Origin of the sequence: Paraliomyxa miuraensis, from assembly GCF_026337845.1 — a bacterium.
GTDB lineage: Bacteria > Myxococcota_A > Polyangia > Nannocystales > Nannocystaceae > Paraliomyxa > Paraliomyxa miuraensis.
Genome location: NZ_JAOVZF010000150.1, coordinates 187,013 through 302,355, shown reverse-complemented (window position 1 = coordinate 302,355; position 115,343 = coordinate 187,013). Strand labels below are relative to the sequence as shown.

Genomic DNA, 115,343 nt, shown 5'->3' with positions numbered 1-115,343 from the left:
GTCCATGTGGAACAGATCCGCGCAGTGATTCTGCAGGTTCACGCCCTCGCGCGCCGCATCCGTCGCGATCAAGATCCGCAGCGGATGCGCCCCGGGATCCGCGTTGAACGCCCGCTTGATCTCCTCCCGTCGCTCGTCGCCCATCCCCCCGTGGAACGTGCCCACCCGCTGCTCCGCCCGATCCGTCCCGGCGATCGCCGCCTGCAGCTGCTGCTCGAGCCACCGCTTGGTGTCGGTGTACTCGGTGAAGATCAACACCCGCCGGTCCTCCCATGCCGCCCCGGCCTTCGCCGGACGCCCGGGCTCGCCGATCCCCGCGCACACGTGCTCGCGCAACCACCCAAGCAGCGCGCGCAGCCGATGATCCACGTCGTACCGCGCCCGCTCGGCGATCTCCGTCATCTCCTCGAGCAGCCGTAGCTCCTCCGCCGACGGCGGCAGCTCCCGTGCTCCGTGCCGGGTCGCCGCCTCGACCGCCGCGTCGTCCTCGGCCTCTACCTCGTCCTCGGGCCGCTCCGCGCGCTCGTCGTCGGCGCCGGGCGGCTCGTGCAGGAGCGTGGCTTCCTCCTCCGTGAGCCCCGCGTCCGCCTCGCTGGCCTTCTCCGCCCGACGCTCCATCGCCTTGCGATGCACCCGCAGCGTCCGGGAAAACGCCTCCACCGACGACAGCAGCCGCTTCTGCAGCGACGTGATCACCAAGAGCGCCGCTTGCTTGCGCGACTTCGCAGCCGCAGCCAGCCGCTCCGTTCGCGCCTCCCGATACGCCTGCAACAGCGCCGACAGTCGCAGCTCGGGCGCGTCCTCGGGCAGCCCGTCGATCACCACCGGCACCACCCGTCGCTCGGGAAAGCCCGACTCCACCCGCCGCAGATCCGCCTTGAGCCGCCGCACCATCACCGCATCGAGCAGCTTGGGGTTGCCCCCCACCGGCAGCCCCCGGCAGAACCGCTGCGGATCGAGCATCTCCAGCAGCGCCGCAAAGCTGTTGCTGTGCCCGTTGTGCGGCGTGGCCGAGAGGAACAGCCGATGCTCGAAGCGCCGCGCCAGATCCCGCACCACATGGGTCAGCTGCGAGCCGCCCCCCTTGCCCCCGCTGGCCGGCGCCGCGTTGTGGGCCTCGTCGAGGATGAGCAGCGTCCCCGGACAGAACGTCCCCAGCCAGGCCCGCAGCGTGCTCGCGTAGTCCTCATTGCGCAGCAGCGCATGCGAGATCACGAACCGCGTGTGCGTCTTCCACGGGTTGACCCCATACCCTCGCTCGCGCCGCATCCGGGCCACCAGCTCGCGGTCGAACACCACGAACGTCAGCCCGAAGCGCTGCTCCATCTCCGCCTGCCACTGCAGCACCACCGAGGGCGGGCAGGCCACCACCACCCGCCGCACCTTCTGCCGCATCAGCATCTCGCGCAGGATGAGCCCGGCCTCGATCGTCTTGCCCAGCCCCACGTCGTCGGCGATGAACAGGTTCACCCGCGGCATCCGTAGCGCCCGCCGCAGCGGCTCGAGCTGATACGCCTTGACCTCGATCCCCGCCCGATAGGGCGCCTGGAACAGCTCGGCCTTGGTCGAGGTGACGCAGTTCCACCGCAGCGTGTGCAGGTAGGCCGAGAACAGCGTGGGATCGTCGAACCCCCGCCGCGCGATCACGTCCCACGGCGTCGCCCCCAGCACCTTGGCGTCGACCTCTCGCTCCCACAGCACCTCGAGCGGCTCTCCCTGGGCGTCGTCGGCCAGGCACGACAGCCGCACCAGGGTGTCGTGCCCGTGCCGAGGCGGAGCTACGACCTCCTCCACCAGGTATTGACGGGAGCGAACGCGAACGATCTGACCGGCTTGCAGCGCCATGCGACGAACGGAGGGTCGAGGATACGGCAATCGGGACCACGGGCGGGCAGGGAACCCGGCGTTCTGCGCCATTGCCGCTGTTGGCCCGTTCGATCCGCCCGGTCGCCGCGACTTCGATGGCGTACCCCCACCATGGGATGGGACCATGCGGCAGCCCCATGTCCGTGGTCCAAGCGACGTCCTCGGTCACCCTCAACGACATCCGCGCCCGGATCCTCCGCTTGCCTGGCGCCCTGCGCGAGGCGATCCCCCGAGGGCGGGACACCCTCGACATCCGCGTCGCCGCGATCGACTTCTACGGCGCGCTCACGATCTCCAGCGGTCATTCGTATCTCGGGGGCGTGACCGAGCTGTTTCGCCGGCTCGGGGTCCTGCGTGGCGGCGAGACCGGGCCCCAGGGCCGCACCATGCAGGTGAGCTGGAGCTACGAGCCCGAGTCGGGCATCGCCGCGCTCGAGCCTTCGATCGACGACCCGTGGCGGCCCGTGCCGGGTTCCACTCCGGCCGACGATTCCACGCCGTCACCGACGGACCCCGCCGTGCTCGTGGCCGAGGCCCTCGCGCGCTTCACCCCCGCGCGCGAGGCTGCCCGTCGCCAGGCCGTCGACCATGCCCGGACCTTCGTGCAGGCCCACCTCGGCACGTTCTCCCCGGAGGACGTCCGCAAGCTCCTCCAGTTGTTCAACGTCGATCATCGCAACGGGAGCAACAAGGCCGATCGCTTCGCCCCCGGGTTCACCGGCTCGCTCGCCAACGACATCGCGGCCGCCACCGACGCGCTCAACGGCTGGATCCCCCGGCTTTGGGAGGCCTCCGACGACGAAGCGGTCGCCCGCGTGCTCGACGAGTTCTGGGCCGCCAAGGACGTTCCCGGGGCGGGTCGGTCGCTGCCCACCATGCTGCTGCACATACGCGACCCGGAGCGGTGGTTCCCGATCATGACCGGCCTCGCCAAGGGCTACACGGTCCTCACCGGACAATCCGTACGCGGGCGCAAGGGGGTACGCTACCTCGAGTATGCCCGGGGGCTGGCCCAGCTCCGCCGTGCCTACGACGTCCCGGTGCACGCGACCGACCTCGTGTTGATGGAGGCCGCACGTGCCGAAGCGAAGGCCGGTGTCGTCCACGTCGAGACCGAGTCCGCCCCGGCCGAGCCCGTCGTCGCCGATTCCCTCGACGGGGCGGTGCCCGCCGATGATGCGCCCGACGAGGAGCACGTCTACGACCGCGACGCGCTAATGGCCGACACGTCGATGCCCGAGGCCGAGCTCGACGAGATCGAGCAGCTCCTCGCCGACAAGCCTCAGTTGGTATTCTACGGCCCGCCGGGCACCGGCAAGACCCATCTGGCCGAACGCCTCGCCCGCTATCTGACCCGCGATGGCGGCGAGTTCCGCCTCGTTCAATTCCACCCGTCCTATGGCTACGAGGACTTCGTGGAAGGCATCCGCCCCGTGGTGAGCGTCGAATCGGCCCAGGTGGGTTACCGGGTCGAGCCGGGGATCTTCCGGCAGTTGTGCGACCTGGCGCGCAAGCGGCCGAATGAGACCTTCGTGCTGGTGGTGGACGAGATCAATCGCGGCAATCTCCCGCGGATCTTCGGCGAGCTGCTCTACCTGCTCGAGCGGCGGGGACCCGACCATCGGGTGGAGCTTCCCATCTCCCGGCAGGCGTTCTCCGTGCCCACCAACCTCATCCTGATCGGCACCATGAACACCGCCGACCAATCGATCGCGTTGGTCGACGTGGCATTGCGCCGACGCTTTCACTTCGTGGAGCTGCGGCCCGATTCCCAGCTGCTGCGCGAGTGGCTCTCGCAGCACGCGCCCAAGATGGCCTATGTGGCGACGGTGCTCGACAAGCTCAACGACGCGCTTCGGCGTGAGAGGCTCGACGACAACCTGCTCGTTGGCCACACCCATTTCATGCGGCGCGGGCTCGACGAGCTGGCGCTCAAGCGGGTGTGGGATCGCAGCATCGTGCCGACCCTCGAGGAGTACTTCTACGGCAAGCGGGACAAGATCGCCCAGTTTCGCTTCGAGACCTTCGTAGAGGTCGACGCGGCTGTATCCGAGAATGAATCAGGGGAGGGCGCTGGGTGATCCAGACCCTCGCTCTGCGGGAGCACGAGGCTCGCGAGGTCGCGCTTCGCGAGCACGACGTGTCGTTCCTGCAGGAGCACTTTCGGCACGTGATCGTCGTCCGACCGACGACGAGGCCCGGGCGCTACGAGCTCAAGGCGAAGGCCATCGCCGGCACGATCGTCGGCCCGAGCCTCGAGCTGCGCATTCGCCCCAAGTGCGGGCTGCGGAACCTGTTCGGGATGCTGAGCCACGTTCACCACCTCGCCAAGCTCCGGCCCGAGCTGGTGCACCAGGCAGAGGACGAGGATCTGCGCGACCTGTTGGTGCTCATCCTCGTGCAACACCTCGAGGCGCTGGTTCGCGGCGGCCTACGGCGTGGCTACGTCGAGGACGAAGCTCGCTTGCCGGTCCTACGCGGACGGCTCGCGCTCGACCAGCAGCTGCGCACGATGCCGGGCGGGACCCTCACCATCGCCTGCCGTTACGAGGACTACACCGCCGATCTCCCGCTCAACCAGGTGATCGGCTACACGCTCTCCCAGATCGAAGGCACCGGATCGCCGCAGCTCGACCAGCGCGTGCGCAGATCGAAGGCGGCGTTCGCTCGGCTCACCCCGCGACGGTTCCGGCCGAGCGACCTCGATCAATTCACCTACGATCGTCTCAACGCACACTACGAGGTCATCCACGGGATCTGCCGGCTGATCCTGCAAGCACGCGGCGCCGAGGACGGCCCCGGGGCGCTGCCCATGGGTAGCTTCCTGGTGAACATGAACACCCTGTTCCAGGAGTTCGTGGCGATCTGGCTCGATCGGAATCTTCCCGGGCCTTGGCGGGTGCGGGCCCAGGGGTCCCATTCGTTGGATCGGCAAGGGCAGATCAAGATCCTCCCCGATCTCCTGCTCTACCACGATCGCGAGCTGCGACTGGTCGCGGACACCAAGTACAAGCTATGTCGGGGCAAGGCGAGCAGCGAGGACCTCTACCAGGCACTGGCGTACTGCCGGGCCTTGCGGGTTCGCAGCGCGGTGCTCCTCTTCCCGGACATCGATGGTCGCCACCTGCACCTCGTTGTCGCCGACGGGGCCAACGAGCTGCTCACCGATGGCGTGGACCTGGCATGGCCGTGGGCCGAGGTCGAAGCGGGGATGCAGCCGCTGATGACACGGCTGCTCGAGCTGGCCAAGGGATGACGCACGGGGAGTGGGCGCGCTCGGTGGCGGGTCATCCTGCGCCGTCTGACCCCACAGCGAAGACTCCCGCGAGCTGAATTCCACCCGGTCCGACGCTGACGCGAGGTCATGGTCGTCGGCGGGTATGCCGTCGGCGTGTACGGGCGTGGGGTGGCGGCTGGGGTCTTTGTCGCGGCGAAGGCAGGAGGTCCGAATCGTCGAATTCGCCTGGCCTCCCGACGGTTCGGGGACAGCCAGCCGAGAATAGGCCCGCGGTGCTCAACGCGCCCGCCGGGTCCTGCTAGGATGGTCGGGCGATGACCGCTCCCGCCCATCGCCGCGCCACCTACGAGGACGTCCTGCAGGCCCCTCCACACCTGGTGGCGGAGGTGATCTACGGCGTGCTCCATACACACCCGCGACCGGCGTTGCGACACGCGAACGCGTCGTCGCACCTCGGCGGGCTCCTGTTCGGCCCCTTTCGGATGGGAACGGGCGGCCCTGGTGGTTGGGTGATCTACGACGAGCCCGAGCTTCACCTCGGGAGTGAGCCGGACATCCTCGCGCCCGACCTCGCGAGCTGGCGGCGCGAGCGGTTCGCCGACGTGCCCAAGGATGCGGCGTGGACCTCGGTCCCGCCCGACTGGGTCTGCGAGGTGCTCTCCCCATCGACGGAGGCGGTGGATCGGGCGGAGAAGATGGAGATCTACCTACGCGAGCGAGTCGGGCACGTGTGGCTGGTGGATCCGGTGGTACGGATGCTCGAGGTCTACCGCCACGGGGGCAGCGTGTGGCATCGCGTGGCCGTGCATCGAGACGACGCACGCGTGCGGGTCGAGCCGTTCGATGCGGTGGAGCTGGCGCTCGGCCTGCTGTGGGAGCGGTAGGCCCGTCGCTGGGTGGCCCCGCTGTACTACGATGCGCCCGTGATGTCCGACGCTGGTCAGAGCATCCTCGACGAGGCGCTGAGGCTCCCAGAGCCCGAGCGAGCAGGGATCGCTCGAGCGCTGCTCAGGAGCCTCGAGGACGACCAAGAGGTTCTACCCGCCCTGAACGACGCAGCTCTCGGGGCCGAGCTCGACAGACGCCTTCAAGAGGTCGTCGACGGCACCGTGCAGACGATGACCGTGGAGCAGGCCCAGGCCTTCCTCGCGGGGCGCAGACGGGGCGGCGGACACGTCGAGCGAGGCCCTGAGCAACTGCTGGATCCGTTGCACCTGCACATGGCCAAGGGGGAGACCCAAGGCGCTTGGCGTCGAGAAGACTCGGACGACGACGAACGCCAGACGGAGCAAGCCGATGCTGTGGCCACCATTCAGGCGTTGGAGGGACGCTGGTGAACCTCCACAAACCGTCGTCCGCTGACCCCCATCCCTTCTCCAGTTCTTCTCCAAAAACCTACGGAAATTCCCGCGTACCCCCGCGACCCAGGATCACTCCCGCGACATGGCGCGTCGTGATTCCAGGCACTCTAGCAAGCGGTCGCGGTCCGCGAGAAGGCGTCGGGAGAGCCGCACCACGCCCATCGCCGTACCCGTACCCGGCGGCGATATGTTCGAGGCGCCGGCCACGTTGGGGTCCCGTGCCGGTCCGCGCGCTCCTCCTCCTGCCCTTGGTCGGATCGCTGCTCCACTCGAGCGGCTGTTCCCCCTCGACGACGTCCGCCGAGCTCGGAGCGCCTCCGACCGCGGCCGCCGCCTCGCTCTCCGACGAGCGACCCTCCGCGACCATCGACGGGGCCCCTTCGTCGCCCGTGGGGGTCCTCGGCACGGACCACGTCGGCCTGACCGTCACCGACCTCGAGGCCAGCCGCGCGCTCTTCGTCGACGTGCTCGGCTTCCGCGTCCGCGGCCAGGACGAGAGCTACCCCGCGTACTTCCTCACCAACGGGCACACCACCGTCACCCTGTGGCGCGCCGAGGATCCCGAGCATGCCACCCCCTTCGATCGTCGCCGCAACGTGGGCCTGCACCACCTCGCGCTGACCGTCGACGGCTTCGAGACCCTCGACGCACTCCACGAGCGGCTGTCGACCCATCCCGGGGTCGTCGTCGAGTTCGGCCCCGAGCTCGCCTACGGCGGTCCCGCCAAGCACATGATGTTCTACGAGCCCAGCGGCAACCGCATCGAGCTCGTACACCGACCGGCCTCGTGAGCATCGACCGATCGCCGCGAAGGCGCAGGGCCCCTCTGCCTGGCACCGTCATGGCACGCCGTGCACAGTCGCCGGCCAAGGGCATGCCGGTCGAGGTCGTGCCCGCCGTGGCCGAAACGCTCATCCAATCGGCCGGGGCGATCGAACGCGTGATGCGCGGGACGGGGCCGGCAGCGAGCCCGGATCTCCGCCCCCATCGTTTGCTGCGATGCGGCTATGCTCGCGGGGGTATGAAACTGGCCGAGGTGATGAAGCGGCTCGAGCAGGCCGGCAACGAGTCCACGCTCAAGACCTGGCGCCGGCACGAGGTGACCGGGCCCGCGTTCGGGGTGCGCTTTGCCGACCTCTACGCGCTGCGAAAGCAGATCAAGGTCGACCACGCGCTGGCGCGCGAGTTGTGGGCCACCGGCAACCACGACGCGCGGACCCTGGCCACGCTCATCGCCGACCCCGAGGCGATGACGGTCGAGGAGTTCGACGCGTGGCAAGCCGTGTGCGACGGCAACTACGGGCTCAACGGCATGGTGGCGGACGTCGGCGGGCGTTCACCCCTGGCGCGCGAGCTGGTCGAGCGCTGGCACGGGCACGAGGGCGAGTATCGCTCGGCCGCCGGCTGGCACGTGCTGGGCATCCTGGCCGCCGGCGGGACCGATGTGGACGACGCATACCTGCGGCCGTATCTCGCGAAGATCCGCAAGGGAATCCACGCTGCGCCCAATCGCACCCGCTATTCGATGAACAGCGTCTTGATCGCGATCGGCGGCTATCACCCCGAGCTGCGCGACGAGGCGCTGGTGATTGCGAAGGCGATCGGCAAGGTCGAGGTCGACCACGGTGACACGAGCTGCAAGACGCCGGACGCGGTTGAGTACATCGCGAAGATGATGGCGAGGCAGAGCAAGAAAGCGGCGAAGCACACCGCGGCCAACGGAACGCCGGCCAAGAAGACCGCCGCCAAGAAGACCGCCGCCAAGAAGACCGCCGCCAAGAAGACCGCCGCCAAGAAGACCGCCGCCAAGAAGACCGCCGCCAAGAAAGCCTGACGTCCGCCTGCATCGTGCACTCGGTCGAGATCGAGGTGGGCGGACGCTCGGGTCGGTCGTCGCCGAGAGCACCGGCGTCTCGCCCACGACGCGACTGCAGTGGCGCCGCCATGGTGGCGAGACCACCGCGCTCGCGATGAGGAGCTGCGACCAGCGTTCTGGCTTCCGCTCTGTTGCAGCGCCGGGTCGAGGTGCGAACGCTGCAAGGGGAAGTGATCTCATGGCGAACGATACCTGGTCGAAGGCTCCGTTGGCGCTCGTCTCGGTGATGCTGGCCGTCGCGTGCTCGAACCCCGTGCCGGAGCTCGATGCGGCGCCCGCTACGACTGCGACCGCCAGTCCGGCGCCCAGTGAGCCCGATTCGAAGGGGCCGGTGTCCGCGGGCGTTGCTCTCGTCGCATCCGCGTCCGCTGGGGCCCTCGACGTGCGACTCGATTCCACGGAGCCGCTCACGGCCAACGCGGCCGCGTTTGCGCCGGGGTGGGGAGGCTGGGAGAGCCTGGGCGGTGTGATCACCACGCTGCCCGTGGCGGTGTCGTGGGGATCCAATCGCCTCGACGTGTTCGCACGCGGCACGGACGACGCGCTGTGGCATCGCTGGTGGGACGGGAGCGCGTGGGGAGGCTGGGAGAGCCTGGGCGGTGTGATCACCACGCCGCCCGCAGCGGTGTCGTGGGGGCTCGACCGCCTCGACGTGTTCGCACGCGGTACGGACGGTGCGCTGTGGCATCGCTGGTGGGACGGGAGCGCGTGGGGAGGTTGGGAGAGCCTGGGCGGTGTGATCACCACGCCGCCCGCGGCGGTGTCGTGGGGATCCAATCGCCTCGACGTGTTTGCGCGCGGCACGGACGGTGCGCTGTGGCACCGCTGGTGGGACGGGAGCGCGTGGGGAGGTTGGGAGAGCCTGGGCGGTGTGATCACCACGCCGCCCGCGGCGGTGTCGTGGGGGTTCGACCGCCTCGACGTGTTCGCAGCCGGTACGGACGACGCGCTGTGGCACCGCTGGTGGGACGGGAGCGCGTGGGGAGGCTGGGAGAGCCTGGGCGGTGTGATCACCACGCCACCCGCGGCGGTGTCGTGGGGATTCAACCGCCTCGACGTGTTCGCCCGTGGCACGGACGACGCGCTGTGGCATCGCTGGTGGGACGGGAGCGCGTGGGGAGGCTGGGAGAGCCTGGGTGGTGTGATCACCACGCTGCCCGTGGCGGTGTCGTGGGGATCCAATCGCCTCGACGTGTTCGCACGCGGTACCGACGACGCGCTGTGGCATCGCTGGTGGGACGGGAGCGCGTGGGGAGGCTGGGAGAGCCTCGAGGGGGTGATCACCACGCCGCCCGCGGCGGTGTCGTGGGGCCCCAATCGCCTCGACGTGTTTGCGCGCGGCACGGACGGCGCGCTGTGGCACCGCTGGTACTGAGCTGGGCAGCGCCGCCGAGCCCGACCCACCGTCCTCGAGGTCGCGTTCGCGTGGCGGTGAGCGCACCGCGTCCGCGTCCATGGGCCGGTGGCTCGTCGAACGCTGCGTGTCGCTCGGCGAAATTCGAACACGTGTTCGAATTTGCCGGCGGGTTCGTGGGGCCCGAAGTGCCGAGCGCCTGAGGCTACGCGAACGAGGCCACGGCCTCGTCCACGGTGTCGTAGGTCTCGAACACCTGGATGAGGTGCGTCATCCGGAGGACGTCGACGACCTTGATGGAGATCGCGGCCAGCTTGAGCTGGCCGCCCTGGTTGGCCGCGGTGGTGTACGCGCCCACCAACTCGCCGACGCCCGAGGAATCGATGTACGTCACGCCGGCCAGGTCGATCTTCGCGAGCCGTTGCGCCCGCACACGGCCAAGGGGTGACCCCGCAGCGCTCGGCCTCGCGACCCGGGGACCGATGTGGCCACCGATTCGGCCGCATCGGTCCTGACCTCGGCGGCTCTGGCCCGCTATCCCTCGTGCATGCGTACGACTCGTTTCCTCCTTCGCTCCTGCCTCCTCCTGCTCGCGATCCCGCCGCTCTGCGCCGGCTGCCCCATGGACGGGGCCGACGACGATCACACCGGGGACGAGGCCTCGCTTCCGCCCGAGACGTTCTCGGTCCTCGGCCAGGTCACCCGCTCCGCAGCGGCGGTTCCCGTCGACGACGGCGTGGGGACGCTGTGGATCGCGGTGTTCACCGCCTGCGAGCTGGGCGCTCCGCTGGTCGCGGCCGTGCGGATCGACGACGCCGACGTCTCGCAGGCCGGTGTGCCCGTCCCGTTCGAGATCGTCGACCTGCCGCCGGGGGAACACCACGTGGCGCTGTTCCTCGACGACGACGGCAACGCCAATCCGATGGCGCCGCTGCCCGACCCCGGCGACCTCGTCTACGAGACCGGGCTGGACGACGGCGTGCTGAGCTGCATCCCGGTCGAGGTGATCGACGAGGACGTGGAGGGGCTCGCGCTCGTGCTCACCGGGGTGATGCCCGGCGCCTGATCGCGCCGCACGAGCCGGCCGTGCGCGGCCGGGCTCGTGCCCGTCCAGCGGCGAAACGCGCGGCGGAATGCCGCGGCGTCGGCATAGCCGAGCGCCTCGGCCACCGCGGCCACCGGCGTGCCCGGCACGGCGAGCCACGCCTCGGCGAGGTTGCGCCGCACCTGGTCGACCACCGCCTGGAAGCTCGTGCCCTCGTCGGCCAGGCGCCGTCGCAGGCTGCGGGGGCTCTGCCCGAGCGCGGCGGCGGCCTGGTCCTGGCCCACGCTCGCGCGCGCACCTGCGGCCAGGAGCACGCCCCGCAGCGCGTCCGTGGTGGGCGTGGGCGGGAGCGCGAGACCCCGGGTCGGACCGGGCGCGCTCCGGCTCGCGATTCGCCGCGTTCGTACGGCCTCTTCGAGGATCTCGGCGAGCGCGGGATCGCTGCCGCGCATCGGTCGCTCGAGCGCGGCCCGCTCGTACACCAGCCGTGACCGGCTCGCACCGTGGCGGACGGGCCCGCCGAAGAACCGCGCGAACGCATCGGCCGTGCGCGGTGACGGTGCCTCCGTCGTCACGTCCACGCACCGCGGCCGTGGCCCGCCCTCCACCTCGCCCGCCACGAAGCCGACCACCGAGGCGATCGAGAAGAGGGCTGCGCCCGCTGACCGGCCGGCCCCGTGGAGCGTCACCGCGACCTCCACGTGGCGGCGATCGACGGCGATCTCGTAGCCGGTGCCCTCGCTGAGCAGCTCGCCGTAGATGCTGGCGAGCCGCCGCAGCGCGTGCTCGCCCGAGGGGGCGCAGCCGAGCACATACGTGAGCAGGCCGAAGCTCGACGCCCGCATCTGCTCGCCGAGCCGCAGCGGCGCGCTCGGTCCCTGCAGCGTGACGAGCGCGTCCCAGAGCGCATCGAGCGAGGCGAGCGGGAGCCGCTCCTCGCCCGCCCGCGCGCGACCAAGGCCCAGCGCCTGCACCACCGGGTGGTGCTCGCCGAGCATCAGCGCGAGCGGGCGCGCGGCATCGACCCGTGCGTAGAGCAGCGGGGGCGAGGAGGCGGGGCTCGGGGATCGCTCGAAGGGCATGCGGGACAAGGATAGTGCCCGCCGCGGCCGAGACGATCGGCCAATCGGCCAATCGGCCGGGGCCCACGTCGAGCGGAGGTCTCAGCGCCGCAAGGGGTGGGAGAACGCTCCGTAGCCGCCTTGATCGGAGCGGGAGATCCGGCAGGTGAGCACCTCCACTCCACGCGGAAGCGTGCGTGCCAGCCCGTCCTCGAGGTCGCGTGCGCGTGGCGGTCGTACGGCTGGATGGCGTAGCAGGGAGCGCGCTGCGTCCGCGTCCATGGGCAGCGACCAGAGTGGATAGCTGAACGTCCCCGTCTTCCAGCGGCCATGGACGCCGCTGGTGTGGATCTCGGGGTGAGTCTGGGTGCCGACCGGTGCACTGCAGAGCATTCCGATTCCGCGCAAGGCGAGCCAGTCCGCGCCGGGGGTGCCGAGCTTCTGGTCGTTCGAGGGGTCCACCGCGCGCAGGGCATAGGCGCGGTCCTGGGCGGGGCTCCAGCTGAACACCTTGAGCGCGCGATCGTGGGGCCATGGTCCGGCGAGGGCGACTCGCAGGTCGTCGGCGTCCACGGGTCGCTTTGGCGACCCGGGTCTTGCCTTCTCGTCTGCTCCATCGAGCAACTCGAGCGCGACGACCAGGAAACGCTGCTGGCCCGCGGTGAAGTGCAGCGCGAAGGGCTTGGCGTTCTTGCTTCCGTCCGTGGCCACGTCGGTCAGAGTGGCCGAGGCCCAGTCGGCGGTCCGGCGATCCTCGGGGCATGCAGCGTCGATGAGGGTCTCGGCAAGGATGCGGAAGTCCTTGGGTGGAGGCTTGAGGTCGCGAACGGCATTGCCCTTGTCGTCGGGGTAGGTGAACGCGAGGAATCGGTCCCGTGCGGCCCCTGACGGCCCCCGGCCGGCGATCTCGTCGAGGTCGGCCATCAGCGCTCGCGCAAGGGCGTCGAGGCTCGACCACGGGCCGTGCAGGGTGGGGATGGGTACGCCAGCCAGATCGAAGCACAGCGTGGGCGAGGGCAGGCCCTCGCGTTGGCACTGGCTCGTAGCCGCGAGCAAGCAGCCGAGGGCTGCGAGGTAAGCCAGCGGATCCTGGGCGTCGAGCCCGGGCAGGGGCAGGGCGTGCGATTGCGTGGTCATGCACGGTCTCCTGGCTGCACGCCGGGCGTGGCGCTGGCTCGGTGATCGCCGAGACGAAGCAGGGCTTCGAGGTAGGCCAGGCCGTGCCAGCCGTAGCGATGGCACAGGCGACGGAAGCGTGACGCGCACTCGATCAGGAAGGCGTCGTCGATGGCGTCGGTGCTCACGTCGACCTGGATCCCGGCGACCTGTGCTCGTACCCGCTGCGGGCTGGGGTCGATCACGCTGGGGGCCCATGGTCGGCACCAGCCGTGGTGGCTCGCGACGAGGTGGCGCACGAGCTCGAGGTCGTGTGCACGGGCCTGGAGTCGAGGGCTGGCATCGAGGAGCGCAAGCGACAGCAATTCGTGGCGTAGGCCGGTGGGCCAGCCGCTGCGCTGCTGGGCGCGCTGGCGGGATGCGGCCGACCCGAAGCGGCGAGACTTGGCCAAGGGATCGCTACCGGCGGCTGCAATGGGATCGCCCCCACGCAGCATGGCCTGGAACCGCAGGTCGGCCTTGCCGAGATCGTGGAGGAGCGCGGCGAGGGCGAGGTCGCTCGCCAGGGGCGTGGCCAGGCCGGCGGTGCGGCCGAAGGCGCCGGCCCAGGCCTCGACGTCGCGCAGGTGTTGGTCGAGGGTGACCTCGGCGCCCGAGAACACCGAGACCGCGTCCTCGGTGGTGGGCGCCACGGCCCGCCCGCGGAGCAGCGCCGTCACTCGCCACACGCGGCCCGTGGGTGAAGGGGCGGGGTCGGGGGCGCGGCGTCGGTTGGGGTCGGCGAGGGCACGAAGCAGCGGCTGCCATGGATCGCCGTCGTCGAGCTCGCGTGCGTGCTGCGAGAGCGCATCGAGCCAGTCGAGGCAGGCCTGCTGGGCGTCGTCGAGCGCGTCCGCGTCGTCGTCTTTGGCGGGCGGGGTGGGGCAGCCGTCGCGCAGGTGCTCCGGGAGCGTGCGACGGTCGAGGCGAAGCTTGGCCACGTCGTGGGTCTGCCAGGTGGCGAGCTCGGCGACGTCGGGCACTCGCTCGGTGCTCGCGGGATCCCAGGTGCCCAGGCCGAGGCCTCCGAGGATCGCAGGGACGATGATCGTGTCGTTGGGGCGGAGGCGATTGGCGGGGGTGAGCTCGAGCCCGTCGGCGGTCCAGCGCCATGCGGTCGGGTTGCTGGAATCGGCGCTGCGCGACGCGAGCCAGCGGCGCAGCTCCTCGAGGGGGACGCTCACCGCTTCATCGGCCACGGGGGGCAGGAATTCCAGGGCTTCGCTGACGTTTCGAGGGTCGTCACCGTCCTCCACGTCGCCCCGGAACACCACGCTGACGTCGCGCTTTGGTCTGGTGTCCTTGCCGTGCAGCCATAGCGAGGGATCGGGGTCGGGATGGGGAGCCGGGCGCGTCTCGGACCACAGGTCGAGGTAGGCGGGAAACAGGACCGGAGCCTCCTTGATGGGGGGCAGCAGGTCGCGCAGGCGCTCGGGAGTGGGGGCCGGGAACGTCTCGAGGCCAAAGTCCACGCGACCCTCGGTGGCGACCTCCTGGAGGTACTCCCAGGTGTGGCGCAGCGCATCACCGTAGATCGGGTCGGCCTTGGCGTTGGCGGAGAGCTGATCGGTGCAGCCGAGGATCCAGGCGCCCACGTTGCCATGGGTGCCCAGGCGATCGAGGCGACCGAAGCGCTGGCGCAGGGCGTCGAGGCTGGCGGCCTCGGTGACGAGTGCATCGAAGTCGAGGTCGGCGCCCGCCTCGATGCAGCTGGTGGCCACGACCACGGCGGGGCGGGCGTTGGGGTCGCGAGTTCGACCGGCGGCGGCGATGCGATCGAGCACGGTCTGGGCCGCAGCCTTGTCGAACGGGCGCATGCGTCCGGTCAGCAGCAGCACTTCCAGGTCGTCGTGCGTGCGCAGCAGGGCCGCGGTGCGGCGGGCGGTGTCCACTCGGTTGACCACGATGCCCACCGCCGTTGCGCCCGCGCGCATTGCCTGCTGGGCTCGTGCGCAGGCGGCCTCGGCCACGCGAGCGCGGTTGGTGGCGCGCTCGTCCTCGCTGTCTGCCTTCTTGGTCTTGACCAGCTCGAGGGTGGCCATCCGCGACGCGCCGAGGCGTTTGGCGAGCTCGGGGTGGGCGCGGTCGGCTGCGTCGAGGCCGAAGGCTCGCCGGGGCTCGACGCTCGTGGGCCGCGGGGTTGCGCTCATGCGGACCACGCTGAGGCGGCGTCCCGTTGGCTGCTCGGCCCAGCGCTCGGAGTCATACGTGCGCTCGAGACGGTCGAGGGTCTCCTCGAAGGCGGTCGCGAGGTGGACCTCGTCGAGCAGCAGCAGGGTGTCGCGCGCGAGCACGCCGGCGTGGACCGGGCGCATGCCCTCCGAGACGCCATAGCCGCGGAACAAGAGCCGCGAGCCCACCTGGTCGACGGTGGAGGCGATGATGGCGGGTCGATCGGGAGTCCCGAGCCAGGTGTCGTCGCGGGGGATCCCACCGCGCAGGTGCACGGTCCGGACGGGCTCTGACTCCTCACCGGGGGCGGTGATGGCCAGGGCGCGCAAGCGGGCTGCGATCGCGGTGCAGACGGGGCGCGAGGGGTCGAGCAGCGCGGTCTGCAAGCGGCGGGCGAAGCCATCGACTTGGTCGACGATGATCCGGCGATCGACCACGAGCACGATGCGTCGGTGGTGGCGCGAGGGGTCGAGCGCGAGCGCGAACAGGGCCACGAGGATCGTGGAGGTCTTGCCGGTTCCGGTGGGCAGGTCGAGCAGCGAGGGCCAGCCGGACTCGAGCACCACGTCGAGCAGGCGCCGCTGCCAGGGGAACGGCGGGTGGCCGGTCACCTCGGTCATGAACGGCACGAAGTCGTCGGGGGTCGGCTCAGCCATGCCAGGCCTCCAGCTGGGGATGCGGCTCGAGGGGGCGCAACAAGCCCAGGCCACGGTAGCGGCCGGCACCCAGCAACACGGGGCCGCACACGGGCTCGGCGAAGCGAAGGTGCAGGTGGAGGCGTGGGCGCTGGTCGGTGGTGCCCTGGCGGCGAGCGAAGCGACTGGCGGGCTCCGAGCCCGTGAAGAATGGGGCGTCGTCGAGTTCGATCTCTTCGGGAGCGGGCAGGCCGATGCGTTGGCAGGCCGCGGCGATGGTGGCGTGGGCGCGGGTGATGGCCTTGTGACGGCGAGTGCTGCGGCCGTCGTGCAGCGAGCCGGGGTGGCGATCGAAGATCATCGGGGTGACGGTGGCCCACTCGGTGGAGGGGCGGGTCCACGTGCGCTCTTGAAGGTTGATCAGGCGAGGGTGGTCGATGCAGCGCTCGAGGACCCAGCGGCCGAGACGGCCCATGGTGAGGACGGCACGGGGGCCGTCGTCGCCCGGGGGCAGATCGGGCTGTGAGCGTGCATCGGCCTCCCAGCGGGCGAGCGCGGCGTAGAGGGGGTGAAGGCCGGCGAGATCGAGGCCAGCAGGGGGAACGAGGGCCAGGCCGAGCAGATCACCGGAGGCGTGGCGGTTGCCCACGTTCGCGAGGGGAACGATGGCGAGGTGGTTGGCCTGGAGCGGGCTGCCGTCGGGTGCATGACCGCTGAGCAGGGGAGCACGGGGATCCTCGGCGTGACTCATCAGGGCGCGGCGGGCTGCGTCGGCGAGGGCTTCGCTGGCCAAGAGCGGCAGGCGTGGGCCGTCGAGGCGGCGTAGCACCACGAACGCATTCGAGAAGCTCGACGACCACGTGCGCGGGGTCGGGGTGAGGCTGCGGTAGCGCGCGACCACGTAGGGCATCACGCGCTGCTCGGCGTGGGGATGGGCTGCGTGCAGGGCTTGCAAGGCATCGAGCTGGCCGGGGCTCACCCAGCGCACGAGCTCGGAGCCCTCGGGATCGGGCTGCCACGTGGGGGAGGGCGCCTGGTTGGTGATGGGATCGGTGATGGAGGCTGCGACCAGGGTGCTCGAGTGGCCGAGGCGAGCGAGGTGGCGGGTGAGCGAGCGGAGGCCGGCGAGGACCCGGGGCGGCGGCTCGGTGGGCCAGCTCAGGCACACCACGGGCACCTCGGGGGTCATCGAAGGGAACGTGCGCGGCTGCTTGGTGCGGGTGGCGGGAAGTACGTGGAGGACCTTGGCGCGAAAGTCCTTGGCGAGCTTGGTCTCGGGGGCACTGGCCTTGGCGTAGGCCTTGGCGAGCTTGGCCTCGGCGCGGGTGCGGGCCTTGGGGGTGGCATCGGGCGCGAGCACGTCCGACCACGCGCGATCGAGCGTCGCCGAGTCGCTCAGCGCCTTGTCGTTGACGGGCACGTAGCAGATCTTCAGCTCGCGTGCGGTGGCCGGGGAGAACGAGAGTGTGGGAGGCGGCTGGGTCTCGAGCCAGCGCAGGGCGGCCTCGGCATCGGCCGTGGCGCCGCCTTCGTGGTGGGCGGCGACGAGCGCCGAGAACACGCGCGCCGGGTGGGGAGGCCACTCGGGCTCGTTGCGATCGTTGAACGCCGAGGCGACGTAGCGCCCCGTGAGCAGCTCGAGACGGAGGCAGAGCATGGTGCGCTCGTGGGCTAGTCTGCGGTACCGCTGACTCGCAGGTGCTCTTGGCTGGCGCGGATCAGCTGCACGAGCTTGGGCATGGGGCGGAGCACGAGCTCGTCCTCGGCCCAGGGGATGCCGGCCGCGAGGGCGTGCTCGAGCGCGGCGGAGTAGAGGGCGCGGGCCTGGTCGACGGTGAGGGAGAAGGGCTCGACGGTGCCGTCGGCGGAGACGAGCTCGAGCGACGCAGGGGCCTCGGGAACGAGGGTGCAGCGGCTGCGGAAGTCGTAGCCCTCGCGACGCTGCAGGGCGATGGCGAGCAGGCCCAGGGCGGCGAGCAGGGTATGGGCGGCGGAGGTCTTGGCGTCGTCCCAGTCACCGAAGCGAAGGCGGCGAAGGGCGGGCAGGGAGAGCACGGCGGTGTGGAGGGCGTACTCGACGGTGACGCCGCCGGATTCCTCGTCGCGGGTGGGGGGAATGTTGGAGTGATTGGCGTCCGACGGGCGTTGCTTCGACTTGCCCGTCTCATCGATGGACCATTGGTCTGGTGCTCCTTTGGGAACCACGAGTGACACGGCCTTTGCGCTCTGGATGGGGTCGATGCGGCTGCCGACCTTGGTGCCGGGCAAGAAGCCGATGCCGACGACCTCGCTGACGAGCGTGCGCTGGAACTTGTGGCCCATGCCGCCGCGGGGGCCGGTGGAGTCCCAGGCCCCGAACACGAGCGCGGTGGGGCAGTGCTCGAGCATGGCGCGAGCGTCGGAGGGGCTGGCATCGGTGAGGCGGCGGCCGACCTCGGAGGCACGGAAGGCGGTGCCGTCGAGGGTGGAGTCGCGGAGGATCGCGTCGTAGACTCGGTGCGGGGCTTGTAGGGCGCTGATGGTGCCGAGCTCGGGGAACTCGGGCGTGAAGTCGACGGTGCACAGCGGGAGGCGGAGCTCGCCGCGGCGGCGGGCGTGCAGGAGGGCGAGCTCCATGCGGTTGGCCTGCGAGGCGACCGAGTCGAGCAGGACGGAGGGCTTGTGCTCGCCGTCGATCACGCGGTTTTCGGTGGCGTAGTTGGTGGTCTGGTTGGTGTTCTTCTTGGCGTCCTGGGCCTCGGCGTAGGTGGGCGGGAAGACCTTGTCACCCGGGCCGCCCACGGGCTGGAGGCGGGTGCGGAGGCGGAAGGCGGCACCCGAGCCGGCGAGGGCGGCCTGGAGGGTCGAGAGGGTGGGCGGGGGGAGGTCGGTGGTCATGGGCGGAGGGGCGGAGGGGGAGCGTGATCGAGCCAGGTGTGATCGTCGTGGGGAGGAGAGCCGCCGCGTTTGGCCTCGATGACGACGACCTCGTTGGGGTGGAGCTCGAGGAGGTCGAACTGGCCGCGCACGCCGAGGGCAGAGGACTCGAGGGTGACGGTGCGACGGAGGGTGTTGGGAGGGTCGGCGAGCTCGGGATCTTCGGGGGGTGGATCGTCGGTGGGGGCGGAGGAGGCGACGGTCTTGCGACGGCCGCGACGGGCGGCGCGCTCGTGCTGGGCGCGGCCGTGGACGGTGTCGGCAGAGTCGACGAAGTAACCCTGGACGTGCTCGAGATAGAAGAGGCGCTCGCAGTAGACCAGCTCGTTGCACATGCGGACCGGGAGGAGATCGGCCAGCTCGGACGGGGGCGTGTGCTGCAGGCGCTCGGGCATGGTGAGCTCCGGAGGGTGGGTGGGGAGATGGGAGGTGGCGCGCTGCGGTTGCACCGCGGCAGGCTCTTGGGAGTGGTTGCGCGACGAAGGGGAACGATCCTTCGGGACGGTCGAATTTCGGAGCGCTTGGGCACAGTGGTGCGAAGTCGGAAATCGATCACCGCGGGTGGACGAAAATTCGTACGAGGGGCGAAGAAGGTGGGCGGCCGGCTGGCACGGCTGCGGCGGTCCGTGGCAAGGGGGCCGGCCGACCGGGGTGGGTGGTTTGGCCTGTCAAGAGCTGGGCCAGACGTGATAGGGTGGGGGGCAGAAATCACGCGGGCTCTCAGCGTGGAAATCCCCGGTCTTGCGTGCAAAACGATGATTTCGCGGGCGTAGGCGGGGGTGGAATGCTGTTTGAGAATCGAAGAGGTACTGAACATGTGACATGGGCGACATGTCGGCAAAGGGCTTGCTTGATTTCCTGCCCGAGAACGCCTGGGATTCCAGGCGGTTGGAAGGCGGGACCTTCCGCCTCGATCACGAGGCGGCCCCATTGAAGCACGTCGGCGGTCGCAGCGGTGCAGCGCTGTCGACGGCCTTCCGCCTCGCTCACGAGGCGGCCCCATTGAAGCGTGAGTAGCTCCGCGGGAAACGGCATCGTGTTCGTCCCTTCCGCCTCGCTCACGAGGCGGCCCCATTGAAGCCAATGACGAGCCCACCGTGTCGAAGGAGAACGTACCGTCCTTCCGCCTCGCTCACGAGGCGGCCCCATTGAAGCCTCGCGGTTGGACGGGAGCGCGATGGCATCGAACGGCAGCCTTCCGCCTCGCTCACGAGGCGGCCCCATTGAAGCGCCCAGCTCCATGAGCTTGAGCCCGCGGTGCACTCGCCTTCCGCCTCGCTCACGAGGCGGCCCCATTGAAGCCCACGGTCGAGGAGCTGCGCCGAGGCCGGGTCACTCAGCCTTCCGCCTCGCTCACGAGGCGGCCCCATTGAAGCTCGTTCTCGTGGTCGGTCATCGCGTCGATGTGCACCACCTTCCGCCTCGATCACGAGGCGGCCCCATTGAAGCTCGTCTGGTGGATCGAGGTACGGGTACTTGTCGCGCCCTTCCGCCTCGATCACGAGGCGGCCCCATTGAAGCCTTACTTGGTTCCGAAGCGCATCTCGACGACGCGCCTTCCGCCTCGATCACGAGGCGGCCCCATTGAAGCAGCTGGTTGCCCGCCGACGACGCGTCGAACAGGCCGTCCTTCCGCCTCGATCACGAGGCGGCCCCATTGAAGCCTTCGCCTTGGCTGACTCCAACCCGCGCAGGTACCCTTCCGCCTCGATCACGAGGCGGCCCCATTGAAGCGAGGGCAAGTTCTGGGCTCGTATGCCGCTCGGCGACCTTCCGCCTCGATCACGAGGCGGCCCCATTGAAGCAAGCCTGGCGATCCGTACTTCTTCGGGTTCGATCCCCCTTCCGCCTCGATCACGAGGCGGCCCCATTGAAGCCCGTTCGATGATGACACGACGACCGCGATTCGTACCCTTCCGCCTCGATCACGAGGCGGCCCCATTGAAGCAGCCCTGCCCGCACGTGGATCATTGATCGCGCTCCCCTTCCGCCTCGATCACGAGGCGGCCCCATTGAAGCGCGGAGGGCAGGGACACTAGGGGGCGCCACTCGGCCTTCCGCCTCGATCACGAGGCGGCCCCATTGAAGCGCCGAGATCACGCGCAGCCCCGTCGGAACGGCGGCCCCCTTCCGCCTCGATCACGAGGCGGCCCCATTGAAGCATAGCCGATGCCCACCGCTTCTCTCGCAGCATTCGGGCCTTCCGCCTCGATCACGAGGCGGCCCCATTGAAGCGCCGAGATCACGCGCAGCCCCGTCGGAACGGCGGCCCCCTTCCGCCTCGATCACGAGGCGGCCCCATTGAAGCAAGACCCCTCGTTGCTTGTCGGTGAGCGGTGGCCCAGCGCCTTCCGCCTCGATCACGAGGCGGCCCCATTGAAGCTTGGCCGCGCCGGCCTCGGTCGCGATGTTGTGCGACCTTCCGCCTCGATCACGAGGCGGCCCCATTGAAGCGAACATTTCAGCGGGAGTCGCACTCCCGGACGACGGGCCCTTCCGCCTCGATCACGAGGCGGCCCCATTGAAGCGATGCCTCACCTCGACTTCGACGAGAAGGTCCAGGACCTTCCGCCTCGATCACGAGGCGGCCCCATTGAAGCGAGGTGGACGTGGAGATGGTCGACGGCGCGACGGCGACGCCTTCCGCCTCGATCACGAGGCGGCCCCATTGAAGCCTCGCGCTGGTAGCTGAAAGCGAAAGCAAATTCGCCTTCCGCCTCGATCACGAGGCGGCCCCATTGAAGCACGGTAGCACTCACGGTGTATGGAACGAAGGCTGCTCCTTCCGCCTCGATCACGAGGCGGCCCCATTGAAGCCGCGCCAACGGCTTTCCCCACACGACGCACAGCGGTCTCGCCTTCCGCCTCGATCACGAGGCGGCCCCATTGAAGCATCTCGTCTCCTGCTTGTTTGACTAGGGCCTCTCACCTTCCGCCTCGATCACGAGGCGGCCCCATTGAAGCGGAACAAAACGACGCCAAGGCCTCTGCTGTCCACCCCCTTCCGCCTCGATCACGAGGCGGCCCCATTGAAGCCTCAATCGCTTGAATTTCAGCAGTGATGGATCACCCTCCTTCCGCCTCGATCACGAGGCGGCCCCATTGAAGCTAGAATTAGGTCGACAACGTGGTCCACTTGTGTCGGGGCCTTCCGCCTCGATCACGAGGCGGCCCCATTGAAGCGTGTCCTCCTCCCGAGTACGAGGGAGGTCCGCTGGGACCTTCCGCCTCGATCACGAGGCGGCCCCATTGAAGCGTGCTTGTTGGTCACGACGACGCTTGGCTTGGCTGCCTTCCGCCTCGATCACGAGGCGGCCCCATTGAAGCACCGTCGAGGGCTCCCCGGACGGCACCGCGATCCCGCTCCCTTCCGCCTCGATCACGAGGCGGCCCCATTGAAGCGACCTCATCCGAGGCGTCCGCGCCTTGCCCTTCGGCCCTTCCGCCTCGATCACGAGGCGGCCCCATTGAAGCCAGAGCCCCCGGTGCTCAGTGCGGCCCTCGATTGGCAGCCTTCCGCCTCGATCACGAGGCGGCCCCATTGAAGCAGAGGGAGCCACCATGAACGCCGCCACCGAGACCCACCTTCCGCCTCGATCACGAGGCGGCCCCATTGAAGCGACTCGAAGAACTCGCTGGGTTGCAGCGACGGGAACTCCTTCCGCCTCGATCACGAGGCGGCCCCATTGAAGCAAGAACACGTCCCACCGAAGGCGGCCGGACTTGATGTCGCCTTCCGCCTCGATCACGAGGCGGCCCCATTGAAGCGGGTGCTCCACTGGGAGGGCGAGTACCGCAGGGGCAAGCCTTCCGCCTCGATCACGAGGCGGCCCCATTGAAGCCAGATCGCCGTGCCGCAGTGGTCGCACGACCCGCCGCACCCTTCCGCCTCGATCACGAGGCGGCCCCATTGAAGCGTGACCGTCACCCACCCACGCGCTTCAAGCTCCCGTACCTTCCGCCTCGATCACGAGGCGGCCCCATTGAAGCAGACGCGGGCGCGGTTCTTCCTCCAGGTCGAACAGCTTCCTTCCGCCTCGATCACGAGGCGGCCCCATTGAAGCACCGCGGGTGGGACGACATCAAGCGTCGCCTACTCGACCTTCCGCCTCGATCACGAGGCGGCCCCATTGAAGCAGCCAGCGGCGCCGCTGCCCGGTCGTCATCCCTCGCACCTTCCGCCTCGATCACGAGGCGGCCCCATTGAAGCTACTTGGCCATGCTCCAGGATCGCCGCGTCGTCCATCCTTCCGCCTCGATCACGAGGCGGCCCCATTGAAGCCGCTTGTGCATCCTTGGCGCGAGCGAGACGGCGAGCCTTCCGCCTCGATCACGAGGCGGCCCCATTGAAGCGACATGGAGAATCCGAAGATGGACGGGAAGTCGAAGCCTTCCGCCTCGATCACGAGGCGGCCCCATTGAAGCGTGATCCCATACGAACGAATCACTACCCTTCGGCATCTTCCTTCCGCCTCGATCACGAGGCGGCCCCATTGAAGCTACTTGGCCATGCTCCAGGATCGCCGCGTCGTCCATCCTTCCGCCTCGATCACGAGGCGGCCCCATTGAAGCGCGGTGATCGACTTACCGTCACGGCCGCATAGCCGGCCTTCCGCCTCGATCACGAGGCGGCCCCATTGAAGCGTAGGGGGGCATTTGGTCTGCGTCTGCCATGGCCTACCTTCCGCCTCGATCACGAGGCGGCCCCATTGAAGCAGCGTCGCCTTCGTGGCCGGCTCATCGAGCATCCCAACCTTCCGCCTCGATCACGAGGCGGCCCCATTGAAGCCTGGTAGAGCGTCTTGGGACTCACCCGAAGTCGCCCTTCCGCCTCGATCACGAGGCGGCCCCATTGAAGCGAGCGGCTCAAGGAGTTTGGGATCAAGGCCCGCAGCCTTCCGCCTCGATCACGAGGCGGCCCCATTGAAGCGAGACATCGAGGTACACGTTCCCCTCCTCGTCCTCTTCCTTCCGCCTCGATCACGAGGCGGCCCCATTGAAGCGAATCAACCGCAACCACCGTCACCTGGAGCTTGCTCTTCCTTCCGCCTCGATCACGAGGCGGCCCCATTGAAGCAGTCTCCCCCTTCTCGCCCTTGTCCCAGGCTCGACGGTCCTTCCGCCTCGATCACGAGGCGGCCCCATTGAAGCCAGAGCGGCTTGCGCATCGAGTTCCCCCGCTGGTCGACCTTCCGCCTCGATCACGAGGTGGCCCCATTGAAGCGGGTACCGTGGCCATCAGCCGCTCCAGACCATCCCGGCCTTCCGCCTCGATCACGAGGCGGCCCCATTGAAGCCGGCAGATCATCGCCCCATTGAAGCAGCGTGCTTCCAGCGACCCGTTCCGCTTCTGCTCTGCTCGAGGGTCTCGCGCCCGGGGCGCAACCCGTGCGTGACCGGCCGGCCACTGCTCGAGCGCTGTCGGAGCGCTGGACGTCATAGCGCCGGCCGCGGCAAGTCGCCGAACCCTGATTCAGTGGTGTCGGTTGGCGGCGTCCGTGCGCGAGCGAAGGCTGTCGGCCGTGAAGGTTCCACGAACGATCGTGATGGTCGCAGCCGTCGCCGCGGGCGCCGGGTGCAAGCTCTTGGACGATGACGAGCCGCCGCTACCGATGGGAACGGGTGGCGAGGCCGGAGGATCATGCATCGCTGACGCAATCGAAGCGATCGGGGCCGCGTGTCCTCCTCCCAGGCAGTGGTGGGTGGATCACTCCGGCGGCACGAGCAAGGCGATCGCGATCGACGATCCGTCCGCATGGGTTGGCGTGGGGCCTGGGGCGTGGGTCGTGCAGGTGAGTAGCTCGGCCGACTTCGTTGGCACGTACATCGACATCGGTGAGGAATGCACTCCGGCCTGTGGGTGGTGCATGCCAGGTGAGCACGCGTGCCATGCTGGGTACGGGGAGGGCGGGCTCGACTGCGTGGCATGCTTGCCGCTCGACACCCCCGACGTGGTCGAGTCCTGCGCGATCATCATAGAAGCCTGCTTGCAAGGCGGCGGCGAAGGACTCGACGAAACCGGGGCAGGGACGAGCGATGGGATCGCCGGCTACGACTGCTCGTGGTGGCACCCCGAGGATGGCGTGGAGCGGGACGGCGGCACGGTCACCGTCGACGCCGCGTTGATCGAGGAAGCACTGCTCTACCAAGGTGAGCCGATCGCGTCGTGCGACGGCACCCGGTTCCGGGCCAGGGAGGATGGGCACTTCGTGGTCTCGCGGCTCGGCGAGCAGGGGTTGGCCGTGGCGATGGGGCTCGAGCTGGGCGATGCCTTGCTCGCGATCGACGGCCAGACCCTGAACAGCATCGACGCGATGATGAACGCGGCGAGCAAGTCGAACGGCGCGGGGAGCTTCGTGGTCACGCTCGAGCGAGCCGGCGAGCCCATCGAGCTGTCCGTGGTCGTGGACTGAATGGAGGCTTGGTCATGAAGCGACTCATCGTGATCGTGTGGCTGGCCGGGTGCGCGGATGGAGGAATCGACGACCCGTCCCCGATGCATGAGCCCGACATGGGCGCCGACATCGACGTCGAGAAGGAGAAGGAGGAGTGCGCCATCTCCAACGTCGCGGCGATCTGCCCGCTGAGCTGGGCATGGAAGGTCGACACGGGGCCAACCATCTCGGCGAGCAACCCAGACTTCGTGGAGCTCGCGGACGTGGCCGAGCCCGTCTGCAATGGCCATGGGCTGTTTGCCGTGCCGGACGACCTCGAGGGAGCCACCGCGGGCCCCGAGGTCACGGTCGTGCACAACTCCCAGTGCAGGGCCACCTGCTTCCCGCAGTGCTCGTTCACCAGCGTCTGCTACGCGATGAACCCCGGTGGACGCGGGTGCGGGCACTCGTGCACGGCGCCGCTCGATCTGACCAGGGAGGAGTGCGAGGCATTCGTGGCCGAGTGCATCGGCGACCCAACGGCATGCGAGTGACCGGCTCGAAGGGGCGCCTAGCCACGATGTATGCGTGTCGGATGGCGGCGATCGAGCGCCGGCGAAGACTGTCTGATTCGTGCTTCAATTGGGGCGCCTCGGGCTACCGCTACGGTGGGGTGATCGGCGGCGGAGCCGAGATCCTCTGGCACTCCGAGGGCTCGACCGAGGCAATCCTGTGGCGCCCGGAATCCTCTGGCTCGACCCAGTGGCGGGCAGAGTCATCACGTGGCGTCTGGGCGGCACCAGACGGAGACCTTCGTGCTCGAGGGCGACTACAGCCCCTACGTGGGCGACTTCGACGCCGACGGCTGCCATGACATCGCGTGGTTCGACGCGGTGGAGGACGAGCTCCACGTGTGGCGCTGCCTGCCGGGCGAGCGCGATTTCGACTGCGGTGACACCGCGCAGACTCCACCGAACGCCGCACCGGTTGGCATGCACTGGGGATTTTGACCATGTCCACCTCGAGCACCCATCGCACCACTCGACGCTGCTACAACGGACATGGGCTCATGACCAGACCGGTTCTGGACTAGGTGGAGGCACGCCTAGGACCCCCTTCCGCCTCGCTCACGAGGCGCCCCCATTGAAGCGCCACCGCGGCGCGCACCCGATCCACCACGGCGATCGCTACCTTCCACCACGGCGATCGCTACCTTCCGCCTCGATCGAACTTTCATGCGCGGTTCTCCCTGCGGAATTGGTCCTGCCATCGCTCGCTCTCGCTCATGGACCGTTCGGGTCATGCTCTGAACCCCCGTGATCCAAAGAGAACGTCCGACTCATGAACGCCGAACGAACGGTCCGAACGCCGTTCTCCCCCAGTCGCTTGTACCTCATGCCTTCGTACGCGACGATGCCCGACGGCGATGGTGGGCTCACTCTTCGATGCGTCGGTGTGCCGTACGGCGATGCGTGCTGGTCGTAGTGGTGTCGTTGCGGGTGGAACCGTCGTCCTGGCAGCCTTCTTCGTCACGGCCGCATGTGGCTCGGACGACGGAATCGTGGGATCGGGGACGGGTGGCGACCAAATGCCCGACGACGAGGAACCAGGCCCGGGCGGACCGAGCTGCGTCCAGCAGGTCGGCGCCCCGCCCGGATGGTCTCCCGACGACCTCGAGGCGCGAGCTCAGCCGGCGACCATCACCCGCGTGGTGACTCTGCGTGCGGATCCCTCGATTCCCGATGAGACCGTCGCCAATGCATCTACCTCGATCTCCCTCACTGCCGAAGGCCGTCCCTCCGGTGCCACCACTCAGGGCCCCCACGTCCACGAGCGCTGGGGCGAGTCTCGCAAGCTCGAGCTCTCATACTGCATCACCGCCGTGCCTGGTGATGACGCGGAACTCCTGGAGAACTATCACACGGCCATCCGTTCGCTCGTCGACACGACCTCCGAGTGGGAGCGTGTCACGGGGGCGAACTTCGTGCACATCGTCGACGATGATACTCCCGATACCTTGCCACACCCAACTCTGCAGTTGGATGGCACGGTGATCCTCAGGCCCGATTGTGCACCGGGTACCAAGTCCTACTTCGGTGTCTTCTTCCATGACTTCGGCCAGACGCAGGCGCTTACCAATCCGGTCCCGCAGGCGTGGGCGGATCCTGCCTTGGAGCCCCTGGGCGGTGGCATCCTGACTCGCGCCGTTGCGCTCAACATTGCGCTGCTATGGGGGGTCGACGCGTCGCCCCTGAGCCTCGTGCTCCGTCACGAACTCGGTCACGTGATGGGCTTCGTCCACGAAGAAGTCAGCATGCCCGATCTCGACGACGACGATTGCCACACCGCGGATCCCCGCCTGCTGACGCCCGTCGATGCCCAGTCGATCATGACCACCCCCGACTGCAGCGCCTTCTCCGACGATGCTGCGGTCCTCACGCATCGCGATCGGCTCTCGGCGTTCTTCCTGCACCACACACCTCGATCACGGTTCGAGACGCGTGTGCCGACCATGGGCTACCGCTACGGTGGGGTGATCGGCGGCGGAGCCGAGATCCTCTGGCACTCCGAGGGCTCGACCGAGGGAATCCTGTGGCGCCCGGAAGTGGTCGGTGGAGTCCTGTCGTTCGTGGTGGAGCCATTCCCGTACTCGTCGCCCAATACCACGCCATCCGGCGGCTGGTATCCCAACGAGAGCGAAGTGGTCATCCCGCTGCGCCTTGGCGCCCCCAACAGCCTTTCGCTGTTGTTCTACGGCCCCGGCCCGGACGTGGACGACCTCGTGGCATTCAACTCGAACGGGACCGCGACCGCCGTTCCCTGGTCGCACGACGGCTTTGCGGTCCCGGTGGTCGGTCACTTCGACGGCTCCGACCTCGGGCGCGACGTGGTGTACCTCTATCGACCCGGGACCGAAACCAGCGTTGCTCTCTCGACCGACGCCGACGTGATCTCGCTCGTCACCGACGTTCCCCAGCAGACTGCATTCGCTTACCCATTGGCTGCACCCTATCGCGGCACTACGGTTCCCGATGACATCCTCTGGCTCGACCCCGTAGCGGGCAGAGTCATCACGTGGCGTCTGGGCGGCGGGTTGCTCGAGCTCGTCGAGACCGCGAGGATCGACCAGGGCGAGCTGGGCCTCGTGCCCGGCGAGCACATCCCCGCCGTAGGTGACTTCGATGGCGATGGCCGAGCCGACATCATGTGGCAAGGGGTATCGAACCAAGCCGCGGGCTTCCAGGAGATCGAGGACGTGCTGTGGCTGTCGCGGAGCACCGCCGACCAGCTCGCGTTTGCCACGGTCCCCAAGTCGGTCGGACGCAGCCATCGACCGTTCGTGGGGGACTTCGACGGCGACGGCATCGACGACGTCTTCTGGCACCGAAGCTGGGGCATGACGGCCGAGGGCGCATCGGCGTTCACCACCGGTCCGAGCTTCATCTGGTACTTCGACGCCAGCGGTGGGCACCAGACGGAGACCTTCGTGCTCGAGGGCGACTACAGCCCCTACGTGGGCGACTTCGACGCCGACGGCTGCCACGACATCGCGTGGTTCGACGCGGTGGAGGACGAACTCCACGTGTGGCGCTGCCTGCCGGGCGAGCGCGATTTCGACTGCGGTGACACCGCGCAGACTCCACCGAACGCTGCACCGGTCGGCATGCACTGGGGATTTTGACCATGCCCACCTCGAGCACCCATCGCACCACTCGACGCTGCTACAACGGACATGGGCTCATGACCAGACCGGTTCTCCCGTCGTTGTTCGCGCTGCTCGCCGTGGCCTGCGAATCCCAGGTCCCCGACGACCCCGAGCCGCCGGGCGTGCTGGAGTACGAGCACGCCTACGCCCGCCTCTACCGTCGTGACCGGCGCATCGACGCCGTGCTCGTGCGCGGAGACACCGAGAGCCGCGCGTGTGGGATCCTGACCGAGCCCGCCCACGCCGAGCTCGAGGAGACGCTCGCCGCCCTCGATCCCAGTGTCGACTATGGCTACGACCCCCAGATCGACGACTGCACCTGGGAGCCTGGTGCGTGGGTCCACGTGGAGGGCATGGTGCACAGCCCCTTCTCGTGTGACTTCCAGTGCTGCCCACGAGGATTGGGCCGTGCCGCCGTGATCTACATGCTCGTCGAGACCTACTTCTCGGACGGGCGAGTGCTCGAGATCGACGGCGAGCCCTACGTTGCCATCGATCCCGACCAGCCGTGCCCGTGACTGCTACGAGGGAGCTGGACCCATGCTCGTTCCTCGTCTTGCGTTGCTCGTCGCGTCCCTCTCGTTGGTGGCATGCGAGCCCGACCCTCCCGCCGAGCCCGACCCTCCCGGCGCGCTGGAGTACGAGCACCCTACTTTCGACTCTACCGGATCGATCGTCGCGTCGACGTCGTGCTCGTCGAAGAGCAGGGCGAGCGCCGTGAGTGCGGCACTCTGACCGACCGGGCCCACGACGAATTGCAGGCCACGCTCGAGGGCCTCGACCCTCGCGAAGATCATGCCCACGACCCCGAGGTGCCGGCATGCGATCCCGGGCCGGGGGCGTGGGTCCACATCGAAGGCTTCGACCACAGCCCCTCTGCCTGTGACTGGCGCTGCTGTGCACCCGAGCTGGCCCGCGCGGGGCTCGTCTACGCGCTCGTGGAGTACCACTTCCTCGGTGAGGTGCTGTCGTTCGACGGCGAGCCGTACGTCGCGGTCGAGCCCGACAAGCCGTGCCCGTGATGGCCAGCATCGTGTTGCCCTTCATCGGCGCGTCGGGCCACCTCCATCCCTCCCCCCCGGCCCGGCGTGCCCGCTCTTTCACTCGCACGCGGCGGGGTCGCCGATGCACTCGGCCACGAACGCCTCGCACTCAGCCTCGCTCATGTCGTCCATCGGCGCGCATGCGTGCCCGCAGGCTTGGCCGCTGGGGTTCTTCGCATAGCAGGCATTCGTGAACCCGCACTGCGGGTAGCACACGATCGCGCAGTGGGAGTTGCGAACGATCGTCACCCGGGGGCCCAAGGGTGCGTCGCCGAAGTCGTCCGGCTCGGCGAAGAGGCCCATGCCGTTGCACACTGGCTCGGCGACGTCCTCCAACTCCACGAGGTGGGGGTCATCGGGCACGGAGTCGGACCCGGTGCTGATGCTCCACGCCCACGGGCAGAGCGTCTCGATCATCTCCACGCCGCGGCTGCACTCCTCCTCGGCTTCCTCGGTCGGGCTGGGCTCGGGCTGCTCGCCATCGACGGCGCACCCGGCGAGCACGAGCACGATGGCTGCGGTCCTCACTGGATCACCGCCTTCACGTCGATGGGCTCGCCGGCTCGCTCGAGCGTGACCACGAAGCTCCCGGCGCTCAGCTTGCTCGCCGCGTTCATCGATCATCGACGAGCACGAGCTGCCCGCTGCCTCCCTCGTAGCCGAACCACCATTGGTACGGAGGCTCGCAGGCATTGAGCACCGCTATGGCGTCCGAGCACGACTCCTCACCCCCCGTTCCCATCGGCAGTGGAGGCTCGTCATCGTCCAAGAGCTTGCACCCGGCGCACGCGGCGACGGCTGCGACCATCACGATCGTTCGTGGAACCTCCACGACCGACAGCCTTCGCTCGCGCACGGACGCCGCCAACCGACACCACTGAATCAGGGTTCGGCGACTCGCCGCGGCCGGCGCTACGGCGTCCAGCGCTCCGACAGCGCTCGAGCAGTGGCCGGCCGTAGCCTTCCGCCTCGCTCACGATGCGGCCCGAAATTCGAACACGTGTTCCGAATTGCATGGGTTGCCACCCCTGGGTGGTGGGCAACAATGGGTTCCATGCAGGCGCCGGGCAGCCGCAGGAAGCCGACGCGCAGCGAGCTGGCGCTCGCGGCGTTGGTAGGGGCGCTCGGCGCGAGCGCATGCGGGGCCGATGACGAAGTCGCGCTCGGGTCCTCGGTGCTGCCACCACCCTCGCCGAGCTCGACCTCGGCGAGTGACAGCGAGGATGTGCCACCGGACGTGGGTGAGCCGCTGCCCGAGGGGTGCGGGGATGGGATCGTCGATCCGGAGCAGCTCTGCTACGCGAAGCAGCGCGTCGTGTGGGCCGACCTCGACATCGGGGTGCTGTCGGCCTCGGACATCGTGATCACCGACCTCGACCAGGATGACCGCGACGAGCTGCTCATGCTCGCCAAGCCGATCGATGACCCGTTCGCGGACATGATGTCGATCGCGTACGAGGACGGGAAGTTCGTCAAGCGCTGGCAGACCGAGCCGGGAGTCGGCGATCTCGGGTTGGCCAGCGCCGCTCGGGATCTCGATGCGGACGGGGACCCGGACCTCCTCATCCAAGGGGGTCCTGGATTCGTGGCCTTCCATGAGAACCTCGGAGGTACGCTTGCGCCGATCGTGTACCTTGGAGACACGTGGTACGGAGACGATTACTGGCTGGCCAGTGGGTTCCCCGTGCCGATCGATGGAGACGGCGACGGCGAGCTCGAGAAGCTGGTGGCGACGATGTGGATGCCCGGGGAGGTCCGCGGGGGGTGGATCTTCGAGCGGGAGGGGGATGGCTGGCAAGGGGTCGAGGGGCCGATCGAGCTGTCCGGGTGCCAGAGCTTCGGGGAGTCGCTGTTCGGCGACTTCGACGGAGACGGCGTGGACGACTTCGTGGTTCGAGAATTCGGGGACGTCTGCGATCCGTATAGCGCAGACTACGACCCGCAGTGGTGGCGCTTCTATGTGTTCCTGACGCGCCCGAGTCTGCGGACGGTCGAGTACGTGGGCTCGTTCCCGGCCGGAGGGACGCACGCCATGGGCATGTATCGGGTCGACTTCGATGAGGATGGGAACCTCGACTTGATCTTCGATGTCTATCGAGGGGTATCGTTCATCCGTGGGAACGGTGATGGAACGTTCGAGGAGCCGGTGGTGTACGAGGCACCCGAGGGGACGAACTATTCCCTCATCGACGTCGCCGACTTCGACGGAGACGGCCGGCCGGACCTGTTCGTGTGGATCGACGGCAATTACTTCGTCGCCCCACTCGAGCCGGTGCCGGATCCCGCACGACTTCGTCCCATCGATGGTTCGGATGAGTTGTACTGGTACGCCGTGGCCGATCTCAATGGGGATGGGCTGACGGACATCCTCTTCAAGGATCCCGAAAGTGAAGCCAAACCTCGAGATGGGATCGCCTTGCTCTCCGTTCCGTAGGTCGTAGACCGCCAAGTGAAGCGGGTATGCGTACGCGTCATTGGTGACGTGTGTGGGAGGCTTCGGCGTGCCCGGCGAGGAGGGTGATGAAGAGCATGCAGAGCAGCATGAGCAACGGAAGATGTCTCCTGCCCTTGCTGACGGTCACGCTCGGGTTGGTCTTCGCATGCCATGGTGGCGATCTCGACGCACCAGGCAACCACTCGACCTCCGCGGCCGACGGTGGTGGTTCTACGAGCGCCTTCGAGGATTCCGGCGCACTGGATGAGACCGCGGGGGCTGACGAGACTGGTGGGTTTCCGCAGGCCGAAGTTCCATGCCAGATGGCCGGAATGTACGGCGTCTATGACGCTCACTTCGAGGCGTCACGCTATCCGATCATCGTAGAAGAAGACTGCGGACCAGTGGGCCTGTTATGGCAGGTAGGCGTGGGTCCCAAGCTCAATGGCCTCATGGAGCCCGACGACTTCGAGATCGTCGTCCACCACCCCGCGCCGCTGGTCGGCGCCCCGCCCGACGAGTGCAACCCGCAGAACACCCACGACAACCCGCCCGACTCGTGGCCGCCGAGCGACATCGGGTTCCCCAGCGCGTTCTTCGGGCCTGGCAATGGGTTGAGATCCATCGCGCTGGGGGCGATGCCGCCGCTGTCTCCCGGTCAGCATTTCTATGACACACTCGCGGAGGATCTGGCTCGCCGGGGCATGGTGGTGTTCAGCATCCAGCCTCCCAACAATTCGAACTGGAGCTCGGAGAAGCGAGAGAAGGCCCTGGCGTGTGCGATGCACTGGGCACGGGATCCCAACGCGACCAACCCCTGGTCGGGGGACGACGATGATCCTCCACGGCTCGCGCACAGCACGTTCGTGGTCGGCCACAGCCGCAGCGGCTCGGGGGCGTACCTGCTGCCCGCGTCGTTCGACTCCTACGCGGCGTCGCTGTCGACCACCATCGGCGAGTACGAGCTGTGCAGCCATGCCGCGATCGCACAGCGGTACGGTGACGGCACCATGGCTGGCGCCGGAGACCCCACCGACGTCGGGCCCATCACGGACGTGAGCGCCCCGCCGTTCCTCGGGCTGCTCGGGTCGATCGACGACGACACGCTCGGCGATCAAGTCGCCGCCTACGACAACCGCCTCTCCGACGATGCGTTCAGCTCACCCCAGGATCCCGCGGCCGCAGCGGAGAACGACGCCGTGCTCGCCAACGTGTTCGGCGTCACCCACACCGACTGGGGTGGCGTGACCAGGACAGTCGGCTCGCACTACGGACGGGCGATCGGCGACGTCCTCGGCCCGTTCTTCGTGGGGCGATTCGCGGCATGGACGGTATTCCAGGACGCCACCGCGCGGGAGGAGATCCTCCGCTCCGCCGATCTGCCTTCCGAGGGCGGCAACCCTACGGATGGCTTCCACTGCGCGCTGACGAGCGTCGACTGGCAGGGCCCCCTCGTCGACTTCCACGACCTCGTACAGCAGCGACCTCTGACGTTCATCGACTACACGCAAGGCCATGCGCCGCCGGGCGCGGACCGGTTCATGATCGACAATCTCCACCGCCCGATCTTCGGGTGCGGCCCCAACCTGGGAGCCTCGACCCTGGGCGGAGCAGTGGCCGTGTCCGGCTCGGGGGGCAACGCCTGCACCAACTTCGGCGCGGCGCTCTACGATGACCTCTCGGACAGCAGCTACTTCTCGCACGACACCGCGGCCCTTCGCGTCGACTATGGCGGCAACCCCATGGACGAGCTGGTGGTCGAGTGGTCGCTCGAGGACGACGGCGCACCGCTTGCGGGCATTGGCGGCTTCACGCACCTGAGCCTGAGAGCGGGCCGGATCTACGAGAACCTCGACTCGGAGGAGTGCAAGACCGAGCACGCGGCGCTCTCGTTCGCGATCGATCTCGTGGATTCCAGCGGAGTGGGGCAGGCGAGCACGGTGATCACCGAGCCGATCCTCGAACCACACGACGAGCAGACGATCTACCAGGGCGACATGAACTGTCGTGCGCACCACTTCATGCAGACGATCCGCATTCCGCTGACCCGCTTCGCGCCGATCGCCATCGAGGATCTCGGTGCCATCCGGCTGCGGTTCTCGTCGGATCAGGCGCAGCACGTACTCGTCGACACGATCGAATTCACCCGGGATCCCTCGAGCATGGGCCTCGTCGCGCCCAGCTACCGGGACACGGCGTGGAACTGCCCCGCGACCGCCGGGCTCACCCCCGTCGAGAAGTCGTGCATGGTCGAGCCCCACAAAGGGAGCTGTGGGTCGACCACCATCTCCCCCGTCGTCGTGCCCACCGTTCACGGCCCTCCCGGAGACTCCTTCGCGGGCTGGGTCGTCCACGCACCGAAGGGCTGGGTGCTCGACCCGAACCACCCAACCACCAAGGAACTCGATCTCATCACGCAGGCCTGTGTCGAGGCATGCGACCTCGAGTGGTCCGACGATCGCGACGTGCATGCGAACTGTACCGCACCGGGTGCGTTCTCGACTCCGTCCCTGCGTCTCACCTCGGCGATCGGTCCGACCCAGCGAATCCCCGACTCGCGGGCCGACGGCCACGGCATCTTCCCCGGTCAAGCGCTCGCCTGCGACCTCGAGGGCGACTGCTGCGAGGTCTTCGACGAGGCAGTCTGCGCGGCAAGGGCCAAGCGCACCACCGAAGCGCGCCAGCCCCTGCACCGTGGAGAGGAGCACCTGATCGAACTCGGCGGCGACGAAGACGGGAGCCGGATCGAATTCATCACGCCCAACGCGAGCACCTCGATGAGCCTGAGCGGCGAGCTCGGCTACTCCGTTTGCCCCGACGGCGAGACCGGCACCACCTGCCCGTTCTACCTGGGCTCGCTGTTCCTCACGAGCACGAACCAGGCAACGATCGCCGACACCTGCCCGGACGGCTCCCCGCTGTTGCTGAACGTCGGAGACCTCGACGTGCAGCTGCTACAGCCCGCGATGGCAATCGCCGACGCGAATTCCTACACCAAGGCATTCCCGACGGGCGCGCTGCTGCTGCAGGCCGATCTCACCGTCGATGGCGTTCCGTACACCGTCCGTGGGGTCAACGAGGAACTCGTCACGCTCACCGCGGGCCACGCCGGCCTGTTTGCGGCCAAGCTCGACGCCAGCGTCCCGATCCCCTGCGGAGACGACGTGCTCCCGCTGACGATCCGATTCGAGCTCGCCACGCAGTCGGTGCTCGGGGAGCCGCCGATCGCCGCGATCACCACGCCCGCTGCGGTCCCATGCCCCACGATGCTCCCGCTGACCTCGAGCGTGGCGGACCCTGACGACGACTTCGACCACGTGCGCTGGTACGTCGACGACGTGCTCGTGCACCCGGATGTCTCCATCCTCGCGATGACCACCGACCACGAGCTGCGGCTGCTCGCGGTCGATGCACGAGGGGCGGCCACCACCGTCACTCGATCGGTCGCATGCCAGTGATTGGCGCGCCCACGTCTCGAGCCATCGCACGTCTTCGACGGCCGCCCTTCGGTCCCCCCGCCCCTGCGCAGCCCGATCCGCAAGCGCGAGCCCGGTCCCCCCGCCTCTGCGCAGCCTGATCCGCAAGCGCGAGCCCGGTCCGACCGCCTCTGCGCAGCCTGATCCGCAAGCACGAGGCCGGTCCGACCGCCTCTGCGCAGCCTGATCCGCAAGCACGAGGCCGGTCCGACCGCCCCTGCGCAGCCTGATCCGCAAGCGCGAGGCCGGTCCGACCGCCCCTGCGCAGCCTGATCCGCAAGCACGAGGCCGGTCCGACCGCCCCTGCGCAGCCCGATCAGAGTGCTGCGCCCTGCCACGCACGATGGAGCACCCTTGCCCACGGTTCACGGAGCACGGTCTGGAGTGCGAGCCCTGCCCACCACCGTCTCGCCAACCCATCGGTTCCAACCCATCGGTTCGATCACCGAGCGACTCCTTCGTCCGCGATCGGGACACCACGCTTTCTCGTCGTTTTCCGCTCGACCATCGAGTGTCGAGCGCTACCTTGCCAACTCCAATGCCCGCCCCCAAGTCCCCCAAGACCCGCAACCCCAAGCGTAGTGCTCGTCGTTCCACTCATGCTCCAACGCCTGCACGGATCATCGAAGCGGCCCGTGCTCGAGCATTCACCGACGAGTCCCCACAAGCTGCATTCGACCACTTTCGTCCGCTCGCCGAGGCCGTGAGCCAGGACGGCCTGCTGCCCTTGAATGCTTCGCCCCTGCTGCTGCGCAGCAACGTGCTCGCCGCGCTCGCCGTGGTCGAGCCGCACCTCGAGCAGGTGGTGGAGGCCCTGCGGGATCCGCCGCTGCGCGAGGTCTTCGAGCTGCCGGCGCTGGTGATGGCGCTCGACTTCGCCGCCGCACGGGTGCCCGTGGCCAGAGTGAGCGGCCGAGAGCTCGACACGATGCTCGGCGAGGGCGCCCCCTGGCGAGCGCTGATGCTCGACTTCCTCGAGGTCGTGTCCCACCCCCTCATCGACCTCGTGCCCCGTGAGCGCGTGGCCGCCATTCGGGCCGGCTCGGGCAAGCTCGACATGGCACGCGACTTCGTGGCGGTGGCCGGCCTGTTCGACGAGTACGCCAGCGTGCTGGCGAGCAAGCATCCCTTTCCCGGCCAGACATTCGCCCGCATCCGCGAGCTGGGCACCACGCTGGTCCAGAACATCCGCCCCGGTCGAGCCGCGCCGATCAGGGCCGACCGAGCGCCCGAGGCCATCCTCCGCGACCAGCTCGCCCACCTGGTGATCGAGCGCTACGACCAGCTCGAGGTGCTCGCCACCGTCGCCCTCGGCAAGCGCAAGGCCCACGCGCTGTTGCCCACCCTGCGCAGCGGCTCGACCACCTCGAGCACGCGCAGCGAGCCCGGGGAGGTTGCTGCCAACGAGGGCAACGAGGGCAGCGAGGGTAGTGACGTCGCTGGTCTCGATGAGGCGCTGCTGGTTCCGGCCACCGCCTGAGGTGCCGATGGCTACGGGCTCACGAGCGCGTCTCGTGAGCCCATGTCTACCTGGGCCATCCAAGGTGGGGGCTCACGAGGTCGCCTCACCGGCCCGCAGCGCATCCGGGGGAAACCCGGTCAGCAACACGCTGCCGTCGGCCGCCAGGTGCACCTCGGCCGTGGCGGTGTGGCCCAAGTCGCTTGCCGAGTAGCGCTCGGTCAGGAACCACACCTGCTGGTTGCTCGAGCCACGCCAAGGCTGCTCGGTGGTGCGCTGGGCTTGCGAGTAGCGACCCGTCACCAGCACGTCGGTCACCTCGAGTAGCTCCTGCCGGGCGTGACCGACGAGCTCCGCCCGCTCGAACCCTGTGAACACGAGCACCGACAGCCCAGCATCCTGTACGATCCGACCGAGCGACGCGAGCGCGCGCCCCTGAATGAAGGGTTCACCACCGGTGAAGGTGACGCCCTCGATGCCTTGCACGGCGAGGATCTCCTCGGCCATCGCGTTCACCTCCACCATCCGACGCGGATCGAAGCTCCACGTGTCCGGGTTCCAGCAGCCCGGACACGCGAGGGGGCATCCCTGCACCCACACCACGAAGCGCTCGCCAGGACCATTGGCCGCGCTCCTGCGGAGTGTGTTGGCAAGGTTGAGTCGCACGGGGTCGGTCCAGTCAGTACGTGCGCTTGACGAGCGCGAGCCGGATGGTCTCTCCGTCACGCGTTTCCTCGACCCGATAGAAGAGCTTGCGAGCGCGCTCGTGGATCGCCGCTCGTTGTGCTTCGACCACGCGCTGGCGCTCGGCCTCCAGCCGTCGCCGTTCCTCGGCGGCGAGCCGCTCCCGTTTGGCGTTCCAGTGCTCCTGGTAGCGGGCACCGAGCTGCGCGAGCCACCCCTGCCCATGGTGCGCTCGATCGTAGTCGCTCACGATCGCGTGATAGCCCGTCGCGGTGGCCAGGAAGCCAATGTCGTTGGACATGGATCCGACGTGTTGGCGACGAATGACGAGGTTGGCGGTCCGCTGGCGGCGGTCCCCGGCGAAACCGACGAGCTGCACCGGCGTGGCGTGGACCTCGACCTTGCTCCGATCGAATCCCAGCTCGGCCAGCGCTTCCAGCAGGCACTCCTCGTCCGTCATTGGCGTCATCAGGGTGATGTAGGCGCTCATCGCTTCCTTCCCAGGCCGTGAGTGGACCGTTGAGCCACGCGATCGTTGGGGGTGTCGGGCTTGCGCTCGACGGTTGCGACCCCGGCTCCGAGCCCTTCGAGCAGGCGGTCGAGGTCCCGCAGGCAAGCGTCCCCGGAAAATCCCTCGGCGTCGGCGGTGATCCGACCGTCGCGGTCGATCTCGATGGTGATGTGCTGTTCCTTCATGCGACCTCCGAAGCAACCAGCCGGGCGCTCAGTCGCCGTGCCGCCGGCTCGCCGAGCTCGAGGTGCTCCCATGTGTCGATGACCAGATACCGCTGGTCCTTCAGGCACATCAGGTTGCCCACCTCCGGCAGGGCCTCCTCCGGCACGGCGACCGTGGACGCGGTGGTGGCGGTGGGCACGAACCGGCCGCCGGGGCCCTTGGGCGTGGGCCCGGATCGAGTCGGTGGCGTGAACGAGAACTTCTCGTCGACCTGTCGCCGACACTCGTCCAGCGCATCGTGCAGCCCCTTGATGCGACGATCATGACGCGCGAGGTCGTCGCCGAGCTTGCGGAGGCGGGCCCTGAGATCCTTGCGGGCCTGTTTGCCCACGTCGGTCGCGTTCAGTGCTTGCTCGACGTCGGCGAGCTCTGCACCGAGCGTGCCCCGTCGGGCCTCGGCTTCGTCGAGCTCGCTGCGCTTGGACGGGAGCTCGCGACGCGCCTTTGCGACGCGAGCGGTCCACTCCGTCTCTTGTCGCGCCCGCTCGTCCTCCACGCGGGCTTCGTGCTCGGCATCGTCTTGCTCGCTACGAAGACGGCCTGCTTGGCCCTCGAGCTCCTCGAGTCGACGTAGTCGGTCGTTGGCCTCTGCAGGTCCTGCCTCCGACGGGCGTTGGGCGGCCAGGGCCTCGACCTCGCGCTGCAGTTGCTCGTGTGCGCGCCCAAAACCCGCGACCGCGCCGAGCAGACGGGATGAGATGCTCGCGAGACGCCCGCGATGGTCGTCGGCCGCGGTCAGCAGCTGCTCGAGCCCTGCCACCCGCGATGCCCAGTGCTCGTCGACTCGCCGCCATCGCTCGATCATGGGATCTTCCTTGGCCTTCGTCGGTACTCGAGGCGGGTGCACCGTCCAGCCGTAGTGAATCGTCAGCGACAGAGGGTGAGCCGCGGGCCACTGCGCCGGCACGACTGCGTCCATACCGCGGATCTCGGGGGCCGAGATGTCGGGCAGCTCGAGCACCTGCTGTGGCTCGATTGCACGGGTGGTCTCGGCCCCGTCGATCCAGAGCGTGGTGCCTTCGGCGGTGTGGTCACCCAGGCGAAGGTCGAGGCCAAAGGACCACGCCCCGGGCTCGTCGAGCCGCGCCGCGAGCTCGGCGGCCTGAGGTGGCGACAGCTCGATGCGAAGGCGATGGCGAGCACCGGGGAGCAGGACGATCCCAGAGCGACCGTCGGTCGCGACCTCGGGCAGGCCCAGCTCGTCCCATGCGACCGTCGCTCCTTCGCGGACGAGGTGGGCGAGCTGGGCATGGTGTGAGCCGCCGGGTGGGATCCACAGACGCCGAAGCCGCGTGGTCGGAGGCTCCCCTCCATTGAGGTGCACGTGTTGCTCGCGGGTGAATGCCTCGAGGATGGTGTTGGCGTCGACCAGGCGGACCGCCGCGCGTGCAGGTGGATCCGGTACATCGAAGGGGCGTGTGGCCGCAGCCCGCAGGCGTGGCGGCTTGGGCCCGGTCCACGTTTCGTCGATGGCGTCGTGCCAGAACGCGCGCAGGAAGAGCTGCCGAAGCGCCGCGGCTTGCTCGTCATCGAGTCGCAGAGCCCAAGGCGTCGGGCCACCGACGGTCGAGCCCATCCACACCCGGGCTCCATGCACGGTGAGGACCGCCGACACCGGAACCTCGGCCACCCGGCGGACGAGCACCTTGGGACAGCCCCGCAGTGCAGGCGCGGTGGGCTCCCACCACGAGGGCGCGAGCACGTACACCCGGGCGCCGGATCGACCGTAGGCCAAGAACTCGGCCATCGCGGGCGAGCTGCTCGAGCCGAGCATGACCAGCACCGGACCCTCGGGATCGGGCTCGGTCGAGCGGCGCGTCGGCTCGCCCTCGTGCGTCAGCCATCGCCCGGCGAGAGCAGGGGTGGGGGCCCGCTCCGTTCGCACCCAGGCGGTCGCGAGGCGCTGGTCGTGGCGCTCGACCACGTGTGTCTTGGCGAGGGGGACGATCGCGCTCACGGAACACCTCCGACCCGAAGCTCTCCGAGTTGCTCGGCTTCGAGGTGATGCGGGGACAGGTCGACGGGCGCGGCGAGGTTCCAGAACACCTCGGGCCGCATCGTGTGCAGGTCGCCCTCGATGAGCGTCGCGTGCGAGGGCAGGGTGGGCCCGTGACGCTCGAGCGGCGTCCCCTGGCACAGCTCGACGAACAGGGCCCGGACATCGTTCCGGCTGCGGTACCGAGGCTCGTGCGCGAGCCTACGCTGCAGTCGAGTCATGGCCCAGCGTTGGGCATCCGCCGCCGTCGCGGGGCCGACGGGCACGTCCTCCAGCACCGCATGCCCAAAGCCCCCCTTGCCGGGAACCTCGACGGCGCCGAGCGTCAACGTCAGGACGAAGCGCTCGAGGGAGTCGACGTCGAGCCTTTCGAAGGGGACGTAGAGCCGCCGTGTCGCGGGATCCCAGCGACCGAATGGCGCCAGCGGGCCCTCGCCCCATTGCTCGATCACGGCCCAGGGATCGACACCATCGTGCTCGGGCTCGTGCTGGATCTTCACGAGCGTCTCCCCGGACTCGATCCGTCCCTCGAGCTGCCAGTGGTCGCGCTCGTTCTCGAAGTCGAGGCACCAGCGCAGCTCGCAGCTCGCTCTCGTGGGGCGGGGGAGCACGCCCACCTGGCCGTGATTGGAGGGAAGATCGCGAACGATGAACCGCTCCCGCGGGTCGAGCACCGAGCGGAACACGACGCCTCGGTCGGGCTCGACGGCGAGGGGCTCGATGGCCTCGAACCTCGGGTCATGCCGGGAGGCCAGCCGCTGCGCCGAGAGCAGGCGCCTGCCGAGGACGGGGTGCTTCGTGAGCCAGAGGTCGTAGACCCCCTGCTCGGGCACCGGGGCCTGGTCGGTGCGGCCAACGTCGTCCCCCAGCGCGCTCAAACCACCGCTCGCGTCACACAATCCCAGGACCTTGCACCAACCCACGACGTTGTCGGCGCCCGTCTCCGACAGACCGGGTAGGACCGCCTGTACCGTGTTCCGGGAGAGGCGACCGTCGTGGTCGCAGGCGGCCCTACACACCAGGCCAAGCTCGGGTCGCCGCTCGAGCCAGGCCATCTCGGCGAAGACCGCGAAGCGCTGAACGGGTACGGTGGTGGACAGCAAGGCTCTCATCGGTTCCTCATCCTCGGAATGCGAGGGCTGCGGTGCACGAGCTCCTTCAGCTCGGCGATATGGCACTGGCCGAAGTAGTCTGCGTTGCCCACCACCACCAGCTGCTGGCGGGCGCGGGTCACGGCCACGTTCAAGCGGTTGGGGCTGTCGAGGAACCCGATCCTGCGGGTGTTGCGTATCGACAGCAGCACGAGATCGGCCTCGCGACCCTGGAATCGATCGACCGTTCCACACACGATCTCGACCGGCGCGTCGTCGACGTCGAAGCGCGTGCTGCCCCTGGAATCGTTGGTCAGCTGCTGGAGCATCGAAGAGAGCGCGCGCTCCTGCTTGACGTAGAAGGCCAGGCACGCGACCTCCCAGCGCGCAAGGTGACGGCCTTGGGGTGGTCCCACGCGTCGAGCCCAGGCGATGAAGTCGCGGACCAACCCCTCCACGACGCGGACCTCGTCTCGATTGATGCCCTGGTCCTCGTGCCCTTGCACGTGCCACCACACGCGTCGGGCCGGGAGCTCGCCGAAGCTCCAGCCGATGCCGGCATCGCGTTGCGCGATGGTGTTGGCGTCCTCGAGCGCGCGCCCGTCGTAGATGATCTCGCGGGCGAACGACGAGATCTCCGGGTGCATGCGGTGCTGATACCTCAAGCTCCCGAAGCGGGCCTCGAAGTCATGGGGTCGGTCGGCCCGAAGGCCGCAGGTCAGCGCGCTCGGGCGGTGACTTCGATCCTCCCCGATTCCCTCTTGCAGCACCTCGAGGATGCTGGGCAGCCCGATGTCCTCGATCTCGGCCAGCGGCTCGAAGATGTCGACGGCCCGGGGCATCAGCCTACCGAGGTCCTCGCGCAGGCGCTTGCGCTCGCGTTGGTCGCGACCGTGGCGAAGCTCGTGGATCCGAGTGAGCCTCCAGGCCACCTCGTTGGCGAGATCGTGGCGTGCGAGCCACTCGGACTCGCTACGCTGGCAGTCGGCGAACGTGGTCACCTCTCCACGCGACCGCTCGCCGCGGTAGGGCGTGGGCAAGCGCCCGGCCCGGGGCAGCCAGTGCCCCTGGCGAAGGAGGAGCGCGTTGCCTTCGTCGAGCCCTCCCGAGTCGGATGCAAGCTCGCGGGTCAGCAGGAGGTTGGACGGAAGCAGGCCCGACACCTCGGGGAGCAGGTCGTCACTCACCAGGACCCAGGTGGCGGCGGCGAGGTGCAGCGCCTCGGGATCCCCCGATCGCAGCTGCTCGACAGCGATGTGCTCCACGGGCCCCCCGCGGGCCCGAGCTCGGGGGACCACGCGAGCCACCAACAGATCATCCTCGGGCTCGACCTCGAGCTCGCGCTCGATCGCGTCGAGCACCCCGGGGGCCTCCACCACCAGCCACCGCATCCCGGGCTGCCGCACGCGTCCGCGCAGCATGTGGAACAGCAGCAGGCAGGCGCGCTGGTGATCGCGGGGAAACAGCGGCCGGTCCTTGGGATCGACCAGGTCGCGCAGGTTGGCCACGAGGTCGGCGCGATCGCTGAACGGCGGCAGCTGTCGCACGTCGCCCACGATGATCCACCGCTTCGCCATCAGGGCCGGGACCATGAACTCCTGGATCAGCGTCTTGGACGCCTCGTCCACGATGAGCACATCCCAGTGGGGCATGGTGGTGATGGGCCGCTCCCACCGCTGGAGATCCTCGTCGCGCCCCCGGAACAACGGGTGGTTGACGATGCCCATGGTGGTGCCACAGGTGAGGTTGGCGGTCATGATGATGGAGCGTTCGGCCATCGCGGCCAGCTCGGCGTCGTACTGACGCATGGCCGGCATCCGGCGCCAGCGCTCCACGAGGGCATCGACCCGAACGTCGAGCTGGGCTTGCTGGACGCGGTCGTCGACGCGCGCGAGGCGACCGATGCGAACGGCGTCGATGGGGCAATCCCCACCGAGCAGGCGCTCGAGCACGTTGTCGATGGCCACGTGGGTGGAGGCACACAGCAGCACGCGCTGGCCGCCCTCGACCAGCTGCTGGACGAGCTCGCAGATCGCCGTGGTCTTGCCGGAGCCCGGCGGGCCCTCGAGGAATGCGAAGTCTGGCGAGCCGAGCGCCTTCTCCACGAAGCGACGCTGCTCGCACGTGCCGTCGCGGGTGAGATCGGTGAGCGAGCGCCAGCCGTCGCTCGAGAGCGCCACCGGGGACACTGCGGGCCAGCGGACGTGGTCGGGATCCTCGCACGGTCGCAGCAAGCCCTGGTGATGAGGCAGGGGGGCCTGGGCAAGCTGGTAGAGCGCGCGGCACTGGAGGTAGAGGTTGCGCACGTCGACCGGCAGGTAGAGCGTGGATCCTTCGGGCGGGAGGCGGTCGAGCAGGAGTTGGTGGCGATCGGCGTCCACGCGCAAGACCTTGAAGACCGCGTCCTCGCGATGCTTGGGCTGGGTCCAGACCTCGCGCACGTCGCCCTCGCAGAACGCCACGCGTGGGTCGAGGACTTCATCGGACTCGACGGTCTCGGGGGCAAGGAGCCGGATCCACCAGCCGCGGCGGCTCGCACCGCCCTCGGCGGACCATCGGTAGCGCACGCCATCGTCGCCGCGCAGCAGGCCCTCGGCGGGTCGGTCCTCGGTGCGAACGAGGAGGCCCGAGGCGTCGAGCGAGCGACCACGCTCGTCGATCACCTTGCGTGGTCCCGGGTGTCCATGGAGCACCTCGACCTCCTCGCCGTCGACCAGCAAGCGCTTGGCCTCGACGCGCCCCTCGATGACGATCCGCCAGGCGTGGTCGGCGTCGGCCTCGGGACTGCCCCGCAGGGTCAATGCTCGTCCGTCGGGATCGGCGATGGTACGCGGGGCAGGGGGAGCTGGCTCGTGCTCGGCGGTGCACGTGCAGCCGCACCATATCAACCGATCCGATGGCTCGAGAGCGGGGGTGGTGTGCACGAGCAGCCCGTTGGAGGTCGCTCGTGCCGACTCCACCACCACGGGCAGGCTACGGTCGATCACGAACGCAGGCTTGGAGAGGTCGGGAGTGACCTCGGCGGGCCAGGGGACGAGCACCATGCCGGGCGGTCGTCGGGTCACGCGTAGCACGGTGTCGATCGGCTCGAGCCGAAGCGTCACCACGTTTCGCACGCGCTCCCACGGCAGCTGATACCGGACCTGGCGCTCCTTGGCGGTGTGGATCGCTTGTCTCAGATACCGCTGGAACGGTCCCAGGGTCGCCTCGGCCTGGTTCATCAGCGCGTGCGCGACGGCGGGGTGTCCCGCCGCGGCGTGGAAGAACAGCGCCTTCACGAGCTCTGCCTCGGGATGAAGGGATTGCGCGTGGCCTCCTGGCGCAGGCGGGGGGGCGATGCACCCTCCGCATCCTTGGGCAGGGGCTCGGGCGTCTGCGCGCTCGCGAGGCGGGCCCGCACCCTTGCCCATGCGCGGAGGTCCTCGATCTGATCCCTCATCGTGCGTGAGAGCGGATAGGTCTGCTCCAGCGCGCGCGCGATGTGGCGCGCGGCGAGCTCGCACCCCTCCGAGAACGCCTCGCAAAGTCCCTCACGCACCGCCTCCTCGAGCTCGGCCCCCGAGTAGCCGACCGCGCGCGTGGCCAGGTCGGCGATGTCGTAGTCGGCGGGGGTGCGCTTCTTCTTCGCGAGGTGGATGCGCAGGATCTCCTCTCGCACGGCCTGGCTGGGCAGGTCCACGAAGAACACCTCGTCGAAGCGTCCCTTGCGGAGCAGCTCGGGCGGGAGCATGTCGATGCGGTTGGCGGTGGCGACCACGAACACCGGATCGCGCTTCTCCTGCAGCCAGGTGAGCAGCGTGCCCACCACGCGCGCCGCCGTTCCGCCGTCGGTGTCGCTCGAGCTGCCCATCCCGGCCAGGCCCTTCTCGATCTCGTCGATCCACAGCACGCATGGCGCCAGCGCCTGGGCCACGTGCAGCGCCGTGCGGATGTTGGCCTCGGACTGGCCGACGATGCCCCCGAACACCTTGCCCATGTCGAAGCGCAGCAGCGGGAACTGCCACGTGGCGGCGATCGCCTTGGCGGTCAGGCTCTTGCCGCAGCCCTGCACGCCCAGCAGCAGCACCCCCTTGGGCGCATCGAGGCCGAAGTCCCGCGCACCCGCCCCGAACGCCCGGCCGCGGCGCTCGAGCCAGGTCTTGAGCTGGTCCAGGCCTCCCACGTCCGCCATGCTCGCGTCGGTGGGGTAGTACTCGAGCACCTCGCTCTGCTTGATGATCCGCTCCTTCTCGTGCGCGACCAGGGGCACGGCGCCGTGATCGAGACGACCGAGCGCGGCGGCGGCCTTGCCGAAGGCCAGGCTCGCCTCCATCACCGTCAGTCCTCGCGCCGCGTCGAGCAGGGCCTCGTTGGCGGTTGCCCGTACTCCCATCGCGGTGGCCGTCTGCTCGAGCACCACGCGCAGGTCGTCGACCCCGGGGAGCGGGAGCTCGAGGGTGGGGACCTCCTTGCGGAGATCCAGCGGTAGCCCCGGCGTGGGGGTGGAGAGCACCACGATCTTGCGGGGGGAGGTCGGGAGCCGGGCGAGCTCTCGCAGCCACCGCAGCACCTCGTGGTGCGTCTCGTGGAGGAAGGGGTGGACGTCCTCGAGCAACCAGATGCCGGGCTCCTCGGCGGCGTGGATGCTGCGCAGCAGCTCGAGGGGATCACGGGCCTCTTCGTCCTCCGCCTCGAGCTCACCCTCTCCGGAGCACCGCAGCAAGCCCCGCGACTGGCTCCACACGTGCATGGGCAGCCCGAGATCGCCGGCGAGGCCGATGACGTGGCCCCGCACGCGCTCCCACTCGTAGGAGGCGATGTGGAGCAGGGGGGCGCCGGCGCGGCAGAGGTGGAGGAGGTGGTCGTAGGTGGAGGTCATGGGGTGCTCTCGGGAACGACTGGTTGCACCACGAGGCCGAACGATCATTTCGGCGAGCACGATGATCGTCGTGCGCTTCGGTGCAACGGAGTCTCCGGACCAGAGCATGGTGCGTCGGCGCGCACCGCACGCTCCGTTCCCACGGCCGAACGATGATGACGATTCCACAGACCTTTCAGAGCTTCCTGTCTTCCCTCGAGCTGACCACCAAGCAGCGGAAAGAGGCCAACGAGCAGCACATTCGCCTCCGTATCGAGCTGCAGAAGCGCATGAAGGTGGAGGACAACTTCTTGTCGGGTTCCTATGCCCGCAAGACCGCGATCCGTCCGCTGGGGGACATCGACGTATTCGTGGTCTTCGAGCGTCGACCCGGCTTCGATCCGACGATCCCAATCCCCACGATCCTCGGGGAGGTCAAGCGCGTGCTCGATCAGGCGTTCCCAAGCAAGTCGGCGCTGTCCCAGAACCGGTCGGTCAACATCGAGTTCTCCGGTACCGGTATTGCCTACGACGTGGTTCCGGCGTTCTCGTCCCGTCCCGGGGTCTACATGGTGCCCGATCGGGAGACGGGTCGATGGGTCAAGACCAACCCCAAGATCCACGCCGAGCTCGCCACCCAGGCCAACGAGCGCGCGGGCAAGAAGCTCAAGCCGCTGCTCAAGGCGGTCAAGCACGCCAACGTCCACCACCGCAAGCTCGCGCGGTCCTTTCACCTCGAGGTGCTGTCCTGGAAGATCCTCACCCGGGACCCAGGACCGTACCTCGATGGCCTCGTGGCGCTGTTGCAGGGCTTGGCGCAGCGGATCGACGAGCCGTGCATCGACCCGGCAAATCTCGGTCCCGACATTCGCCCGGAGCCCGACCGGTGCCGGGCCGCGAAGGAGTGGCTGGGTCGGATGGCCAAGCTCGCCGCGGAGGCCAAGGTGCTCGACGATGCCAAGCAAGCCACGGCTGCTCACGCCAAGCTCCGGCAGATCTTCGGTGATCAGTGGAGGTGACCTCTCCGTCGTTCGGCGTCGGTCGGTTGAGCCATGCGCTCGAGACCTCTCGGGTGTCGATGCTTCGATCGTTCCGACCGCCGCTGCAACAGAGGGACTCGGCGCCTCCACGTGCATGGAGGCGAGCGTGAACGACATGAAAGCACCGAACCAACACGCAGAGCGCGTGCTCCTGATGCTCGACCTCGCCGCGGAGAACCAGTTCGACCCCGAACAGATCCTCGAGCTACGCCCTGGCTCTCCATCCACCAAGGTCTTCTCGGCGACGGACTTCGGAGGCGTGAGGACGGGTCGGGGCTGGTCCCGCGACTACACGCGCAATCACTCTGCTGCCGTCGAAGCCATGGTGAGCGCGGCCCGTCCGTACATCGGCCGGCACACCGAGCTCCTCGTGAGCGGGATGGCGAGCCTCGGGAGCTACGCGGAGCTGGGCTTACGGGTGTCGAGCTGGCACGACGACGTCACCCTCGTCAACCAGCGCAAGGACCGGCAATGGGACTTCTGCTCGATCGGCGGCGTTCAGGACCGCGAGCCCTACTTCGACCAGATCCACTTCCCACGCCGGTCCGCGAAGGAGAGCGGGAGAGTGGCAGTCGTCGTCTCGAGCGGCTATGCCGTGGAGCCCGAGCTCATCGAGAAGTTCTTCGAGCAGCAGGGGGAGACGCTGCTGAGCACGGTCACCCTCCGCGCGGTTCCTCCCGCGGGGTCGACTCGCAAGGATGTAACCGTTCACAACACCCCCGGGCTGGCTCGATCACTCTGCGCCGAGATCGAGAAGGTCAAGCTGATGTACCCCGGTCAGCGGGGCCTCGCCGTGTTCGTCGTGGGGCCGGCTCAGTTGGCGTTCCTTGTCGGCCGGGCCATCAACCCCAACGTCTATACGTCGGTGTGGTTCCCCCACAAGCACGGAGACGGCTACGTGGCGGGCTCGAAGGTCCCGTGGGAGGACAAGGTCCGCGTTCGCATGCTGCTGTCGGCGCCGGAGGACCTCTCGCCGATGGACCTCGAGCAGGAGCAGATGCTGGCCGTCGAGGTCCTGGATCGCCCTCTGTCCCGCGACAGCTTCGATCTCGCCGTCGAGCACGCCGCGACCTTCAACCAGTTCTTCGAGATGCTCATGTACGAGCGACCGCAGATCGTCCACTTCTCGGGGCACGGGAACGAGAACCTGCTCGCGTTCACGAAGGAGGATGGTAGCAAGGCCGACCTCGTACCGGCCGAGGCCATGCGGCGGGCTCTCGGGTCCGCGAAGGACCCGGTCAACCCGCCGCGGCTGGTCGTCCTCAACGCGTGCCTCACCGAGAAGCAGGCCGAGGCCATGACCGAGCACGTGGAGTTCGCGATCGGGATGCGTCCCAAGATCAAGGACGCTCGCGCAATCGCCTTCACGCGCCGCTTCTACGACGCGCTGGCCTCGGGCCGGTCGCTGCAAAACGCCTTCGACCAGGCCCGCGACTACCTGAGCAAGTGGGGGGCCAAGGCGGACGACACGCCCAAGCTCTTCTGCCGTCCGGGGTGCGATCCGAACCGGGTTCGCTTCTTCGAGGCGAAGTAGCCCGCTCGAGCAAGGAAGCGGCGGCCTACGAGGGCCGTCGCTTCTTTCGCACGGGCCGGAGCTCGTGCAGACGCTCGCGGATCTCCTCGACCCAGGAGCCTGCCTCGAACGCCGACAGGGTCGAGCTGAACTCGTCCTCTCCGCTGGTCAGCTCGGCGAGCGCATGCTCGAACGCCTTCTTCGCGCGCTTGAGGCGTCCGCGGATGGCGGGCTCGCCCATGTCATACGACTGCCCGATCTCGGACGCGCTCATCTCTTCCCAATAGTAGAGCTCGAGGATGATCTGGTCGTCGAGGGGGATCGCGCGCAGCGCTTCCAGCATGAGCTGGTGACGTCGGGTCTTGGCCACGATCGACGACGGCCCCGGCACCAGCTCTCGCGCCGACACGGCATCGAGGTCGAGCGCGTCGGTTCGGCCGTCCTTGTTGCGGTGCGTGCGGTGGTGGTATGCGAGCGCCTTGCGTGCGATCGTGAACAGGTAGGTCTTGAACTTGGCGTCACCGCGGAAGCGCTCGGTACCTCGCACGCACCCCAGCATCGTTTGTTGGATCAGATCCTCGAGATCATCGAGGGCGACCTTGTTGACGAAGAAACGACGAAGCGGCTGGAGATACTGGCGCAGGAGCCGGTTGCCGGCCCTCTCATCGCCGCCTCGCCACGCCTCGAGCAGGTCGAGATCGGGGTCCCGGTCCACGGTGGGCAGGCTACCATGGCCCGGGACCCCACTCGGGGGCCACCAGTACACGCCCATCATCAAGGCGACGGGAGCGGGCGGATGATCTCCTCGCGGATCCGAATGCGGATGCGGACCGTCTGGGTCTGGTTGGTCGAGGTGTTCGTGGCGGACACGTCGACCTCGTGGAGCTGACCCGGCGCTTGGTCGCCCGGGAGCGCCGACGAGACGATGGTGGTGCCTCCATCGTCCCAGGTCGAGCCACCGACCATGGTGGCAGCCACGGAGTGGTGCACGCTGCCTGCGTAGAAGTCCGCGGTCTGGAAGGTCACGTCGTCGGCGTCGTCGATGCCGACCACGAGGTCCTGGACCTCGGGGTGAGTGAGGGAGTCGCTGCCGTACTTCACCTCCAGATCGCCGCTGGAGTTGATGATGCAGGTGAGGGGGACGGGTTGCTGTGGGTCGGTTCCGACTTCGATCGTCATGGCTCGTTCGTCATTGCTGGGGTGAAGGGACGTGACGGCACCGTGGCGCCAACGCGGAACCACGAGCCGGGAAGGGATCCTTTGGAGACTGCTATGGAGGAGCACCAAGGGACGCGAGCTGGGCCTCCAGCTCCGCGCGAGCAGGCGCATTCACGGGATCGTCGTGTGATCGCAGGACTTCGAGCGCTTGCTGCAGGTACGAGCGGGCTTCCGAGCCGTGGCCGGCCGCGCTCTCGAGGTCGGCCAGGGCGACCAGCGTCCACGCGTGCTCCACGGGATCGGTGGATTTCGCGATGGCCGCGGCACGCCGGAGCGCATCGATGGCCGCCGGCACATCGTCGTCGACCCGTGCCTGCGCGATGATCCTGAGCTCGTTGACGCGCTCGATCCGGGCCATGGCATCCGGGTCGCTGGCCTGCAATTGCGCATGGTTCTCCCCGAGCTGCCGGGCGATGGCGTCGAGCGCCTCCGCGTCGTCACGATCGGCGGCGAGCTTGCCCAGCAGCACCAGAGCGCGGAGCGCCGGGGCACCCGTGGAGTCGCGAACGCTGCGGTCGATCCGAATGGCCGCGCGGAAGGCTTCCTCGGCCTTCTCGGTACGTCCTGCGTCGTCGTGCTGGATGCCGATGTTGATCCACAGCTCGGCGTTGAGCGGGTGGTCCTCGCCGTACATACGGATGACGGACGCATGCGCGTCTTGGTAGAGCGCCAGCGCTTCGTCCTTGCGGTCCGGGCCGAGGTGGCTGAGCACGCTCGCGAGGTTGTTCTTCGACCGGATGATGTCGGGATCGTCTTCGCTGGTCGCCAAGCCGCTTCGGATCGCGAGCGCACGTCGGTGGAGCTGCTCCGCCTGATCGTAGTTCCGGTCCTCGTATTGGACGATGCCGCTGGCATCCAAGAAGTCGGCATCCAAGAAGTCCCTTGACCCCAGCCTGTGCAGCGCTTGGAGCTCGCTCGACGCGAGCAGCAGCCATCCGTGGCCTCCTCGTCCTCCCAGCGGGTCGTTCGCGTGCAGCTTGGCCAGGTAGATCGAGGTCATGGCGCCCAGGAGGTGGTCGTGCGTGGCGCTCGCGAGCTCGATCGCCTCCTCGAGGCTCTGCTGCGCTTCACGAGCACGCCCGAGGGTGGATGCATTGCGGCCTCGACGGTAGGCGGCCTCGGCCCGGATCCGTTCGAGGCCAGGTGCTTGGGCCTTGCGAAGGACCTCATCGGCCAGCCGCAGAGCCTCCGAATGGTCACCGAGGAGCTCGCGAGCGTGGGCGATACCCAGCTCGTCCCGCAGGACTTGGGCCTGACGGGGCTCCTGCTCGAGCCCCAGCATTCGCTGGTACTGGGCGAGCACACGAGCGTCGACGCAGTCGTCGAGCTGCTCGAGCTCGGTGGTCAGCTCGCGAACGGACTCGGGCTGCGGCGCGGGGCTCCGAGAAAACTCGCGGCTGAAGCCCGCCAACCTCGACTGCACGTCCCTCACGCATGCGTCCATCGCCACTGCGAGGAGCCGGCTCTCGGGCGTGGTTTGGGGCTGCCTGCGGTCGTGGCACGCGGCCTGCCAGGCCTTTAGCCACTTCGCAGTGGCTTGGTCGAATGCCCCCTCCACCTCGGCCCATGCCTCTTCTCGGAGGGGATCGTCGGTTCTGCCAACCTGGGCTCGAAGCTCGGCGCGACGCTCGTCTCCCCAGATGGAGCTCAACTCGCCGGGTGCCCGTAGGCACGGATCCTCGGGTTGCCCACGAAGGCCGAACCAACCCATGAGACCAAGCCCGCCTACGATGATGGCGATGACCCGTGCCCTCTGACCTCGTCGGAGCCCTCGCGTCAGAGCGACCTCGACCTCGGCCATGCTGGCGAAGCGATCGTCGGCCTCGGTCGCGAGCCCGCGCTGGAGGATTCGATGCAGCCAGCGGGGGAGGGGAGCCCCCTGCGGAGCCCGGGGAAGCGAGCCCGATAGCATCGCCTCGACGATCTCGGTTGGGGTCTTGCCGCGAAACGGCCGAGTCCCCGTCAGCGCCTCGTAGAGGCTCACGAAGAACCCAAATTGGTCGCTCTGCGGCCCCGCGGCGGCACCTGCCAGCTGCTCGGGCGCCATGTAGCCCAGCGTGCCCACCAGCGCCCCCTCGGCGGTGAGCGAGAGCTGGAGCGCCGTGGGCTGGGCTCCACGCACGGCCGCGCGGCCTTCTCCGGGGCCGTCCGTGTCGGCGAACACGAGGCCGAAGTCGGCGATCACGACGCGGCTGCCCTGCAGCAGCACGTTGTCGGGTTTGACGTCGCGGTGGACCAGACCGGCTTCGTGGATCTTCGCCAGGCCGTGTGCCACCTTGACGTAGCACTCGATGATCTCTCGACGAGGGCGGGGCTTGTCCTGCCACTGCCGAAGGGTGGGGCCTGCGATGAGCTCCATGACCAGGCAGATGTTGTCATCGAGCTCTTCAACGTCGTGGACACCCACCACGTGGGGGTCGGAGATCCGTGCGAGCGCCTGGGCTTCCCGGAGCATCCTGGCGTGTGCGTCACCGTGGTCACCACGGTCGGCTCGCAAGACCTTGAGCGCCACCCGGCGATCGAGCTTGGGATCGTAGGCCGAGTACACGATCCCCATGCCCCCGGACCCGATGCGCTCGAGGATGATCCAGCGGCCCAGCCGCTGGGGCTGGAGTTCGCGCCCGAACAGCGCCGACTCCAGCCGGGCCAGAAGCTGCTGACCTTCGATGTCGTCGATCTCGTCGTCGTCGAACGGACGGGCCTGGCTGAGCTCGAACGAGTCGTCCGGAGGGGCGAGCTCGTCGTCGTCTGGAGAGGGGGTCATGGGAGCGGCGGAACGGTGCTGCGGAAGGTTGGTTGCACCGGGGGCGGAGACGATCATATCGATCGACGGCGGGATTGGGAGCCGCGGTCGGGCCTCGTGGGCGACCCGAAAGGTCCATCGCAGCGGCATTCGAGGGGGCAATGCGTTCGCAATGGACGCTTTACCGGGTCCTTGGCCCGTGGAGAGCCTCGAGCAAGGCGCTCGTGTGCCTGGCGCCCCGAATGATCGAACGCCCTCGTCGTGCAACCAGGGATGTCGACGAATCCTGGTGACCGATGACGGCCTTCGACCTGACCGACAGCATCCACGGCATCCACCACCGCTTGGTGGCCCAACTCGACGAGCGGCGGCGGCTCCCGCATCCCTCGATCAAGGGGGATGAGGGGGAGCTGCTGTGGCTCAACGTGCTCGAAGCTCACCTGCCGCGTCGCTATGCGATCCGACGAGGGATCGTCATCGACAGCCGTGGTGCCCGCAGCGACGCGATCGATCTCATCATCTACGATCCTCAATACACCCCGGTGTTCCTCGCCCAGGACGAGCACGCCTACGTGTTCGCCGAGGCCGTCTACGCGGTCTTCGAGGTCAAGTACGAGCTCGATGCGGGGAACATCGCCTACGCGGCCGACAAGGCTGCGTCGGTACGACGGCTGCACCGTACCAACGCCACGATCCCCCACGCCGGCGGTGAGGTCCGCGAGCCCAAGGCTCCATTCACCCAGATCGCGGGTCTGCTGACCCTCAGCCACGGCTGGAGCTCGATGGAGCCCAAGGTTCGCGAGCACGTCGAGCGTTGCGAGGGCGATCGTGCGCTCGATCTGGTGATGTGTCTCCAGGGGGGCTTGCTCGAGTCGAGGGCTCTGCCTCCCGATCCGTCCACCAACTTCGAGACCGGGCCCACGAGCTTCGTCCTGTTCCTCTACAGCTTGCTGCATCGGTTGCAGCGCCTGGCCACCGTGCCAGCGGTCGATTGGCGGGAGTACCGGGCGCGAGTACGACGCCTCCAGGCCGAGGTGGGAGGCAACAGCAGGCAGCAAGCGACTTCCGAATGATCGAACGTGGCCGAAGTGCAACTGGATTGGAGCCCCGAACTCGCGAGCAAGGCGATGTCTAGGAAGCGAAAACACTCCAATCGAGGCAAGGGCCATGCCGGGCACTCGAAGGCGACTGGACCGGTGCGCCAGGAGCCTCGAGCTCCCGAGTCGGTGGTATCCACGATTGCCTCGCCGCTCCCCTCTGGCTTCGACCTCGAACGTGCGCGCCAGCGCGTTGCCCGTGCGCTTCGCAACACCACTGGAGCCCCGTGGCTCGTCGGGTTCGAAGCGGTCGGAATCCAGGAACTCATCGCGGCGAACGGTCGTCCGTTGGCCATGCTGGGGGCGAGCAAGCTGGTCGAGCAGTTCGACCGAAGCAACCTCGACGAGGAGCATCCCCAGGGCGAGGGCGGCACGGTGTTCGCGGGGGGCGGGCGTGGTCTGCTCGTCGTGCCGGAGGAGCACGCCGACACGACGATCCATCGACTTCGCCACCGCTACTGCGAGCAGACTTGCGGCGGTCAGTTGGCGACGGCGAAGGCACCGCTGGACGTCGAGCGGCCGTTGGCGAGCCTGCGCTGGCTTCGGCTCGGTCTCGATGGTGCCAAGGATGCGGCGGATGCGCCCGAGGTACCCGTGCCGCCGTCGCACGACGGGAGGTGCACTGATTGCAAGGTTCGAGCGATCGAGACGACGTATGAAGGCCCCGAAGGCCCCGTGCCGGCTTGCGAGCGCTGCGCCAGGGCCGTTGCCTTCGGCCGGAACTCCGACGAGCAGCGGTGGACCCTCGAAGAGCTCGCGACGGATGGCCTCATCGCGGTCGTTTCCGCCGATGGGAACAACCTCGGCCGGTTGTTCGCTGGCCTGCGGGATCTCCAGGAGAACGCGATCTGCAGCGACCTGGTGTTCTCGATCTTCACGGACGCCCATCAACATGCATGCCCGAAGGACGCGCGCTTCGTTGCCCCGGTGGTCGGAGGCGATGACATTCGGGTCTTCCTCCCCCCCGAGCACCTCATCGACTACGTGACCAAGCTCGCTCGGCGTGTGGAAGAGCTGAGCAGTCGGATCGCGCACCCCGACCTGCCGTCGTCGATCGGCCAGGCGATCTCCAGGCTCGGGGTCGGCGTGGGGGCCGTGATCGCACCCTTTCACTTCCCCGCCTCACGTCTCATCGAGATGGCACACGAATTCGAAGACTCGGCCAAGAGGCTGTGTCTCCGTGGTGGCCATCGCTCCGCCTTCGATTTCATGTGGCTCCGCTCGGGCCAGGAGCTGAGCCAGGGACTGGGAACCGTCACCAAGGAACGCCCATCGGCTCTACCGCTCGAGACCACCAAGTGGCAGCAGTATCTCGCGAAGGCGAGCGCGCTCTCGAAGGTATCGCCGACGCAGCGCTCGATGCTCATCCCGCGTACCGCCGTATCCGAGGAGGATGTCCCGGAACGCGCGAACCTCTACCGCTATCAGGTGGCGCGTCACGAGGTTTGGCGGCAATGGTTCGAGGACTGCGGGGTCGACTGGCGTGATGAGGTCGCGCTGGCCAGCAACCTCCCCGACGCGAGGCTGGTGGACGTCGCATGCCTCTTGGAGATGAGCGGAAAGGCAGGACGGCGATGAGGAGATTCGAACTTCGCGTACGCTTTCCGACGGGGACGCTCCTCGTTGGCGGCCATTCGGCCTTGCCGGCAGGGATCAGTGCTTCCCATGCCGTGGACGGCCATGGCAAGCCGGTCATCCCGGCTACCGCGCTGCGGGGCGGCCTGCGAGAGTCGCTCGAGGCGATCCTGCGCGGAGTGGGGAGAACTGCGTGCGACTCCGGTTCGGGTATCGATCCCGAGCAGACACCGGGCGAGACCGAACCACGATCATGCACGGTGGACGGGGGCAGTTGCTGCATTCCGTGCCGGATCTTTGGTACGAGGCGTTCGCAACTGGCCGAGGACGCCCGTAGCTTCTCGTCGCTCATCCTTGGTGACGCCGTGCTCGAGGATGGCGAGGATGTGGAGTGGGTCGAGCGGCAGCATGTGGCGATTTCCAGGTCCAGGCGTAGCGCGGAGGAACAGCGGCTGTTCGTTCGCAGAGTGCCGAGCCTCGCGGACCGCTGCCTCGTCGCCCGCGGTTTCACGGTCGAGCCGGAACTCGACCACTATCTCGAGGCCGCTGTTCGGGGCACCAAGCACCTGGGATCTGGGCGAAGTGTGGGCTTGGCGAGGGTCGAGCTCGAGCTCGAGTGGCTCGATGACGTCGAGTCTCCGAGCGTCGAGCCCGTGCCCAAGGCGCAGCGCACGTTCGGCGTCCGGGTCCGACTCGAGTCTCCCACCGCGTTGGGGACGCCCCAAGCGAGTGACAACTTTCGCAACGCTCGCGGTGAGATTCCGGGATCGGTGCTCCGTGGCGCGATCGGCTTCGCGATCGCACGCGCGCTACCCAAGGAACCCAGCGATGAAGAGAACGAGCGGTTTCAGGCACTCGTGGACGAGCACGAGGGGGCACACTTCGGCTTCCTCTATCCCGTCGACACGCCGACCCGGGCGACCGACCAGGCCTTGCCAGCACCGTGGCCGGTGACGGCCCGCGCGTGCAAGGTAGAACCACGCACCCATGGGGTCGTCGACACGCTGCTCGACCGGATTGCGGCGGCCGCCGTCCGCACGCCTACCCAAGCGGCTCGTGTCCATGCCGGCGCCCTGAGGGAATGCTTGGCCAAGCCCCCGAGCGATCGTGCTCGCGTGGCCCATGGGCGATGCGATGCGCCCTTGCGCGGTGCCAGCGGCACGCGCAGATCCGACGGCGACCTCCCCAAGCGAGTGATCACGCGAGTTTCGATCGAACGCAGGTCGAGCTCGGCGCGCGATGGGGCGCTTTACTCCTACGAGCTGCTCGAGCCTGGGACCGTGTTCGAGGGCACGATTCGCAGCGTCCCCGAGGGCTCGCAGGGGCTGCTGGCCAGCGCGCTGCGGCTGCCCGTCCACGTCGGGCGCGGAGCGTCCGCGGGGTGGGGCCGGGTTTCCGTCGAGGTCTTCGAGCCTCCGACGCCACCCCCACTCGCCGCTCGCGGTGCTTCGTTCGAGGCCGCGGTTCGCGAGCACCTTCGCACCGCCGGGCTTCCCACTGACGGCCTCGACAGGTTGCTGCCCGTCACGTTCCTCTCCCCGTATCTACCCGACCAAGGGGCCGACGACGATGGGCGGACGCTCGAGCGGGCCATCGGTCGCGTCGAGGACTGGGTGATCGTGGCGCGCCGCTTCGAGCGAGAGGGCGGATGGGATCAGCGTACGGGGCAGCCGTTCGCCGAGCTCGCGATCTCGGCTGGGGCCGTGTACGTCGCCCGGCTCGCGACCCCATGGTGTGAAGCGCTCGCCGCCCTCGAAGCGCTCGAGCAGAGGGGCGCCGGCCGCCGTCGACACCAAGGATACGGGCACTTGGTCCTCTTCGATCCCTTCATCCTGAATCGAGGTAATACTCCGTGAGACGAACAGAGATCACCCGACAGCTCCGCAGTCATCGGCGCTCACTCGTGTTGGCCGCCGAGCGAGCGATACAGCAGGCGATGGCCGATAGGGACCGACGTCCCCCGTCCAAGACCCAATTCTCGCGGCTGGTCAACCTGTGCGGTGAGGCCACGTGCGCCGAGGAGTTGGAGAACTACCTACGCTACCAGGCGGGCCGCAAGGGCTCGGACAAGGGCGCCTGGACGGTGGGGTTCGTCGACCTCGTCGTCTCGGGCATTCGGGGCGTGCTCGATGCACCCGCGTTCCCCTCTGGCGGAGGCAACGAAGAGCAGCGCGACCTGTACCGGGTCGAGGCTTGGCGGCTCTTCGCGACGTACCTCGCACGTGCCTTCACCTATCAGGATGCCAAGCGAAGGCTCGAACGGGATCACCAGCCACAGCGACGACAGGAGGGGAACCATGGTCAACGCCAGCGAAACCGTCCTGCTTGACCCCGCAGACTTCCATCGCCTCGACAGCCGCTTGCGGCTGCGTGGTGTGCTGCGTGCTCGCACGGCGCTGCACGTGGGCGCCGCCCAAGGAGGAGATCAGGAGATCTCGGATCTTCCCGTGCTCAAGGATGGGCGCGGGTTGCCGTTCATCCCGGGAGCGAGTCTCAAAGGGGTGCTGCGGTCCACTCTGGAGGCACTCGTGCGCGCGGCCGAGAACGAGCCTCGGGGGATATGGGCGTGTGATTCACTCGATGGCGACGTAGACCACCGGCACCCGAGGACCGCGTGTGGAGCTCACGGCAAGGGCGGCCGCGGTTCCATCGACACCGGACGAACGTGCGCGGTTTGCCGTCTCCTGGGCTCCCGGGCGATTGCAAGCCATGTCCGAGTGAGCGACGCGATGCTCCGCGAGCACGAGGGGGCAAGCCCGATCGAGATCCGCGACGGTGTTGCCATCGATCGAGACCTGGGGACCGTGCCGCGTTCCCAGAAGTACCAGTTCGAGGTGGTGGCGCCGGGGACCACCTTCGATCTCGAGGTCTTCGTGGAGAACCCGCGCGACTGGCTGATGGGGCTGCTCACCATTGGATGGGACCAGATCGCAGACGGTTTCACCGCCGTGGGGGGCTTCGGTTCGAGAGGGCTGGGGCGCATGGAGCTCCAGTGGGAGAGTGCGGAGGTGTTCACGGCCATGTCGCTGCTTCAGAACCAACCCCCGACCCAGTGGACGTCCGAGGCGCTCGAGGCCGAGCAGGGAAAGTGGAGGCGTGCGCTCGCGCAGAGGCACGGAGGTGCTCATGTTCAAGGTTAGCTACAACCGGGCCGTGCTTCGGTTTCGACTCCAGACGGTCACCCCGCTGGCGATCCGAGCCGGGGAGACGGGGTTGGACCCGTCGGCTGCCGATCTGGTCTGTGTTCGGACGCATCACGTCCAGCACGGGCTCACCGTCTACATTCCCGGCTCGAGCCTCAAGGGAGTGCTGAGATCCACCGCCGAGGCATCGCTCCGTGCCTTCGAGTTTCCTGTTGCGGGAGGGGTTTTCCAGGGCGCCTGCAATCCAACCGATCACGAGACGAGCTGCCGGAGGCACGAGTCGAAGGTGACCGCGGATGTCCATCGCAAGAACTGCTTGGCGTGTCGGCTCTTCGGCTCGTTGTCGATGCGCGGTCGGTGTGCAGTCCGTGATCTCCTTCCGTTTCCCGATGGGGTCGAGCTCGGGGCCGGGGATCGCGAGAACCTCGAGCGGGCGAACCGCGTGGAGATCAGGCACGGCATCGCCATCGATCGCATCTCCGGGGCGGTGAAGGGCGCAGCCTTGTTCGAGCAGGAGGTCGTGCCCGCGGGAGTGCGGTTCCACGGGGAAATCGTCCTCCAGAATTACCAGGCCTGGCAGCTCGGACTGGTGTTCTCGGCGCTCGATGATCTCGACCGAGGGTTCGCCCAGCTCGGCTCGAGCAAGAGCAGCGGGCTGGGGGTGGTCGAGGTGAAGCCACTCTCCATGGTTCACGAGCAGGCGATGGGCCGCGACGCTCGACCTCGTGGAGTGGGGGAGCTGGTCGATGACGCGACTGGGCGAGCCCATGGGCTCCTCCCCGAGCGGTCGCTGCCGCCCGCCAGCGCGGTGACGCGAGGGCTCTCGCAGCGGTTCGAGATCGCCGCTTCCGAAGTCGCTCGGTGGCGGTCGGTGGGGCAAGAGGCCCTGAGCACGTTGAAGGGGATCGCACGGGAGGTACGTGATGGCGCGTGAGGGCTACGAGTTCGTCCCTCTGCCGGACGAAGTCCATCGCGAGGTGCGCCCTCATGCCGTCCTCGACCGCGAGAGGACGGATGCCATGGGGGTGTTGCTCGATGTTCGCTACGTGGCGATGGAGCGGGTTCACATCGGTTCCGGGTTCTGGAACCTGCGAGGCGGCCGAGCGCTCCGAGCGGTCGCTCGATCGAACGGTCGTCCGGTGATCCCAGGATCCTCCATGAAGGGGCTGATCCGCGCACGCTATGAGGCGATCACGAAGAGCTGCGTTGGCCACGAGCCGCCGAAGAGGAAGGTGACCCTCGACGATCAGCTTCCGTCGAGGAGCCATCCATACCACCAAGTCGTGCTCAGCGATGCCGTCGTCCGCCACGATGTGTTCGCGCAGTGCAAGCCCCCCATGCTCTGTGCCGCGTGTGCGTTGTTCGGCCGAATGTCGCAGCGCGGCCGGATCTCCGTCCACGACCTGCTGGCACCCGAGGGGGCTGCGCTCGTGGATGTCGAGCTCCCGAAGCGCTTCTCCCCGCGGCCTCATCATCTCGGGCACTACACCGTGCGTGGCGAGACGGCGACCCTCGTGGTGAACGAGCTGCGTGGGCGCAAGTTCCACGTCGGGGACGCCCCACCGTCCACGGTGGAGCCCGAGTATGTGGAAGCCATCGAGCCGGGGACGATCCTGACGGGCCGGATCATCTGCACCAACGTCACCGAGGCCGAGGTCGGAGGCCTGCTCTGCGCGTCGGGGATCTCGCCCGCGTCTTCGCTCAAGATCGGGTCGGCCAAGGCCTATCGGTTCGGACGGCTCGAGGTCGCGGGGGTCGGGCGCCTAGACGTGGTCAAGCGCCCGAAGGGATTCCAAGAGAACGGATTCGTCGAGCGCATCCGGGAGAGCTTCACGAGAGCCAAGGACTACTGGAAGGATGGGGAAGCAGCGCTGCTGGGGATGCATGGAGGGGCGACATGACGTTGCGATCGAGCGACATGGCCCGCCTGTGGAGCGACAGCTCGAAGCTCCATGGCAGGAACCACAAGGGATGGCTGGCGGAGGCGGCGAACGCCATACGGACTACCGGAGATCCACGCCACGCCGTCGAGCTCCTCGAGAGGCTTCGACGAGGGCAGAGGAGCAAGAACGAGCGGGATACCATCGCGGACGTCAATCATTGGCTCGAGCAACGACTGAGGCGGGAGCCACGAATGAACCCCGAGCGTCTGCTGGTGGAGTTGGGGTGGCTTCGTCGCATGGCGGTGACGCGGCAGGCCGCGCACAGGATGACCACGAAGCACGGGAACCGAGGGACCCCGTGAACCTCGCGCGGCTGGCCTTCTCGTCACGACATGGTCGAGATCGTGACACCGACCATCCCCAACCAAACCCCCGCCACGACCCTCCTGCCGCAGTGGCCCGTCCGTTGGCCACCCTGGGCGATCTTTCCCAGTTGCCCACCCCATCATTCGGCCTCACACCCTGGCGACCGCTTCAATGGCGTCGCCGTTGCACGAGCTGTTCGTCGAGCTGTTCGTCGAGCACCCGGAGCTGTTGCTCCCCACGCTCGACGAGCCTCTCGAGCTCGGCGGCGCCCTCCCGCGCTTTCGTCGGGGCGAGTCCGCCTCCAGCCAGATCCCGCCGCTCCGTGCCGACCTCACCCTCGAGCTGCACCGCCCCGATCACGACGACCCCTTCGCAGCCGGTACCGTCGAGATCCAGCTCAACCGAGACGACGACAAGCCCTACTCGTGGCTGCACTACCACTCCGGCCTGCACTACCGCCTGCGGATCCCCACCTTCCTCGTGGTGGTCACCAACGACCCAGAAGTCGCAACCTGGGCCGCGGGTCCCTTCCACTCCGGCATGGTCACCATACGCCCATGGGTGATCGGCCCGGCCAACGTGCCGGTAATCGCCACGCCGCAAGAGGCCCGCGCCGCATTGCCCCAGGCGTTGCTCTCTGGCATGGTGCACGGGCGCGAGCCGGTCGCCGCCGAGATCGGCACCGCGCTGGCCGCCGCGCTCGACGATACCCCCGACGACGTGGGTGCGCTCTACTGGGACACGTTCCTCACCGGTCTCGACGGGGCCATGCGAAGGATGATGGAGATGCAGCGACGCGATTGGACGCCACGAAGCGACTGGGGCAAGGAGCACTTCGCCAAGGGCAAGGCAGCAGGCCGTGCCTCGGACATCCTCGAGCTGCTCGACATCCGCGGCCTGCCGCCCGACCCGAAGCTTCGCGAGCGCATCCTGACTTGCACCGATCTCGAACAGCTCGGCCGGTGGTTTCGTCGGGCGGCCACCGCCCGCTCGCTCGACGATCTGCTCGCCACGTAGCACGGGGCCATCGACCAGTGGGGGCGACCCCTCTGCCTCGTAGGAGCGCTGCGAGTGGTGGCGAATGGCCATGGGCTCACCGTGACCGCGTAGACGAGCAGGGAGGTCGAGGGGCCGAGGATGAGGGTGGGGTAGAAGGGGCGGGGCAGGCCCCCCGCCCCGGCGGAGCCAAGAGCGCCCCCTGCTTTCGCAGACCCCCCGCCCAGTAGCAAGATCCCCCCATGCTGCACGCCTTCCGCATCGGCCCGATTGCCAATGCACCGAAGCCCTGCTTCCTCTACGCCGCGCGGGCCCCCTCGGGCGACGTCCATGCCACGCAGGCCTTCGACGACGACGAGGGCCTGCGTCTGCTCCTGGACGAGCTCGATGGCCAACCGATCCTGGTCGAGCCGCTGCTGGCCAAGGCAGGCAAGCGCCTGGGCCTACGTCGTGCGCCGCTGCCTCCCGAGCTCGCCTGCGAGAAGGCCACGATGGCGCTGGCGCTCGCCTTGCGGATGCACGAGCTCATCGGCGATCGCGTGCCACCGTCGCTGGTGGCCGACCTGCTCGATGCCGCGATGGCCTTCCAGCGCGCCGCGCCGTGGCGCTTCGTCGATTCCGACCTGCCGCTCACGGTGGAGGTCAACGACGGCAAGCGCCAGCGCACGATCGACGGCGCGCTCATGGGCAGTGGCGGCGAGGAATTCGGCTTTGCGCTCTACCCCCAGCCGGGCGCGCTGCGACGTCTGCTCGCGGCGGACGACCCCGAGCGGGTGGCGGCGCGTACGGATCTCGTGGCGGTGTCGATCGAGCGCGAGCCGGCCTGGGTCGCAGCCGCGGTGAAGCAAGGGCTGGGAGCGCCCGTGGTGCCGATGCCGATGCACATGAAGAACGGCCGACCGCGTGCGCTCGACCCCGGCGAGCTGGCGATGCTCACGGCGCTGCTGCGGGCCGCCAGCGAGATCGGACCGAATACCCGCGAGGTACGGGGCACGAGCGGCGTCGAGCCCCGCGCGGACGTGGTGGTGCACGTTCCGGTCGAGGCGGCGGCGGGCCCGGTGATCCGCAATCCGCCCGTGGTGTTGGAATCTCCTCGCCCTCGCCCGAAGGTGGGCCGCAATGCGCCGTGCCCGTGCGGGAGCGGGCTCAAGTACAAGCGCTGCTGCCTGACCAAGGACGAGGCCGCCGCGCGAGCCCAGACCCCGAAAGCGGCCCCTCGCACGCACGAGAAGCTGGAGCCCGAGGTGCGGTTGGTGCTCGAGATCATCGCGTTCGCCGACGAGCACGTGCCGAGCTGGCGCTCGTCGCCATCGGCCGGCTGGCGAGAGCTGATGGCGGAGCCGGCGGCCGCGCAGCTCCTGATGCCGCTATTGGCCTATCAGTACCACCTGGTCGCCGGCCTCACCGCCGCGAGCATGTGGCGCACGAACGTCGGGAACCTCGACGCGCAGACCCGGGAGATCTTCGAATCCGAGCAGCGTGCGTTGCTGTCGGTCTGGGAGGTGCTCGAGGTACAGCCCGAGGTCGGCTTGCAGCTCGTGAACCTGCTGACCCACGAGCAGTGCTTCGTGCACGAGATGCTGGGCACGCGCGGCATCACGGTACGCGACGCGGTGCTGGCCCGCGTGTGCACGCGACGGGGTCGCTCGGTGTTCTCGGGGCTCCATCCGCGCCCGCTCCCTCCCGCGGCCGCACACGAGGTGGTGACCGTGGTTCGGCGCGGGCTGGGGCTCGAGGTCGCCGCGGTCCCCCCTCTGCGCCTCGACCACGCGCCCACCATCGATGCATTGCTGAGCGAGTGGCACGCCGCGGATGCGCGTCGGGTCGATCGAGCGCTCGTGGAGCGAGAGCTCCAGACCACCGATGGCGAGCCATTCGAGCCGCACGAGGATCACTTCGGGCTCACCCGCGGCACCACGCTCGAGGACGTGGCGGCGGCTCTGCTGGCGCTGCCCGGCACGCACCTCGACGAGGATGGCCCCCTCGAGAAGTGCCTGACGTTCACCAAGCCCGGCAACGCGATGCACTCCCACTGGACGCGCACGGTGATCGGTACGGCGACGCTCGACGGTCGCAGCCTGGTGCTCGAGGCCAACTCGCGCGGGCGCATCGACGAGCTGCGCGGGCGGCTCGAGCGAGCGCTCGGCCCCTGCGTCGAGCATCGCCGGCGCAAGCGTCATCCCGTGAAGACGACACGGATGCCGAGCGACGCGGAGGGCCCGCTGGCGGTGGACGCCACGATGATCCCGGGGATCTGGGCCCCGCCGCCCGAGCTGATGCTTCGCGAGGAGGCCCGCCACTTCATGGAACGGCCTCACGACGCGCTCGACGGACTCTCGCCCCGGGTGGCAGTGACCAAGACCCGGCCGCGTCGCGCCCTGCACCAGCTGCTCAAGGAGCACGAGCACGCCCAGGCGCGCTCCGGCACGTCGGGCTTTGCCACGTACGTCCGCAATGCCCTCGATCTGTCGCCCACCGGTGAGCGCGTGCCGATCGACGCGCACACCCGTCGTACCGGGCGCGGCCGCAAGGTCTCCGACACGCTGATCGACTTCGCGGTGCCGATCCTCGGGGAACTCACCCACGAGAGCCAGCTGCGCCCCGTACTCGAGCTCGCGACCCTGGCGTGGAACCTCGAGGTGCTCGAGCTGGGCGAGCAGGCGGCGGACGTCGTGGCGCTCGCGACCGAGGCCGGCCTCGAGGAGGCCGCGCAGTGGCTGCAGCGCCTGCGGGAGCGGCGACGCCTGTTCGCAGAGGACGAGCGGATCATCGAGGTGCTGGAGCTCCGGTGGGAGGACGGGCAGATCTCGATCAAGGCGGCCGCACGGCTCGCGCTCCGTCCACACGGGCATTCCAGGGCGCAGCTGGGGCTGTTCGAGTAGTCCGCCGCCCCGCTCGCTTCGATCCAGGTGATCGCCCCCGCCCGCGAGCGTCGTTCACATCCCGTAGACCGGCTGCCCGCCGTCGCGGCACTGGGGCTTGGGCAGGTCGGCCCACGAGTCGGTGGGCGCCCGAGGCAGGCCCACGGCGTCGAGCTTGCCGGGGTCGAGATCATCCACGTCATGGGTGCCGGGGCTGCGCTCCCAGTAGCTCGTGGCGGTGTGGGTGAAGTCGCGGCATGGATGCTGCGTGGGCTGACCGCTCGGATCCTGGTGCGGCACCCCGCACGCATCACAGGCATTGGCCTGCATCCAGTCGTCCGTGGCCGCCTGCGCGGGGTCTTGCGCGCAGCCGAGGAACTGCCGCAGCGAGGCCTCGGCGTCGCTGTTGGAGTTGTGTCCCCATCGACCGCTGATGAAGCGAGGCCAGCCCGCAGGGCGCTGCGAGCCCCAGCCGTCGCTCGGATCCACGCAGTGGGTGAAGGGGTCGGTCCACTCGTCGGGGATCCCGTCGCCGCCGACCAGGTCGGCCCCCGCCACGCTCATCCATGCCTCGCCGGGGGCCAGGGCCGGTACGCCGTCGGGATCGGGCCAGTCGTCGAAGCCGTAGCTCGCCACCTCCTGCGCGCGACCCCACACCGACCCGCCCACGTACCACACCGTGTGGCCGTCCTCGAGCGCGCTCCAGTTGCTGCGCGCGGCCACCAGACCGCCGTCACCCACCTGGAACGGGGCGTTGGAGCCGGCCGGGATCCCGGTGATCTGGTGACCGGGCGCCGTCGCCCCGAACGCCGTGCCGATGAAGCCGGTGGGCATCACGTAGCTGCAGTTGCCACAGCGCGCGTCGCAAAAGCCGTCGTCGATCGTGTGCAGGCACGCATCGACGTCCTGCTCCACGCCGTCGTGGAGCACCAGCGTGGGCGAGTCGTAGGCACCGTCGGCGCTGCGGTGCAGCTCGATGACCTCGAGCAGGGCCATGGGGATCAGCCCGCGCGTGGTGAAGAACGAGTCCCATGCGTGGTTGGGCACGGTCTGGGCCAGGGTGCGCCCGTGGTTGTAGTGACGCACGTCGACCAGGCGCTGCGGCTCCTCGCACAGCGCCGCGGCCTCGATCGCGGCGTGCTCGACCGAGCTCGGGACCAGCGGCAGCGTCTCGCCCGACCACAGGCCATCCTCGTCGCCGGGCATCACCACCGGCTCCACGTAGATCTCGCCCCCGGGGTTCTGGGTGCGCATGGTGAATTGCTCGGCCTCGCCGCTGCCGTCTCCCACGGCCCATGGCTGCCCCTGCGGCGTTCGCCATGGCCGCTCGACCCCGTCGGCGGGACCGAAGCGAGGGTCGTAGCGATAGGCGTAGCCGATGATGCCGTTGCCCTGGTGCTCGCCGTAGCCGAGCGTGCCCGAGACGTTGTAGCCGGTCGTCCACATCGACCAGCGCCAGTAGGTCTCCTGACAGCCGGGGTGGCACGGGCCGAGCAGGCGCTCGCCCGTCTCGTCGGTCGCGGTGCAATCGCACGCGGGCTGCCCGGCCGCGCCGCAGGCGGGCTCGCCCGCATCGTCGCCGGCGGTGGAGTCCGCATCGTCCGAACCATCGGTCGAGCCGTCGGCGGACCCCTCGTGACTGCCGTGCCCCGTGTCCGCATCGCCGGTGTCTCCCAGGCCGCCCAGGCCGGGGGCTGGGGAAGGATCGCCCCCCGGCGAGCAGCCGAGCCCGAGCACCACCGAGAGGACGCCAAGCGTGCGCGCGAAGATCGCTGTCACCGTGTCGGAGCGTCTTTGCAAGAGTCGGGCGAGACGGACGACCCCACGACGAGCCCAACGACGAGCAGGGCTTGGGCGGATCGGTCGGGCGCGGGGCTGGGCGAACCGTTGGCGCGCGCTGAGCAGTTTGCCCAGGGGACGTGACGAGTTGCGCCGGGCGGCGACGAGCGCACGCGCCCGCCCGCCTGCTACCGTACGCCGACCATGGCGCTGTTCCCCGACAAGGGCGGCTACCCAACGCTGGCCGCCGCGCTCTTCGACACCCTGGCCCCCACGATCGCCGGGCCGTTCCACGCGTGGGCCGTGGGCCGCGCTCGCGCGCTGGTCGGAGCCGACGAGCGAGTGCTCGACGTCGGCTGCGGAGGCGGTCACCTGGCGCTGCAGATCCTCGATGCACAGCCCACCGCCGAGCTCGTCGGCATCGATCCCTCGCCCACCATGATCACCCGCGCGCGCCGCCGGGCGGGCGCCCGCCGGCTGTCGTTCGTCGAGGCTCCCGCCGAGGCGCTGCCGTTCGCGGACGGTCGCTTCGACGTGGTCGTGAGCGTGGGCGCGTTCAAGCACTGGTCCGACCAAGGTCGTGGGCTGCGCGAATGTACGCGCATGCTGGCGCCGGGCGGTCGCCTGCTGGTGCTCGAGGCCGATCGCGACAGCCCGCCGCAGGACGTCGAGGCGTTCGTGTCGGCGTGGCGCTTGCCGAGACCCCTGCGGAGCTTCATGGGGCGCACGCTCGCCCGCATGATTCGCACCCAGGGGCTGACCGTGGGCGAGACCGAGGCGCTCGTGGGCACGGTCCCGGGGCTCGAGGCCACGGTGCACTCGATCCCCGGGCTACCGGCGTGGGCGATCGAGGGTCGTCGTCCCGACGCAATCCCATGACCTGGCGTCACTGCGCGAGATCGAGCACGAGCCGAGACCAGGCGAGGTGAGGGATACTCCGTCGCATGGAGGGCGCGCGCGCATCGTGGTGGCGACGGTGGCTGATGCCCCCCACGAACGAGGACGGCTCGCCCGAAGGCCGCATGGCGCGGACGATCCACATCGTGCTGCTGAGCGTGGTGATCACCATGCTCGTGGCGCGGCTGCTCCTGCTGACGGTGGGCCTCGAGTACGACCTGGCCGAGGACGTCGGCGGCTGGGTGACGCTCGGGCTGGGCATCGTGGCGCTCGGGGTGCTGCGGCGCGGGCACGCGCACGCGGTGGCGCTGGCCTCCGTGCTGTACCTGGTGGTCTACAACGTGGGCCAGGCCGCGGGCCGTGATGGCATTCGCGGCGTCTCCATGTACTTCACCAGCATTCCGATCATCATCGCATTCCTGGTGCTCGGTCGTCGGGCAGGACTGGTGGTGACGGGCGCATCGCTCGCGGGCGCGCTGGTGATCACCGGGCTCGAGAGCCACGGCCGGCTGGGGGAGCTCCACGCGTACTCGGAGTGGTCGCACGCGTTCGGCTACTCCTTCTACTACGTGTTCGTGGCGGTGTTGTTGTTCCTGGTCACGCGCAAGAGCGAGGAGGCGCTCGCGCTGGCCCGGGCCAAGGAGAAGGCGCTCGCCGAGATGGTCGACGAGCTCGAGGCGCGCGTGTCGGCCCGCACGGCGGAGCTCCACCAGGCCAAGGAGCAGGCCGAGGCGGCCGATCGCGCCAAGGGCCAGTTCCTGGCCAACATGAGCCACGAGCTGCGCACGCCCATGAACGCGGTGATCGGGACCGCCGAGCTGCTGCTCGACTCCAGCGCCGATGCCGAGCACGCCCGCATGCTGCAGACCATTCGCGAGGGGGGCGAGACCCTGCTGCGGCTCATCGACGACATCCTCGACGTTTCGAAGATCGAGGCCGGCGCGGTCGAGCTCGAGCAGGTGCCGGTTCGGATCCGCACGCTGGCCGAGACCGGCGTGGAGCTGCTGCGACACCGTGCCGTCGACAAGGGGCTGTTGCTCTCGCTGGCGTTCGAGCCCGAGGATCCGCCGACGTTGCTGGGGGATCCCACGCGCTTGCGTCAGATCCTCATCAATCTGGTGAGCAACGCGATCAAGTTCACCCACGAGGGCGAGGTGGCGGTTGCGATCGGGGTCGAGCCGCAGGCGCCAGGGGAATCGCCGCCCGGCCCCTGCTGGCTCTCGATCCAGGTGCGCGACACCGGGATCGGCATGTCGGAGGAGCAGGTGCGCCGGCTGTTCCAGGCGTTCCGACAGGGGGATGCCTCCACCACGCGCCGGTACGGGGGCACCGGGCTGGGGCTCGCGATCTGCAAGGGTCTGGCCGAGAGCATGGGCGGGCGCATGGAGGTCGACAGCACGTCCGGTGAGGGCTCCATGTTTCGGTGCGTCGTCCCCGTGGCCCGCTCGACCGCGACGCAGGACGACGCGCCGACGCCAGGCCACGGGGCCAAGCTCGACCCGGCGACCGCCGAGCGCATGCCGCTGCGCATCCTGCTGGTCGAAGACGACGCCATCAACCGGCGCGTGGCCGAGCAGATGCTCACGCGCTTGGGCTATCGGATCGACGCGGCGACCAACGGCCGGGCCGCCGTGGAGCGGGCGGGCGCGGGGTCCTACGAGCTCATCCTCATGGACGTGCAGATGCCCGAGATGGACGGCCTCGAGGCCACCCGCCGCATTCGGGCCGAGGCCACGACCGGATTCCGACCCACCATCGTGGCGATGACGGCGAGCGTGATGAAGGAGGACCGGGATGCCTGCCTCGCGGCGGGGATGGACCACTTCATCAGCAAGCCGGTCTCGGGCTCGTCGCTGCTGGAGGCGCTGCAGCGGGCGAGCACGTCGCGGTCGTAGGCCGGGGCGCGGGCCCGGGCTCGCGTCCAAACGGTGTGGGCCATGGCGGTGCCCGTGTCGTCCCTGTAGGATGCCGCGGTGGGGATCGTTCGGCTGCGGAACAGGGGATGGGTCGTGCTCGCATGGCTCGGTGGCTGCAACACCCCGGGCGCCCGGGATGACGCATGGGAGCCCGACGGCACGGGCCCGCTCCCCGGGTCCACGAGCGACGGCACGGCCTCCGTACCCACGCAGACCGGCCCCGGTACCACCACCACCGATGCCGTCGACACCACCCTGGACACCGGCGTGGACGAGTCGAGCACCGGGCAGAGCTACGACTGCACTCCGTGGATGACTCCCTGGATCGGGGGCCCGTGCATGCAGGACGGCGATTGCGCCTACGAGGGGGGCCTTTGTCTGCGCGAGGACGAGGGATTCCCGTGCGGCACGTGCTCGCAGTCGTGCGCGATGCTGTGCCCCGATCTCGACGGGGCGCCCGAGACGTTCTGCGTGGACGGCAGCGACGTCGGCATCGAGCCCACGGGCTACTGCCTGTCCAAGTGCGACCCGGAGCTGCTGCCCGGCAATGGCTGCCGCGATGGCTACGAGTGCGCGGCGCTGTCGCGCTTCATGGAGCCCGGCACCACCGCGGGGGTGTGCGTGCCCGAGGGCTACTGGGAGCCGATGACCGCGTGCCAGCACGCGCTGGTGGATCGCGGGGTGGCGTTCGTGCCCACCACCCACGAACTCGACCATCCCGATGGCCACCCCGAGCTCGACTGCATCATCGTGGATCCGGTGCTGCTCTACAGCCCGGTGCTGGGGGTGGACTTGCGGGGTGGGGGAGGGGACACCGATCCGGTGCTGGTGGCGTGCGAGACGGCGATCGCCATCGCCGACACGGCCCAGATCGCCACGGACATGGCGCCGATCGGCGCGCACGAGATCATTCACTACGGGACCTACAACTGCCGCGTGATCGCGGGGACCTCGACGCTGAGCAACCATGCCGAGGCACGCGCCATCGACATCGCCGGCTTCGTGCTCGACGACGGATCCCAGCTCACCGTGCTCGCCGACTGGGAGGACGGGGTGGCCATGCCGGTGACCCCCGAGGGCCAGTGGCTGCGGGGGTTCACCGATGTGCTGTGGGAGACGATGACGTGGAACATCATCCTCACGCCCGAGTACAACGCCGATCACGACAACCACTTCCACGTGGACCTGACCCCGGGCGGGATGTTCTACGAGTGACGGGCGGGTCGGGGAGCGACCCGGCGCGGCATCAGTCGCGCATGGACAGGACCACGTAGTCGAGCGCCGCTCGGTCGGCGTCGACCCCACGCAGCACGGCCAGGGCCACCGCGTCCGGTCGTGCCGCCCCCACCATGCGGTGCACCTGGGCGGGCGCGAGGTCCACCACGAGCGGATCGACCGGCTGTAGGTCGTCGTCGAGGCCAACCACGTGGATCCGTGAGCTGCTCTCGGCGTGCTCGTCGTTGCATGCCACGATCGGGCCGACCTCGGTGACCTCCTCTCGGCAATGATGGACGCGCTCGACGTGCTGGCCGATCCACGCCAGTCGGGCTCGATGGCCCGTGCGCAGCAGGAGGTGATGCTCGGGGACTCCCGTGACTTCCTCGTGCGTGGTGCCCAGGGGGTACGACCGCTGGGGATCGTGCTCGGTGCCCCGCGCGGCCACCACCTCGCGGAGCATGGGACCGTCGGGGGCGAGGCGAGCGAGGTGGAGCTCGTTGCCGATGGCCAGCGAGACCAGCGCGGGCTGGCCGTCGGTGGGCGCGAGCACGTCGATCACGCTCACGGCAGCCGCTGCGGCCGAGGGCGGCCCGACCACCGTCACCGGGTCGCTGCCCACGAAGCCCGCGACGATGGCCACGCCCGTTGGATCGGTCGACTGCGCCACCCAGACGGCGAAGGGACGCCCGTCGGGAGTCAGATCGAACGCGGCCAGGCCACGGGCCGGTCTGGGATCGAGCGCGTCCACGGTCCAGCCTCCATCGTCGGTCGATCGTGCCAGCAGCAGGGGAAACTGCCCGAAGGTCTGGCGGCTGCTCAGCAGGGCGACGACGCCCCGAGGGCCCACCCGAGCGTCGAAGCTCTCCAGGCGCTCGACGCCCCGCACGTCCACGTCGAGCACGCGGCGCGGCCACGTGCCCAGCGTGCGCGGATGGGAGCCGTCGAGCCAGCCGCGCTCCTGCAGCACCATTGCCCATGGGCGAGAGATCACCACGGGCTGGCCGGCTGCATCGGTTCGAAGGATCGAGCCCGGTAGCACGTCGTCGTGGGCGCGGGCGAGGCCCTGCGCACCGATCTCGATGACCTGGCCGCGGCCGCCCGCCGTCGGATCCGTACGCGAGGGCCAGCCGCGCGTGCCCACGTAGCCCGTGTGGTCGGCTGCCAGCGCCACGCTGGTCACCGTGGCCGTGGGCGGGAGCTCGATCGACACCGACACCTGCACCGGACACGGAGCGTCGGCCGGGCACCGCGGGGCGTTCGATGAGGGGCGGACCGCACCACCCATGCGGGCGGGGCGTGCATGGGCGGTCTTGCGGCGCGAACGCGCCGGTGCCCCCTCGAGCGACACGACTGCGGGTGCGCATCCCATGAGCAGGGCCATCGCGAGCATCCATGCCTTCATGGTGGGGTCTCCTCGGGCGCAGGCGCGGCCTTCGTCAGGGGCTGCAGTCGAGACCCGAGCTCGGCCCAGGCGGGATGGTCTGGCCATCGCTGCTCGCCCTTGCTCAGGGCCTGGCGGGCTTGGTCGGGGTGTCCTGCCTCCATCCACCAGTGCACCGCGTCGGCGTACGTCGCGGCCGGGCACGTGGGCACGTCGAGGCAGACCTCGGCGATCGTCGCTCCGGCCTTGGGCCCTCGGCTGGTCGCAAACGCGCGGGCCATGATCCCCACCGCTTCGCCGACCCACGGGTCGGGGAGCACGTGGTCGCGCACGACCTCGACCAACAGCCGTGCGCTCTGGCCATCGCCCATCCCCGGGCGTCCTCGGGCCGCCAGCGCCATCTGGAGCGCCGTGCCGTACGCGAGGTCGCGCTGATCCGCCGTGGGAAGATCGGCATCGAGGACGGCGCCCGTGTTCTCGATGTCGGCTGCGAGATCGTGCCCCAGCGAGCGATCGACGAGCTGGAACCAGCGACGATCCTGGTAGGCACGGATCCATCGCTCCTGATGGGCGTCGACGAAGCGCAGCAGCGTTCGCACGATCGTGGCGACGGCCCGGCCCTGCGGGCCGGCGGTCTGGGGCGGATGGGCCGCAAACCACTCGTGCAGCGCGGGGAACACCCGATCCTCCACCGCGTGCATGCTCTGGCGATGCCAGCTGTCGGGATCCGTGCTCGCCCCCACGCCCTCGCGGATCGCGAACACGAGCGGCTCGAGGTCGTGCGCGGCCAGGACCCAGGCGTCGAGATCCTCGGCCAGCGCCGAGATCCCCGCCTCGCCCAGGCGCTGGTCGAGGTGCGCGTCGGCCGTGACGAGCACGAAGCGGGCACCCCACGTGATCTGGCCACCCAGCGCCGCGGGCAGCCGCTGCTCGAGGGGGTGACGCTGCTTCGGAGTCACGTCGCGCCCAAACCACAGCGCGCAGCTCATCGTCGCCGGTGCTCGAGGCCGGCTGGCATCGAGGGCGACGACGGGCTCGATCGCTCCCGGTCGCGTGCCGCTGCCGACGTAGACGAATGGATGGTCGAGAACGGACGCGGGGCGCGTCGTGGCCGTCGTCGGTGGCTGCGGCGTGCGGTCGCGGGCGCATGCCGCGGCCACCAGGGCCCCCAGCGAGCAGAGCACGAGTCCCCGGTGGCGCAGCATCGCGGTGAGGATAGCCGCCGACGTCGTGCTCGGGCTACATGGCCGTGCCCAGCGCGATCGTGTACGTGCCCGTGGAGACGCCCACGTTGCGCACCAGGGCGAAGGCGACGATCGCTCCCCCCGAGCTGAGCACGGTGGACTCCACCGCACCCGCTCCGCCCTCGTTGAGGATGGCCACGGGCTGCCCGATGGTATCGAAGACCTCGACCTGGATGTTGTCGTCGGGGTTGGGCGTGACCTCGAGCAGGTAGTCACCCGCGCCGAGGTTCAGGTGGAACATGTCGACGTCGGTCAGGGTGCCGATGCTGCGCAGCGCCGAGTCGCCCGGGTTGAGCGTCGCGGCCTCGTTGTCGAGCCCGGTGTCGACGTTGCCCACACACGCGAAGTCGCCCCCACCGATCGGCACGCAGAAGCCATTGACCCCCACGTTGATGTTGCAGTCGTCGGCCATGGCCTGGTTGCACAGCTCGCTGCAGTGATCGTAGGGAGCGGCGATGCACAGGCCCGAGGCGCAGACGTCGGGGACCATGCACGTGTCGAAGTAGTCCAGCGTGCCCATGCACGTGAAGCCATCGCCGGCGAAGTCCGGGTTGCAGGTGCAGTCGAAGCTGCCGTCGGAGTTGCTGCAGGTGGCGTTGGGATCGCAGGGGGCGGTGGTGCACTCGTCGACGTCGTCGCAGGTCGTGCCGTCCCCGGCGTAGCCGTCGTTGCACACGCACTCGAAGCTGCCATCGGTGTTGTTGCACGCCGCATTGGCGTCGCAGGGGCCGTCGTCGCACTCGTCGACGTCGCCGCAGACGGTCCCGTCGCCCTCGAAGCCGTCGTTGCACACGCACTCGTAGCCGTCGGGGGTGTCGCTGCACTCGGCGTTGGGGTCGCAGGGATCGTCGGCGCAGCTGGTGGCAGGCTCACAGCTCTGGCCGTCGCCCACGAAGCCCCGGTTGCAGGCGCACTCGAAGCTGCCAGGGGTGTTGGTGCAGGTCGCGTTGGCGTCGCAGTCGTCGAAGCCTGCCTCGCACTCGTCGGTGTCGGTGCAGGTGAAGCCGTCGCCGGCGAAGCCGCTGTTGCACGTGCAGGTGTCCATCACGCACATGGCATCGCTGGAGCAGCTCTCACAGGGATCACTGCCGCCCGACGAGTCGACCGTCTCCTCGGTAGTGCTCGTGGGCTCGCCGGTGGTGCCGTCCGTGTCGGTCCCGGTCCCGTCGCCGGCAGGGGGATCGGAGTCGCACGCGCTGGCGAGGGCCAGGCTCAGGCCGAGGGTGGTCAGGGTCAGGTGGATCGTGCGCTTCAACATGCTCGAATCTCTCGGTCGCTCCGTGGGCCGGCCAAGCTCGGCTCCACGGGTGCGGAACGTCGGTCGTGTACGACGTGCGACGGAGCGAGGCGAGCCTGGTTGCAGCCGCTCGAGGTCGACCAAAGCTCACGCCGGGCGCAGTTGCCGGGCTACCCGCACGGCGTTCCACCCTGGTTGCCGCAGATCGTCGTGGTCCCCTGCACGGCGATCCCCGCCGCGAACGCCTCCGCATCTGCCGTGGGCATCGCGGCGTGGTCGCTGATCTCGAGGTTGCCCTGGACCTGGTTCAACTGCAGCCCCACCAGGGTGGTCAGCGCCGCGTTGTTGCGGAAGGTGACGTTGGCCCACGCCCAGTAGAGGTTGCTGATGGCCCACACGTCGGCGAGCACGTCATTGTCGGCGATGAGGATGTTGCCGTAGAAGTTGCCGCCCGGCGGCTGATCGGCCCCACCGTCGCCGGCCGGCTCGGCCTGCGCATCGAGCCGATCGGCGAGCGCCCCCGGCCGGTGCGAGACCGCGATGCAGTTGCCACACTGCCCGATGAACTCGGCCCCGGCCAGCGAGGTCAGCGCGTCGTTGTTCTGGATCGTCACGTCCCCGAACGCGCTCAAGTAGTACGACAAGCTCAAGGCCGTGAGGCTCGCGTTGTCGGCGATGGTGATGTGGCTGCCCACCTCCGTGAGCCCCTCGAGCCCGGTCAGGCTGGTGGCGGCGCTGCCGATGACCTGGAGCTCGCCGTCGATGCGGTAGAGGGGGGCCAGCGGCGTCAGGTCGGCCGCGGTCCCCGAGATGGTGACGGTGCCCTGCACCACGCCCAGGCAGCTCTGCTCGTCCACGGCCTCCTGCGACGCGAGCGGCAGGTCGCCGTCGATGGTGACCCGCCGGTCCTCCACGATGCTCAGGCCACCCCCCTGGCACAGATAGGACACGCAGCCATCGGGAGAGTCGACCTGATCGCCGTCCTCGAGGATCTCGCCTCCGTACCCGCACTGCAGGGGCACGGGGGGACCGGTGGTGGTGTCATCCGTGTCGGTGTCGGCATCGGTGTCGGTCTGTCCTCCGTCGTCGAGCGTGCCGCCGAGGCAGGCGGTCGTGGACAGCAAGGAGCACAGCAGGAGCAGCGAGGTGGAGGTCTTCATGGCGAATCCAAGCAAGTGGTGTCCGGCGCGTAGAGCGACGGCTGAAACGTACGGATCTGCTTGATCACGAGCGCATCGTCGCTGGTGATCTTGAACTCGAGATCGAGGATCGGCGGTAGCATGGCCTCCACCTCCGCGTCGACGGGGTAGGTGGCCTGGAGCTGCGCCATCACGGCCCCGAGCTGGCGCAGCTGGTCGTCGTCGAGCACGACCTGCCCCGCTGGGACCAGCGTGGAGGCGACGACGCGCTCGATCTCCGCGACCTGACCGTCCTGCATGGTGAGCAGCGACAGCTCCGCCGTCACGCCCGGGGTGGGGCTGACCACGTCGACCTCGCCGAGCTGGGCATTGACGGTGAAGCGCGGCGAGCGTGGATCGATGGGATCACCGGTGAACGCGACCCCGTTGGCGTGCTCGCCCTCGTAGCGCAGCGAGATCGTGGCTCCCATCGCGATCTTGGTGTGGTCGAGCTGGTAGTAGTCGCGCTCCTCGAACGCGCCGAAGTTCCACAGACTCGACCAGACCTCGACAAGGCCCCGCTCGAGCGTACGCAGGTCCTTGTCGGGATCGCATGCCGAGGTTCCGGGATCGCCCTCGACCATGGAGTCGGCTGCACACGCGCTGGTGGAATCGTACAGGCCCGCGCCGTTGAAGCTGGGCGTGTCCTCGGCATTGGAGGAGGATCGCATGCGTACCATCACCGTGTTGCTGCCGAACTCGGTGACGATGCGGTCGTGCAGGGCCTGCACCAGCGCGGGCGAGACCGCTCCGTTGGTTCGCATCTCGCTGCGCAACGCCGCGAGGCGATCCTTGCGGACGGTGGCGTCGGTGCGGAACGCCTCGTCGCCGAGCCAGGCCTCGATGGTCTGCGCGTAGCTGAGGCTCTGCGGCCCGTCGCCCACGTCCACCGACCACGTGTTGCTGGTCATGAACTCGTCGTAGTAGTGGAACGGCACCCCGAGCCCCGGAGTCCGCAGGGCGGGGTCGAGGAGCCGCGAGAGCACCGCCAGCCCCACCGTCTTGGCGCCAAAGCGAGCCCGCGCCAGCGAGCGCTCCTGCGCGGTGGCGGTGGGGATCTCGTCGAATGCGTCGAGCTCGACGTAGTCGAGCTGGGCGGGATTGTCGACCTCCACGTGGGGCCGCACCATCTGCCAGTGGGCCTCGGCTTCTTCCTGCGTGGCCTCGGTCAGCGTGTAGTTGTACTGCTGGGCCTCGAGCCGCACCAGCTGGCCCTCGAACGGTGAGAACGCCTCGATCGCGTCGTGCACGTGGGCGTTGGGCGTTCCTCGCTGGGCCGAGAGCACGTTCAGGTGGCTCAGCACGTCCTGACGCTGGCCGGTCACGGCCGCGGCCCGCACGCCCTCGAGATCGATGGGGACCTCCTCGAACACCACGATGTCCTGCCAGCCGTGGGCGGCCGAGCCGTCCTCGGACCCCGGGCCCGCCGTCTGCAGCCGGACTCGCCCGTAGGCGATGCCGGGCGTGTAGACCTCGTAGGGCACGTCCTGCGCGTTGGGGCTGAGCACGGGGAACGGTGGATCGCTCCACGCGGCCGCCGCCAGCTGTTGCGCGGCGCCGTAGGGGATGTAGCCCAGCTCGCCAGGCGCGAAGCGGTCGGAGAGCTGTCGGTACACGGTGTAGATCTCGTCGGGGGTGAGCTGCTCCTCGGGCCGAGCCGCGGCCTCGACCGAGAACCCAAAGCGCGCCGGATCGGGGGTCTGCAGCTCGTAGAGCGCCCCCGCGTAGAACTCTCGGCCCGCGTGGGTGAGGATGAGCCGCGCGTACCCGCCGGGCGTCAGCCCGGGGAACTGCGGCGCGAAGCCGACCGACATCAGGCAGTAGTGCAGCCGGTAGAGGTTGGCGTTGGACAGCACCGTGGGCAGGCGGGCCTGGCCATCGAGCGGCACCAGGTACTTGCCCATGCGCTCGATGCCGCCCAGCGGTGCACCGCCGCCCACCGACAGCCGCGTCCACTGCTCGTCGTCGTCGATGGCGTGGACGCAGACCGTGTGCCCCATGCGCTCGCTGGCCTCGGCGCAGAGGTCCTCGTGGGGCCGGCACCTCACGTTGGGATTGCCGTGGAATCCGGGCTCGCAGAAGCAACGCTCGCTCGCGTCGTCGAACGCAGCCCCGGGCCCGCAGGGGTTCGACCCGGCCGTCGCCGTGCAGCCGAGCAGCGCGGCGGTCCAAGGAACCGCGGCGCCGAGCCACCCTGATCGCCTCCGAGCCATGCAGTCGCGCGCCGAAGCGCTGCGACAAAGCTAGGCGGCACGGCGACTCGTCGCAAGGGTGACGCGGATGTCATGCGGGCGGGTCCGCGCTCGCTGCCCTGGATCGGCGTTCCCCGGGGATTGGCACCCGGGGTGAGCGAGCGAGCGCGACGCGGGTGTCGTGGCAGAGCTTGGCTAGCCCATGGCCTGTCCGATCGACCCACGCATCTGGGACGACCACTCGGCCATCGGATCGTCGAGCTCGTCCGGCAGCTCGATCTCCGGATCGGACAGGGCCCGCATCAGGGACTCGCGAAGGAACGCCATGGCCCTTCGCATCCTGGACCTCGCGGCGCTCTCGGGGATGTCGAGCACGCGCGCGATCTCGGGAAACGAGAGATCCTCGAAGTCGCGCAGGAAGAGGAGCATCTGGTACTCGTGCGACAGCTGGCGGAGCGCCGCGGCTAGCGCGCGACGCTCGAACGCCTCGGCGAGCGCCTCTTCGGGGGTGGGGAGCGAGCCCTCGCGTCGATCGTTCGGATCCTCGGGCGGCAGCTGCCCTCGGCGGTAACGGCTGCGCATGCGGAAGTGATCCTGAAGCGCGTAGCGGGCCAGCATGAACAAGTAAGTCCTGAGGCTCGAGCGGCCCTCGAATCGGTCCAGCGCGGAGAAGAACCGGAGGAACGTCTGCTGGACGAGGTCGTCGACTCGGTCGGGGTCGACCGTCGTCGCGAAGAACCGCCGCAACAATGGTAGGTAGCGCGCAGCCAGGAGCTCGCGAGCGTGAAAGTCACCGCTGCGGGCGCGGTCGAGGAGGATCTCGTCGCTCTCTCGATGGGACGCTCCGCCGACGGCCGCCAACACGCGGTGCATGGCGGCCGCGCTCGGGGTGGTCGATGGTTCTCCTCGCGCGGCATGGAACACCCCGACGCCGCCCCGAGCTCGCTCTGCACGCTCGACCAAGGCCTGTGAGGCGGCCAGGTCACCGCGCCGACGCTCGACCTCGGCCAGCTCCAGCGCCACGTCTGCCGTCTGGGGGTGCGGAGCGCCGTGGTAGAGGATCTCGCTGTCGGTCAGCGCTCGCCGAAGCAAGGCCTCGGCCCACTGCGGGTGGTCCGCTGCGAGGGCACGACCCGCCACGCAGCGGGCGTCGATGGCTTGGGGATGCAGGGTGGTTCCGTAGCGCCGCTGCAGGAGCCGCAGCGCACGAATACAGCCGCCCACCGTCGCGCGGGGTGAGTCGTCGGGGTGCAGCAGGGCGAGATCGATCGCGACCGCGACGAGAGCCGCGCGTGGAGGCGAGCGCGCAAGGACCTGGGCCAACTGCTCCTTGGCCGCGCGGTCGCCACATCGAGCCCGCTCCAGCATGAGGTGGATCCGACCCGAGTCGCCGCTTGGCCAGTGCTCCTCATGCTCGGCGAGCGATGCGACGAGACCCTGGTGATCTCCTAGAGCTGCCAGGCTACGGCCATGGAGGCGGAGGGCCTCGAGGAAGGCGCGCATCGATGCACGGGCGGAGCTGTGCCACGTCGTGATGGCTTGGGCCGCCTCTACCCTGGCTTCGGCATGGCGTCGTTCCCGGTCCAGCGCCGCCGCCTGCTCGGTGAGGAGGAGCGCAAGCAGTGGGTCACCCGGCGACGCGCGGCCCAACCGCTCCATGGCTTCATGGAATCGCTCGTGTGCCTCGGAATACCGTCCCCTCGCATGGCACGCAGCGGCCCAAGCAATGCGGGCTCGGAGGCGTGCTCGTTCGCGGCTTGCCCGAGTGAATGCGCGCACGGCGAAGGACTCGGCGAGGTCGGGATGGCCGGCAGCCAAGGCAGCATCGGATGCCCTGATCCATGCGGTCGCTCGCCCAGTCTCCAGCGCATGGGCGTGCCGTTTCATCAACTCCCGGCATCCCGGGGGGAGCCTCCGCTCGGCGCCAAGGTTGGACCCTCCCTCGTCGGACGTGGAGCGCTCCGAGAGCACGTCCAGCGGATCCTTGGCGTGGGCGAGGGCGTGGCACAGCTCGGCGATCGATCGTCCCTCGACCAGGGATCGCTCCACGAGCTCCACCATGCCCGGCTCGGCCTCGACCAATGCGCTCGCACAGGCCGCCCACGAGCGATCGGCCTCGGGCAGGAGCGCCGCGATGCGCCAGGTCGCTGCTTCCCACGACGATGCGTCGTCGTGCACCACGGCGTAGCGATCATCCTGAAACGCGGGGTGATCCACGATCCACCACGAGCACCCCGTGTGCCTCGTCGCCACGTCGACCCGGAGCGCATGCCACGGGTCCTGCGCTGCGACCCAGACGGGGACCGCACTCCCTTGCGGCTCGAGACGGGCCACCAGCGCCGAGAATTCCTCCCCCGCCTCGACGCGCGCTCCCTCGAGCCCCGCCCGATCCATCACCGCCTCGAGCGCCCGTCCTCGCCACGCCACGGGTCGCCCCGCGGCCTTCGCCGCCAAGAGCCCCCGCACCGCGAACTCCGGCGGTCGGCTCGGGCACCGCACCACGTGCGAGATCCAGTCGAAGAAGTCCGGTGCGCCGCCGCGCAGCCGATGCAGCGGGAATTCCAGCCACAGCAAGATCCGCAGCCGCTTGTTGGCGATGATCGGCCGGTTGAGGTTGAGCCAGTTGAGCTCCGCCTCGTGCACCGTGAGCACCACCAGGCTGCCGCTGGGCACGTCGAGCAGCTCGGGCGCATGAAAGCACACCACGGGCGGCGAGGCCTCGTGCAGCAAGCTCGACAAGAGCGACCGCAGGCCACCCACCGACGCCCCCTCGACGAGGATGGCGACCTTCTCCCGCCCCAGGTGCAACCAGCGGGCGATTTTGCTCAACCAGTGATAGTCGACCTGAGCTTCACCAGCATGAGCAGGGGGTGCGGTTGGTACCATTCGCTCTCGTTGGGGTAGGGAAGGAGCCACCAGTTGTCGAGCATCTCGTCGACGATGTCGTCGTCGGGCAGCATGTGCTGGGGATCCTCGAGCACGGCGCGCAGCACGTCGACGTGGCGGCGGTTGAGCCCGGCCTCGAGCACCCGCCGACGCTCGTCGATCACGTCGTCGATCGCCTGGGCGTCGGCCACCGCGAGCTCGCGGTCCCAGCAGCGATCGCTGAGCAGTCGCACGAAGCGCACGAAGTCCCGCGTGCGGCCGCCCGAGAAGTAGGCGAGCTTGCGCAGCAGCGGCGGCGGGATCGCGCAGCCGTCGAGCTCGAGGTCGTGCGTGCGGCGACGAAACACCTCCTCGAGGAATGCCACGCCGTCACCCGGAGCGGTGAAGTCGAGCGGTCGACCGCGACGAAGGACCGGGGCGTTGGCCAGGATCTTGGGCTGCCAGCCCTGCAGGCTCGATAGGCGACCCTTGCGGCACAGCACCAGCGGGCCCGCCGCGACCGTGGGGCACGCCAGGCTCGTGAGCAGGTTGGAGCGCACGAACAGCGCCTCGGCCGTGTCGCGATTGCGGATCCGGTCGAGCCCATCGATGGTCAACGTCAAGCGCCGCGCATAGGTGGTCTGGAGTGCATCGACGAGGTGGTTGACCGCGTCGAGCAGCGCCCGCACCGGCTTGTCCTGATCGAACCGAGCTCGACGCCCAGGGATGCCGATGGGCAGCGACCACTGCCCCGCGGTGAGCCCTTCGCCCAGCACCGACAGCGTCGTGCCCACCACTCCGCCCACCGCGCCGCCGGCCAGCACGGCCATGGACGAGCCGAGCTTGGCCACGTCGATCGCGGGCGCGTCGCCATCGTCGGCGGCCAGCTCGGCCACGGCCTCCTCGAGCGCCTTGCGCTCGTCGGTCGTCCATCGATGCCCGAACCGGCGCTCCGCGGCGGACAGCACGGCCAGGCCCACGAGCACGAGCAGCTCCCACGGCTGTACGTGGTCGAGCGCCGCCACGTCGTGCACGTGCTCGGCAAAGTGCCCGTGCACGTCGAGGAACACCACGAGGCTGTCGCTCGTGCGCTGCTCGGCAATGCGATAGAGCTCGGTCGACAGCCCGCTGCCCGAAGTTCCCGAGATCACGTAGCGGTCACTGCGGTTGCGACGCAGCATGCGCCCGATCTCGTCCGCGGGGCTGTAGGCGCGCTCCGCCCGGCGCTCCGACGAGCGCGCGGGCTCCTCGGGATCGAACCTCCGGTAGATCTCGTCCCAGAGCTGTCGCGGCGAAGTCACCGGAGCCGAGCATAGTCCCAGGCCTCGAGCCTCACCACTGATCCCCTTGGTGCCATGCTGCGCGGTCTCGGCCCGGATGCCGAGCTCCGTGGCGCTCGGGACCGGTGATGCGGATACTGAGCCAAGGCGAGCGCTCGCTCGACCCACGACGAACGAGGCCCCGGACGCGCGTCCGCGGGCCTCGTTCGGCCATCCCACCGCGGATGAGGGCCGCGCGCTATCCGAGCGCGGCCTTCATCGTGCTGCCGATGTCGCTCGGCGTCTCGGCGATCATCACCCCCGCATCGCGCAGCGCGGCGAGCTTGGCCTCGGCCGTGCCCTTGCCGCCCGAGATGATGGCGCCCGCGTGGCCCATGCGCTTGCCGGGCGGGGCGGTGGTGCCCGCGATGAAGCCCACCACGGGCTTTTGGACGTTGGCCTTGATGAACGCGGCTCCGTCCTCCTCGGCGCTGCCACCGATCTCCCCGATCATCACGATGCCCTCGGTCTGGGGATCGTCGTTGAACAGGGTCAGGCAGTCCACGAAGTTGGTGCCGTTGACCGGATCGCCGCCGATGCCGATGGCGGTGGTCTGGCCGAGCCCCAGCGTGGTCAGCTGGTGCACCGCCTCGTAGGTCAGCGTCCCCGAGCGCGAGACCACCCCGATCTTGCCGGGCTGATGGATGTAGCCCGGCATGATGCCGATGCGGCACTGATTGGGCGTGATGATGCCCGGGCAATTGGGCCCAATGAGGCGGCTTGGGCGCCCTTGCAGGTAGCGCTTGGCCTTGACCATGTCGGCCACGGGGATGCCCTCGGTGATGCACACGATGAGCGGCACGCCGGCGTCGGCGGCCTCCATGATCGCGTCGGCCGCAAACGGGGGCGGCACGAAGATCACCGAGGCGTTGGCTCCGGTCTGCTTCACTGCGTCGGCCACGGTGTCGAAGATCGGCACCGCGTTCTCGAAGCGCTCGCCCCCCTTGCCCGGGGTGACGCCGGCGACGACCTTGGTGCCGTAGTCGAGCGATTGCCGGGCATGGAAGGCGCCGGTCTTGCCGGTGATGCCCTGGACCAGCAGGCGGGTGTCCTTGTCGACCAGAACGCTCATGTCGTCAGCTCCACGATCTTCTTGGCCGCGTCGCGCAGCGACGAGCCGGTGGTGATGGGCAGCCCGCTGTTCTCGAGCAAGCGCTTGCCTTCCTCGACGTTGGTGCCCTCGAGGCGCACGACCAAGGGGACCTGCAGGCCCACCTCCTTGACGGCCGCGATCACGCCCTGCGCGATCACGTCGCACTTCATGATGCCGCCGAAGATGTTGACCAGGATCCCCTTGAGGTTGGGGTCGCGGGTGATGATCTTGAAGGCAGCCGTGACCCGGTCGACGGTGGCGCCGCCGCCCACGTCGAGGAAGTTGGCCGGCTTGGCCCCGAAGAACTTGATGATGTCCATCGTGGCCATGGCCAGGCCCGCGCCGTTGACCATGCAGCCGATCGTGCCGTCGAGGTTGACGTAGCTGAGGTCGAACTTCTTGGCCTCGAGCTCGGCGGGGTCTTCCTCGCTGGGGTCGCGCAGCTCCTCGACGTCCTTGTGGCGGTAGAGCGCGTTGTCGTCGAAGGTGGCCTTGGCGTCGAGCGCGAGCACCTCGCCGTCGCCCGTGATCACCAGCGGGTTGACCTCGAGCAGCGAGCAGTCGAGCTGCTCGTAGGCGGTCGCGAGCTTGCCGAGGAAGCGGGCCATCTTCTTGGCCACGTTGTCGGCCAGGCCCAGGCCGTAGGCGAGCTTGCGCGCCTGGAACGGCATCAGCCCCGTGGCGGGATCGATGGACTCGCGCAGGATCTTCTCGGGCGTCTTCTCGGCGACGACCTCGATCTCCATGCCGCCCTCGGTGGAGGCCATCAGGGTGGTGCGCCCGGTGGCGCGGTCGAGGGTCGCGGCGACGTAGAGCTCGCGCTGGATGTCCATGCCCTGCTCGATGAGCACGCGGCCCACCTTCTTGCCCTCGGGGCCGGTCTGGATCGTCACCAGCGTGCTGTCGAGCATCTGCTGGGCGATCTCCTTGGCCGCCGCGGCGCCCTTGACCACCTTCACGCCGCCGAGGTCGGGGTGCTCCTCGAAGCGGCCCTTGCCGCGACCACCGGCGTGGATCTGCGCCTTGACGACGACGATCTCGTTGCCGGTCTGCTCGATGAGGTCGCGGGCGGCCCGCTCCGCCTCGGCGGCGGAGAACGCCACCTGCGACAGCGGCACGGGGACCCCCTGCGCCTTGAGGAGGGCCTTGCCCTGGTACTCGTGGATCTTCATGGTTTCGTCCTCCTTCGCCGTCGCGCCGGCCGATTACTTTCCATACGGGAGCAGGGAGACGACCTCGCGCACCGCATTGGCCGAGATCTCGAGCATGGCCTTCTCCTTCTCCCCCAGCTCCATCTCGATGATCTTGTCGACGCCACCGGCCCCGAGCACCGCGGGCACCCCGAGGAACAGGTTCTCGTAGCCGTACTCGCCCTTGCACAGGCAGGCGCAGGGCAGCACGCGCTTCTTGTCGCGCACGATCGACTCGACCATGGCCACGGCCGCGGCCGCGGGGGCGTAGTAGCCCGAGTAGCCCAGCAGGCCCACGATCTCGCCGCCGCCCTTGCGGGTGCGCTCGATGATCGCGTCGATCTTGTCCTGCGCCATCAGCTCGCGCAGCGGGATCCCGGCCACCGAGGTGTGCGACGGCAGCGGCACCATGGTGTCGCCGTGGCCACCGAGCACCATGCCGTGGATGTCCTCCACGCTCACGCCGAGCTCCATGGCAATGAAGGTCTTGTAGCGGGCGGTGTCGAGCACCCCGGCCATGCCCAGCACGCGCTGGTGGGGGAAGCCCGACTCGGCCAGCATCACGTGGCACATGGCGTCCAGCGGGTTGGACACGCAGATCAGCACCGCGTTGGGCGAGCGTTGGGCGAGCTCCCGGGTGACCCCGCCGACGATCTTGCGGTTGATGTCGACCAGCTCGTCGCGGCTGGTGAATTGCCCGGTCACGGGGTCCTTGCGGCGAGGCACGCCCGCGGTGATCACCACCACGTCCGAGCCCTCGGTGGCGTCGTAGGCGTTGGTGCCCACGAGGTTGCTGTCGAAGCCCATCACCGGGCCCGACTCGGCCAGGTCGAGCGCCTTGCCCTGCGGCAGGCCCTCCTTGATGTCGACGAGGACGACGTCCCCGAGCTCCTGCTGCACGGCCCAGTGCGCCGCAGTGGCGCCCACGTTTCCAGCTCCGACGATGGTGATCTTGTTCCTACGCGGCATCGCGGGGCCCATATATCACGGGTAGGGCGCCGCGGCGGGGGGAGCCCCCGATGGCCTCACGTGACGGACATCAAGCCCAGATCGATGAGGTAGAGGGCGCCGACGATGCGGACGACGCGGAGGAGCGAGACCGCGAAGAAGGTGGGGTAGGGCATCGCGGTGGAGCCGGCCGCCCATGCCGAGACCGAGTAGGGCAGGGGGGTGATGGCCGCGATGGCCACGACCCACGGGCCGCGACGCCGCAGCGCACGGTCCAGCCCCGCGCCGCGTCCGGTGAGGAAGCGATCCAGACCACGGGTGCGGCGAAGCGCACGACCGATGAGCCAGCCGATGCTGCCCCCGCTCACGCTGCCGAGCAGGGCCCATGCCACCAGCGGCACCGTGGGCATGCCACCGGCTCGCCCCAGGGCCAGGAATGCATCGTTGGGGATGGGCACGGTGAAGGCATCGGGGACGAGGAACCCCACCGCGATGCCCGGACCGCCGAGCTCGTCGACGAACCAGCGACCGGCCAGCAACAGCGGCTCGCGAAACCACGCCCCGAGGATCGCGATCACGGCCACCAAGCCGGCCACGGCCAGCAGGGAGGACACGATGAGGCGTCGAGCATCGAGCTCGTCCGCGGCTGCGGTCGCACGCGCGGTCAAGGCGGCGGCAGTGCTACCAGGACCGAGGCGTTCGTGCATCGGCGGACGTTGCGCGCGGCCAGGAGGCCCGCAGGACCGGCGGGGCAAGCTCACGGGCGGCTCTGTGGCCGGGGTGGGCCGGTGCCCGAGGGTCCCGGGCGAGTGTCGTGCCATAAACGCCCCGTGCACCCGACCTCCGTCCCTTGGCTGGTGGCCGCTCGACCGCGCGTGCGGCCCCGTCCGCAAGGGGGTGCGGGGAGGGAGCACCGATGAGCCCGATCGGTCGGCTCGGGGCCGCCTTCGGAGTACTGGGGGTGCTGGTGCTCGTGGTGCAGCCGCTGTTTCGCCTCACGCCCTACGTGCTCGAGGCGATCCGGGGCGGGCTCACCGGCTTTCAGTGGACGGTGCTGTGCCTGTGGGTGCTCGTCAACGCGCACGCCGAGGGGTGGCGGGGCTTCCATCAGCGATTTGCGCCGCGCGTGGTGGTGCGGGCCTACTACCTGGGCCGCAATCCACGACCGCACTGGGTGCTGCTGGCGCCGCTCTTTTGCATGTCGCTGTTCCATGCATCGCGCCGGGGGCTCTTGGTGGCGCGACTGCTGGTGGTGGGCATCGTGCTGTTGGTGCTCGCGGTGCGGCAGCTGTCGCAGCCATGGCGCGGGATCGTCGACGCGGGCGTGGTGGCGGGGCTCGGGCTCGGGGCGCTCAGCCTCGTCGTGCACCTGGGCCGGGCGCTCCTGGGGCGCCTGCCCGACGTGCCGCCGGATCTACCCTTGGAGTCGGATCCGGAGTCGGGTCCGGCGTCGGGTCGGACGCCGGACCGATAGGCGAACGCGCTACTGGGCCGACACCAGCGGACTCCACGGGAAGCCGCCGCAGCCCATCTCGAGGTCGTCGGGATTGCTCGCCGCGCCCGCGATCGCATCCTCGGGGGTCGCGGCGTCGAACACCGCGGTGCAGTAGTGGAGCACGTTGTTGGCCCAGGTCCAGTCGAAGCGGCTGTACAGATCGGGGAAGAACTCGTTGGCCGCGTCGCCCCGAGCCACCACCCAGCGCGCCTCGTCGTCGAACGCGTCGATGTGGTAGAGCGAGGTGCCGAACGACGACGACTGCTCCCACGTGGCCTCGGTGATCACGTGGGTGATGCCATCGTCGGGCGACAGGGCCTCGTACCACTCGCCGATGATCTCGAGGCTCGCCGTGCCGGTGGACTCATCGGCGCCGGTGGATTCCTCGGATCCAGTGGACGCGGCGGCGCTGGTGGAAGCGTCGGTCCCGGTGGATGCTTCGACGCCGGTCTCGGCGGTGCCGTCGTCATCGCCGCAGGCCGTGGTCAACGTTGGGATCAGCAGCAGGGTCGATAGGAAGTAGGCGGGGAAGGAAGGTGTCTTCGTCGTCATCTCGTGTGGCCGTGTCCTCGCGGTGGAGGCTCGGGGCACGAGACGAAGGGGTGCGGGCGATCGCCGATGAGCACCCCGGAAGGCCGTCCGCGCGGGCCGAGCCGAGACCCCGACGAGCGTGGCTCGGCGGGGGCCTTCGGCAGGTCTTCGGGCTTGCAGGCAAAGGGGCGTCCTACTGATCGCGGCTTCCCGGGTCGTGGACCCAGTGCCTCGAGCTCCACCGACCAACGGAGGCCGGCGGCCGGTGATGGCCTTGGAGTGCGACGTTCGTTCCTGCTCACCGCTGCGGGACAGCCGCGGATTCTCACCGCGTTCCCTCTTGCGTCCCCCGACCTCGCGATCGAGAGAACCGACGGCGCGCTCGATGTAGCCGGGGGACCGGCGCGGTGTCAATCAGTTGGGCATCGGAGCGTCGGAGGGCCGCCCGGCGGGGTGCTGGGCCGGGGCGTCGAGCCGTGCGAGCGCCTCCTGCAGTGCCGATGCGAGCCTGCGCGCCGCGGTGATCTCCAGTCGCAGGGTCACCGGGCCGAGCGTCAGGTGCAGCACGTCGCACGCCGTGCAGTGCTCGATGACGCAGACAGGGGTACGAACGAGGGGACGAAGCGGGTGGGACATGGGGAGATCGCGAGCTGGAGAACGGGACGAGCCGAGTCGGTGCTCCGGCCCCGGCGGTGGGGCACGACCCGCAGGCTACCGCATAGATTTTGAAAGTCAATATCAAAACTGATGCGTTGGCGGCCCGTCACTTCGGAATGCTGAAGTCCATCGGGATCACGAACACCATCGTGTCCTTGTCCGCGTCGTCGGGCAGCGGCTCGAAGGGCGCGGCCACGCGGACCATGCGGAGCGCTTCCTCGTCGAGCACCCGATGGCCGCTCGAGCGCGCGATGGTGGGGTCGCCGACGAGGCGTCCGCGTCGGTCGACGACGAGCCGCACCTTCGCCACGCCCTCGAGGCGCTGCTGGAGCGCGGCGGGGGGGTAGCGACGGTGGCGGGCCATCGCGCCGTGGACTCCCATGCCGTAGGCGCGCAGCGCCGCCTTGCTCATCCCGCGAGGACCCGCAGGCACGGGAGCCGGCACCGGGGTCGCCTTGGGCGAGGGCGCGGTGGTCATGGCCGGCGGAGGATCGGAGGGCGGAGGATCGGGCGAGGGCGGCGGTGGATCGGGCTCGACCTCCGCGGGCGGCGGCTCGGCGTCCGGCGGCGGTGGCTCCTCGGGCTCGCGCTTGGGCTTGGGCTCGGGGGGCGGAGGCTCTGGCTCGGGCAGGGGCGGCTCGGGCTCGACCTCGGGCTCCGGCGGTGGCGGCTCGGGCTCGGGTGGCGGCGGCTCGGGCTCGGGTGGCGGCGGCCGCAGCCGCACCTTCACCACCGGATCTTCGTGTCGCTGCGGTGGATCGAAGGTCAACGGCACCGCGAGCAGCAGCGCGTGCGCGAGGCCGGTCACGCACAGCGGCGCCCACAGGGCCGTCTTCACGGGGCGCTGCCTCCCGCGGCGGAGCCGGACGAGAGCCCGGGCTGGGTGGCCAGCGACACGGTCGAGAACCCGACCTGCTGGGCATCGGCGAGGATCTGCACCGCCCGCTGTACGTCGGCCTGACGGTCGGCGAGCAGCACCACCGAGTCATGGCCCGCGCGCGCCTCCTGCAGCGCCGCGCGCACGTCAGACAGCTCGACCAGGCGCTCGCCAAACCGCACCGGGCCCTCGGGCGGCACGCTGATCACCAGCGCCTCGCCCGAGGGTTCCGAGCGCGCGTCGGCCGAGGGCAGCTCCACGTCCACCGCTCGCACGCGCTGGAACGTCGCCCCCAGCACGATGAAGATCACCAGGATGAAGGCGATGTCGATGAGCGCCGAGAGGTTCAGCACCGGGGTCTCGCGGCGTCGCGATTCGAACTCGATCATCGCGGCCTCCCGGCTCGTTGGGCCGATCGCTCGCTCACGCGCTCCGTCGGGGCCTCGAGCCCGGCCTCGAACAACACCCGCGCCACCATGTCCCCGAGCTGCAGCCGCAGATCGTCGACGCGCGTGCTCAGGTACACGTGGGCGGCGAGGGTGGGGACGGCCACGGTGAGGCCGGCCGCGGTGGTGAGCAGGGCCTTCCAGATGCCCGAGGCCAGATCCGAGATCGCGAGGTTGGCCTGCTCGATCCCTTGCAGGCCCATGAACAGGTCGACCATGCCGAGCACGGTGCCCAGAAGGCCCAACAGCGGCGCGATCTGGGCGAGCAGGCTGAGCATGCCCAGGCGTCGCTCGAGCCGCTGGAGCTCGAGGCTGCCCACGCGCTTGGCCTCGGACTCGGCCTGCTCGGGGCGCTTGTCGAGCGCGCGGCAGACCGCCTGCACCACGCGGGCGCCCGGATGTCGTGGGCCCCGACAGGCATCCTGGGCCGCGCCGTAGTCGTCCGCGCGCACGTGGGCGAGCACGCCGTCGAGCCACCCGACTCGATGCAGGCCCGCCTGACGCAGCTCGATGAGCTTGTGCACGAAGATCGCCAGCGCCAGCATCGAGCACCCGTAGATCGGGTACATGGCCAGGCCGCCCTGCTCGAGCAGCTCGCGCATCGACATCTCGTGCTGATCGCCGAACGCGAGCAGGCCCAGGGTGATGACGGGGGAGAGGATGGACGACGACATGGACTCGACTCAGCCAAAGTGGAGCTTGAGCCCGACCATCAGCTGCGACGGCATTCCCGGCCGTGCCCCGAAGGGGCGCCGCGAGACCATGTACGCGTTGTTGGTCAGGTTCTGGATGGTCAGGTAGACGATCGAGCGCTCGGTCGGCGAGACCTGGGCGGACAGATCGACGGAATAGTAGCGATTGATCCGCTCGGCGTCGGGGATGGTCCCCTGGCCGGCGACGTCGCGCATCTGGCCCACGTAGACGCCGGTGGCCGAAAGACCCCATATCGCGCCACCGCCGGCCAGGCCCAGCGACGCGAGGTGCACGGGCACGTAGGGCAGGGCATCGCCCTCCTCGACGTCGGCGATCTGGGGGTTTTGCGAGGTGAACGCGCTGCGGAACGACGAGCCGGTGTACGTGTAGTTGGCCGAGGCCTCGACGAAGTGTTGGTGTGGCAGCTCCACCCGCTCGGCGACCAGCGCCTCCACGCCCCACACCAGCACGTGACCCGCGTTGAGCTGCGTGTCGAGGTTGGCCTGGTCGCAGCCCGACGACAGCGTGCACACGCTCGAGAGATTGGAGTAGTCGTTGAGGAAGCCGATCGCCTCGCCTCGCGTGTGGGTGCGCCCGGCGGTGAGGTCGAGCCGCGCCCCGGCCTCGTAGTTGATGCTGCGCTCGGGCTTGGTGCCCGGCGCCTGTCCGGGGGCGACGGGCGAGAAGCCCGAGTGCACGCCAGCCAGCACGCCCAGCCAGGGCGTGGCCTGAGCGTGCAGGCCCAGCCCCGGGATGAACACCGCGCTCACGTCCGTGCCGTCGGCGGTGGCATCGAGCCGATCGGCATAGGCGGTGCGGATCACCTCCACGCGGGCGCCGGGGACGGCCGAGAACCACCGGTAGCGCAGGGTGTCCATCACGTGGAAGGCCCCCGCGACCGCGGCCGCGCGGTTGTGGGCGGTGGTGTCCGTGGGGGTGCCCTCGGGTACCAGCGTGCCGCTCACCATCATGAAGCCGTCCTCGGTGTGCAGGCGACGGATCTCGTCGTGATGCAGCCGAGCTCCGACCTCGATGTCCTGCTCGAGGCCGCGGATGGTGGGGCGGATGTGCGTGACCACGGTGCCGCCCGAGGCGGCGAAGCGGCGATCGTTGGTGCCGATGAGCAGGGCCTGGTTGGGCGACAGCGAGTCCTGCTGTCCCGACAGCACCTGGTAGAACACGGCCGTCTGCCCCACGTCGGGGGCGGCGAGCACCTGCCGCACGTCGACGCCGCGGAAGTCGTTGAGCTTGCGCCACGCCCGGTGGAAGTCGTGACGATAGGCGCGGACCTGCACGTCGACCAGCGAGCCGCGGGCGGCGAGGTAGCCCACCTCGGCCTGGGAGCGCCACCAGCCCATGTGGTCCTTGCTGCTGGCGACGTAGCGGCGATAGGGGGTGGCCGCGAAGTCGGCGTCGGTGAGGCCGAGGTAGGTCTCGTACGAGCTCTCGGTGCCGTAGCCGCCCTTGACGTCGACCTGGTGGTACCAGAGGCGATTGGGGTCGGAGGCGTAGCGGGCCTTGAGCATCAGGTCGTTGCGGTCGAAACCGGTCTCGCCGCCGCCGTCGAGCTGCTTGAAGCCGTTGGACTGCACGCGCACGCCCTCGAGCAGGATCCCCAGGCGCCCCTTGGTGGTGCCCCAGTAGCCGTGCGCCTTGCCGTAGCCGCGCATGCCGGCCGCGAGATCGATCCCACCCTGCATCGTCGAGGGGATCGGGCGCGTGAGCAGGTTGATCGCGCCGCCGATGGTGTTGGGCCCGTGGCGAATGGAGGCCGGGCCCTTGAACACCTCGACCGAGGTGATGCGGGTGACCAGCGGAAAGTAGTAGGCGGCCGGGGCGGAGTAGGGGGCCGGCGCGAGCAGGATGCCGTCCTCCATCAGCGTGACCTTGGCGCTGCGGTCCGAGCTCGCGCCGCGAAGGCCGATGTTGGGGCGCAGGCCGAAGCCGTCTTCCTCGCGCACGTAGACGCCGGGAACCTGGCGGAGCACCCGGTGGATGTCGTCGTACTCCTTGCGCTCGAGCTCTTCCTCGTCGACCACGTGGGCCGAGCCCGCGATGCTGCCGAGATCCTGCGGGTTGCCGATGATCGACAGGCGCTCGAGCTCGAGATCGTGATCGGTGGGACCGACGGTGGTCGTGACGGTCTCGGGGTCCGGCGTGGCCGGCTGGGCCGGATCCTCGGTGGGCAGCTCGAGCTCGAAGTCGACGTCGTCCTCGGGCTCGGTGGTCTCGGGCTCGGTGGTCTCGGGCGTAGTGGTCTCGGGCTCGGTGGTCTCGGGCGCAGTGGTCTCGGGCTCGGTGGTCTCGGGCGCAGTGCTCTCCGGCGCAGTGGTCTCCGGCGCGGTGGTCTCGGGCGCAGTGGTCTCCGGCTCGGTGGTCTCGGGCGCGGTGGTCTCCGGCGCGGTGGTCTCCGGCTCGGTCGCCTCCGATGACGGGCTCTCGGGCTCGGTCGGCGCAGCAGCATCGGTGGGCGGGGCGGCGCTGGTCGGTCGTGGTACCAGCCACAGGCCCAGCATCGCCGCCACCGACCACCGGGGTCGTCGGCCCCAGCGCAGCATCACCGTCACGGCATCCAGCAAGGGCCCCACCAACATCGAGCCCACGCGATCGGGGTGATGGTTGCCGTCGTCGTCATCGAGACCATAGCGCTGCGGCGGATGTTCGGGGGCCGGGACGAAGCTCCCGAGCCAACGGTCCCACAGTGACAACCACGTGCCGTAGTTGGCGTTTTGCAGCGAGGGCGAGGTGGCGTGGTGGAGCTGGTGCTGCGCGGGCGACAGCAGCCACCGCTCGAGCCGCCCGAATCGCAGCCACACGTGAGAGTGACGCAGGTTGCTGCCTGCCGCGTTGAACAGGAATCCGATCGCGTTGATCCCGAGCAGCTGCAGCTCGCTGGCGGTACCGCGGAACAGGTAGAGGAAGACGCCGGTGACCAGGGCGGTCGTGCAAAGGCCCCGAAGATCGTAGAGCAGCGTCTCCACCGGGTGCGTGCGGTAGAGGGTCAGCGGCGTCAGCACCCGGGCCGAGTGGTGGACCTGGTGGAACGACCACAGCACCCGCACCCGATGCATGAGCACGTGCAGCGCGAAGCGGCTCAGATCCCACGCGATGAACAGGGTGACGCTGTAGACCACCGACACGGCCAGCGGGCTCCACCGCCCGCTCCCCGCGAGCTCCGGGGCGGGGCCGAGCGCATCGTGCAGCCAAAGGCCCACCCACAGCGCGGCTCCGGCCGTGGCCGCGAGCCATGGCAGCCGCAGCACGGCCTCGATCACGGCCTTGGCGAACAGCAGCGTCACGTCGGCGCGCGTCGACGGGTGCGTCCAGATCGCACGTCGACCGAGGCCCTCGCGCAGCGCCACCGTGCCCGCGCGCAGACCCAGCACGAGCCACGGCATCACGAGCGCACCGAGCAGGAACAACCAATAGATCCGCTCGGCCGGGTCGAGGACCGCCGACAGCGGCTGCCGAAGCGCCGCGAGCACGTCGAGACTCGCCAGGTCCATGCAGGGTCCGCCGTCAGTCGTTGTCGCCCGCGCCCTCGGCGGGGATGGTGAGCATCAGCGCCATGACGAACGGGCCCTTGAGGGTGTCGGTGACCTTCTTCAGCGCGTCGTAGAGGGCCTGGGCCTGGGCCGGGTCGGTGGCCGCGAGCTGGGTCAGCGGCGCGGGCAGACCCTCGGCCAGCTCGATCGCCGCGGCGATGTCGGTGCGCAGCGTCTGGGCGATCTCTTCCTGCCCGATCGCGGCGAGCAGGTCGTCGAACCCGTCGGCGGTGGCCGGGTCGGGCCCGCCGTCGAGCACGAGCTGCAGGCCGCGCAGGTTGGCCGCAATGAACGCCGCCGAGTCGCCGCTCCACTGCGTCTCCATCAGCGACACACACGGCACCGCGGCGCAGCCCTCGACGATGCCGAGCGGCACCCCGAGCTTGGCGTCCTTGGTCTGCTTGTCCACGTAGAACATCGCCCGAAACACGTCGTCGAGCGCCTGGGCCTCGCTTGCGTACGGCGACGCACCCTGCCCGGGCTCGGCGAGGGCGGCCGCGAAGTCGCCTCCCGCGGGGGACCAGCGCTCGGCCAACGCGGCGCCCTGGGCCGCGAGCTCGGCGGCCAAGCGCGCCGCGTAGGCGCTGCGGCGGCGCTCGAGCTCGTCGGGCCCGAGTGCGGCCCATGGCCCGTCGAGCTGCACCTGCGCGGGGCAGGTGTGGCCGTCGTCGTGCACGAACAAGAGGTACTCGAGCGCGTCGAGGCCGTACGACAGCACCAGCTCGGCCTGGAAGAAGTCGTCGGCCTCGTAGCGCGCCTCGGCGAGCGCCCGATCCACGGCGCACGTGTCGGCGGTGGGCCACGAGTAGATCCCATCGCGTCGGTCCTCGCCACCGGGCGCCGAGATCGAGGGCGCGGCCGGGCCGATCTGCATGACCTCGAGCACCTGCTGCTGGGTCATCGCCTCGCGCCATGCCTCCTGGGCGGTCGCCAGCGGCTCGTCGGCCGTGGTGGGATCGGCCGCCATCGCGCTCGCATGGGTCTGCACGGCGTCGTCGAGCGCCTGCACCCGGGCGGCGAAGTCGGCGGTGCTCGGCACCAGCACCTGCAGCGCAATGCTCTCGAGCACGGCGGCGCGATCGATCGCACCACCGCCGTCGGTGTCGCTGGTGCTGCCGTGGCCACCATCGCCGTCCTCGCCGACATCGCGGCAGGCCCAGCCCAGCGCGCCCAAGCCCGCGAGCACGATCGGTAGCAGCCAGGGACGGAGGGAGGCTCGTTCGGTCTTGCGTGGGGTCATCGTGGTGGCGTCCTTCCCTGGAAGGCGGGAGGCTCGGCGGCGGAGTATCGCCGAGGGGTACCGTCGTTGAAAGTCACTATCGGCGAGGTTCTGGGCCAATTCTGCACCTCGAGCGAGCTGATGAAAGAAAGAAATTGACTTTGATTTTCAAATATCATAGTTGGCGGTCATCCGAAGGACTTTCATGCGCATGCTCGAACTCGACCCCTTCAAGACCCATGGGCCGTACCTTGCGGTTCTCGCGCTACTCGCTCTCCCCGCATGTGGGGACGACACGGGCGAAACCGGCGGAGAGGACGCCACCGAGGGGCCAGCCTCCACGGGCACCGACACCACCATGGGTCCGGGCACCACGGCCGTCGTGGACGAGTCCGGCACGTCCGGCGAGTCCAGCGGATCCAGCGACACCAACGACACCGAGACCCCGGCCTGCCAGGTCGCCCCGTGGTCGGCCCCGGACTGGGACGTCAACGCGGCGTCGTCGCTGGCGTTGCGGGCCCAGCTCGACATGCTGACGGGCGACCCGACCATGCGTGGGGCCGAGACCGGCGCCGTCGTGGTCGACGACGTGTCGGTGCTCACCGACGCGTGGGAGGCCGGCGATCCCAGCCTGGCCAGCGTGGCCAACCCCGGCTTCGATGCCATCGTCCAGGACGTGTTCGAGGAGTTCGTGGAGGTGATTGCCGCGGGCGATCAGGATCTCATGGACGGCTCCCTGACCATGTGGATGCCGGGGCCCGACGGAGGGATCTGGGGCGACAGCGATCGCGGGATCAACGAGGGCGGGTTCGAGGTGCGGCAGCTCGTCGACAAGGGCGGCTACTCGGGCGGGATCAACTATGCCTACGCCATGTCCTTGACCACGGGCGACGTCGATGCCGCAACCATCGATGCGATCGCGGCGATCTGGGGCACCAACGCCGACCTCGACGGCATGGGCGAGCTGACCGACGGCGCCAATTACAGCTACCAGATGGGCTTCCATGGCCCGATGGCAGAGGCACTCGCGGCGGCCAAGTCGTATGCCGGGGATCCGGCCTGCACGGCCGAGCGCGACGAGGCGCTGGTGAGCTTCTTCCGGCTGTGGGAGCAGTCGATGCTGGCGCGGCTGGTGTTCTACGGCAACCGGGCCGCGGGCAAGCTGCTGATGGCGGCCGATCAGAGCGGGTTCGCCGACGTGCTGCACGATCTGGGTGAGGGCCTGGGCCTGGTGGTGGGCTTCTACGGCCTTCCCGATCCCGGTGCCGGGCCGCTCGGGGGAGCTGGCCGCATCATCACCGATGCCGACATCGAGGCGATTGCGGACGCCTTCGGGCTGGACCTCGGGGACATCGGTGCTTCGAGCACGGGGACGTTCCTCGAGAGCCTGCCCGAGTACGAGGCGGCGGTCGACGAGGCCGAGGACCTGGTGATGGGTGTCTACGGCGTGGACGCGGCGACCATCCAGGGATGGGCCATGCCCACCCCGGGGTGACCGTTCGTGCAGCCCGCCGTGTACCCTGAAGGCCGTGGCGCGTCGTGAAGCCGGCCGTTCGGCGGGGGGCAAGCAAGGGGACCCTACCGGACTCCCGCGAACGGCGGGGGAAGGGTAGGGTCTACCAGTGCGCGGGAGCGGTCCGTGGGCGAGGTGGTGGCTGCTGTGCCTCGTCGTCGGTTGTGGCGACGATCTGCCCGATGCCCTGGTCGGCGGCACCGGCACCTCGGGGACCTCGGGCACGGGGTCGTCATCGGGCCTCGGGCCCCCCGCGAGCACCGGCGCCGCGGCGACGGGCCCGAGCAGCGGCAGCAGCAGCGTCGACGAGACCACCTCGATCGATCGCGGCAGCGAGAGCAGCGGCTCGGTCGCGACCGCCTCGACCACCGAACTCGGCACGAGCGGCGGCAGCACCACGAGCGTGGCCAGCACCTCCGAGGCCAGCACCTCCGAGGCCACCACCACCGGCGATCCTGGCGATCCCGTGTGCATCGACGATGATCTCGGCAGCTTCTTGATCACCGCCTTCGGTGACACCAGCCTGGCCGCCGATGACTGGGACCCCCCGTGTGCGCCCGCGCTGGGAGGACCCGATCGCGGTCACCTGTTCACCGCGCCCGTCGACGGGTTCTATGCCTTCGACACCCTGGGCACGATGGGGCTCGACACGGTGCTCTACCTCTACCCGGGCGACACCTGTGCCGGGCCGGCGATCGCGTGCAACGACGACGCCGAGCTCGGCGAGCCGACCTCGCGGGTGAGCGTGTTCCTTCCCCAGGACGCCGCGGTGGTCGCGGTGGTCGATGGCTACGACGCCACCCAGGCGGGTCCCTACGCGCTCGACATCGATGCCGTGATCGGCCCCTGTGCGGCCGTCGACCTGGGGGCGGTGGCGATGGCGAGCGAGGTCGCCGATTCCACCGCGCAGATCGACAAGCTCCAGGGCTCGTGCGTCAACGTGCCCGGCCGTGACGTGGTGTTTCGCTGGGTGGCGCCGGTCGATGGTGTCTTCACCTTCGACACCATCGGCAGCTCCTTCGACACCGTGCTCTACCTGCGGCAAGGTCAGTGCAGCACCACCGAGATCGCCTGCAACGACGACTCGGGGGGCTCGCTGCAGTCCATGCTCGTGGTGGGGGCGAGCGCGGGGGCCGAGCTCACCGTCGTGGTCGATGGCTATGGCCTCGACGAGTTCGGGGCGCTCGCCCTGCACATCACACAGATGTAGCGGCGAGCTCTCGGGCCACCGCGGCCGCCACCGCCTCGGCCCGGCCGCCCTCGATGAGCGTGGCGCGATGCAGCGCGAACAGATCGGTCGGGGGCACCACCTCGAGCGGCAAGCGGAACAGGTGCTCGCGGTGGGTCGGTGCGCCCGCGATTGCATCGGGCAGCACCGCCAGCAGCTCTCCGCTCGCACACACCTCGAGCCCCGTCCATAGCTGCGAGACCACCATGCCCACGCGGCGATCGAGCGTCGGGGGCCAGGTCTCCTGCGGCACGCCGCGCTCGTCGGGTGACAGCGCCACGAACGCGTGCTCGAGCACCTTGGCCTCGGTCAGCGCATGCACGCCGTGCAAGGGGTGGCCCGGGCCGCAGTAGATCCCACTGCGTGCGGCCCCCAGGTGGAGCTTGGTGAGCTGGGGGTGCACCAGCGGCTGGGTCACCAGTGCCACGTCGATCTCGCCACGAAGCAGGAGGCCTCCCACGTCGCGATCGGATTGGTCGAGCACGTGCGGGACCAGCTCGGGCTGCTCGCGACGCAGCCGCCGCAAGGCCGGCAGCAGGTGGGCGGTGGTCACCAGCCCCGCCGTCGACACGTAGACCGGTCCGGCCAGCTCGGCGCCTTCGATGGCCAACAGGCCCTCGTGGACGATCCGCATGGCGTTGCGCACGGCCACCAGCAGGCGCTGTCCGGCCTCGTTGAGCTCGATCCTCCGCCCGTTGCGGAGGAACAGCCGTCGGCCCACGTCGTCCTCGAGCAGGCGGATCGTCCGCGACAGCGCCGATGCGCTCACGAACAGCTGGGAAGAGGCAGTGGGGAGGTGCTGTGTCTCGGCGACCGCCCGGAAGGCGGGAAGCCAGCTCCACAGGCTGGTCACGCGGCGGAGTCGTTCCATCCGGGGGGTTCACTGTACACGGTTGGGCCTCGGGGGATGCGCGGGGCTCGTGGTGGAACCGCCACGCTGGCTAATGGAGATCTGCCGGGATGGAGTCGGGTCGGCGGCAACGCGGCCCAGTTTGGCATGTGATTAAGTTCACCGCTCCTGGGTGTGCATACTCATGCACGAACGTGCATGGGCCTGCATGCGAGATCATGGGTGAATCGGCCGATCAGAGGGCGATCCAGAGGGCTGGGCCCGGCGCAGAACGACGTTACATGCGGTCATCCGAAGGGGCTCGCGAGGGCGCGGGTTTGCGCCCGAGAGGCGAACACGGTTTCGAAAGGGGGTTGTTCGGGAATACGGCGACCCATTAGAGTGGAGGCGCAGGCGCACCCACATGATCTCCCGAGGGGAAGCTCGTAGGCATACGGGTTCGGGACGATCAGGCGACGCGGGGCGCTGGGGAGGGGTCGGATGAAGCACCAGGAGACGAGGATTCGACGACGGGTGACCCCTCCTCGATGGGTACGAGCGGATGCTCGGCGAGGCGGGGGATCAGGATGTCGAGCCCGTTGATTCATCATGCAGTCCCTGAGTGGTTGGGCAGGGGTCGAGACGAGGTGGCCGGGCTGCGGGTCGTCCCGTCCGGGTCTTCGGTGGTCATGCCACCGCTGGACTTCGAGCGGCCGCTGCAGCTGATGCAGCTGGCGTGGAAGCATGGCAAGAGCCACTTCCCGTGCCACACGGGGCGTGATCGCAGCCTCAAGGGCGGCACCCCGGTTCATGCCGAGTCGTTCACTGCGATGGTGGTGGCCGACCTGCTGCTCGATCTGCCGGTCGATCCCCAGCAGCGCATGCTGGTGCGGGAGATCCAGACGATGCTCGAGCGCGAGCTCGGCGAAGAGGAGGACGTGTTCTACTTCTTCAAGGAGCACGAGCGCCTGCCGGCCGACGCCGATTGCACGGCGGTGGGGCTCTCGGTGCTGCTGCGGGGAGGGGTGAGCGGGCAGCGGATCCGCGAGCGGGCGAATCGGGCGCTCGATCTGATCCTGAGCAACGTGAGCGCCGAGGGGGTGGTGGAGACCTACTTCGATCCCACCGGCGAGCGCACCGGGATCGTGGATCCGGTGGTGTGCTGCAACGTGCTGTACCTGGCGTTTGCGCTCGGGCGGGGAGACGAGGCCCAGGCCACGCTGGAGTACGTCAAGCAGGTGCTCGAGGAGGAGGGGTACCTCGAGGGGACGCGGTACTATCACAGCCCCGACACCTTCTTGTACTTCCTCGGCCGGGTCGTGCACTTCTTCCCGAAGGAGACCGAGGAGCTGCTTCGCGAGCAGCTCGAGGCCGCCGTGAAGCGGCGGCTGGGGTGCTCGGGTCACACGCTCGACGTGGCACAGCGGGCGATCCTGTGTGCGTGGCTCGAGATGGAGGATGGGGGGGAGCTCGACCGGCTACGGGCGATGCAGGAAGGGGACGGGTTCTGGCCGACGGATGCGTTGTTCCGGTACGGGCGCAAGAAGGTGTTCTTCGGGAGCCGGGTCATGACCGCCGCGTTCGTCATGGGCGCGCTGGCCGCGAAGCAAGCGTCCGCCGAGCGGCGAGCGGCAGCGGGCGAGGACGATGCGGAGGAGAAGGAGTGGGATCCCTGGGCGGAGGAGGAATGGTCGTACCAGCGCCGAGGACCGTCGTTCCTGAGCTTTCGGTGAGGCGCATGCTTGCCCGGTCTGTACACGCGGTAACGAATTTGGAACTCTGAGGCAGGAGAGCCATGGCCGACTATTATCAACTCGTCGAGAAACACCGCGATCGAGTGCCGATTGGCTTCGATCGATGGGTCCATCACTTTGGCATTCAGGACGATGTCTCTCCCATCCTCTTTACCGTCGTCACTTGGGTGAAGTATTGCTCATGGGCGGATGCTACCGAGGAGCAGCATGTCCTTGCGTGCATGGATCTTGCGATTTCGTTCTTCTACCTCGATGACTATCAAGAGGATGACTACCCTGACTTGTTCGACGACTTCCGTCGAAATCTGAAAGGAGAGGAGCCTCTTTCCCGTCGTCCCGCCGTGCTCGCCCATGCCGACCTCCTACGCCGACTCCGTGCTCTGAATCGCCCCATGGACGACTTCCTGGCGATTCGTCTCCGTTTGCTCGATGAGTACATGCTCAGGAACGCGGCCATGCGGGGACGTGCTCGGTTGACTTTCGAGCGCTACTGGCAGTGCCGCTTGGTCACCATCGACGTGCAGCAATGGGTCGAGTTGTGGCTGTTGCTCTGGGATTTTCGATTGACGTCCGAGGAACGGTCGAACCGAGAATTGAACGATGCCGTGCGTTTGGCCGCGACCTTCTTTTTTCTTGGCAACGATCTCTATTCATTCGAGCGGGATGCCGCCAAGGGAGAGCCGAATTTGGTGTGCTTGTGGCGAGACGAACGAGGGGTGAGTCTCGCTCAGGCTGCCTCTGCGATCGATGGCATGCGCGTGGAAGCCCTGGACGAGTTCTACGCACGGGTCGACGCCTTGGTCGGTGAGTCCTCGGCGGAGCATTTGAGGCATTGCGGCCGACTCCTGCGGCGATTCGTGGATCATGCGGCCACCGCCCGTCATGACAACCCCGAGCGATACGTAAAGCCGGATCAGTTGCTGTCGCCCGAGCGTGCCGGGGCTAGCTGAAGCGCGTTCCAGAGTCTCATGCCTCGACTCGGGAGTGCAGTCGAAGCATGATGCCGGAGCGCGAGCGAATCGTGCTCGACAATCGAACCTTTGGCTGCCGTCCCTCTACGGGTTGGATGGAGAAGCGGCGGAGGATCGTGGCCAGTGAACAGCGGAGCTCCATCATGGCGAGTTCCTTGCCAATACAGGTGCGTTGGCCGGCTCCAAAGGGGCACCATGCCAGTCGGTGCCGGCCCGATTTCGTGCTGAAGAACCGGCCGGGATCGAAGGACAGTGGGTGTTCCCATTCCGCCGCATCACGATGGATTAGCCACGGTGCAACCATGACATGGGAGCCTGCTTTGATAGCGTACTTGCCAATCTTGGTGTCATCGACGGCGACCCTCGGGATGAGCGGGCCAGGCGGATACAGGCGCAATCCCTCTCGCATGCACGCGTCGAGCAGGGGGCTGTCGAATGACTCCGGATTCTCGTCGAGTTCGGCCTGCAACTCGGCGAGGATCCGTGGGTGCTCGGCCAGTAGCCACAGCGTCCATGCGAGCGTAGAGCCCGTCGTCTCGTAACCACCGATGAACATCGCCACGATCTCGTCGCGAAGTTGCTGGTCACTCATGCTCCCGTCCTCGTCAGTAGCTGCGATGAGGAGTCTCAGTAGATCGTGTCCCTCACCCGGGCTCTCCCTGCACTCCGCGATGATCGACATGACGTCGTCGTCCACGGCACGTCTTGCCTTAAGGAAGTGCTTCCGTCCTGGACGCGGCATCCATTCCGGCAGTTTGCGTGTAATGATTCCCCGCAGTGCGTGATCCAGCAAGGTGGCCATCGAAGGTGCGAGGCGGTCCACTCGTGCGAGCGCGAGCGTAGATCCGAGCAGTACGCGCACCGTTACAGTGGCGATGACGTGATGAGTCCATGCCTCGATGTCGATGGGACCATCGTCCCCACTCAGCATCTCGAGTTTTTCACCAACCGTTTGCAGAATCGTTGGCAGGAAGTCATCCAGTCTTTGCTGCCTGAATTCGGGGGTCATCAGCCGCCGCTGGCGACGCCACAGTTCCCCGCTGCTAACGGGCAACCCCTGTCCAAGGCCCTCTCGGAGGGAGTCCCAGAAGTCTCCACTCTTATCGTATTGCCGCGCGTTGCGGACCAATACATCCTCTGCCAGTCTGGGGTCGGCGACGATGACGAGCTTGGTCAAGGCCAAGTCGATCTCGAAGATTCCCCCGTGTTTGCGGAAGGCGTCTTCGAGGAACTCGAGTTGCCTCAGTGCAAGGCCGGGCAAGGCCCCTAGCAGAGGTAATCCGGTCTCTCGAGGCAGTGGATCCAACTCGTCGCTCATGCGCTGTGGGGGTTGAATGGCGGAGAGCTAGTCGATGGGGTATGCGCCGAAAGCATCGGCGATTTCTGCGATCCTCGAGCGTCCCACCGCGGAAGGCGCAACCCTCTCGATTGCCTTGCCGATGTCCGACCAGGAATACGCCTTGATGTTGGCACCGAGCCACGAAACGGCAGTCAGCACTCCCCGAGTGAGTCGACTATCGGTGACGACGGTCACCTCGAGTTTGCACGCAGTAACGGCATCCGCTGCTTGCTTTCGTTTGATCGCATCAATCGTGACCTCGCCGCGCACGAAATTCAGGACCTTCTTGGTGTTGGGTTGGTTGAGGGCTTCGATGAACTTGCCCCACCTATCATTGTCGATCTGCCCTGGCGCGGTGATGGCGACGATGGTGTCGCCGATGATTTCCCAATCGTGTGGGAGGTTTGGCTTGGCGGAATCCATGGTGGTTGGGCAGTGACGGGGTCGCAAGATGCTCGGTGTTGCGAGTATCGCGCATCGAATTTCGTAGCACAAAAGCGCAAAGGCGAAAAGCTCCAGAACGGGTCACAGAGGGCAGTCGGTTTGCGGCATCGGAGGCGTTGCGCGGGAAGCAGGTTTGGTTGCATTGCGCGATATGCGCAGATGGATGCTTCAGGGATCGAAGAGTTGGGCCCCAACCTCGATACACGACCTAGTGACCACTCTCCGAGGCGTGGTCCATGCGGATGGTCATGTCTCGGGTCGCCGTCCCCTACGACGCGGCCGTGCATCGCACGATCGGGCATGCGGTTCACTCCGTACCGTGTGCACCGTGGCCCTGTGCGAGCGTGTTCGGCACCGTTCTCGTCCACCGGGATGCGTGAAGATCTGTGATAATCCTCCCTCATGCTCGCAGCCACCCGCCGGATCTTCCCCCGCTGGATGGTCGCGCTCGCCGCGATCTTCGCCATCGGCTGGCTGCTCTACCTCCTCCGCGGCGCCCTGACCCCGGTCTTCTTCGCGTTCCTCATCGCCTACATGCTCGACCCGGTCGTCGACCGCTTCGAGGCTCGGGGCTACTCGCGCGGCGTGGGGATCGCGGTGATGCTCACCGTCGTCCTCGGGGGCATCACCTTGTTCCTGGCGCTGGCCTTGCCGGGCGCCATCCGCGATCTGGTCACGTTCTTCTCCGATCTCCCGGCCAAGGCCCGGCAGCTGGCCAACCTGGCCGAGCCCCTGCTGCAGCGCCTGGGCGTCTCCGCGGACGACTCGTTCGACAAGATCCTCGCGCAGCTCCACGTCGATGCGGGCGAACTGGCCAAGCAGGCAGCGGTCCCGGCGGGGACCGTGCTCAAGGCGCTGTTCGGCGGCGCACTCTCGCTGCTCGGTGCGCTGGCCAGCCTGCTGCTGATCCCGGTGTTCGCGGCCTACCTGCTCTACGACTTCGATCGCATCACGGCCGGCGTTCGTGACCTCGTCCCCCTGCGCTACCGCGGCTTCGTGGTCGAGGTGGCCCGCGACGTGGACGGGATCCTCGGCGAGTTCATCCGCGGTCAGCTCATCGTGATGCTGATCCTGGCGGTGCTCTACTCGCTCGCCTACGCGATCATCGGCGTGCGCCTGGCCTTCCTCATCGGGGTGGTCGCAGGCTTCTTGTCGTTCATTCCCTACGTGGGCGGCGGGGTGGCGGTGGGCCTGGGCGTGGTGATGTCGCTCATCTACTGGACGGGCTGGGGGCAGCTCATCGGCGTGATCGTGGCCTACTCGATCATCCAGGTGATCGAGGGCTTCGTGATCACCCCGCGCGTGGTGGGCGACAAGGTGGGCCTGTCCGCGGTCTGGGTGCTGTTCGCCCTGCTCGTGGGCGGCGAGGTGTTCGGCTTCATGGGCGTGCTGCTGGCCCTGCCGGCGGCCGCGGTGATCAAGATCTTCGTGGGGCGAGGCCTCTCCTGGTATCGCGCGTCCGAGCTGTTCCTCGGCGGCGCACCGCTCCCCGACGTGCTCGAGGTGACTCCCACCAAGCCCGAGGTCGAGGTCGAGGCAACGGTCGAGCCCTCGCCTGCAGTCGAGGCCGAACCACCCGTCGCGCCCGAACCATCCGTCGCGCCCGAGTCCGCGGCGCCCAAGCCCCCCGACGAGCCGGCCTGAACGCCTACGCCTTCTTGGGGGTGGCCAGGCGCGGCGGCTCGGGAAGCGCGGACCGGAACTCATCGGCTCGTGCGTGCAGCCGCCCCCGTAGATCCGGCTCGAGTCCGTCGAGCTGGACGGTGGTGGCGATCCGACGCAGGCGCTGGATCAACCCGCCCTCCGTGGTCTGCAGCCCTCCCGCCAACGTCGGCAGTCCGGCCTCGACGAGCTGCTGTCGCTGCGCGTGAAGCAGACGCACGAGTACGGCCAGATCGCGATGCTCTCCCAGCATGCGCTGGATGGCCTTGGCCCGCTTGCGCAGCGTCTTGCCCGACTCGTCCAGGGCGGGCCCGACCAGCTCCAGCGCGTACCGTACTTGCTTGGCCCGCTTGCGCACGTCGTGCCAGACCTCGACGTCGGCTTCGGGCGCGAGGGTGGGCATCCGAGCCACTGCCCTCGCGAGCGGCGGCTCGAGCCAGGCCTCCACCTGCGCGGACGGATCATGCCCAAGCGCCAACATTCGCCCACAGACCCGGTCGAGCGCCGCGTCGATCGCCTGCGCCAGGCCCGGTAGGTCCTTGCCGTCGAGCACATCGTCCATGCGCCGGGTCGTCGCCTCGCGCTGCTCCTCGGCCCAGACCATCACGTGCTCGAGCGCCGCCCTGGCGATCGCCTCGCTCGCCCGTTCGTGCTCGCGCCGAAGGCTGGCGAGGATCGCATCCCACTCCCGCCGGGGGCCCGCCGCTCGCGTGATGACCCGCAGCCGCTTGTCGAGCTTGCGCGCCTGCCGGTCGCCGATGACGGGGGCGAACACTCGGGCGAACGCTCGCAGCCGTCGCGTGGCCACCCGGAGCTTGCGCAGCGCTTGCTCGGGTTCCTGGGCCTGGGCCCACGTCGCTCCGTGTCTCAGCGCGGTGAGCCTGGGCTCGAGGTGAGCCCGCAGGTGCAGCGCCAGCATCACGGCCACGGTGGGTGTCTCGCTGGATGGCTCGAGCGGCGGCACCAGCTCGAGCCGCGACGAAGGCTCGGACGCCGTGGCCTCGACCCGCTGCTCCCTCGCCGACGGCTCCTCGGGCGCGGGTCGCCGGCTCGCCGTGGCTCGCTCGATCACGATGGGCGGCGGTGCGGGGGCGAACGGCGGGGCCGATGCCGCCGTGCTCCCGCGCAGCGCCATCGTCTCGACCACCGGCGGCAAGCGCCCCACCAAGCGCTCCGCTTCTCGCCCGAGCCGCTCGAGTGCGCCCATGGCGACCCGCCGCGCCGTCTCCACGGCACGAGCCCTCATCCGCGATCGCAGGCTCGAGCGAGGCAAGGCGCCAGAGCATACCGCGGGCGTCGCGATCGTGCTCCGCGACCCATCGGACGCCCGGCCCTCGGGATCGAGCCGCCTGCCCGCATGATCGGCTCACAGCGCCGTGACGTAGTAGACGCCCAGGCACATCTCGTCCTGGGTTCCATCACCCCAGTTCACGTGCTGGTCGCCGGCCTCGTTGTTCCACTCGCATGCGAGCCGCAGGCGGTCGCCGGGATCGAAGCGCACCGGGTCCGCGAGCCGATAGGCCTGCTGCCAGTCGAAGTCCCACTGCGGCAGCTCGAGCAAGCACTCGCGGCTCCCATCGCCGCGCAGGATCTCCTGCTGCGCCCGCGTGCCCAGCTTGTGCATGTGGTGCGAGGCCGAGTGGATCTGGAACGGCGTGCCCGCCGGGATCACGTCGGTGAGCAGGTTCATGAACTGGGTGGGATCGAGCTCGAACGAGTGGACGACCTGCGCCTCCCCGGCCGGGATCGGCATGCCGCCCGCGAGCCAGGCGGGGTCGGCCCACAGCATGGAGAACGCAGGGCGCTCCACCTCGGCGTCGATCCGTAGCTGCACCGCGCTGCCGTCGGGCCGAAGGTCGCCGACGAGGGTGTTGTAGTGGATCTGCAGCACGACCCTGGAGCCGGGCTCCATCGCGATCCCGGTGCCCTCGGGGAAGTCGCCCGTGATTCCACCCGGGGCCCACGCGCCGAGCCAGGTGCCAGCCGACTGGGGGCTGGTGATGGGGCCTCCCGGACCTCCGAAGCAGGTGTAGCCCGGCTCGGGATCGGCCTCGTCGAGCGCCTCGTACTGCGCGACTCGATCGGGCGCGATCGCGTAGGCGATCATGTGATGCACCGTGCGTAGATCGTCGGGCAGCGCCGCGAAGCCGGTCACGTAGCGAGTCTCGACCTCCGGCCAGGGCAGCAGGAAGCAGCGGTAGTCGTCGGGCATCTGCGAGGGCAGATAGGGCTCGGGCATGGCGAGGGTGAGATCCACCCGAGACAGCCCCGGAGGATCGGGGATCGTCGGAGGGACGTAGTCCGCGGGGTCGCCCTGGGCCGCGCCCTCGTCGAGCCATGCTCGCAGGAGCTGACGCTCCTCGTCGGTGAACTCGGGCTCGCCGAGGTAGTCCTGGCAGCCGTCGCCGGGCATCCAGGGCGGCATCGTGCCCGCCTCGACCGAGAGCACGAGCGACTCCCGCAGCGCATGGGCCTCCTCGTAGGTGGTCAAGGGAAAGGGCGCCACGGCGTCGGGCTGGTGACACGTGACGCAGTGCCGCTCGAGCACGGCGCGCACGTCCCCGTGGTAGGTCACATCGGGCTCGGAGACGGACCCCGTGCTGGTGTCGTCAGCGCTTGGCCCGCTCGTGCCGGCCTCCGTGGCCCCCGTGCTCGAGGTGCCCTCCGTCCCGGTCGCTGGCGGGGGAGAGGACGGGTCGCCGCAGCCTCCCGCGCTCGTCCAGAGCCCCCACCCGACGATCCACGCCCAGCGGCCTCGCATGCTCGACATCGCGTTCCTTCCGATCCCTCATGGGACCATGCCACAGGAGCGGGGGAGCTTGGTACCCTCGCCCCCGGATGTGGGGACCGATGCAGGCACGAGCCCTGGTGAGCGCCGTTTCCGTTGCTTGGGCGCTCGCGGGATGTGGAGAGCCGGGGACGTCGGCCGAGGCCGACGACGGCGGGAGCACGATGGCGGCGATGGCTTCGAGCTCGTCGGGCGTGGCCGACGACAGCGATGGCCCACCGAGCCAGCCGGGGATCCCGATGCCGCTGGTGCGCGCCGAGGCCTGGGATCTCGACGATGCGGCCGATGATCCGTTCGCCGACCACCGCCCCGACTGGGTGCAGTGCGAGCTGGGCTGGGGGGTCGAGACGGGGATCTTCGAGGTGAGCACGGACCTTTGCACCTACGGTGCCTTCGTCCAGAGCTCGCTCGCCCGGATCCACGAGGGCGACGAGCTCGAGCTGGTGATCCTCTACGATGCGCTCTGGTTTGAGGAGGAGGCCACCGCCCACGTGGCGGTGGCCCTTGGCGAGGAGATCGCCTGGGAGACCGAGCTACCGATTCCTTCGGCGGCCGGCCAGCTCCGCCCACGCTGGACTGCCCCCGCCGACGTCGAGGTGGGGACCCCCGTGCACTTCCACCTGCACAACCATGGGCTGAACAACTACCGACTCATCGGTTTCACGGTCACGACCCCCTGAGAACTGTGTTCTGGGCGAAATCGGAGCGGGCGCCCCTCCGCGTCGTGGTGCCGACGGGCGCGCAGAGGCCGGCGGCCGTGCGTTGGCTGTAAGCGGGCTCGCGGGGCCGCGTTGAGGGCGAACGTGGAACCCTCACTCGCTTCCATCGAGGGCGACGGTGCCTACCCGACCCGGCTGGTGCTCCGCGACGGTCAGCGTACGCTGACCATCGCGGCGGACGAGATCGTGTGGGTCGAGGCCGCGGGCAACTACGTCCAGATCTACACCGACCGCAAGACGCACCTGGTCCGGCACACGGTCAAGGCGATGGAGGTCAAGCTCGACCCTCGGCGCTTCATCCGGGTGCGGCCCTCGGCCATCGTCAACGTCGATGCGGTGTCGGCCGTCAACGCACGCCCGGGCGGGGACTACACGGTGGTCCTCGAGTGCGGGACCGAGATCCGCTCGAGCCGGAGCTTCCGCGAGCGGGTCGAGGCACTGCTGGCCACGCTGCCCGGCACCGCTCGCCATGCGCTGGCCAACCGACGGCGTCGCCGCGAGCGAGCCGCCGAGCGCAAGACGGGCCCGCAAGCGGTCGTCCCCAGCACGCCGCCGGTCGCCGCGAGCAGCGTGGCCGCGCTCTCGATGGCCGCGGCCCCTCCCAGCTGAGTCGACGGCAGGGCTACCCGCTCTTGGCCTTGCTCTTCTTGTCGGCCTTGCCCTTCTTGTCGGACGCGGGAGCAGCCTCGGCCGGGGCCTTCGTCGGCACCTCGAACTTGGCGTCGTCGATCTCCACGTTGACCTCGAGCTTCTCGGTGACCTGCACGGCGCTCATCAGCTGCATGTCGGTGACCGAGCGAAACGGGAACTTGACCCCCTTGATCTCGCGGTAGTCGTCGACCGTGATGCGGATCGGCAGCGAGCCCATGGGGGTCTGCTGCTCGAAGCTCTGCCCGGCCGGGAGCCCCGTGGCCTCGTCGAACATCAGCACCAGCTTGGCTCCGTCGGCACCCGACAGCTCGACCTCCACGAGGCTGCGCTCGCCGTCCTTGCTGCGGCCGAGGGTCTTGGCCTGCTCGAAGTACTCGCGCCAGTTGGCGGCGAGCATGGGATCCGAGCTCCAGCGGGTCTGCGCGGCCTCCTTGCCCTCGAGCTTGCGCATGCCGTTGATCGGGTCCTTGGACCAGATCTCGTCGCCCTTCTTCCACACCTGCGACAGCCCCACCCCGGGCATGTCGCTCTCGACGTAGAAGTCCTTGCCCTTGGACCAGATGCGGGTCACGAGGCTGATGCCCTGGGCCTTGATCTCGGTCTTGGCCTCCGTGTAGCTCGACTCGATCTTGGCGATCGCGTCGGCTCCGCCCACGGCGTCGATCGATCGGGCCAGCACCTCGTCGGCGGCGGGCAGCGGTGCCTCGGCCGGCTCGGCCGGCGCGTTGGCGTCGGCCTGCGCGCTGGCGTCGGTCGGCGTGGTGGTGTCGGTGGCCGGCGGCTTCTGGCAGCCCGCCAATTGGAGCGACAGTGCGAGGGACAGGGAGAGCGGCAGGGACAGCAGGCGAAGGTCGGCGATGCGTCGGCGCAGCATGGTCTTGGGTCCTCTTGGTCGGGGGTTGATCCGCGTCACTTGCCCTTGCCGCGCAGCGCGGCCAGGGCAGCCTCGAGCACGGGGTCGCGGCCCTTGGCGAAGTCTTGCCGGGTCTCGGGGACGACGGTGTCCGGGATCACGCCCTTGCCCTCGACCGCGATGCCCTTGGGGCTCTGATAGTCGGCCACCACGTACTGGAGCATGGCGCCGCCGGGCAGCTCCTCGATCACCGAGGGCAGGGCGGCGCCCTGCGAGGGCACCGCGCCGAACACGGTGACGCGCCCCAGATCCTGCAGCGCCTGGCCGAAGATCTCCGACGTGCTCGCGGTGCCCTCGTCCACCAGCAAGGCGATGGGCCCGGTGAACGGATCCTCGCCCACCGACACGTTGAAGGTCTGCTTGCCCTCGCGCATGTTCATGGTGCCGAGATCGGCCGGCTCGGACAGGATGAGCCGGCCCACGGGGACCACCATGGCCCCCACGCCGCCGGGGTTGCCCCGTAGATCGAGGATGAGCGCCTCCATGCCCTGCTTGCGCAGCTGCTCGAGGCCGGCCTCGATCTTGGGCACCAGCGGCAGCATCCAGATGTTGAATGCGATGTAGCCGACCTTGGAGCCCGGCAGCATGCGGTGCTCGACCACGGCCGGGATGTTCTTGAGGTTGCCCAGGGAGACGCGCTCGGCCTCGATCGGCTGGCAGGGGACGCTCTTGTCCTTCGGTGCCTTGGCCCCCAGGGGCTCGAAGCGGATCCTTCGCTTGGCGCCGGTGGGGCACGACAGCAGCGAGGTGACCGTGCGGCGCACGGCAAACGTGGCCTCGACCTCGCGGTCGGGGTGGCGCTCTTTCATGCCGGTGACGATCTCGGCGAGCTCGGCGTCGTCGATGGCGATGAGCTTGGCGCCGCGCGGGAGCCCGCTGCGGTGGCCATCGAGGGCGTCGTCGACGACGACCACCTCGCCGTCGATCACCCGGGCCTCCACCGGCACGCGAGCGTCGCCCGACTTGACGGCGGCGCGGGGCTCACCGGCCACGCGCTGTCGCGGGGGCACCACGGCCAGGTGGCTCTGACCCAGGCGTCCGAGCATCTCGGTGATGACCGCGTACGCAGCCGCCTCGTCCTTGGCCTCGGTGAGCTTGCCGCCGTACTCGACCCGGATGGCGGGCCAGTCGAGGCAATTGAGCGTGGGGTCGTAGTGCTTGTCGAGGACCGTGCGCCAGACCTGCTCGAGCGTGGCCGTGTAGGGGGTCTGTGGCAGCGGGGGCAGGGTGGAGACGTCGAGGTCGGCCCAGCTGCGGCAAGCGTCCTGGGGGGGCTCGGGGTCGGTGGAGGACGAGGAATCGGCGACGACGGGGGGCGGGGTGCCGCCGTCGGGCGCGGTGGTGTCGGTCTTGCCGCGGGTGCAGGCCAGGGCTGCGAGCGACAGCGCGAGCACGAGCCAACGGGAGCGGGGCGGATCGGGTCGATCGAGCATGGCAAGCGAGGCGACGGGCGGCCGTCGCAGGCGGCCGAACGGTACGGCACCGCGCGCGAGAACGCGAGGGGGCGCGCAATGTCCGCCATCGTGCCCTGGCGCCCGTGTCGGGCGAGGCGCTGCGATCAGCGCGAGGGCTCGATGATCACCTTGCCCATCACCTGCCGCGCCTCCATCGCGCGCAGGGCCTTCCCGACCTCGTCGAGCCCGTGGCGAGCGGTGATCCGGGGGCGTAGCGCCCCCTTGGCGTGGAGCTCGAACAGGGCCTGCATGTTGCTCGCGTGGCGGAGTGGATTGGCGAGCGCCCATGCGCCCCAGGCCACGCCCACGATGGAGCACTGCTTGAGCAGAGCGAGGTTCCACGGGACCCGGGGGATGGTGCCCGAGGCGAACCCGATCACGAGGTGGCGGCCGCCGGGTCCGAGCGTGCGAAGGGCCGCGTCGGCTTGCTCTCCGCCCACCGGGTCGTAGACCACGTCGACCGAGCCGCCGCTCAGCCGCTTGGCGCGTACCTTGAGGTCCTCGTGCGAGGTGTCGATGCCGTGGGCGGCCCCGAGCTCGGCACAAAATGCGAGCTTGTCGGCGCTCGACGCCGCCGCGACGACCTTGGCTCCGAGCGCGACCGACAGCTCGATCGCGGCCGATCCCACCCCGCCGGCGGCTCCGAGCACGAGCACGGTCTCGCCGGCCGCGAGGGCGCCCCGGTCGACCAGCGCGTGGTAGCCGGTGGCGTAGGTGAACGCGAAGGCGCCCGCGAGATCGGTGGGCATGGTCTCGGGGATGCGGACGCAACGCTCGCTCCCCACGAGCACGTGGGTCGCAAACCCTCCCCAGCCGGTCAGCGCCATCACCCGATCGCCGCGCTCGAACGCTGCATCCGGTCCGGCCGCGACCACGGTGCCTGCGATCTCTCCTCCGGGGGCGAATGGCACCCGTGGCCTCATCTGGTAGAGACCGCGGGTCATCAAGAGGTCCGGGAAGTTCAACCCGGCGGACTCGACCGCGACGACGACCTGGCCCTTGGCCGGGGTGGGATCGGGGAGCTCGACGACCTCGATGGCATCGGGTCCCTCGAGGGCGGTGATGTGAGCGGCGCGCATGGGGGGACTGTACCGCGGGTCCTTCACGGCCATTGGGCTCGTTGCGGAGGATGGGGCTCGGGTGCCCTCCCCGTGCGCCTTGCCCCGTGCGACCATCGGACGCTCATGGACTCGACCAGGGCTCGCGCCTTCGTCCTGGGCGGAGCGCTGCTGCTCGCCTGCCGTGCCGAGGAGCCCTCCGGCCACGACGATGGTGCGGGCAGCGGTAGCAGCGGGGGGACTTCGGGCGCCGGGTCCACTTCGTCCGGGACCACCGGGGGCAGCTCGAGCGCCGTCACCGACGGCGGCAGCACGGCGATGGGCGCGTCGTCCGGGGACGACGGCACCACCGACGCGACCTCCACGACGGCCGCCGACGGCAGCACCAGCGCCAGCGAGTCCAGCGGCAGCACCGGCGAGCCCGCGAGCGCCTGCGAGCAGGGCTGCGCCGTCGCGTTCACGTGCACCGCCGAATGGCCGAGCCAAGAGGAGTGCGTGATCGCGTGCGAGGCGAACCTGGCCGAGGCCGCCGCGTTCTCGCCGCTGTGCGCTACGGCGTGGGAGAACGTCTCCGAGTGCGTGGGCACCCTGACCTGCGAGCAGTACCTCGAGTGGAGCATGCCCACGATGTTCCCGTATCCCTGCGCCGACGCCGACGTGGGCCTGCGGTTCGAGTGCGAAGGACAGTGAGCACGACCCACGGAAGCCACGACCACGCCGGACCGCCACGGCCGGAGCCGTGACACGCGCAACCCTCGCCCCCGTCATCGCTCGCCCCCGCGACGTCGCCGCTGCTGCTGCCCGCGGTGCCGTCGGTCCGGTCCGTGGTGCCGCCGGGCTGGCCCGTCGAGCCGCCAGGGGGCATCGTGCCGCCGCTCTGGGTGCTCGTGGTCTCGCCGGCCGTGCTGCCACCGCCCGTGGTGTCGGCACCGCTGGTGCCCGGCGGCGTACCGAAGTTCACGATCGGGATCGCGAGCGTCTGCTCGGTGATCACCAGCGCCGGGGCACCGCCCTCGAGCTCGAACAAGGTGGCCACGTGGAGCCCCGCGTCGCCCGCATTGCTGGCGAGGAAGTCGACGTACTCGGGGCTGTTGATGAGGTAGCGCAGCCGCACCGTCACCAGCAGCTCGTCGTCGGTGTCATCGCCGGGCGTCACGTCGACGACCCGAGGCGCGCCCGGGAACGCGTAGACGTGCTCGTCGAAGTGGGGCCAGGTACCGTCGGGTTGCAGCGCGTAGCGATCGCCGACCGGATCGGTCTGCGGGTCGGGCAGCAGGCCCCGCGGCGGGATCCGGGTGTCTTCCTGCCAGTGATCGTTGAGCAGCAGGTGCAGCGTCGTGCCGTCGGACCAGCGCTCACCGATCGCTCGATAGGTGCGAAGCTGGGGATCCCGCTCGATGCCCGTGGCCGGATCCCAGCGACCCGAGCCGTACACCACCTCGCCGGCGTACTCGACCACCACCTCGAGCCACATCTCGCGGCCCTCCGAGTAGCCCGTGGGGAGCTTGTGGCCCGTGTCGTTGGTGACCGTGACCGCGAGCTCGGGCAAGCCCATCGCGAGGTCGACCTCGGTGGGGCCCTGCAGCTCGAGCGTGGCCGCGGTGGGCAACAGCTCGTCCATCGCGGCCAGCGTGTTGTCGAAGTACCGATCGGCGATGAGGTTGGCCCCCGCCGAGCCGTACTCGGACTTCATCACCTGCACCATGAACCGGTTGGCGCCCACCAGATCGTGGCGCCGTCCGCCGGTGGCGTGGGTGTACTGGTTCAAGTTGCTGGTGCAGCCGGGCTTGTCGGCCACCGCGGGCATGTGACAGTCCTGGCAGCTGGCGAAGTTGGGGCCGGGTACCGCGTATGCGCTGCCCAGCCACTCGCTGTAGGTGCGCTGCTCGTTGAAGCCCGTGCCCATGCCCACTCCCGCGTCGTCGACGCGCTCGGTGTCGGTGGTCACGTCGTGGCAGGTGCCGCACAGGCGCGAGGTGCCGAGGTAGCCGTCGGGCAGGTGGCCGTGGGGCGGCAGCGGCACGCCGTCGTCGTACGACCACGGCCCACGGCGAGGCACGACGAGGTCGACCCCCAGCTGGTCGTCGATCACGTACTGGGCGTTGCCGGGCGCGGTGACGCCGTCGTCCGTCATGCGATGGCACAGCTCGCACTCCACCCCGTCCTGCTGATCCGGGGTGAGATCTTCGATCGCCGTCGCGCTGCCGTTGCCCTCGAGGAAGGCCCGCGGCGAGTGACAGCGCACGCACAGGATGGTGTCGCCGGGGCTGTCGCCGTCGGCCACCGCCACCCCGGCCCAGAACACGGGGTCGCGGGCGCTGTTGGCCATCATCGACCCCTGCCACGTGCGCAGCGGTGCGTAGTCGGGGGCGAGCTCGTCGGTCAGGGCGTTCTCGTAGCCATGGCAGAACTCGCAGTTGCTCGACGAGGTGATCGGATTGACGAGCTGCCCCGGCAAGGTGGGCGCAGCCTTGGACGTCGACGGCGCCAGCAGGCACGCGCCCCCCAGCAGGAGCGCCACGGTCGTCGCCTGCAGTCGCGGGGGGGGCCGTCGCGGGCGGGACGGGGTCGGGTTCGATGCGCCGGGCATGACGACCCTCGATCCGGTGCTCACGCGCGGGCGCAACGGCGACGCCGCCGGCCGAGCAGCAGCCCGAACGCCAGCACCATCAGCCCGGCGGGGCCGCCACGATCCCGGCCACCCTCGCCCCCGAGATTGCCGGTGGCACAGCCGCAGCCCTGGCCGCCGCCGTCGGCCGCACCCGCATCCCCGTCGCCATCGGTGGTGCCCGCATCGTCGCCGCTGCTGCCGACGGCCGTCGTGCCGTCGGGCCCGCTGGTGCCCGGCGGGAGTCCGCTGCTGCTGCCGTCGGCCGGGTTGCCGTCGCTCGATCCACTGCCGCTGCCGTCGACTCCGCCGGTGTCGGGATCGCACATGATGCCCTCGTCGAGCTCGCCGTTGCAGTCGTTGTCCTTGCCGTCGCAGACCTCGGGGTTGTCGGGGAACGCGTCGCCGTCGGCGTCGTCGCAGTCGGTGTCGTCGGCCACGTGGCCCTGCGGACGCAGGCACGCGGTCATGCCCGCCGACGCGTCGCCGTGGCCGTCGCCGTCGGTGTCCGGGTACCAGGTGTCCGGGCAGCCCTCGATGAT

Annotated in this window: 87 protein-coding genes, 2 pseudogenes, 1 CRISPR repeat array and 1 riboswitch (2 of these 91 running past the window's edge); of the genes and pseudogenes, 40 read left to right on the top strand and 49 right to left on the bottom strand. The window is 69.2% G+C overall.

What is annotated here, in order from left to right; all coding sequences use genetic code 11:
* Positions 1 to 1,845: the 5' portion of a DISARM system SNF2-like helicase DrmD gene (gene drmD, locus OEB96_RS18080; protein ID WP_266217303.1), read on the bottom strand. Its footprint begins 1,422 nt before the window's first position; 1,845 of the gene's 3,267 nt are visible here — the first part of the coding sequence; its start codon is at positions 1,843 to 1,845; its stop codon lies off the left edge, out of view.
* A gap of 158 nt (positions 1,846 to 2,003) precedes the next feature.
* On the opposite strand from drmD, the gene OEB96_RS18075 reads away from it, so the two are divergent.
* The 7 genes from OEB96_RS18075 to OEB96_RS18045 all read left to right on the top strand — a co-directional run bounded on the left by OEB96_RS18075 (position 2,004) and on the right by OEB96_RS18045 (position 9,716).
* A complete protein-coding gene (locus OEB96_RS18075; RefSeq protein ID WP_266217301.1) occupies positions 2,004 to 3,947 on the top strand; it encodes an McrB family protein in 1,944 nt (647 codons plus the stop codon).
* Positions 3,944 to 5,122 (top strand): McrC family protein, encoded by a 1,179-nt coding sequence (locus tag OEB96_RS18070; RefSeq protein ID WP_266217300.1) that lies wholly within the window; start codon positions 3,944 to 3,946, stop codon positions 5,120 to 5,122. Before OEB96_RS18075 ends, OEB96_RS18070 begins: the two co-directional genes overlap by 4 nt.
* Positions 5,123 to 5,418: 296 nt before the next feature.
* Positions 5,419 to 5,988 (top strand): Uma2 family endonuclease, encoded by a 570-nt coding sequence (locus OEB96_RS18065; RefSeq protein WP_266217298.1) that lies wholly within the window; start codon positions 5,419 to 5,421, stop codon positions 5,986 to 5,988.
* Between the two features lie 42 nt (positions 5,989 to 6,030).
* Complete coding sequence (locus OEB96_RS18060) at positions 6,031 to 6,441, top strand: addiction module protein (RefSeq protein ID WP_266217296.1); 411 nt, start codon at positions 6,031 to 6,033, stop codon at positions 6,439 to 6,441.
* A gap of 272 nt (positions 6,442 to 6,713) precedes the next feature.
* Positions 6,714 to 7,256: a VOC family protein gene (locus tag OEB96_RS18055; protein ID WP_266217294.1), complete on the top strand. Its 543-nt coding sequence runs from the start codon at positions 6,714 to 6,716 to the stop codon at positions 7,254 to 7,256.
* A gap of 230 nt (positions 7,257 to 7,486) precedes the next feature.
* Entirely contained in the window at positions 7,487 to 8,299 is an 813-nt protein-coding gene (locus OEB96_RS18050; protein WP_266217293.1) for a DNA alkylation repair protein, read from the top strand.
* 424 nt (positions 8,300 to 8,723) lie between these two features.
* Positions 8,724 to 9,716: a hypothetical protein gene (locus OEB96_RS18045; protein WP_266217291.1), complete on the top strand. Its 993-nt coding sequence runs from the start codon at positions 8,724 to 8,726 to the stop codon at positions 9,714 to 9,716.
* 184 nt (positions 9,717 to 9,900) lie between these two features.
* Here the strand turns inward: OEB96_RS18045 and OEB96_RS18040 are convergent, their stop codons facing one another.
* Complete coding sequence (locus OEB96_RS18040) at positions 9,901 to 10,128, bottom strand: STAS domain-containing protein (RefSeq protein ID WP_266217290.1); 228 nt, start codon at positions 10,126 to 10,128, stop codon at positions 9,901 to 9,903.
* Positions 10,129 to 10,242: 114 nt separating this feature from the next.
* Between OEB96_RS18040 and OEB96_RS18035 the strand changes: the two genes are divergently transcribed.
* Entirely contained in the window at positions 10,243 to 10,761 is a 519-nt protein-coding gene (locus tag OEB96_RS18035; RefSeq protein ID WP_266217288.1) for a hypothetical protein, read from the top strand.
* Here the strand turns inward: OEB96_RS18035 and OEB96_RS18030 are convergent.
* The 6 genes from OEB96_RS18030 to OEB96_RS18005 form a co-directional block, all read right to left on the bottom strand.
* A complete protein-coding gene (locus OEB96_RS18030; RefSeq protein WP_266217287.1) occupies positions 10,650 to 11,822 on the bottom strand; it encodes an AraC family transcriptional regulator ligand-binding domain-containing protein in 1,173 nt (390 codons plus the stop codon). The genes OEB96_RS18035 and OEB96_RS18030 overlap by 112 nt on opposite strands.
* A gap of 81 nt (positions 11,823 to 11,903) precedes the next feature.
* Complete coding sequence (locus tag OEB96_RS18025) at positions 11,904 to 12,938, bottom strand: type I-G CRISPR-associated protein, Cas3-extension family (protein ID WP_266217285.1); 1,035 nt, start codon at positions 12,936 to 12,938, stop codon at positions 11,904 to 11,906.
* Positions 12,935 to 15,784, bottom strand: coding sequence for a type I-G CRISPR-associated helicase/endonuclease Cas3g (gene cas3g, locus OEB96_RS18020; protein WP_266217284.1), 2,850 nt, complete (start codon positions 15,782 to 15,784; stop codon positions 12,935 to 12,937). Before cas3g ends, OEB96_RS18025 begins: the two co-directional genes overlap by 4 nt.
* Positions 15,777 to 17,420, bottom strand: a complete 1,644-nt coding sequence (gene csb2 / locus OEB96_RS18015; RefSeq protein WP_266217282.1) for a type I-G CRISPR-associated protein Csb2 — start codon at positions 17,418 to 17,420, stop codon at positions 15,777 to 15,779. The genes cas3g and csb2 overlap by 8 nt, the downstream gene beginning before the upstream one ends.
* A gap of 14 nt (positions 17,421 to 17,434) precedes the next feature.
* Positions 17,435 to 18,640, bottom strand: coding sequence for a type I-G CRISPR-associated RAMP protein Csb1/Cas7g (gene cas7g / locus OEB96_RS18010; RefSeq protein ID WP_266217280.1), 1,206 nt, complete (start codon positions 18,638 to 18,640; stop codon positions 17,435 to 17,437).
* The gene (locus OEB96_RS18005; protein ID WP_266217278.1) at positions 18,637 to 19,074 is read right to left on the bottom strand and encodes a CRISPR-associated protein Cas4; all 438 of its coding nucleotides are present in this window, start codon (positions 19,072 to 19,074) and stop codon (positions 18,637 to 18,639) included. The genes cas7g and OEB96_RS18005 overlap by 4 nt, the downstream gene beginning before the upstream one ends.
* Positions 19,075 to 19,580: 506 nt before the next feature.
* Positions 19,581 to 23,976: direct repeats of the CRISPR family, unit length 36 nt; unit sequence CCTTCCGCCTCGATCACGAGGCGGCCCCATTGAAGC.
* A 225-nt stretch (positions 23,977 to 24,201) separates the two neighbouring features.
* Between OEB96_RS18005 and OEB96_RS18000 the strand changes: the two genes are divergently transcribed.
* The 6 genes from OEB96_RS18000 (at position 24,202) to OEB96_RS17975 (ending at position 29,781) form a co-directional block, all read left to right on the top strand.
* Positions 24,202 to 25,092, top strand: coding sequence for a PDZ domain-containing protein (locus tag OEB96_RS18000; protein WP_266217277.1), 891 nt, complete (start codon positions 24,202 to 24,204; stop codon positions 25,090 to 25,092).
* Positions 25,093 to 25,106: 14 nt separating this feature from the next.
* Positions 25,107 to 25,607, top strand: coding sequence for a hypothetical protein (locus OEB96_RS17995; protein WP_266217275.1), 501 nt, complete (start codon positions 25,107 to 25,109; stop codon positions 25,605 to 25,607).
* Positions 25,608 to 25,835: 228 nt separating this feature from the next.
* The gene (locus OEB96_RS17990) at positions 25,836 to 26,063 is read left to right on the top strand and encodes a hypothetical protein (protein WP_266217273.1); all 228 of its coding nucleotides are present in this window, start codon (positions 25,836 to 25,838) and stop codon (positions 26,061 to 26,063) included.
* Positions 26,064 to 26,641: 578 nt separating this feature from the next.
* Positions 26,642 to 28,735 (top strand): hypothetical protein, encoded by a 2,094-nt coding sequence (locus OEB96_RS17985; RefSeq protein WP_266217272.1) that lies wholly within the window; start codon positions 26,642 to 26,644, stop codon positions 28,733 to 28,735.
* 59 nt (positions 28,736 to 28,794) lie between these two features.
* On the top strand, positions 28,795 to 29,277 hold the full coding sequence (locus OEB96_RS17980; RefSeq protein WP_266217270.1) for a hypothetical protein: 483 nt from the start codon (positions 28,795 to 28,797) through the stop codon (positions 29,275 to 29,277).
* Positions 29,278 to 29,448: 171 nt separating this feature from the next.
* A complete protein-coding gene (locus tag OEB96_RS17975; protein ID WP_266217268.1) occupies positions 29,449 to 29,781 on the top strand; it encodes a hypothetical protein in 333 nt (110 codons plus the stop codon).
* A 78-nt stretch (positions 29,782 to 29,859) separates the two neighbouring features.
* Here OEB96_RS17975 and OEB96_RS17970 read toward each other — a convergent pair whose 3' ends face one another.
* Complete coding sequence (locus tag OEB96_RS17970; RefSeq protein WP_266217267.1) at positions 29,860 to 30,330, bottom strand: hypothetical protein; 471 nt, start codon at positions 30,328 to 30,330, stop codon at positions 29,860 to 29,862.
* A gap of 85 nt (positions 30,331 to 30,415) precedes the next feature.
* Positions 30,416 to 30,634, bottom strand: coding sequence for a hypothetical protein (locus tag OEB96_RS17965; protein ID WP_266217265.1), 219 nt, complete (start codon positions 30,632 to 30,634; stop codon positions 30,416 to 30,418).
* A 222-nt stretch (positions 30,635 to 30,856) separates the two neighbouring features.
* Between OEB96_RS17965 and OEB96_RS17960 the strand changes: the two genes are divergently transcribed.
* The 3 genes from OEB96_RS17960 to OEB96_RS17950 all read left to right on the top strand — a co-directional run bounded on the left by OEB96_RS17960 (position 30,857) and on the right by OEB96_RS17950 (position 37,192).
* A complete protein-coding gene (locus OEB96_RS17960; RefSeq protein WP_266217263.1) occupies positions 30,857 to 32,236 on the top strand; it encodes an FG-GAP repeat domain-containing protein in 1,380 nt (459 codons plus the stop codon).
* A 107-nt stretch (positions 32,237 to 32,343) separates the two neighbouring features.
* Positions 32,344 to 35,694, top strand: a complete 3,351-nt coding sequence (locus OEB96_RS17955; RefSeq protein WP_266217261.1) for a hypothetical protein — start codon at positions 32,344 to 32,346, stop codon at positions 35,692 to 35,694.
* A 556-nt stretch (positions 35,695 to 36,250) separates the two neighbouring features.
* Complete coding sequence (locus OEB96_RS17950; RefSeq protein ID WP_266217259.1) at positions 36,251 to 37,192, top strand: hypothetical protein; 942 nt, start codon at positions 36,251 to 36,253, stop codon at positions 37,190 to 37,192.
* A 72-nt stretch (positions 37,193 to 37,264) separates the two neighbouring features.
* Here OEB96_RS17950 and OEB96_RS17945 read toward each other — a convergent pair whose 3' ends face one another.
* The 7 genes from OEB96_RS17945 to OEB96_RS17915 are packed head-to-tail and all read right to left on the bottom strand — an operon-like array spanning position 37,265 to position 46,536.
* Positions 37,265 to 37,837, bottom strand: a complete 573-nt coding sequence (locus OEB96_RS17945) for a 4Fe-4S single cluster domain-containing protein (protein WP_266217258.1) — start codon at positions 37,835 to 37,837, stop codon at positions 37,265 to 37,267.
* Positions 37,838 to 37,850: 13 nt separating this feature from the next.
* Entirely contained in the window at positions 37,851 to 38,345 is a 495-nt protein-coding gene (locus OEB96_RS17940; RefSeq protein WP_266217256.1) for a DUF1257 domain-containing protein, read from the bottom strand.
* On the bottom strand, positions 38,342 to 38,551 hold the full coding sequence (locus tag OEB96_RS17935; RefSeq protein ID WP_266217254.1) for a DUF2997 domain-containing protein: 210 nt from the start codon (positions 38,549 to 38,551) through the stop codon (positions 38,342 to 38,344). Before OEB96_RS17935 ends, OEB96_RS17940 begins: the two co-directional genes overlap by 4 nt.
* Positions 38,548 to 40,548, bottom strand: a complete 2,001-nt coding sequence (locus OEB96_RS17930) for a hypothetical protein (RefSeq protein ID WP_266217253.1) — start codon at positions 40,546 to 40,548, stop codon at positions 38,548 to 38,550. Before OEB96_RS17930 ends, OEB96_RS17935 begins: the two co-directional genes overlap by 4 nt.
* Entirely contained in the window at positions 40,545 to 41,699 is a 1,155-nt protein-coding gene (locus OEB96_RS17925) for a hypothetical protein (protein WP_266217251.1), read from the bottom strand. The genes OEB96_RS17930 and OEB96_RS17925 overlap by 4 nt, the downstream gene beginning before the upstream one ends.
* A complete protein-coding gene (locus OEB96_RS17920; RefSeq protein WP_266217249.1) occupies positions 41,696 to 44,956 on the bottom strand; it encodes an AAA domain-containing protein in 3,261 nt (1,086 codons plus the stop codon). Before OEB96_RS17920 ends, OEB96_RS17925 begins: the two co-directional genes overlap by 4 nt.
* Positions 44,953 to 46,536 (bottom strand): AAA family ATPase, encoded by a 1,584-nt coding sequence (locus tag OEB96_RS17915; RefSeq protein WP_266217248.1) that lies wholly within the window; start codon positions 46,534 to 46,536, stop codon positions 44,953 to 44,955. Before OEB96_RS17915 ends, OEB96_RS17920 begins: the two co-directional genes overlap by 4 nt.
* 152 nt (positions 46,537 to 46,688) lie before the next feature.
* Between OEB96_RS17915 and OEB96_RS17910 the strand changes: the two genes are divergently transcribed.
* Positions 46,689 to 47,534: an SMODS domain-containing nucleotidyltransferase gene (locus OEB96_RS17910; RefSeq protein WP_266217247.1), complete on the top strand. Its 846-nt coding sequence runs from the start codon at positions 46,689 to 46,691 to the stop codon at positions 47,532 to 47,534.
* Positions 47,535 to 47,670: 136 nt separating this feature from the next.
* Positions 47,671 to 49,089 carry a CHAT domain-containing protein gene (locus tag OEB96_RS17905; protein ID WP_266217246.1) on the top strand — a complete coding sequence of 473 codons (1,419 nt, stop codon included), beginning with the start codon at positions 47,671 to 47,673 and terminating at the stop codon, positions 49,087 to 49,089.
* Between the two features lie 25 nt (positions 49,090 to 49,114).
* Here OEB96_RS17905 and OEB96_RS17900 read toward each other — a convergent pair whose 3' ends face one another.
* From OEB96_RS17900 to OEB96_RS17890, 3 genes are all read right to left on the bottom strand, one after another.
* The gene (locus OEB96_RS17900) at positions 49,115 to 49,783 is read right to left on the bottom strand and encodes an RNA polymerase sigma factor (protein ID WP_266217244.1); all 669 of its coding nucleotides are present in this window, start codon (positions 49,781 to 49,783) and stop codon (positions 49,115 to 49,117) included.
* A 59-nt stretch (positions 49,784 to 49,842) separates the two neighbouring features.
* Positions 49,843 to 50,247 (bottom strand): hypothetical protein, encoded by a 405-nt coding sequence (locus OEB96_RS17895; RefSeq protein WP_266217242.1) that lies wholly within the window; start codon positions 50,245 to 50,247, stop codon positions 49,843 to 49,845.
* A gap of 91 nt (positions 50,248 to 50,338) precedes the next feature.
* Positions 50,339 to 53,296 (bottom strand): serine/threonine-protein kinase, encoded by a 2,958-nt coding sequence (locus OEB96_RS17890; protein WP_266217240.1) that lies wholly within the window; start codon positions 53,294 to 53,296, stop codon positions 50,339 to 50,341.
* A 29-nt stretch (positions 53,297 to 53,325) separates the two neighbouring features.
* Here OEB96_RS17890 and OEB96_RS17885 point away from each other — a divergent pair, with 29 nt between their 5' ends.
* The 10 genes and pseudogenes from OEB96_RS17885 (at position 53,326) to OEB96_RS17845 (ending at position 64,971) form a co-directional block, all read left to right on the top strand.
* The gene (locus tag OEB96_RS17885; protein ID WP_266217238.1) at positions 53,326 to 54,102 is read left to right on the top strand and encodes a DUF6602 domain-containing protein; all 777 of its coding nucleotides are present in this window, start codon (positions 53,326 to 53,328) and stop codon (positions 54,100 to 54,102) included.
* Between the two features lie 318 nt (positions 54,103 to 54,420).
* The gene (locus OEB96_RS17880; protein WP_266217237.1) at positions 54,421 to 55,704 is read left to right on the top strand and encodes a Cas10/Cmr2 second palm domain-containing protein; all 1,284 of its coding nucleotides are present in this window, start codon (positions 54,421 to 54,423) and stop codon (positions 55,702 to 55,704) included.
* Positions 55,665 to 56,279, top strand: a pseudogene (locus tag OEB96_RS46670) (RAMP superfamily CRISPR-associated protein); the annotation flags it as partial. The gene OEB96_RS17880 and the pseudogene OEB96_RS46670, both read left to right, overlap by 40 nt.
* A 12-nt stretch (positions 56,280 to 56,291) precedes the next feature.
* Entirely contained in the window at positions 56,292 to 57,557 is a 1,266-nt protein-coding gene (locus OEB96_RS17875) for an RAMP superfamily CRISPR-associated protein (protein ID WP_266217235.1), read from the top strand.
* Positions 57,558 to 57,637: 80 nt separating this feature from the next.
* Entirely contained in the window at positions 57,638 to 58,030 is a 393-nt protein-coding gene (locus tag OEB96_RS17870) for a hypothetical protein (protein WP_266217233.1), read from the top strand.
* Positions 57,942 to 58,841 carry a type III CRISPR-associated RAMP protein Csx7 gene (gene csx7, locus OEB96_RS17865; RefSeq protein WP_323137413.1) on the top strand — a complete coding sequence of 300 codons (900 nt, stop codon included), beginning with the start codon at positions 57,942 to 57,944 and terminating at the stop codon, positions 58,839 to 58,841. Before OEB96_RS17870 ends, csx7 (OEB96_RS17865) begins: the two co-directional genes overlap by 89 nt.
* Positions 58,828 to 59,778 (top strand): type III CRISPR-associated RAMP protein Csx7, encoded by a 951-nt coding sequence (gene csx7 / locus OEB96_RS17860; RefSeq protein ID WP_266217230.1) that lies wholly within the window; start codon positions 58,828 to 58,830, stop codon positions 59,776 to 59,778. Before csx7 (OEB96_RS17865) ends, csx7 (OEB96_RS17860) begins: the two co-directional genes overlap by 14 nt.
* Positions 59,768 to 60,745, top strand: a complete 978-nt coding sequence (locus tag OEB96_RS17855) for an RAMP superfamily CRISPR-associated protein (protein WP_323137412.1) — start codon at positions 59,768 to 59,770, stop codon at positions 60,743 to 60,745. Before csx7 (OEB96_RS17860) ends, OEB96_RS17855 begins: the two co-directional genes overlap by 11 nt.
* 519 nt (positions 60,746 to 61,264) lie before the next feature.
* Positions 61,265 to 62,110, top strand: coding sequence for a hypothetical protein (locus OEB96_RS17850; RefSeq protein ID WP_266217228.1), 846 nt, complete (start codon positions 61,265 to 61,267; stop codon positions 62,108 to 62,110).
* A gap of 221 nt (positions 62,111 to 62,331) precedes the next feature.
* Complete coding sequence (locus tag OEB96_RS17845) at positions 62,332 to 64,971, top strand: YecA family protein (RefSeq protein WP_266217226.1); 2,640 nt, start codon at positions 62,332 to 62,334, stop codon at positions 64,969 to 64,971.
* A gap of 54 nt (positions 64,972 to 65,025) precedes the next feature.
* On the opposite strand, the gene OEB96_RS17840 is transcribed toward OEB96_RS17845, so the two are convergent.
* Positions 65,026 to 66,729, bottom strand: a complete 1,704-nt coding sequence (locus OEB96_RS17840; RefSeq protein ID WP_266217225.1) for a hypothetical protein — start codon at positions 66,727 to 66,729, stop codon at positions 65,026 to 65,028.
* A 204-nt stretch (positions 66,730 to 66,933) separates the two neighbouring features.
* On the opposite strand from OEB96_RS17840, the gene OEB96_RS17835 reads away from it, so the two are divergent.
* The 3 genes from OEB96_RS17835 to OEB96_RS17825 all read left to right on the top strand — a co-directional run bounded on the left by OEB96_RS17835 (position 66,934) and on the right by OEB96_RS17825 (position 70,757).
* The gene (locus OEB96_RS17835) at positions 66,934 to 67,608 is read left to right on the top strand and encodes a methyltransferase domain-containing protein (RefSeq protein ID WP_266217223.1); all 675 of its coding nucleotides are present in this window, start codon (positions 66,934 to 66,936) and stop codon (positions 67,606 to 67,608) included.
* 104 nt (positions 67,609 to 67,712) lie between these two features.
* On the top strand, positions 67,713 to 69,521 hold the full coding sequence (locus tag OEB96_RS17830; protein WP_266217221.1) for an ATP-binding protein: 1,809 nt from the start codon (positions 67,713 to 67,715) through the stop codon (positions 69,519 to 69,521).
* A 114-nt stretch (positions 69,522 to 69,635) separates the two neighbouring features.
* Positions 69,636 to 70,757, top strand: coding sequence for an extensin family protein (locus OEB96_RS17825; RefSeq protein WP_266217220.1), 1,122 nt, complete (start codon positions 69,636 to 69,638; stop codon positions 70,755 to 70,757).
* A 31-nt stretch (positions 70,758 to 70,788) separates the two neighbouring features.
* On the opposite strand, the gene OEB96_RS17820 is transcribed toward OEB96_RS17825, so the two are convergent.
* The 11 genes and pseudogenes from OEB96_RS17820 to OEB96_RS17770 all read right to left on the bottom strand — a co-directional run bounded on the left by OEB96_RS17820 (position 70,789) and on the right by OEB96_RS17770 (position 86,075).
* Entirely contained in the window at positions 70,789 to 72,162 is a 1,374-nt protein-coding gene (locus tag OEB96_RS17820) for a hypothetical protein (protein WP_266217218.1), read from the bottom strand.
* Positions 72,159 to 73,346, bottom strand: a complete 1,188-nt coding sequence (locus tag OEB96_RS17815; protein ID WP_266217208.1) for a hypothetical protein — start codon at positions 73,344 to 73,346, stop codon at positions 72,159 to 72,161. The genes OEB96_RS17820 and OEB96_RS17815 overlap by 4 nt, the downstream gene beginning before the upstream one ends.
* Positions 73,347 to 73,380: 34 nt before the next feature.
* Complete coding sequence (locus OEB96_RS17810; protein WP_266217207.1) at positions 73,381 to 74,643, bottom strand: calcium-binding EGF-like domain-containing protein; 1,263 nt, start codon at positions 74,641 to 74,643, stop codon at positions 73,381 to 73,383.
* A 149-nt stretch (positions 74,644 to 74,792) separates the two neighbouring features.
* Positions 74,793 to 75,782: a hypothetical protein gene (locus tag OEB96_RS17805; RefSeq protein ID WP_266217206.1), complete on the bottom strand. Its 990-nt coding sequence runs from the start codon at positions 75,780 to 75,782 to the stop codon at positions 74,793 to 74,795.
* Positions 75,779 to 77,848 carry a PEP/pyruvate-binding domain-containing protein gene (locus OEB96_RS17800; protein WP_266217205.1) on the bottom strand — a complete coding sequence of 690 codons (2,070 nt, stop codon included), beginning with the start codon at positions 77,846 to 77,848 and terminating at the stop codon, positions 75,779 to 75,781. The genes OEB96_RS17805 and OEB96_RS17800 overlap by 4 nt, the downstream gene beginning before the upstream one ends.
* Positions 77,849 to 78,187: 339 nt before the next feature.
* Entirely contained in the window at positions 78,188 to 80,821 is a 2,634-nt protein-coding gene (locus OEB96_RS17795) for a sigma-70 family RNA polymerase sigma factor (protein ID WP_266217204.1), read from the bottom strand.
* The gene (locus OEB96_RS17790; protein WP_266217203.1) at positions 80,818 to 82,158 is read right to left on the bottom strand and encodes a hypothetical protein; all 1,341 of its coding nucleotides are present in this window, start codon (positions 82,156 to 82,158) and stop codon (positions 80,818 to 80,820) included. Before OEB96_RS17790 ends, OEB96_RS17795 begins: the two co-directional genes overlap by 4 nt.
* A 217-nt stretch (positions 82,159 to 82,375) precedes the next feature.
* The gene (gene sucD / locus OEB96_RS17785; RefSeq protein ID WP_266217202.1) at positions 82,376 to 83,248 is read right to left on the bottom strand and encodes a succinate--CoA ligase subunit alpha; all 873 of its coding nucleotides are present in this window, start codon (positions 83,246 to 83,248) and stop codon (positions 82,376 to 82,378) included.
* A pseudogene (gene sucC, locus OEB96_RS17780) lies at positions 83,245 to 84,447 on the bottom strand (ADP-forming succinate--CoA ligase subunit beta); the annotation flags it as partial. The pseudogene sucC and the gene sucD, both read right to left, overlap by 4 nt.
* Before the next feature lie 27 nt (positions 84,448 to 84,474).
* Positions 84,475 to 85,428: a malate dehydrogenase gene (mdh, locus tag OEB96_RS17775; protein WP_266217200.1), complete on the bottom strand. Its 954-nt coding sequence runs from the start codon at positions 85,426 to 85,428 to the stop codon at positions 84,475 to 84,477.
* Between the two features lie 56 nt (positions 85,429 to 85,484).
* Entirely contained in the window at positions 85,485 to 86,075 is a 591-nt protein-coding gene (locus OEB96_RS17770) for a YqaA family protein (RefSeq protein WP_266217199.1), read from the bottom strand.
* Between the two features lie 248 nt (positions 86,076 to 86,323).
* Here OEB96_RS17770 and OEB96_RS17765 point away from each other — a divergent pair, with 248 nt between their 5' ends.
* On the top strand, positions 86,324 to 86,881 hold the full coding sequence (locus OEB96_RS17765; protein ID WP_266217198.1) for a hypothetical protein: 558 nt from the start codon (positions 86,324 to 86,326) through the stop codon (positions 86,879 to 86,881).
* A gap of 9 nt (positions 86,882 to 86,890) precedes the next feature.
* Here OEB96_RS17765 and OEB96_RS17760 read toward each other — a convergent pair whose 3' ends face one another.
* The 7 genes from OEB96_RS17760 to OEB96_RS17730 form a co-directional block, all read right to left on the bottom strand.
* The gene (locus tag OEB96_RS17760; protein ID WP_266217197.1) at positions 86,891 to 87,454 is read right to left on the bottom strand and encodes a hypothetical protein; all 564 of its coding nucleotides are present in this window, start codon (positions 87,452 to 87,454) and stop codon (positions 86,891 to 86,893) included.
* 121 nt (positions 87,455 to 87,575) lie between these two features.
* Positions 87,576 to 87,823: riboswitch (cobalamin riboswitch) on the bottom strand.
* 24 nt (positions 87,824 to 87,847) lie between these two features.
* Positions 87,848 to 88,069: a hypothetical protein gene (locus OEB96_RS17755; protein ID WP_266217196.1), complete on the bottom strand. Its 222-nt coding sequence runs from the start codon at positions 88,067 to 88,069 to the stop codon at positions 87,848 to 87,850.
* Between the two features lie 127 nt (positions 88,070 to 88,196).
* The gene (locus tag OEB96_RS17750) at positions 88,197 to 88,928 is read right to left on the bottom strand and encodes an energy transducer TonB (protein ID WP_266217195.1); all 732 of its coding nucleotides are present in this window, start codon (positions 88,926 to 88,928) and stop codon (positions 88,197 to 88,199) included.
* The gene (locus tag OEB96_RS17745) at positions 88,925 to 89,356 is read right to left on the bottom strand and encodes an ExbD/TolR family protein (protein ID WP_266217194.1); all 432 of its coding nucleotides are present in this window, start codon (positions 89,354 to 89,356) and stop codon (positions 88,925 to 88,927) included. The genes OEB96_RS17750 and OEB96_RS17745 overlap by 4 nt, the downstream gene beginning before the upstream one ends.
* Complete coding sequence (locus tag OEB96_RS17740) at positions 89,353 to 90,087, bottom strand: MotA/TolQ/ExbB proton channel family protein (protein ID WP_266217193.1); 735 nt, start codon at positions 90,085 to 90,087, stop codon at positions 89,353 to 89,355. Before OEB96_RS17740 ends, OEB96_RS17745 begins: the two co-directional genes overlap by 4 nt.
* A 9-nt stretch (positions 90,088 to 90,096) precedes the next feature.
* On the bottom strand, positions 90,097 to 93,612 hold the full coding sequence (locus tag OEB96_RS17735) for a TonB-dependent receptor domain-containing protein (protein WP_266217192.1): 3,516 nt from the start codon (positions 93,610 to 93,612) through the stop codon (positions 90,097 to 90,099).
* Between the two features lie 13 nt (positions 93,613 to 93,625).
* Positions 93,626 to 94,891, bottom strand: a complete 1,266-nt coding sequence (locus tag OEB96_RS17730) for an imelysin family protein (protein WP_266217191.1) — start codon at positions 94,889 to 94,891, stop codon at positions 93,626 to 93,628.
* A gap of 190 nt (positions 94,892 to 95,081) precedes the next feature.
* On the opposite strand from OEB96_RS17730, the gene OEB96_RS17725 reads away from it, so the two are divergent.
* Together OEB96_RS17725 and OEB96_RS17720 are read left to right on the top strand one after the other, a co-directional pair.
* Positions 95,082 to 96,365 (top strand): hypothetical protein, encoded by a 1,284-nt coding sequence (locus tag OEB96_RS17725; protein WP_266217190.1) that lies wholly within the window; start codon positions 95,082 to 95,084, stop codon positions 96,363 to 96,365.
* A gap of 127 nt (positions 96,366 to 96,492) precedes the next feature.
* Positions 96,493 to 97,593 carry a hypothetical protein gene (locus OEB96_RS17720; protein ID WP_266217189.1) on the top strand — a complete coding sequence of 367 codons (1,101 nt, stop codon included), beginning with the start codon at positions 96,493 to 96,495 and terminating at the stop codon, positions 97,591 to 97,593.
* On the opposite strand, the gene OEB96_RS17715 is transcribed toward OEB96_RS17720, so the two are convergent.
* On the bottom strand, positions 97,580 to 98,482 hold the full coding sequence (locus tag OEB96_RS17715; protein ID WP_266217188.1) for a LysR family transcriptional regulator: 903 nt from the start codon (positions 98,480 to 98,482) through the stop codon (positions 97,580 to 97,582). The genes OEB96_RS17720 and OEB96_RS17715 overlap by 14 nt on opposite strands.
* 584 nt (positions 98,483 to 99,066) lie before the next feature.
* Here OEB96_RS17715 and OEB96_RS17710 point away from each other — a divergent pair.
* Complete coding sequence (locus tag OEB96_RS17710) at positions 99,067 to 100,173, top strand: prenyltransferase/squalene oxidase repeat-containing protein (RefSeq protein WP_266217187.1); 1,107 nt, start codon at positions 99,067 to 99,069, stop codon at positions 100,171 to 100,173.
* A gap of 62 nt (positions 100,174 to 100,235) precedes the next feature.
* Positions 100,236 to 101,144, top strand: coding sequence for a terpene synthase family protein (locus OEB96_RS17705; RefSeq protein WP_266217186.1), 909 nt, complete (start codon positions 100,236 to 100,238; stop codon positions 101,142 to 101,144).
* A gap of 16 nt (positions 101,145 to 101,160) precedes the next feature.
* Here OEB96_RS17705 and OEB96_RS17700 read toward each other — a convergent pair whose 3' ends face one another.
* The gene (locus tag OEB96_RS17700; RefSeq protein WP_266217185.1) at positions 101,161 to 102,483 is read right to left on the bottom strand and encodes a cytochrome P450; all 1,323 of its coding nucleotides are present in this window, start codon (positions 102,481 to 102,483) and stop codon (positions 101,161 to 101,163) included.
* Between the two features lie 27 nt (positions 102,484 to 102,510).
* Entirely contained in the window at positions 102,511 to 102,927 is a 417-nt protein-coding gene (locus tag OEB96_RS17695) for a hypothetical protein (RefSeq protein ID WP_266217184.1), read from the bottom strand.
* Positions 102,928 to 103,350: 423 nt separating this feature from the next.
* On the opposite strand from OEB96_RS17695, the gene OEB96_RS17690 reads away from it, so the two are divergent.
* Complete coding sequence (locus OEB96_RS17690) at positions 103,351 to 104,592, top strand: AI-2E family transporter (RefSeq protein ID WP_266217183.1); 1,242 nt, start codon at positions 103,351 to 103,353, stop codon at positions 104,590 to 104,592.
* Positions 104,593 to 104,596: 4 nt separating this feature from the next.
* Here the strand turns inward: OEB96_RS17690 and OEB96_RS17685 are convergent, their stop codons facing one another.
* Both OEB96_RS17685 and OEB96_RS17680 read right to left on the bottom strand, forming a co-directional pair.
* The gene (locus OEB96_RS17685) at positions 104,597 to 105,856 is read right to left on the bottom strand and encodes a CHAD domain-containing protein (RefSeq protein WP_266217182.1); all 1,260 of its coding nucleotides are present in this window, start codon (positions 105,854 to 105,856) and stop codon (positions 104,597 to 104,599) included.
* 120 nt (positions 105,857 to 105,976) lie between these two features.
* Positions 105,977 to 107,380 (bottom strand): monooxygenase, encoded by a 1,404-nt coding sequence (locus OEB96_RS17680; RefSeq protein WP_266217181.1) that lies wholly within the window; start codon positions 107,378 to 107,380, stop codon positions 105,977 to 105,979.
* 80 nt (positions 107,381 to 107,460) lie between these two features.
* On the opposite strand from OEB96_RS17680, the gene OEB96_RS17675 reads away from it, so the two are divergent.
* Both OEB96_RS17675 and OEB96_RS17670 read left to right on the top strand, forming a co-directional pair.
* Positions 107,461 to 108,078 carry a hypothetical protein gene (locus OEB96_RS17675; protein ID WP_266217180.1) on the top strand — a complete coding sequence of 206 codons (618 nt, stop codon included), beginning with the start codon at positions 107,461 to 107,463 and terminating at the stop codon, positions 108,076 to 108,078.
* A 123-nt stretch (positions 108,079 to 108,201) separates the two neighbouring features.
* Positions 108,202 to 108,726 (top strand): LytR/AlgR family response regulator transcription factor, encoded by a 525-nt coding sequence (locus OEB96_RS17670; RefSeq protein WP_266217179.1) that lies wholly within the window; start codon positions 108,202 to 108,204, stop codon positions 108,724 to 108,726.
* 13 nt (positions 108,727 to 108,739) lie between these two features.
* On the opposite strand, the gene OEB96_RS17665 is transcribed toward OEB96_RS17670, so the two are convergent.
* From OEB96_RS17665 to OEB96_RS17645, 5 genes are all read right to left on the bottom strand, one after another.
* Positions 108,740 to 109,642 carry a hypothetical protein gene (locus tag OEB96_RS17665; protein WP_266217178.1) on the bottom strand — a complete coding sequence of 301 codons (903 nt, stop codon included), beginning with the start codon at positions 109,640 to 109,642 and terminating at the stop codon, positions 108,740 to 108,742.
* Between the two features lie 35 nt (positions 109,643 to 109,677).
* Positions 109,678 to 111,114 (bottom strand): S41 family peptidase, encoded by a 1,437-nt coding sequence (locus OEB96_RS17660; protein WP_266217177.1) that lies wholly within the window; start codon positions 111,112 to 111,114, stop codon positions 109,678 to 109,680.
* 125 nt (positions 111,115 to 111,239) lie between these two features.
* Positions 111,240 to 112,214 carry an NADPH:quinone oxidoreductase family protein gene (locus OEB96_RS17655; protein WP_266217176.1) on the bottom strand — a complete coding sequence of 325 codons (975 nt, stop codon included), beginning with the start codon at positions 112,212 to 112,214 and terminating at the stop codon, positions 111,240 to 111,242.
* A gap of 529 nt (positions 112,215 to 112,743) precedes the next feature.
* Positions 112,744 to 114,714: a multiheme c-type cytochrome gene (locus tag OEB96_RS17650; RefSeq protein WP_266217175.1), complete on the bottom strand. Its 1,971-nt coding sequence runs from the start codon at positions 114,712 to 114,714 to the stop codon at positions 112,744 to 112,746.
* A gap of 89 nt (positions 114,715 to 114,803) precedes the next feature.
* Positions 114,804 to 115,343, bottom strand: partial view of an FG-GAP-like repeat-containing protein gene (locus tag OEB96_RS17645; RefSeq protein WP_266217174.1) — the final stretch only. The gene runs 1,494 nt beyond the window's last position; only the last 540 of its 2,034 coding nucleotides appear in the window; its start codon lies off the right edge, out of view — the gene reads right to left on this strand; the stop codon is at positions 114,804 to 114,806.

Excerpts from the sequence above, each read along its gene's own strand:
- OEB96_RS18075 (WP_266217301.1), top strand. The coding sequence starts at position 2,004 with ATGTCCGTGGTCCAAGCGACGTCCTCGGTCACCCTCAACGACATCCGC.
- OEB96_RS18065 (WP_266217298.1), top strand. The coding sequence starts at position 5,419 with ATGACCGCTCCCGCCCATCGCCGCGCCACCTACGAGGACGTCCTGCAG.
- OEB96_RS18060 (WP_266217296.1), top strand. The coding sequence starts at position 6,031 with ATGTCCGACGCTGGTCAGAGCATCCTCGACGAGGCGCTGAGGCTCCCA.
- OEB96_RS18050 (WP_266217293.1), top strand. The coding sequence starts at position 7,487 with ATGAAACTGGCCGAGGTGATGAAGCGGCTCGAGCAGGCCGGCAACGAG.
- OEB96_RS18035 (WP_266217288.1), top strand. The coding sequence starts at position 10,243 with ATGCGTACGACTCGTTTCCTCCTTCGCTCCTGCCTCCTCCTGCTCGCG.
- OEB96_RS18030 (WP_266217287.1), bottom strand. The coding sequence starts at position 11,822 with ATGCCCTTCGAGCGATCCCCGAGCCCCGCCTCCTCGCCCCCGCTGCTC.
- OEB96_RS18025 (WP_266217285.1), bottom strand. The coding sequence starts at position 12,938 with ATGACCACGCAATCGCACGCCCTGCCCCTGCCCGGGCTCGACGCCCAG.
- cas3g (WP_266217284.1), bottom strand. The coding sequence starts at position 15,784 with ATGGCTGAGCCGACCCCCGACGACTTCGTGCCGTTCATGACCGAGGTG.
- csb2 (WP_266217282.1), bottom strand. The coding sequence starts at position 17,420 with ATGCTCTGCCTCCGTCTCGAGCTGCTCACGGGGCGCTACGTCGCCTCG.
- cas7g (WP_266217280.1), bottom strand. The coding sequence starts at position 18,640 with ATGACCACCGACCTCCCCCCGCCCACCCTCTCGACCCTCCAGGCCGCC.
- OEB96_RS18005 (WP_266217278.1), bottom strand. The coding sequence starts at position 19,074 with ATGCCCGAGCGCCTGCAGCACACGCCCCCGTCCGAGCTGGCCGATCTC.
- OEB96_RS17995 (WP_266217275.1), top strand. The coding sequence starts at position 25,107 with ATGAAGCGACTCATCGTGATCGTGTGGCTGGCCGGGTGCGCGGATGGA.
- OEB96_RS17985 (WP_266217272.1), top strand. The coding sequence starts at position 26,642 with ATGCCCGACGACGAGGAACCAGGCCCGGGCGGACCGAGCTGCGTCCAG.
- OEB96_RS17980 (WP_266217270.1), top strand. The coding sequence starts at position 28,795 with ATGACCAGACCGGTTCTCCCGTCGTTGTTCGCGCTGCTCGCCGTGGCC.
- OEB96_RS17960 (WP_266217263.1), top strand. The coding sequence starts at position 30,857 with ATGCAGGCGCCGGGCAGCCGCAGGAAGCCGACGCGCAGCGAGCTGGCG.
- OEB96_RS17955 (WP_266217261.1), top strand. The coding sequence starts at position 32,344 with ATGAGCAACGGAAGATGTCTCCTGCCCTTGCTGACGGTCACGCTCGGG.
- OEB96_RS17950 (WP_266217259.1), top strand. The coding sequence starts at position 36,251 with ATGCCCGCCCCCAAGTCCCCCAAGACCCGCAACCCCAAGCGTAGTGCT.
- OEB96_RS17940 (WP_266217256.1), bottom strand. The coding sequence starts at position 38,345 with ATGAGCGCCTACATCACCCTGATGACGCCAATGACGGACGAGGAGTGC.
- OEB96_RS17935 (WP_266217254.1), bottom strand. The coding sequence starts at position 38,551 with ATGAAGGAACAGCACATCACCATCGAGATCGACCGCGACGGTCGGATC.
- OEB96_RS17925 (WP_266217251.1), bottom strand. The coding sequence starts at position 41,699 with ATGAGAGCCTTGCTGTCCACCACCGTACCCGTTCAGCGCTTCGCGGTC.
- OEB96_RS17915 (WP_266217248.1), bottom strand. The coding sequence starts at position 46,536 with ATGACCTCCACCTACGACCACCTCCTCCACCTCTGCCGCGCCGGCGCC.
- OEB96_RS17910 (WP_266217247.1), top strand. The coding sequence starts at position 46,689 with ATGATGACGATTCCACAGACCTTTCAGAGCTTCCTGTCTTCCCTCGAG.
- OEB96_RS17905 (WP_266217246.1), top strand. The coding sequence starts at position 47,671 with ATGAAAGCACCGAACCAACACGCAGAGCGCGTGCTCCTGATGCTCGAC.
- OEB96_RS17895 (WP_266217242.1), bottom strand. The coding sequence starts at position 50,247 with ATGACGATCGAAGTCGGAACCGACCCACAGCAACCCGTCCCCCTCACC.
- OEB96_RS17885 (WP_266217238.1), top strand. The coding sequence starts at position 53,326 with ATGACGGCCTTCGACCTGACCGACAGCATCCACGGCATCCACCACCGC.
- OEB96_RS17880 (WP_266217237.1), top strand. The coding sequence starts at position 54,421 with ATGCTGGGGGCGAGCAAGCTGGTCGAGCAGTTCGACCGAAGCAACCTC.
- OEB96_RS17870 (WP_266217233.1), top strand. The coding sequence starts at position 57,638 with ATGGCCGATAGGGACCGACGTCCCCCGTCCAAGACCCAATTCTCGCGG.
- csx7 (WP_323137413.1), top strand. The coding sequence starts at position 57,942 with ATGCCAAGCGAAGGCTCGAACGGGATCACCAGCCACAGCGACGACAGG.
- csx7 (WP_266217230.1), top strand. The coding sequence starts at position 58,828 with ATGTTCAAGGTTAGCTACAACCGGGCCGTGCTTCGGTTTCGACTCCAG.
- OEB96_RS17855 (WP_323137412.1), top strand. The coding sequence starts at position 59,768 with ATGGCGCGTGAGGGCTACGAGTTCGTCCCTCTGCCGGACGAAGTCCAT.
- OEB96_RS17850 (WP_266217228.1), top strand. The coding sequence starts at position 61,265 with ATGGCGTCGCCGTTGCACGAGCTGTTCGTCGAGCTGTTCGTCGAGCAC.
- OEB96_RS17845 (WP_266217226.1), top strand. The coding sequence starts at position 62,332 with ATGCTGCACGCCTTCCGCATCGGCCCGATTGCCAATGCACCGAAGCCC.
- OEB96_RS17835 (WP_266217223.1), top strand. The coding sequence starts at position 66,934 with ATGGCGCTGTTCCCCGACAAGGGCGGCTACCCAACGCTGGCCGCCGCG.
- OEB96_RS17830 (WP_266217221.1), top strand. The coding sequence starts at position 67,713 with ATGCCCCCCACGAACGAGGACGGCTCGCCCGAAGGCCGCATGGCGCGG.
- OEB96_RS17820 (WP_266217218.1), bottom strand. The coding sequence starts at position 72,162 with ATGAAGGCATGGATGCTCGCGATGGCCCTGCTCATGGGATGCGCACCC.
- OEB96_RS17815 (WP_266217208.1), bottom strand. The coding sequence starts at position 73,346 with ATGCTGCGCCACCGGGGACTCGTGCTCTGCTCGCTGGGGGCCCTGGTG.
- OEB96_RS17810 (WP_266217207.1), bottom strand. The coding sequence starts at position 74,643 with ATGTTGAAGCGCACGATCCACCTGACCCTGACCACCCTCGGCCTGAGC.
- OEB96_RS17805 (WP_266217206.1), bottom strand. The coding sequence starts at position 75,782 with ATGAAGACCTCCACCTCGCTGCTCCTGCTGTGCTCCTTGCTGTCCACG.
- sucD (WP_266217202.1), bottom strand. The coding sequence starts at position 83,248 with ATGAGCGTTCTGGTCGACAAGGACACCCGCCTGCTGGTCCAGGGCATC.
- mdh (WP_266217200.1), bottom strand. The coding sequence starts at position 85,428 with ATGCCGCGTAGGAACAAGATCACCATCGTCGGAGCTGGAAACGTGGGC.
- OEB96_RS17765 (WP_266217198.1), top strand. The coding sequence starts at position 86,324 with ATGAGCCCGATCGGTCGGCTCGGGGCCGCCTTCGGAGTACTGGGGGTG.
- OEB96_RS17760 (WP_266217197.1), bottom strand. The coding sequence starts at position 87,454 with ATGACGACGAAGACACCTTCCTTCCCCGCCTACTTCCTATCGACCCTG.
- OEB96_RS17755 (WP_266217196.1), bottom strand. The coding sequence starts at position 88,069 with ATGTCCCACCCGCTTCGTCCCCTCGTTCGTACCCCTGTCTGCGTCATC.
- OEB96_RS17745 (WP_266217194.1), bottom strand. The coding sequence starts at position 89,356 with ATGATCGAGTTCGAATCGCGACGCCGCGAGACCCCGGTGCTGAACCTC.
- OEB96_RS17740 (WP_266217193.1), bottom strand. The coding sequence starts at position 90,087 with ATGTCGTCGTCCATCCTCTCCCCCGTCATCACCCTGGGCCTGCTCGCG.
- OEB96_RS17735 (WP_266217192.1), bottom strand. The coding sequence starts at position 93,612 with ATGGACCTGGCGAGTCTCGACGTGCTCGCGGCGCTTCGGCAGCCGCTG.
- OEB96_RS17730 (WP_266217191.1), bottom strand. The coding sequence starts at position 94,891 with ATGACCCCACGCAAGACCGAACGAGCCTCCCTCCGTCCCTGGCTGCTA.
- OEB96_RS17725 (WP_266217190.1), top strand. The coding sequence starts at position 95,082 with ATGCTCGAACTCGACCCCTTCAAGACCCATGGGCCGTACCTTGCGGTT.
- OEB96_RS17715 (WP_266217188.1), bottom strand. The coding sequence starts at position 98,482 with ATGGAACGACTCCGCCGCGTGACCAGCCTGTGGAGCTGGCTTCCCGCC.
- OEB96_RS17705 (WP_266217186.1), top strand. The coding sequence starts at position 100,236 with ATGGCCGACTATTATCAACTCGTCGAGAAACACCGCGATCGAGTGCCG.
- OEB96_RS17700 (WP_266217185.1), bottom strand. The coding sequence starts at position 102,483 with ATGAGCGACGAGTTGGATCCACTGCCTCGAGAGACCGGATTACCTCTG.
- OEB96_RS17695 (WP_266217184.1), bottom strand. The coding sequence starts at position 102,927 with ATGGATTCCGCCAAGCCAAACCTCCCACACGATTGGGAAATCATCGGC.
- OEB96_RS17690 (WP_266217183.1), top strand. The coding sequence starts at position 103,351 with ATGCTCGCAGCCACCCGCCGGATCTTCCCCCGCTGGATGGTCGCGCTC.
- OEB96_RS17685 (WP_266217182.1), bottom strand. The coding sequence starts at position 105,856 with ATGAGGGCTCGTGCCGTGGAGACGGCGCGGCGGGTCGCCATGGGCGCA.
- OEB96_RS17680 (WP_266217181.1), bottom strand. The coding sequence starts at position 107,380 with ATGTCGAGCATGCGAGGCCGCTGGGCGTGGATCGTCGGGTGGGGGCTC.
- OEB96_RS17675 (WP_266217180.1), top strand. The coding sequence starts at position 107,461 with ATGCAGGCACGAGCCCTGGTGAGCGCCGTTTCCGTTGCTTGGGCGCTC.
- OEB96_RS17665 (WP_266217178.1), bottom strand. The coding sequence starts at position 109,642 with ATGCTGCGCCGACGCATCGCCGACCTTCGCCTGCTGTCCCTGCCGCTC.
- OEB96_RS17660 (WP_266217177.1), bottom strand. The coding sequence starts at position 111,114 with ATGCTCGATCGACCCGATCCGCCCCGCTCCCGTTGGCTCGTGCTCGCG.
- OEB96_RS17655 (WP_266217176.1), bottom strand. The coding sequence starts at position 112,214 with ATGCGCGCCGCTCACATCACCGCCCTCGAGGGACCCGATGCCATCGAG.